General features: G+C 41.0%; 95 protein-coding genes and 2 pseudogenes (2 of these 97 cut by a window edge). 48 read left to right on the top strand and 49 right to left on the bottom strand.

Annotated elements, in window-relative coordinates; genetic code table 11:
- A protein-coding gene (locus tag Q4546_RS04785) for a lytic murein transglycosylase (protein WP_303445799.1) crosses the window boundary here: on the bottom strand, positions 1-776 show its 5' portion. It extends 439 nt beyond the left edge of the window; only the first 776 of its 1,215 coding nucleotides appear in the window; the start codon lies at positions 774-776; its stop codon lies off the left edge, out of view.
- Between the two features lie 197 nt (positions 777-973).
- Between Q4546_RS04785 and Q4546_RS04790 the strand changes: the two genes are divergently transcribed.
- Together Q4546_RS04790 and Q4546_RS04795 are read left to right on the top strand one after the other, a co-directional pair.
- On the top strand, positions 974-1,333 hold the full coding sequence (locus Q4546_RS04790) for a DUF2750 domain-containing protein (RefSeq protein WP_076537554.1): 360 nt from the start codon (positions 974-976) through the stop codon (positions 1,331-1,333).
- Between the two features lie 100 nt (positions 1,334-1,433).
- Entirely contained in the window at positions 1,434-2,072 is a 639-nt protein-coding gene (locus Q4546_RS04795) for a hypothetical protein (RefSeq protein ID WP_102476236.1), read from the top strand.
- A gap of 69 nt (positions 2,073-2,141) precedes the next feature.
- On the opposite strand, the gene Q4546_RS04800 is transcribed toward Q4546_RS04795, so the two are convergent.
- The gene (locus Q4546_RS04800; protein ID WP_102438227.1) at positions 2,142-3,083 is read right to left on the bottom strand and encodes a chemotaxis protein CheV; all 942 of its coding nucleotides are present in this window, start codon (positions 3,081-3,083) and stop codon (positions 2,142-2,144) included.
- A 218-nt stretch (positions 3,084-3,301) separates the two neighbouring features.
- Between Q4546_RS04800 and Q4546_RS04805 the strand changes: the two genes are divergently transcribed.
- From Q4546_RS04805 to Q4546_RS04825, 5 genes are all read left to right on the top strand, one after another.
- Positions 3,302-3,850, top strand: coding sequence for a lipocalin family protein (locus Q4546_RS04805; protein WP_303445801.1), 549 nt, complete (start codon positions 3,302-3,304; stop codon positions 3,848-3,850).
- 85 nt (positions 3,851-3,935) lie between these two features.
- Positions 3,936-4,484 (top strand): LON peptidase substrate-binding domain-containing protein, encoded by a 549-nt coding sequence (locus Q4546_RS04810; RefSeq protein ID WP_102438229.1) that lies wholly within the window; start codon positions 3,936-3,938, stop codon positions 4,482-4,484.
- Positions 4,485-4,732: 248 nt separating this feature from the next.
- Positions 4,733-5,395, top strand: coding sequence for a sigma-70 family RNA polymerase sigma factor (locus tag Q4546_RS04815; protein WP_102476234.1), 663 nt, complete (start codon positions 4,733-4,735; stop codon positions 5,393-5,395).
- Positions 5,388-6,065, top strand: coding sequence for a ChrR family anti-sigma-E factor (locus Q4546_RS04820; protein ID WP_102476233.1), 678 nt, complete (start codon positions 5,388-5,390; stop codon positions 6,063-6,065). Before Q4546_RS04815 ends, Q4546_RS04820 begins: the two co-directional genes overlap by 8 nt.
- A gap of 590 nt (positions 6,066-6,655) precedes the next feature.
- On the top strand, positions 6,656-6,829 hold the full coding sequence (locus Q4546_RS04825; protein ID WP_102438235.1) for a hypothetical protein: 174 nt from the start codon (positions 6,656-6,658) through the stop codon (positions 6,827-6,829).
- A 231-nt stretch (positions 6,830-7,060) separates the two neighbouring features.
- Here Q4546_RS04825 and Q4546_RS04830 read toward each other — a convergent pair whose 3' ends face one another.
- Complete coding sequence (locus tag Q4546_RS04830; protein WP_303445802.1) at positions 7,061-8,056, bottom strand: 1-aminocyclopropane-1-carboxylate deaminase/D-cysteine desulfhydrase; 996 nt, start codon at positions 8,054-8,056, stop codon at positions 7,061-7,063.
- Between the two features lie 243 nt (positions 8,057-8,299).
- Here Q4546_RS04830 and Q4546_RS04835 point away from each other — a divergent pair, with 243 nt between their 5' ends.
- Positions 8,300-8,713: a YccF domain-containing protein gene (locus Q4546_RS04835; RefSeq protein WP_076537536.1), complete on the top strand. Its 414-nt coding sequence runs from the start codon at positions 8,300-8,302 to the stop codon at positions 8,711-8,713.
- A gap of 119 nt (positions 8,714-8,832) precedes the next feature.
- Here the strand turns inward: Q4546_RS04835 and Q4546_RS04840 are convergent, their stop codons facing one another.
- The gene (locus Q4546_RS04840; protein ID WP_303445803.1) at positions 8,833-9,288 is read right to left on the bottom strand and encodes an EVE domain-containing protein; all 456 of its coding nucleotides are present in this window, start codon (positions 9,286-9,288) and stop codon (positions 8,833-8,835) included.
- A gap of 44 nt (positions 9,289-9,332) precedes the next feature.
- Positions 9,333-10,265 carry a LysR family transcriptional regulator gene (locus tag Q4546_RS04845; protein ID WP_102476231.1) on the bottom strand — a complete coding sequence of 311 codons (933 nt, stop codon included), beginning with the start codon at positions 10,263-10,265 and terminating at the stop codon, positions 9,333-9,335.
- A 248-nt stretch (positions 10,266-10,513) separates the two neighbouring features.
- Here Q4546_RS04845 and Q4546_RS04850 point away from each other — a divergent pair, with 248 nt between their 5' ends.
- Complete coding sequence (locus Q4546_RS04850; RefSeq protein ID WP_102476230.1) at positions 10,514-11,674, top strand: homogentisate 1,2-dioxygenase; 1,161 nt, start codon at positions 10,514-10,516, stop codon at positions 11,672-11,674.
- Positions 11,675-11,746: 72 nt separating this feature from the next.
- Complete coding sequence (gene hppD, locus Q4546_RS04855; protein WP_102438245.1) at positions 11,747-12,787, top strand: 4-hydroxyphenylpyruvate dioxygenase; 1,041 nt, start codon at positions 11,747-11,749, stop codon at positions 12,785-12,787.
- Between the two features lie 78 nt (positions 12,788-12,865).
- On the opposite strand, the gene Q4546_RS04860 is transcribed toward hppD, so the two are convergent.
- The 10 genes from Q4546_RS04860 to speE all read right to left on the bottom strand — a co-directional run bounded on the left by Q4546_RS04860 (position 12,866) and on the right by speE (position 21,913).
- Complete coding sequence (locus Q4546_RS04860; RefSeq protein ID WP_303445804.1) at positions 12,866-13,582, bottom strand: RluA family pseudouridine synthase; 717 nt, start codon at positions 13,580-13,582, stop codon at positions 12,866-12,868.
- Between the two features lie 163 nt (positions 13,583-13,745).
- Positions 13,746-14,624 carry a RimK/LysX family protein gene (locus tag Q4546_RS04865; protein WP_102438249.1) on the bottom strand — a complete coding sequence of 293 codons (879 nt, stop codon included), beginning with the start codon at positions 14,622-14,624 and terminating at the stop codon, positions 13,746-13,748.
- Between the two features lie 54 nt (positions 14,625-14,678).
- Positions 14,679-15,029: a DUF3802 family protein gene (locus Q4546_RS04870; protein WP_102438251.1), complete on the bottom strand. Its 351-nt coding sequence runs from the start codon at positions 15,027-15,029 to the stop codon at positions 14,679-14,681.
- Positions 15,030-15,086: 57 nt separating this feature from the next.
- Positions 15,087-15,662, bottom strand: a complete 576-nt coding sequence (locus tag Q4546_RS04875) for a YceI family protein (RefSeq protein WP_076537515.1) — start codon at positions 15,660-15,662, stop codon at positions 15,087-15,089.
- 131 nt (positions 15,663-15,793) lie between these two features.
- On the bottom strand, positions 15,794-16,243 hold the full coding sequence (locus Q4546_RS04880) for a YaiI/YqxD family protein (protein ID WP_102438255.1): 450 nt from the start codon (positions 16,241-16,243) through the stop codon (positions 15,794-15,796).
- Positions 16,244-16,303: 60 nt separating this feature from the next.
- Positions 16,304-16,942, bottom strand: a complete 639-nt coding sequence (gene pdxH / locus Q4546_RS04885) for a pyridoxamine 5'-phosphate oxidase (protein ID WP_102438257.1) — start codon at positions 16,940-16,942, stop codon at positions 16,304-16,306.
- 207 nt (positions 16,943-17,149) lie between these two features.
- Entirely contained in the window at positions 17,150-18,082 is a 933-nt protein-coding gene (gene speB / locus Q4546_RS04890; protein WP_102519666.1) for an agmatinase, read from the bottom strand.
- Positions 18,083-18,112: 30 nt separating this feature from the next.
- Positions 18,113-19,042, bottom strand: a complete 930-nt coding sequence (locus tag Q4546_RS04895; RefSeq protein ID WP_303445805.1) for an adenosylmethionine decarboxylase — start codon at positions 19,040-19,042, stop codon at positions 18,113-18,115.
- A gap of 50 nt (positions 19,043-19,092) precedes the next feature.
- On the bottom strand, positions 19,093-21,006 hold the full coding sequence (gene speA / locus Q4546_RS04900) for a biosynthetic arginine decarboxylase (RefSeq protein WP_303445806.1): 1,914 nt from the start codon (positions 21,004-21,006) through the stop codon (positions 19,093-19,095).
- Between the two features lie 28 nt (positions 21,007-21,034).
- Positions 21,035-21,913, bottom strand: a complete 879-nt coding sequence (speE, locus tag Q4546_RS04905; protein WP_198589280.1) for a polyamine aminopropyltransferase — start codon at positions 21,911-21,913, stop codon at positions 21,035-21,037.
- A gap of 498 nt (positions 21,914-22,411) precedes the next feature.
- On the opposite strand from speE, the gene Q4546_RS04910 reads away from it, so the two are divergent.
- The 4 genes from Q4546_RS04910 to Q4546_RS04925 all read left to right on the top strand — a co-directional run bounded on the left by Q4546_RS04910 (position 22,412) and on the right by Q4546_RS04925 (position 25,886).
- A complete protein-coding gene (locus Q4546_RS04910) occupies positions 22,412-23,245 on the top strand; it encodes a S1 RNA-binding domain-containing protein (protein WP_102438265.1) in 834 nt (277 codons plus the stop codon).
- 78 nt (positions 23,246-23,323) lie between these two features.
- Complete coding sequence (locus tag Q4546_RS04915) at positions 23,324-23,983, top strand: YceH family protein (protein ID WP_303412589.1); 660 nt, start codon at positions 23,324-23,326, stop codon at positions 23,981-23,983.
- Positions 23,984-24,153: 170 nt separating this feature from the next.
- The gene (locus Q4546_RS04920; protein WP_102476226.1) at positions 24,154-24,987 is read left to right on the top strand and encodes an ABC transporter permease subunit; all 834 of its coding nucleotides are present in this window, start codon (positions 24,154-24,156) and stop codon (positions 24,985-24,987) included.
- Positions 24,984-25,886, top strand: a complete 903-nt coding sequence (locus tag Q4546_RS04925; protein ID WP_303445807.1) for an ABC transporter ATP-binding protein — start codon at positions 24,984-24,986, stop codon at positions 25,884-25,886. The genes Q4546_RS04920 and Q4546_RS04925 overlap by 4 nt, the downstream gene beginning before the upstream one ends.
- A gap of 698 nt (positions 25,887-26,584) precedes the next feature.
- On the opposite strand, the gene Q4546_RS04930 is transcribed toward Q4546_RS04925, so the two are convergent.
- The 3 genes from Q4546_RS04930 to Q4546_RS04940 all read right to left on the bottom strand — a co-directional run bounded on the left by Q4546_RS04930 (position 26,585) and on the right by Q4546_RS04940 (position 28,993).
- Positions 26,585-26,791, bottom strand: a complete 207-nt coding sequence (locus tag Q4546_RS04930; protein ID WP_012155714.1) for a cold-shock protein — start codon at positions 26,789-26,791, stop codon at positions 26,585-26,587.
- 279 nt (positions 26,792-27,070) lie between these two features.
- Positions 27,071-27,940 carry a 23S rRNA (guanine(745)-N(1))-methyltransferase gene (rlmA, locus tag Q4546_RS04935; RefSeq protein ID WP_102438271.1) on the bottom strand — a complete coding sequence of 290 codons (870 nt, stop codon included), beginning with the start codon at positions 27,938-27,940 and terminating at the stop codon, positions 27,071-27,073.
- Positions 27,941-28,153: 213 nt separating this feature from the next.
- On the bottom strand, positions 28,154-28,993 hold the full coding sequence (locus tag Q4546_RS04940; protein ID WP_102438273.1) for a hypothetical protein: 840 nt from the start codon (positions 28,991-28,993) through the stop codon (positions 28,154-28,156).
- Positions 28,994-29,276: 283 nt separating this feature from the next.
- On the opposite strand from Q4546_RS04940, the gene sbcB reads away from it, so the two are divergent.
- The 4 genes from sbcB (at position 29,277) to Q4546_RS04960 (ending at position 32,828) form a co-directional block, all read left to right on the top strand.
- Entirely contained in the window at positions 29,277-30,689 is a 1,413-nt protein-coding gene (gene sbcB, locus Q4546_RS04945) for an exodeoxyribonuclease I (RefSeq protein ID WP_102519660.1), read from the top strand.
- A 42-nt stretch (positions 30,690-30,731) separates the two neighbouring features.
- The gene (cdd, locus tag Q4546_RS04950) at positions 30,732-31,622 is read left to right on the top strand and encodes a cytidine deaminase (protein WP_102476222.1); all 891 of its coding nucleotides are present in this window, start codon (positions 30,732-30,734) and stop codon (positions 31,620-31,622) included.
- Between the two features lie 224 nt (positions 31,623-31,846).
- Positions 31,847-32,470, top strand: coding sequence for a LysE family translocator (locus Q4546_RS04955; protein ID WP_303445808.1), 624 nt, complete (start codon positions 31,847-31,849; stop codon positions 32,468-32,470).
- Positions 32,471-32,516: 46 nt separating this feature from the next.
- Complete coding sequence (locus Q4546_RS04960; RefSeq protein ID WP_241904050.1) at positions 32,517-32,828, top strand: putative quinol monooxygenase; 312 nt, start codon at positions 32,517-32,519, stop codon at positions 32,826-32,828.
- An 83-nt stretch (positions 32,829-32,911) separates the two neighbouring features.
- Here the strand turns inward: Q4546_RS04960 and Q4546_RS04965 are convergent, their stop codons facing one another.
- Entirely contained in the window at positions 32,912-34,096 is a 1,185-nt protein-coding gene (locus tag Q4546_RS04965) for a GNAT family N-acetyltransferase (protein ID WP_303445809.1), read from the bottom strand.
- Between the two features lie 89 nt (positions 34,097-34,185).
- Here Q4546_RS04965 and ggt point away from each other — a divergent pair, with 89 nt between their 5' ends.
- The 6 genes from ggt (at position 34,186) to Q4546_RS04995 (ending at position 44,916) form a co-directional block, all read left to right on the top strand.
- Positions 34,186-35,940, top strand: coding sequence for a gamma-glutamyltransferase (gene ggt, locus Q4546_RS04970; RefSeq protein WP_102476218.1), 1,755 nt, complete (start codon positions 34,186-34,188; stop codon positions 35,938-35,940).
- 754 nt (positions 35,941-36,694) lie between these two features.
- Positions 36,695-38,311 carry a methyl-accepting chemotaxis protein gene (locus tag Q4546_RS04975; RefSeq protein ID WP_303445810.1) on the top strand — a complete coding sequence of 539 codons (1,617 nt, stop codon included), beginning with the start codon at positions 36,695-36,697 and terminating at the stop codon, positions 38,309-38,311.
- A gap of 68 nt (positions 38,312-38,379) precedes the next feature.
- On the top strand, positions 38,380-39,579 hold the full coding sequence (locus Q4546_RS04980) for an outer membrane protein (protein ID WP_303445811.1): 1,200 nt from the start codon (positions 38,380-38,382) through the stop codon (positions 39,577-39,579).
- A gap of 14 nt (positions 39,580-39,593) precedes the next feature.
- On the top strand, positions 39,594-39,986 hold the full coding sequence (locus Q4546_RS04985) for a phosphate ABC transporter substrate-binding protein (RefSeq protein WP_102476215.1): 393 nt from the start codon (positions 39,594-39,596) through the stop codon (positions 39,984-39,986).
- Positions 39,987-40,258: 272 nt separating this feature from the next.
- Positions 40,259-42,451 carry a M3 family metallopeptidase gene (locus Q4546_RS04990; RefSeq protein WP_303445812.1) on the top strand — a complete coding sequence of 731 codons (2,193 nt, stop codon included), beginning with the start codon at positions 40,259-40,261 and terminating at the stop codon, positions 42,449-42,451.
- 386 nt (positions 42,452-42,837) lie between these two features.
- A complete protein-coding gene (locus Q4546_RS04995) occupies positions 42,838-44,916 on the top strand; it encodes a bifunctional 2',3'-cyclic-nucleotide 2'-phosphodiesterase/3'-nucleotidase (protein WP_303445813.1) in 2,079 nt (692 codons plus the stop codon).
- Positions 44,917-44,976: 60 nt separating this feature from the next.
- Here Q4546_RS04995 and Q4546_RS05000 read toward each other — a convergent pair whose 3' ends face one another.
- Both Q4546_RS05000 and cobB read right to left on the bottom strand, forming a co-directional pair.
- Positions 44,977-45,405: an AAA family ATPase gene (locus tag Q4546_RS05000; protein ID WP_303445840.1), complete on the bottom strand. Its 429-nt coding sequence runs from the start codon at positions 45,403-45,405 to the stop codon at positions 44,977-44,979.
- A gap of 23 nt (positions 45,406-45,428) precedes the next feature.
- Complete coding sequence (gene cobB / locus Q4546_RS05005; RefSeq protein WP_303445815.1) at positions 45,429-46,175, bottom strand: Sir2 family NAD+-dependent deacetylase; 747 nt, start codon at positions 46,173-46,175, stop codon at positions 45,429-45,431.
- Positions 46,176-46,465: 290 nt separating this feature from the next.
- Here cobB and fur point away from each other — a divergent pair, with 290 nt between their 5' ends.
- On the top strand, positions 46,466-46,897 hold the full coding sequence (fur, locus tag Q4546_RS05010; protein WP_303445817.1) for a ferric iron uptake transcriptional regulator: 432 nt from the start codon (positions 46,466-46,468) through the stop codon (positions 46,895-46,897).
- Positions 46,898-46,982: 85 nt separating this feature from the next.
- Here fur and Q4546_RS05015 read toward each other — a convergent pair whose 3' ends face one another.
- From Q4546_RS05015 to sdhC, 9 genes are all read right to left on the bottom strand, one after another.
- Positions 46,983-47,483: a GNAT family N-acetyltransferase gene (locus Q4546_RS05015; protein ID WP_303412640.1), complete on the bottom strand. Its 501-nt coding sequence runs from the start codon at positions 47,481-47,483 to the stop codon at positions 46,983-46,985.
- Positions 47,484-47,679: 196 nt separating this feature from the next.
- Entirely contained in the window at positions 47,680-48,552 is an 873-nt protein-coding gene (gene sucD / locus Q4546_RS05020; RefSeq protein WP_102438301.1) for a succinate--CoA ligase subunit alpha, read from the bottom strand.
- On the bottom strand, positions 48,552-49,718 hold the full coding sequence (gene sucC / locus Q4546_RS05025; protein WP_076537457.1) for an ADP-forming succinate--CoA ligase subunit beta: 1,167 nt from the start codon (positions 49,716-49,718) through the stop codon (positions 48,552-48,554). Before sucC ends, sucD begins: the two co-directional genes overlap by 1 nt.
- Positions 49,719-49,797: 79 nt before the next feature.
- The gene (odhB, locus tag Q4546_RS05030; protein WP_102438303.1) at positions 49,798-50,988 is read right to left on the bottom strand and encodes a 2-oxoglutarate dehydrogenase complex dihydrolipoyllysine-residue succinyltransferase; all 1,191 of its coding nucleotides are present in this window, start codon (positions 50,986-50,988) and stop codon (positions 49,798-49,800) included.
- Between the two features lie 27 nt (positions 50,989-51,015).
- Complete coding sequence (sucA, locus tag Q4546_RS05035; protein ID WP_102476209.1) at positions 51,016-53,838, bottom strand: 2-oxoglutarate dehydrogenase E1 component; 2,823 nt, start codon at positions 53,836-53,838, stop codon at positions 51,016-51,018.
- A gap of 254 nt (positions 53,839-54,092) precedes the next feature.
- A complete protein-coding gene (locus Q4546_RS05040; protein ID WP_076537448.1) occupies positions 54,093-54,800 on the bottom strand; it encodes a succinate dehydrogenase iron-sulfur subunit in 708 nt (235 codons plus the stop codon).
- A gap of 11 nt (positions 54,801-54,811) precedes the next feature.
- Positions 54,812-56,578, bottom strand: a complete 1,767-nt coding sequence (gene sdhA, locus Q4546_RS05045; protein WP_076537446.1) for a succinate dehydrogenase flavoprotein subunit — start codon at positions 56,576-56,578, stop codon at positions 54,812-54,814.
- On the bottom strand, positions 56,579-56,926 hold the full coding sequence (sdhD, locus tag Q4546_RS05050; protein WP_303445818.1) for a succinate dehydrogenase, hydrophobic membrane anchor protein: 348 nt from the start codon (positions 56,924-56,926) through the stop codon (positions 56,579-56,581).
- Positions 56,920-57,315, bottom strand: coding sequence for a succinate dehydrogenase, cytochrome b556 subunit (gene sdhC / locus Q4546_RS05055; protein ID WP_102438307.1), 396 nt, complete (start codon positions 57,313-57,315; stop codon positions 56,920-56,922). Before sdhC ends, sdhD begins: the two co-directional genes overlap by 7 nt.
- Before the next feature lie 415 nt (positions 57,316-57,730).
- Here sdhC and Q4546_RS05060 point away from each other — a divergent pair, with 415 nt between their 5' ends.
- The 5 genes from Q4546_RS05060 to Q4546_RS05080 all read left to right on the top strand — a co-directional run bounded on the left by Q4546_RS05060 (position 57,731) and on the right by Q4546_RS05080 (position 68,512).
- Positions 57,731-59,017 carry a citrate synthase gene (locus tag Q4546_RS05060; RefSeq protein ID WP_102438309.1) on the top strand — a complete coding sequence of 429 codons (1,287 nt, stop codon included), beginning with the start codon at positions 57,731-57,733 and terminating at the stop codon, positions 59,015-59,017.
- 1,097 nt (positions 59,018-60,114) lie between these two features.
- Positions 60,115-61,221 (top strand): efflux RND transporter periplasmic adaptor subunit, encoded by a 1,107-nt coding sequence (locus Q4546_RS05065; RefSeq protein ID WP_102438311.1) that lies wholly within the window; start codon positions 60,115-60,117, stop codon positions 61,219-61,221.
- Between the two features lie 17 nt (positions 61,222-61,238).
- Positions 61,239-64,508 (top strand): efflux RND transporter permease subunit, encoded by a 3,270-nt coding sequence (locus tag Q4546_RS05070; RefSeq protein ID WP_303445819.1) that lies wholly within the window; start codon positions 61,239-61,241, stop codon positions 64,506-64,508.
- A complete protein-coding gene (locus Q4546_RS05075; protein ID WP_102438315.1) occupies positions 64,505-67,585 on the top strand; it encodes an efflux RND transporter permease subunit in 3,081 nt (1,026 codons plus the stop codon). Before Q4546_RS05070 ends, Q4546_RS05075 begins: the two co-directional genes overlap by 4 nt.
- Positions 67,586-67,648: 63 nt before the next feature.
- Positions 67,649-68,512 carry an MBL fold metallo-hydrolase gene (locus Q4546_RS05080; RefSeq protein ID WP_102476207.1) on the top strand — a complete coding sequence of 288 codons (864 nt, stop codon included), beginning with the start codon at positions 67,649-67,651 and terminating at the stop codon, positions 68,510-68,512.
- 121 nt (positions 68,513-68,633) lie between these two features.
- Here the strand turns inward: Q4546_RS05080 and Q4546_RS05085 are convergent, their stop codons facing one another.
- Genes Q4546_RS05085 through Q4546_RS05100 form a run of 4 tightly spaced genes read right to left on the bottom strand, consistent with a single transcriptional unit; the run spans position 68,634 to position 74,118 of the window.
- Positions 68,634-68,807, bottom strand: a complete 174-nt coding sequence (locus tag Q4546_RS05085) for a Trm112 family protein (RefSeq protein WP_076537432.1) — start codon at positions 68,805-68,807, stop codon at positions 68,634-68,636.
- Positions 68,794-69,801: a tetraacyldisaccharide 4'-kinase gene (lpxK, locus tag Q4546_RS05090; RefSeq protein WP_102519645.1), complete on the bottom strand. Its 1,008-nt coding sequence runs from the start codon at positions 69,799-69,801 to the stop codon at positions 68,794-68,796. The genes Q4546_RS05085 and lpxK overlap by 14 nt, the downstream gene beginning before the upstream one ends.
- Complete coding sequence (msbA, locus tag Q4546_RS05095) at positions 69,802-71,601, bottom strand: lipid A export permease/ATP-binding protein MsbA (protein WP_303445821.1); 1,800 nt, start codon at positions 71,599-71,601, stop codon at positions 69,802-69,804. It abuts the gene before it with no gap.
- 39 nt (positions 71,602-71,640) lie between these two features.
- Entirely contained in the window at positions 71,641-74,118 is a 2,478-nt protein-coding gene (locus Q4546_RS05100) for a DNA internalization-related competence protein ComEC/Rec2 (RefSeq protein WP_303445822.1), read from the bottom strand.
- Positions 74,119-74,146: 28 nt separating this feature from the next.
- Here Q4546_RS05100 and Q4546_RS05105 point away from each other — a divergent pair, with 28 nt between their 5' ends.
- Entirely contained in the window at positions 74,147-74,650 is a 504-nt protein-coding gene (locus tag Q4546_RS05105; RefSeq protein WP_102438323.1) for a DUF2062 domain-containing protein, read from the top strand.
- Between the two features lie 156 nt (positions 74,651-74,806).
- Here the strand turns inward: Q4546_RS05105 and Q4546_RS05110 are convergent, their stop codons facing one another.
- Both Q4546_RS05110 and Q4546_RS05115 read right to left on the bottom strand, forming a co-directional pair.
- On the bottom strand, positions 74,807-75,352 hold the full coding sequence (locus Q4546_RS05110) for a GNAT family N-acetyltransferase (RefSeq protein ID WP_303445823.1): 546 nt from the start codon (positions 75,350-75,352) through the stop codon (positions 74,807-74,809).
- An 84-nt stretch (positions 75,353-75,436) separates the two neighbouring features.
- Positions 75,437-76,342 (bottom strand): LysR family transcriptional regulator, encoded by a 906-nt coding sequence (locus tag Q4546_RS05115; RefSeq protein ID WP_102438327.1) that lies wholly within the window; start codon positions 76,340-76,342, stop codon positions 75,437-75,439.
- A gap of 123 nt (positions 76,343-76,465) precedes the next feature.
- Here Q4546_RS05115 and Q4546_RS05120 point away from each other — a divergent pair, with 123 nt between their 5' ends.
- The 3 genes and pseudogenes from Q4546_RS05120 to gltS all read left to right on the top strand — a co-directional run bounded on the left by Q4546_RS05120 (position 76,466) and on the right by gltS (position 80,596).
- Complete coding sequence (locus Q4546_RS05120) at positions 76,466-77,464, top strand: NADP-dependent oxidoreductase (RefSeq protein WP_076537421.1); 999 nt, start codon at positions 76,466-76,468, stop codon at positions 77,462-77,464.
- A 239-nt stretch (positions 77,465-77,703) separates the two neighbouring features.
- Positions 77,704-78,736 (top strand): annotated as a pseudogene (locus tag Q4546_RS05125) (IS110 family transposase).
- A gap of 603 nt (positions 78,737-79,339) precedes the next feature.
- A complete protein-coding gene (gene gltS, locus Q4546_RS05130; RefSeq protein WP_303445825.1) occupies positions 79,340-80,596 on the top strand; it encodes a sodium/glutamate symporter in 1,257 nt (418 codons plus the stop codon).
- Positions 80,597-80,894: 298 nt separating this feature from the next.
- On the opposite strand, the gene Q4546_RS05135 is transcribed toward gltS, so the two are convergent.
- The 4 genes and pseudogenes from Q4546_RS05135 to Q4546_RS05150 all read right to left on the bottom strand — a co-directional run bounded on the left by Q4546_RS05135 (position 80,895) and on the right by Q4546_RS05150 (position 82,644).
- The gene (locus tag Q4546_RS05135) at positions 80,895-81,035 is read right to left on the bottom strand and encodes a hypothetical protein (protein WP_303445826.1); all 141 of its coding nucleotides are present in this window, start codon (positions 81,033-81,035) and stop codon (positions 80,895-80,897) included.
- 86 nt (positions 81,036-81,121) lie between these two features.
- The gene (locus tag Q4546_RS05140) at positions 81,122-81,394 is read right to left on the bottom strand and encodes a hypothetical protein (protein WP_303445827.1); all 273 of its coding nucleotides are present in this window, start codon (positions 81,392-81,394) and stop codon (positions 81,122-81,124) included.
- A gap of 287 nt (positions 81,395-81,681) precedes the next feature.
- Positions 81,682-81,924: pseudogene (locus Q4546_RS05145) on the bottom strand (transposase); the annotation flags it as partial.
- A gap of 177 nt (positions 81,925-82,101) precedes the next feature.
- Positions 82,102-82,644: a DUF924 family protein gene (locus Q4546_RS05150; RefSeq protein ID WP_303414222.1), complete on the bottom strand. Its 543-nt coding sequence runs from the start codon at positions 82,642-82,644 to the stop codon at positions 82,102-82,104.
- A 168-nt stretch (positions 82,645-82,812) separates the two neighbouring features.
- On the opposite strand from Q4546_RS05150, the gene Q4546_RS05155 reads away from it, so the two are divergent.
- Complete coding sequence (locus Q4546_RS05155; protein WP_241900997.1) at positions 82,813-83,304, top strand: hypothetical protein; 492 nt, start codon at positions 82,813-82,815, stop codon at positions 83,302-83,304.
- Between the two features lie 207 nt (positions 83,305-83,511).
- Here the strand turns inward: Q4546_RS05155 and lolE are convergent, their stop codons facing one another.
- The 3 genes from lolE to Q4546_RS05170 are packed head-to-tail and all read right to left on the bottom strand — an operon-like array spanning position 83,512 to position 86,689.
- On the bottom strand, positions 83,512-84,759 hold the full coding sequence (gene lolE, locus Q4546_RS05160; protein ID WP_303414224.1) for a lipoprotein-releasing ABC transporter permease subunit LolE: 1,248 nt from the start codon (positions 84,757-84,759) through the stop codon (positions 83,512-83,514).
- On the bottom strand, positions 84,759-85,457 hold the full coding sequence (gene lolD / locus Q4546_RS05165) for a lipoprotein-releasing ABC transporter ATP-binding protein LolD (RefSeq protein WP_102436866.1): 699 nt from the start codon (positions 85,455-85,457) through the stop codon (positions 84,759-84,761). Before lolD ends, lolE begins: the two co-directional genes overlap by 1 nt.
- On the bottom strand, positions 85,457-86,689 hold the full coding sequence (locus Q4546_RS05170) for a lipoprotein-releasing ABC transporter permease subunit (RefSeq protein ID WP_102519639.1): 1,233 nt from the start codon (positions 86,687-86,689) through the stop codon (positions 85,457-85,459). The genes lolD and Q4546_RS05170 overlap by 1 nt, the downstream gene beginning before the upstream one ends.
- Before the next feature lie 134 nt (positions 86,690-86,823).
- Between Q4546_RS05170 and Q4546_RS05175 the strand changes: the two genes are divergently transcribed.
- From Q4546_RS05175 to Q4546_RS05185, 3 genes are all read left to right on the top strand, one after another.
- Positions 86,824-87,441: a hypothetical protein gene (locus Q4546_RS05175; RefSeq protein ID WP_102436862.1), complete on the top strand. Its 618-nt coding sequence runs from the start codon at positions 86,824-86,826 to the stop codon at positions 87,439-87,441.
- A gap of 165 nt (positions 87,442-87,606) precedes the next feature.
- Positions 87,607-91,122 carry a transcription-repair coupling factor gene (gene mfd / locus Q4546_RS05180; RefSeq protein WP_102436860.1) on the top strand — a complete coding sequence of 1,172 codons (3,516 nt, stop codon included), beginning with the start codon at positions 87,607-87,609 and terminating at the stop codon, positions 91,120-91,122.
- Positions 91,122-92,261, top strand: coding sequence for a peptidoglycan binding protein CsiV (locus Q4546_RS05185; protein WP_303445828.1), 1,140 nt, complete (start codon positions 91,122-91,124; stop codon positions 92,259-92,261). Before mfd ends, Q4546_RS05185 begins: the two co-directional genes overlap by 1 nt.
- Before the next feature lie 308 nt (positions 92,262-92,569).
- Here Q4546_RS05185 and nagZ read toward each other — a convergent pair whose 3' ends face one another.
- On the bottom strand, positions 92,570-93,592 hold the full coding sequence (gene nagZ, locus Q4546_RS05190; RefSeq protein ID WP_102436857.1) for a beta-N-acetylhexosaminidase: 1,023 nt from the start codon (positions 93,590-93,592) through the stop codon (positions 92,570-92,572).
- A gap of 434 nt (positions 93,593-94,026) precedes the next feature.
- Between nagZ and Q4546_RS05195 the strand changes: the two genes are divergently transcribed.
- The 3 genes from Q4546_RS05195 (at position 94,027) to Q4546_RS05205 (ending at position 97,568) form a co-directional block, all read left to right on the top strand.
- Positions 94,027-95,403: an L-serine ammonia-lyase gene (locus tag Q4546_RS05195; protein WP_102477137.1), complete on the top strand. Its 1,377-nt coding sequence runs from the start codon at positions 94,027-94,029 to the stop codon at positions 95,401-95,403.
- Between the two features lie 644 nt (positions 95,404-96,047).
- The gene (locus Q4546_RS05200; RefSeq protein ID WP_102436851.1) at positions 96,048-96,941 is read left to right on the top strand and encodes a LysR family transcriptional regulator; all 894 of its coding nucleotides are present in this window, start codon (positions 96,048-96,050) and stop codon (positions 96,939-96,941) included.
- 117 nt (positions 96,942-97,058) lie between these two features.
- On the top strand, positions 97,059-97,568 hold the full coding sequence (locus Q4546_RS05205; RefSeq protein ID WP_102436849.1) for a hypothetical protein: 510 nt from the start codon (positions 97,059-97,061) through the stop codon (positions 97,566-97,568).
- Positions 97,569-97,937: 369 nt separating this feature from the next.
- Here Q4546_RS05205 and Q4546_RS05210 read toward each other — a convergent pair whose 3' ends face one another.
- Complete coding sequence (locus Q4546_RS05210; RefSeq protein WP_303445829.1) at positions 97,938-99,542, bottom strand: FG-GAP-like repeat-containing protein; 1,605 nt, start codon at positions 99,540-99,542, stop codon at positions 97,938-97,940.
- Positions 99,543-100,239: 697 nt separating this feature from the next.
- Between Q4546_RS05210 and Q4546_RS05215 the strand changes: the two genes are divergently transcribed.
- From Q4546_RS05215 to Q4546_RS05240, 6 genes are all read left to right on the top strand, one after another.
- Positions 100,240-101,892 carry an L-lactate permease gene (locus Q4546_RS05215; RefSeq protein WP_303445831.1) on the top strand — a complete coding sequence of 551 codons (1,653 nt, stop codon included), beginning with the start codon at positions 100,240-100,242 and terminating at the stop codon, positions 101,890-101,892.
- A gap of 71 nt (positions 101,893-101,963) precedes the next feature.
- Positions 101,964-104,774: an FAD-binding and (Fe-S)-binding domain-containing protein gene (locus Q4546_RS05220; protein WP_102476605.1), complete on the top strand. Its 2,811-nt coding sequence runs from the start codon at positions 101,964-101,966 to the stop codon at positions 104,772-104,774.
- Between the two features lie 184 nt (positions 104,775-104,958).
- Positions 104,959-105,705, top strand: coding sequence for an HAD-IIA family hydrolase (locus Q4546_RS05225; RefSeq protein WP_102436842.1), 747 nt, complete (start codon positions 104,959-104,961; stop codon positions 105,703-105,705).
- Positions 105,706-105,907: 202 nt separating this feature from the next.
- Positions 105,908-107,590: a M28 family metallopeptidase gene (locus Q4546_RS05230; RefSeq protein WP_303445832.1), complete on the top strand. Its 1,683-nt coding sequence runs from the start codon at positions 105,908-105,910 to the stop codon at positions 107,588-107,590.
- A gap of 438 nt (positions 107,591-108,028) precedes the next feature.
- Positions 108,029-109,693, top strand: coding sequence for an asparagine synthase B (gene asnB, locus Q4546_RS05235; RefSeq protein WP_303445833.1), 1,665 nt, complete (start codon positions 108,029-108,031; stop codon positions 109,691-109,693).
- Between the two features lie 153 nt (positions 109,694-109,846).
- A complete protein-coding gene (locus Q4546_RS05240; RefSeq protein WP_303414242.1) occupies positions 109,847-110,338 on the top strand; it encodes a GNAT family N-acetyltransferase in 492 nt (163 codons plus the stop codon).
- 103 nt (positions 110,339-110,441) lie between these two features.
- Here the strand turns inward: Q4546_RS05240 and Q4546_RS05245 are convergent, their stop codons facing one another.
- The 4 genes from Q4546_RS05245 to Q4546_RS05260 form a co-directional block, all read right to left on the bottom strand.
- A complete protein-coding gene (locus Q4546_RS05245; protein WP_102436834.1) occupies positions 110,442-110,636 on the bottom strand; it encodes a DUF1289 domain-containing protein in 195 nt (64 codons plus the stop codon).
- Positions 110,636-110,986, bottom strand: coding sequence for a VOC family protein (locus Q4546_RS05250; protein ID WP_102436832.1), 351 nt, complete (start codon positions 110,984-110,986; stop codon positions 110,636-110,638). Before Q4546_RS05250 ends, Q4546_RS05245 begins: the two co-directional genes overlap by 1 nt.
- A gap of 87 nt (positions 110,987-111,073) precedes the next feature.
- Positions 111,074-111,775: a DUF445 family protein gene (locus Q4546_RS05255; RefSeq protein WP_102436830.1), complete on the bottom strand. Its 702-nt coding sequence runs from the start codon at positions 111,773-111,775 to the stop codon at positions 111,074-111,076.
- Positions 111,776-111,864: 89 nt separating this feature from the next.
- Positions 111,865-112,296, bottom strand: coding sequence for a GNAT family N-acetyltransferase (locus tag Q4546_RS05260; RefSeq protein WP_102436828.1), 432 nt, complete (start codon positions 112,294-112,296; stop codon positions 111,865-111,867).
- 331 nt (positions 112,297-112,627) lie between these two features.
- On the opposite strand from Q4546_RS05260, the gene Q4546_RS05265 reads away from it, so the two are divergent.
- On the top strand, positions 112,628-115,343 hold the 5' portion of the coding sequence (locus Q4546_RS05265; protein ID WP_303445834.1) for a DUF748 domain-containing protein. It continues 434 nt past the right edge of the window; only the first 2,716 of its 3,150 coding nucleotides appear in the window; its start codon is at positions 112,628-112,630; the stop codon falls past the right edge of the window.

A 115,343-nucleotide genomic window follows, 5' to 3' on the forward strand; every position in this document is an offset into this window, starting at 1 on the left:
GGTTTAGGGTGCTTGCGGCCAAGGTATTGGTAATCATAATTTTCAGGCAATAATACTTCTCTGCCCCAGCGTTCATTCGCTTTCCAGCCCAGTTGCTGCAAAAAGTTTGCCGCAGACGTTAGGGCATCGGCAGTGCTATTCCACAAATCGACTTTACCGTCACCATCACCATCAACGGCATATTTAGCGTAATTGGTTGGCATAAATTGAGTATGCCCCATCGCGCCAGCCCAAGAGCCTACCATAGTCGCATCATCAAATTGATACTTTTCTTTAAGCTTTAAAGCTTGCATTAATTCATTGGTAAAATAGCTACTACGACGAGGATCGCAGGCTAATGTCGCTAACGAATTTAACACTGACATTTTGCCCTTATAGCCACCAAAGTTGGTTTCCAGCCCCCAAAAAGCAATGATATATTGGCCTGGTACCCCATACTTAAGGGTAAGCTTATTTAATAATTCTCGATGCTCGGCTAATAAACGCCGCCCCTCTTTAACACGCCAATCAGTCACACGCTTATTGAAGTAATTACCAAAGGTGGTGCTAAACTCTGGCTGCTGATTATCAAGCTCAATCACTCTAGGAATGTACTTTAGATTAGCGACACTGGTATTTATCGTTTGCTCGGATAAGCCTTCACTGCGGGCTGTAACTTTAAGCTTATCCACACACTGGGAAAAATCATCGGACGCTGCAATTGCTTGAAGACTAACAAAGCAGCTAGAAACCACTACAGCCGATTTTAGTAACGCCGGAAATTTGAAACTCACCATAAAAAGAATACTTCGACTAATCAATGAATAGCCACATCCTGACTTATCAAGCAAAAGGAAACAAGATCAAAAACCGCTAAAACTGTGATAATTTGTATTTGTTTATTTCATTTTGCGATAGAAGATTAATAGTGTTTTGTATTGTTTAGCGTTAACGTATAATGCATCAGTTAATTGAAATTTCTAAGAGACTAATCATGATTGAACTAACCCCTGCAGTTGTAAGCTTTATTGAAAATGTGAAAAAGCATCAAGTCCTTTGGGGCTTAGCGGATGAGACTGGTGAAGGTTGGGTTGTCTGTGACTCTTCTGAATTTGAACAAACTGATGTGATGCCTTTATGGTCAACACAAGCTGCGGCGGCAAGCCATTGTACTGAAGAGTGGGCAGACTATGTCGCTGTTGAGATCAGTGTGAATGACTTTTTAGAATTTTGGGTTGGCGATTTAAATGAAGACGGTGTATTAATCGGTCTTGATTGGGTTGCAAACGAAGAATGTTTAGAAGTAGATCCAATTGAATTAGCTAAAGAGCTAGTTGATATTGAAGCCGAATAATTACATTCTTGGCTAAATTAAGCTGCTGCAGTTCGTTACGAACTAAAGCAGCTTTTTTATAAGAAAAATTTACTTGCCAGTTATAACTTAAAGGCCTGTTTTGAATCATTTACCTCCCCTAATTGATATCCCTTTCGATCTTCGCCATCAATGCTGGTTTTGCGCCGAGCCTAGTAACGATGTGTTCAGTTATTATGCTAAAGCATCAACCCCGCACCCTTCATTAACACTGCCAGCATGCAGTGAGTGTGCAAGGTTAGCTAAAAAGAATTTACTGACTTCTATTTGGGATTGCAGAGACGCAGTAAAAGATGACTTAATGCAGATTTATCATAAAGATCTCGCCATTGGCATTAATTGGACCGAAGAAGAGTTGGCTGAGTCAGGTTTTGATTGTCGAATATTATCTGGCTTTAAAGAAAGTGCATGGATGATGTACAACATTGCCAAAGGCCGCATTAATGCAAAAGGTTGGCCCTTGGTGCTCAATGGCATTGATATTGAACAAGGTTATAGCGCGGTATTTGAGTTTGATGGTTTACAGTTTAATAGCCTAAATAAGGCAATTAATCACTATTGTGACACCTTAGCGCTCAACAAATCGCTGTTATGTGAAATACTCAATATTGTCGGCAAAGACAAGTTTTCTTATGCGGTAAGGTTATGTCGAATGAACATTGGCATTACCAAAGAGCATCAAAAGCTGCTTATCGAACAGGTTCAAGAAGAGTTTACTTAAATTTGAGCGACTAAAACAGAAAGCCACAACAGAGCGAGCGCTAACAACCGCATCGCTCTGAAGATACACTTAGTCAAGGATCATCTTTAAGCGCTGCTGCACCGCATCAACCAATAAGTCTGGCTGGAATTTAGAAATAAACTTGTCACAGCCCACTTTTTCAACCATAGCATTATTAAAGCTGCCACTTAACGAGGTATTAAGGGTGATATACAGTGACGCCATGCGCTCATCGGCGCGCACTTCAGCTGTGAGTTTATAGCCGTCCATTTCAGGCATTTCTGCATCGGTAATCATCATCAATAACTCATCGGCAACGCTTTTACCTTCTGCTGCCCAACCTTTAAGCATATTCAATGCTTGCAAACCATCAGAGGCCTCTATGATTTTAATCCCCAGTTGACTGAGGGTGTCGCGTACTTGTTTTCTAGCCGTGGCGGAGTCATCAACAATTAATACTTTTCGGCCCGGCATGTGCGCCACTAATTGTTGATCAAGTACGCCTTCTGATAAGGTAATGTCGTAATCAATGATCTCAGCTAGCACCTTTTCGACATCAATAATAGAGACCAATCTTTGTACATCATTATCTTGCAGTTTAGTGATAGCCGTTAAATAGTTATTAGCCCCAGCAGACTTTGGCGGCGGCATAATATCGCCCCAGGTCATATTGACAATATGCTCTACCTTGCCAACTAAAAAGCCCTGCACACTGCGGTTATACTCAGTAATAATCAAATTACAGTCATCTGAGACTGGCATAGGGCTAAAGCCAATAGCACCGCGCAAATTAATCACTGGAATAGACATACCACGAATGTTGGCAACACCACTAATGTTTGGGTTACTGCCAGGTAATGCGCTTAAAGGCGGAAGCTTAACGACCTCTTTGACTTTGAACACGTTAATAGCAAATAATTGGGTGGCACTAATTTTGAACAACAGTAACTCTAAACGGTTCTCACCGACTAATTTAGTACGTTGATCGACTGAATCCAGCATTTTTTTCATTATTATTTCTCGTTAACTCGACCTTGGTTCTACTAGCCATTAAAAAATTTTTAGCGGATACAACAGCGACATTGACTAAATAAGGTTGGCTGTAAAACATCATTTAGAACAGATATTAACCTAATAAATTTTAATATAGATCTTATCGGCAGCATCGTACGTAACATGAGTAATTAGTGCAAATTCAACTCAAGATAAAACTATAGGGATCACAACAAATGACATCGACAAAGGTTTATAACAACATAAAAAGCATCGCCTTGTGTGCCTTGCTAGTTAGCGAAACAAGCGCTTGCACTATGCTCGATAAAAAAGTGACTGTGGTTGAAAACTTTAAACTCAACAATTACCTCGGTAGCTGGTATGAAATCGCCAGACTTGACCATTCATTTGAAAGAGGCCTTTCAAAAGTCACAGCCAACTATTCTGTTGATGGCGATAAAGTTGTGGTCATCAATCGAGGTTATTCAGACGAAAAAGCACGTTGGAGTGAAGCAGAGGGTAAAGCCTACTTCATTGAAACGGACAATATTGGCCGTTTAAAAGTCTCTTTTTTTGGGCCGTTTTATGGTGCCTATCAAATCCATGATTTGATGGAAGATAAAAACGGAAACTATATAAGTTCGTTAGTGATAGGTCCAAACAATGATTATGCGTGGATTTTATCGCGCACACCTAACATCTCTGCCGAGCATAAACTCAGATTCACAGAAAAAATGACCGCATTAGGCATTGATACTCAGCAATTAATTTGGGTAAAACAATAGTGATCATTACCCTCAATATCACCGTATAAACTATTGAAAACATGAATACTACATTCATCATTAAGTTAGTAATAAAGGTGCTGTTATGAAATTGCCTCTGTTCCCATTATCCATTTGCTTGTTACCTCAAGGCTTCACGCAATTGCGCATTTTTGAACCAAGATATAAACGTTTAGTGACTGAATCACTTAAATCAGGTGAAGGTTTTGGCTTATGCATGCTAACCAGTGACAACCAACTCATGCCTTTAGGAACTTGGGTTCATATTATCGATTTTGAAACGCTAGACGATGGACTATTAGGTATTAGTATCGAAGGTAAACAGCGGTTTAAAATCAATCAGTTCGATACTGAAGCTGATGGTTTAAAAAGAGGTGATGTCAGTTTAATCCCCGATTGGCCGCAAACAGATATAAAGCCCAAACAACATTTTTTAAAGAAAACCTTACAAGAGATTTTACAGCAGTACCCACAACAATTATCTCACTATAAAGATGACGACTTTAATAATTTGTCATGGGTCTGTCAGCGCTGGTTAGAGATAATGCCCATTAGCCCAGAGGAAAAGTACCAGTGCATTAATAGTCATAATCACGAAATGACCCAAGCCTTGATCACCAGCATTATTAAGTAATCTTAACGCATTCAAAATCAGGTGGTTAGCGACTTTAACTCAAAGCAAACCACTCAAATTTTTAACTCTTAGTAATAAATGATAAAAAAGTTGCACATTTTTAAGCCTTTTTTGAACCATCTTTCATCCTTTTGCGTATCAACAAGTAACTTTCGGATTTAGTCAGCTTTTAACCTGCTATATAAAACAGATTAATGCAATATATGTGACTAAAGCTCTCTTAACACTGACGATGCGAGTGAAAATAAATGCAAAATTTTCAATCACAAACGGTTCAAAGTCGTTATGATAAAGGTATGTTATCTAAAAATACAAAAGCAATAGATACTGCCATGAAATCAACCGATAAAAATGATGACGAAGCCCAGATGCTTGCAGGCTTAATGCTACGTGTTGCAAATCATAGAGATAAAGCTGCTTTTGCTAAACTGTTTGCTCATTTTTCGCCCAAAATACGTTCTTTTGGGATCCAACGTTTGAGCCAACAAGGCTTAGCCATGGACTTAGTTCAAGAAACCATGACCCGAGTATGGACTAAAGCCCATCTTTATAATGTTGATAAAGCTGCAGTAAGCACTTGGGTGTTCACAGTCATGCGTAATCAGTGCTTTGACATGTTGCGTAAAGTGCAACATAACCGTGAAGATGCGTTTGGTGACGATATTTGGTCTCTATTCGATTCTGATGGCAGCGATGAAACTGAAAATGACTTCAAATTGTCTGCCACCTTGCTTAAACACGTTGAGTCACTACCGCCGCTGCAAAAACAGGTGGTGCAAGGCATTTACATGCAAGAGCTTACTCAGCAAGAACTGGCAGATAAATTGAAAGTGCCCATTGGCACGGTTAAATCAAGACTCAGATTAGGATTAGAGAAGTTAAAAGGCTTCATGGAGAAACATTATGATTAATTATCACCCCGATGAGCAATTACTGTCTCTCCATGCCAAAGGAGAACTGCCTTTGTCTCTATCATTGGCCGTGTCAGCCCATTGTGAACTGTGTCGTCATTGCGCCGATAAAATTGAGCAACTAACTTTGGTTGCTGCTGAAAACAGCTTAAATGCGCAACCCACTGCATCACTAGATTCAAGCATAAATGAAGCTATGGATGCAGAGCTTGAAGCCATGCTTAACACTATGATGCAAATGGATGATGCCGTTGATGTATCGCCAAAGCAAACCAAGGTCGCAGTCAAGGTCAAAGGTCAGCAATACAATTTACCGGCTGCATTTCGCCAGCAAGTAGAAAACCATTGGCAAGGTATAGGTAAAGTCAGTCGGTTAAGACTCGACACCGGCGAGAAACAAGCAAGAGCGAGTTTACTGCATATTGATAAAAACGGCGAAATCCCACAGCACACCCATAAAGGCCAAGAGTTGACCTTGTTGTTAGCAGGCGAATTCAGCGATGAATACAACACCTACAGCGCAGGTGACTTTATGTTACTTAATAGTGACCATGAGCACAGCCCTAAAACAGTTGAGGGGTGTTTATGTTATACCGTTGTTGATGCGCCTTTATATTTTACTAAAGGGATCAGTAAGCTACTCAACCCAATAGGCGAACTGATTTATTAATCAACGGCTTAACACTGACTCTGATTTTAAAGATAAAAGAGTGCTTTAATGACACAAAGCACTCTTTTTTTGCGGTTTTTATAACAGTTATGCTTATCGTCGACTTAGCTAGATTATTTACCCTAACTGAGGATAAGTCGCCACAAAGTACAGTGTGTTGCTGCTTTTGTTGGATAAATATTCAAATAAAGGGCGATTAAGTTCACCTTTTATCCATTAATTGTCCTGAATTGTAAAAAATGTATTGCTATATAAAAAATATATGACTAATATCCTCTGTGTATTTAAGTTTTCTTGTAATTATTTGTTTACCCTTCTGTTAGTCACTCACTACATGCAGTAAACCCACACTACAAGTCATTTGCTAAGTTGTTCTCTGTCATTTGTTTGTCATATGCCTATGTTCAACTAACTACAGCAAGTAAATTGGCGATTAAAAATAAAATTGATCAAACCAGCCTACTTGTAAGTGTAATAAGCACAGTGAACTTAAGCACATAAATAGAAACTTTCGCAACACAACTGCTTAAGGATAAATATTGTTATTACTTACTCACCAAAAAGGTGAAAATTAAAAAGGAGTGTGGCACATGTCATACAACATAAATGGTCATGAAATTACAGTTAATTTCCCTGTTAATTCAATATCATCAAATAAAAACTCAATAGCTTTTACCGATAGCCAAGGTAAAACTAAAACAACTTTTTCTAAGCGCACTGAAGCGTTAACATTTATGAAATGGTTACTTACGGCTAACAAGTAAGACTTTTAACGCTTGCGTTATTCATTTGCTCAGTTACTCAATAGACATCGCTTCTCGGTATTTCCTCTCACACCTTACCGGACGTTTATTAGAACTGAGCAACATGAAGTTACCCTCACCCAAGAGCACTTTTCAAATCCTTCTCTAAGCAACTCTCCAACGTCATAATTCAAATCAATTTTCAATATTGTCTCTAATGAATGCTTATCTAGCCTAGATATAAACCCGCTATCATCCTTGCTGTTGATATTTCCTTTTGTAGCGCGCTAACATGCTTGGATTACCCAGCAAGCCCCCTTGATGTAAATACATCACAGGAACAGCAGCACCTTTGTTTAAGTCATCGCCGCTTAGGTTTGCAGTATTTAGATAATGCTCCAGCATGATGAAACCAACTGGGTCATACAACAATTCAAATTCAATACCTTGCTTATTGACGTGTTGCCACATGTCATAACACTGACGGTTCAACTTACCAAAATGATACTTTTTACCATTAGAGATGATCCTTGGATGATAGTCAGTATTATCGGTTAATTGATAAAACTGCTTAGTGAGATATTCATCACCGCCAACACAGCTGCAGGTTAATACCGTTACACTGGGCAGCGAGAGGTCTGAGCTGCTGGCTGTTTTACTGAATTCGACAAAAAAACGTTGTAAGTAAAGTGCCGTGGTACCTGTACCTGAAGGAAGAAATAGCTCTAACTTTTTCATATTATGTTGTTTAAGCCATTCAATAATCTCTCGCCCTAGTTGATCAAGCCCTAGCTGAGCATATTCACAACGCCCGCCTTCGGGAACAAACACCGTACTCTTAACGACAAGCTGTTTGTTCGATTCATACGGCGCTTGAATATCTTGTTGTACATAAGTCTCTAGGTTCAGCTCAATACCCGCTGGCTTTTCAATGATGTTGGCGCCGTTGTCTAAGGCCGCTTTATAGTTTCCTTGGGGGTTTTGCTTAAGATAGCCAGCTATATGGTCAACATAATAATCAAGTTGCCAGCCGCGCATTTTGGTTAAGGCAGCTAAAGAGTGCAGCGAATTTGCTTGCGCTGAGCCATAGCCAACCAGTTTTTTTACTAGAGGGAAATCTTGCTCGAGAAAATATTGAAATTTTCGCGCTTTGTTACCACTGAAATCCGGGTGGAGTAAATCATCGCGTTTTACAAATATTGCCTGCTCTGCAAATCGAATGGTTTGTACTGGTGTGGTGGCAAACATGTTTATCTCAACATCAATGAGTAGAGTTATTATTTTAACTAAAAAATGTTGTTTTTAACTAACCTATTTATGCTGAGAGTTTAAGAGACAATATACCTTATAAAATTATCGTTTAAATTCAGCAAGATAAAAAATATAAATAATGTGGCACAGATTTCGCTTCAATAGTGCATAGTTCGACTAACAAACTGTACAAAGCACGATTAAAAATAGTACGTTATTACAACAAGTAAGGGATTTTAGATGTCAGTATTAAGATTAGTTTTTAATATCGCTTGGTTCATCATGGGCGGCTTTATAATGGGCTTAGCTTGGTGGCTAGCTGGGCTCTTATGTTTTATTAGTATTATCGGTATCCCCTTTGGCCGAGCCTGTTTCGTCATTGGTGAAATGGCATTTTGGCCATTCGGCCAAGAAAATGTAAATCGTAAACACCTATCAGGCACAGAAGACTTTGGTACCGGTCCATTAGGGATGATAGGTAATGTAATCTGGTTTTTATTTTTCGGTATTTGGTTGGCCATCGGTCACCTCACCCATGCTCTAGCTTGTTTTATCACTATCATTGGTATTCCGTTTGCTATACAACATGTGAAGCTGGCTTTATTGAGCCTCACGCCGATTGGACAAACCATAGTGGCAAAAGAAAGCTATTAATCTAAACCAATTTTAATTGCTGTTACTATTGAATGTTAAAAAAGGAGCGCTAATTTATTAGCACTCCTTTTTTATGTTTAAGGCATTTATAAAGCATTTATAAAGCATTTATAAAGCATTTATAAGGCAACGATATAGTTGAACTCTTCTTCTGTCACAGGCTGAACACTCAACCTAGCGCCTTTACTTACCAATACCATGTCAGCAAGTTTTGGATCTGCTTTTAACTGCGCCAAGGTAATAATGCGGGTTAACTTTTGATTAAAACGAATATCTACTGCAACCCATCTCGGTTTTTGTTTATCTGATTTAGGATCAAAATAAGGGCTTTGATTATCAAAGGCGCTTAAATCAGTCACCGCATCTGAGGTCACCTCGGCAATACCCACAACAGCGGGAACTTTACAGCTGGAATGGTAAAACAGCACTAAATCTCCTGTTTTTACCTCATCCCGTAAAAAGTTTCGCGCCTGATAATTACGTATCCCTTGCCAGGGTTCTGACTGTGGTAAACATGCTGCTAAATCGTCAATGCTGAACTCATCAGGTTCCGATTTCATTAACCAATACTTCATTTAAATCCTTAACAGTAAAACGATAATACTTATGCAATCCATAACTAACCAATGGCCGAATGACTAATTTTTTGATCATTAGTTGATTGATTAAAAGTTGCAAATTCTTCTGAAATTAACTCAGTAAATAATCGCCCCGCCCGCCCAAGTGGCCTTTCTAGGGTAGATACTAACTGCGGGGTAAATCTAAATCTATGGCCACCAACAAAATCTACTATGGCTAAATTCTTGCCCGTAAGCTCATCATTAATAAGAAACTCCGGCATCCAGCCAAAACCTAGCCCTTTTAGTAAGGCATTTTTCTTCATAATAAAGCCTGATAAGTAAAACACTTTGTCGCCGCCAAACTGTAACTCGTCTCGGTGTAGTTTTTGCGGCGATGAGTCTTCAATGGTTAATTCTACATGTTGCTGCAGATCAGTCAGGGTAACACCGGATAACTCAGCAAGAGGATGCTGCGATGAGCAAACCAATAAACTGGTCACTGGTGGCAGTTGTTGGGCAGAAAAATAAGGCCCTGCAAGGTAATCCTTAACCAGCATTAAATCGGCTTTATCTCGCTCAAAACGATGTTGAACGCCGCCTAAAAATTCCATGTTAAGTTGTATCTTGGTAGGAATATTATGCTCAGACATGCGCTTTAACGCTGTCATGATAGGCTCCATTGGCAGCGCGCCGTCAATCACCAATTCAAGCTTTGGCTCCCAACCTTCGCTAAAACGACTGGCTAAATGTTCAATATTGGCTAAATGTTGCAGTAACCGTTGGCCTTCAGCCAAAATCACTTTGCCTTCTGGGGTTAATTCAGCCCGATATTGAGACCGATTAAATAAAGTCACCCCTAGGTGTTGCTCGAGTTTTTTTACTTGATAACTTACTGCTGATTGCGCTTTGTGTAGCCGCTCAGAGGCTTTAGCAAAACTTCCTTCTTCAACAAGTACTTGTAGCACATTAAATGCTTCTACATCGATTTTCATTTAAGCCTCCATGTCCCTATTCTGCCTTTAAGTGTTCTGCAGTCGTGACACTTATGTAAACTTTTATTAACCATCTAAAAATTAGATTAAGTTAAGTGGTTTATTATTCTTTTTTTTGTCCATCCTAGCAACTAAATTGTTAACTAGATCACAAATAGTTTATTAACGCTGCGCTAGAAAAACATTAACAAAGCAGATTAATGAAGCTCAATAACGACAACCAAACGAATAAGAGTTGAGGAGTTACGATGCCGGTTTATGTTCAACAAGGACAAATACCTTCTAAACGCCATATCGCTTTTAAAAAAGACTCTGGCGAGCTTTACCGTGAAGAACTGTTTTCTACTCACGGCTTTGCCAATATTTACTCCAATAAATATCACCATAATATGCCGACTAAGGCATTAGCGGTGGCTCCCTATGCTCTTGAGCACGGCGACGAGTGGCAAGACTCGTTAATCCAAAACTACAAACTCGATTCGCGCCAAGCTGATTGCAGCGGCAACTTTTTCAGTGCCCGTAACAAGATTTTTTATAACAGTGATGTGGCCATGTACACAGCCAAAGTCACTGAAGATACGGCTGAGTTTTACCGTAATGCCTATGCTGATGAAGTGGTCTTTGTCCACCAAGGTGAAGGAACGCTGTTAAGTGAATATGGTCAACTTCAAGTTAAGCAATGGGATTACTTAATCATTCCGAGAGGCACGACTTACCAGCTCAAGTTTAATGATTACAGTAATGTACGCTTATTCGTTATTGAATCAAACTCAATGGTTGAAGTACCCAAACATTTTAGAAATGACTATGGGCAAATGCTGGAGTCAGCGCCATATTGTGAACGTGATATTCGCACCCCTGAACTTACTGATGCTACCGTTGAAAAAGGTGAGTTTCCTTTAGTCAGCAAGTTTGGCGATAAGTATCAACTCACCACCTTAGAGTGGCATCCATTTGATTTAGTGGGCTGGGATGGCTGCGTTTATCCTTGGGCATTTAATATCACCGAATATGCACCTAAAGTAGGAAAAATTCATTTACCGCCTTCTGACCATATCGTGTTTACGGCTAACAATTTTGTGATATGTAACTTTGTACCGCGTCCCTATGACTTCCACCCAGAATCAATTCCAGCGCCTTATTACCACAACAACATCGATAGCGACGAAGTGCTGTATTACGTTGACGGTGACTTTATGAGCCGCACAGGTATTGAAGCTGGTTACATGACCTTGCATCAAAAAGGCGTGCCACATGGGCCACAACCTGGGCGCACCGAAGCCTCTATCGGCAAAACCGAAACTTACGAATATGCCGTAATGGTTGATACCTTTGCGCCACTTAATTTAACCACCCATGTCAAAAACTGCATGAGTGATGATTACAACCGCTCTTGGATTGAAGATTAATCACCAACAGCATCCCTATTACACATCACCACAGAGTGATGAAAAATAAAGATAATTATTAAGGAAAACACCATGGCTAGCGAAACAAACCCACTTGGACTACTAGGTATTGAATTTACTGAATTTGCCAGTCCTGATACTGATTTTATGCATCAAGTGTTTGTCGACTTTGGTTTTTCAATGCTTAAACAAGCTAAACATAGCGATATCGTTTACTACCAACAAAACGATATCAACTTCTTATTGAACAAATCTAAGCAAGGCTTCTCAGCTGAATTTGCTAAGTCTCATGGCCCCGCTATTTGTTCTATGGGCTGGCGTGTTGAAGATGCACAATTTGCTTACACTGAAGCTGTAGCGCGCGGCGCAAAACCGGCTGATGATACGGCTAAAGATATGCCTTACCCTGCTATTTACGGTATTGGTGATAGCTTAATTTACTTCATCGATGTATTTGGCACTGACAATAATATTTATGCTAATGATTTTGAAGATTTAGCTGAACCTATTATTGTAGAAGAAAAAGGCTTTATGGAAGTCGATCACCTGACCAACAATGTTTATAAAGGCACCATGGAAAAATGGGCCAACTTTTATAAAGATATTTTTGGTTTCACTGAAGTGCGTTATTTTGATATTAGTGGTTCACAAACTGCGCTTGTATCTTACGCCCTGCGTTCACCTGATGGCAGCTTCTGTATTCCGATTAATGAAGGTAAAGGCAATGACAAGAACCAAATTGATGAATATTTAGGTGAATATAATGGCCCAGGGGTTCAGCATTTAGCCTTTAGAAGCCGTGATATTGTTGGCTCTTTAGATGCAATGGAAGGTACCGCAATTAAAACGCTGGATATTATTCCTGAGTATTACGACACTATTTTTGACAAGCTACCACAAGTCACTGAAGATAGAGATCGCATCAAGCATCACCAAATTTTAGTTGATGGTGATGACGATGGTTACCTATTACAAATTTTCACTAAAAACCTGTTTGGGCCAATCTTCATTGAAATTATTCAGCGTAAGAACAACCTAGGCTTTGGTGAAGGTAACTTTAAAGCGCTATTTGAATCAATTGAGCGTGATCAAATGAAACGCGGTGTGCTTTAAAGCCTGTTCAGCAGTTTTAATTTGTAAACAAAGCCAGCTTAACTGCTGGCTTTTTCATATCTGAATTTTACTGGAATGCTAAAACGGTGCTTCACACACCATATCAATCATTTCATGAGTTACTGGGTGCTGAAAACGCAGCCTTTGGGCATGTAATAATAGTCGTGGGCCAAAGACTTCTTCTGCAAGCGCCTCTGAAGTGGCATTTTTATATAAATCACAGCCCAAAATAGGATTCTTAACATAGTGACTGTGCAGCCGTAACTGATGTGTTCTACCGGTAATAGGCACAAATTTCACTTTAGTTATTGGTATCGCTTCTTGTAAATGAACTGACTCTATCTCTAACCGCTCTATCACTTCAAATTGACTCTGTGATGGTTTGCCCTTTTCATGGCAAATCTTCATAAACGGAAAATTATCAACATCTTTAGCAATTGGCGCATCAATATAGCCAATTTCTTTATCATGTTGCTGCAGCCCAAAAACATGGCCGAACAAAATCGCACTGTAGGTTTTACTCACAGTTTTATTTTGAAATTGTTTGGTCAGTAAGCCATTAATGGTTTTATTTAACGCCACCAGCATGATCCCTGAGGTACCAAAATCGAGTCGATGGACTAATGTCGCATTGGGAAAGTCCTGCACTAAACGGTAATGAACAGAGTCTTTATTAAGCGGGTTCTTACCCGATAAACTCAGTAAACCGCTAGGCTTATTTATCAGTAATAAATGCTCATCTTGATACAAAATAGTGATGTGTTCTGAACACGGCGGTGCAATAAATTCAGACATGCTGGCCTTTTTTTTGAGGGGGCAAGGGTTAAGTTTGAAGTTTATGATAGATACAAGCGTTACACTAAATGCTGATGTAAAAATAACAACTTAACGCTAATCGTTTAAATAATATCGACAAAAAAAACCGCTCAACTGAACGGTATTGAATCTGTAAACAGGTTTACATGTCCACATCGACAATATAGTGGCCTTGCAGCCAATTACGTCCAATAAGCAATTTATAGGTCATTTTACTGCGATCACGTAAATTAACATCAACTTTGAACTCTTGGCCAGGTTCACCTAGCGTCAAGGTCACCATATAACGGATTTCACTGCCTTGTGCATTACGGATTAAGGAAGTGCTATGAATTCGAGCTGTGACCTGTGCTTTTTCACCCTTCTCGTTCATGGTGGTAAAAGTGACATCTTTACCGACATTGTTCTCCATGTTGCTTTTGTCTTCACCAATAATATGCAGGTTAGTAGCGTGTAATGAATTCTCAACGGCGCCGGTATCAATGCGGGTATCAAATATTAACCCTGACTCTACAATGCTAATGTCTGCAGTAGGGCCAATTAGTTTTTGCTCTGAAACATCAACCACATATTTACCTTTTAACCAATTGCGACCTATGAGTAATTTATAATCCATGGAGGCACGATTACGAAGATTAACCTTTACCGTACGGGTGCTGTCACCGAATGTTATAGGTAACTTAACCGCGTAGCGGGTTTCAGTGCCTTGGGAGTTACTGACGGTCGAAGTACCAACAATTTTGGCACTAACTTGCTGCTGCTGACCCTTTTCGTTTTCTGTGGTAAACGAAACGGTTTTACCCACATTATCCTTCATTTTCTTTGCACTGCCGCCTAACACCTTTATATTAAGTGCATGCAATGAAGAGTTTACCGCTCCAGTATCCATACGAGCCTCAAATACAATGCCGCCTTGGCTCACTGACATCATTTCAGTTTGCCCCAACACTTGTTTTTCAGCCGCCACTGATGAAAAAGACATACAAATGAATAGCATTGCACCAACAAGAGATTTAAACATGCAGGTTCCTAATAATGAATATAAATAATTAAAATAATGACGTTAAAAATAGGTTTATCTGAGAAGTTGCTCGATTTCTTTATCGAATAAGTTCTTAATAAGCCCTGAGAACTCAGTGATAAAAATACTCTGCTCCGCCGTAGCATTATGCTTAGCGACACTGGCGAGAATTTCTTCAAGATCATAAACAATGGCATCAATTTCTCGAATGATGTCATTTCTTTGTTCAAATGAAAGCTTGGGGTTTTGACCACATACCATGATGATTTGGGCTGATAACTGATCTTCAAATAATTCTAAAACCGTTTGATTGTTAATGCTGCTGGCTTCAGACTTTTCAAATAGGCCTAAATGTTCAGTTAAATATTGAATTAGATGAATATAACCGTCTTTATCTGTGACCATTACTTACCTTAATGAGGTGGCTTTTGCATTCAATTCACACAAAAGCCACTAAACGTATTATTGCGATAACGTTAATACAAACGACACGGGTACCGCTAAGCTTATACTGCCAAGGCCAGCGATTTCTCGTAACTTGTTAACCCCATCAGTTAAACCAAAATCTGCCGCTTGCACAATTACCGGAGACATACTGGTCACCACCATTTTTGTGTCTGATAGTTTCGCGATCAACACATCAAATGATTGTTTCTTGGTTTTACCATGTAACTCAATTGTGCCATCAATTTGGGTCACTAACGTTGAGCCAACACTCAAATCAGCCACGAGTTGTGGATTAACCATCGAACTTAACTGTAGTTGCGGATATTTAGCCACTTCAAATAACATGGCCTGCATGCGTTCATCACGTATTTCAATACCGGTATCAACACTGACCAAATCAATCGTTAAGTTAAAGGCCCCTGCTGAGGTCAAATTACCACTGACTTGTTTAAAATCATGTACTTCAGCAACATCGGCTTGTTTAATTGAAATGAAGCTCACTTTTGAATGCGCTTGTTTCACTTGCCAATCTGCGGCCAACACTGAGGTGCTGAGTAATACTAATGGTAATACTGCGATCCATTTTTTCATCATTAATCCTTTTTGTGAATAAAAACAGTTAAATTATAGATTAAATTTTCTTAACTGGCTGGAACGCTATTATTATCACCATGATTCCGGTAAGGGTGAAACCTTGCTCTATACAACGACTCAAGAAATTTTTACAAGCGACTCAACCATTTATCTAATGCTTGCCCAAAAGCGTGTTTATCGGCTTGTGAAAAACTATTGGGCCCTGCAGTATGCACGCCGCTGCTTCTTAGCTCTTCCATAAAATCTCTCATGGTCAAACGTTGTTTTATGTTATCAACGGTATAGATATCACCGCGGGGATTAAACACCACGGCGCCTTTTTCAATGGCATCTGCCGCTAACGGAATATCACCGGTAATAACTAAATCACCACTATTTAATTGCTTAACAATGTAATTATCAGCTTCATCAAAACCTGAGCTGACTCTGACCACAGAAATATTAGCCGATGCTGGCACGCGGATCAGTTGATTGGCCACTAATATCAATGGCACTTTTTTGCGGTCGGCGGCGCGAAATAGCATTTCTTTAACCGGATTAGGACAGGCGTCGGCATCAACCCAAATTGTTTTACTCATTCATTTTCTCGTCAATTTTTATCAGTACACATCAAACTTGCACGCAATTTAAGCCGTTTATCAAGGCGCAAGTCTATCGATAAGCCAATCGCTATCTTGTTTTTGATAAATAAAACGGTCATGCAAGCGGCGCTCGCCACCTTGCCAAAACTCAATACTGTCAGCTTTTACGCGGTAACCGCCCCAAAACTTTGGCAACGGCACTTCACCTTTGGCAAATTTATTCTTCATCTCATTAAATTTACCTTCAAGGGCTTGTCTTGCGCTAATTTTACTGGACTGTTTTGACACCCATGCAGCTATTTGACTGTCTTTAGGGCGGCTCATAAAGTACTTAGTCACTTCAAGCATGGATAACGGCTCTGCCACGCCAGTGACGGCGACTTGGCGCTCTAATGGATGCCATGGGAACAACAAACTGATTTTGGCATTGTGAGCCAATTGAGTGGCTTTACGGCTTTCTAGATTGGTGAAGAAAACAAAGCCATCATCATCAAACTTTTTTAATAGCACAATTCGTTGGAAAGGTTGCCCATGCTCATCAACAGTGGCTACGCACATAGCGGTTGGATCGGTTAATTGCGCGTCTTTGGCTTGCTCAATCCAAGTTTCAAATAACGTCATTGGATTAGCAGGGAGATCATTGCGCCTTAAACCACCTTGAGTATATTCACGGCGGATATCTGTTAAATCATTCATATCTTTGCTAAACCTCGTTAGATGCAACTGTCTTTGTATATGTTGCCATTATACTCACGAACACTGATATATGATCATGACAATATTGACAAATATTATCAGCATTGAAAAACAATTCATTTCCGATAAAAAAAAACCAACGATGAACGTTGGTTTTATAAAGGAGCATTTAAAGTGTTTAGTCGTTAATTTAAGACTAATTTGCGACTATTTTTTTACTAAACCTTTGCCTGCAGCCCAAACGTGGAGCATTTCCAGCCCTAAGGTTGCCCCTGCTAAAGCGGTAATATCAGCAGAATCATAGGCTGGTGCTACTTCAACTACGTCCATACCAACTATGTTCATGCCACGTAAGCCGCGGATGATCTTCATCGCTTTATCACTGGTTAAGCCACCACAAACTGGCGTACCAGTACCTGGCGCGTAAGCAGGATCTAAACAATCAATATCAAAGGTCACATAAAGCGGCATATCGCCCACTCTCGCTTTAATTTGTTCGACAATTTGTTCAGCAGTTAAATCATTGGCCTGTGCAGCATCAATCACTTTAAATAGATGATCGGCGGCATTAAATTCAGTACGAATACCAATCTGAATTGAATTTTCAGGCGCAATTAAACCTTCATTAGGCGCATGATAAAACATAGTGCCATGGTCGTATTTACTGCCTTGGCTATATGTATCGGTATGTGCATCAAAATGCAGCAAAGCCATTTTGCCGTACTTTTTATGATGAGCACGCAGCAGTGGTAAAGTCACAAAGTGATCGCCACCAAAACTGAGTAGTGCTTTATCTGCATCAAGAATACGGGTGGCAAACGCTTCTAAACGGCTGGTGAAATCTTCTTGATCGCCACAATCAAACACTAAGTCGCCAGCATCAACAATATTGATGGTTTCGCTTAAGCTGAAATCCCATGGCCAACGAGTTTCTTCCCACGCAAGGTTGACTGATGCACGGCGAATGGCTTCAGGGCCCATGCGGCCACCAGAGCGACCCGTGGTGGCCATATCGAAAGGCAAACCAATAACCACCACATCGGCATCGGTTTCAGTGGGTTTAAAATCTAATGGCTGACGTAAGTAGCCAAATGCATTTGAATACAAAGAGTAATCTGCTTTTTCAGCAAAAGTGCTCATAAAAATCTCCGTAATGGCTTAAGCCAATAACTACAAATATTCTGGGATCAACACTTCATGACAAAGCTGCTGATAATGACTGAAATCAATGGTATAGCCTTGCTCAGTAGCTAATGAGCAACTTCCTAAACATAGATGTTCAGGGAACCCCTGAGTATTTCTCGGGGAGTTAAAGCCAATCACATCCCAGCTACCAGGGTTGAGAATGCCCAATAACTTGCCATAAACATCAACAGGATAATCTGCAAGATTGAGATTCGTTTCAAAGCTCACATAGGAGCTTTTTTCTTGCGGGGTGATATGAATGGTGAAATAGGACTCATCTTTGATGCCATTGATGGAATAACCAAAAGGCTCAAATAAAAAGTCATCAATAATAAAATCAGGAAATAGCACCGACAATTCAAGCAAGTCACGAATACCCTGTGCAGACTGATCTACGCCACGTAAATAATTCGCTGCAGCGCCATTAATGTGATACATCAATAGTTCACTAGTGACGTCAGTTGTTGGCGCAATAAATGGCTTTTTAGTACTGAACAAATAATGATGATGCGAGTCTAAGTGACCAATGCGATAGGCATTTCCGGTTACTGTTTGACGAATTTTAGTCAAATCTTCTTTAAATGAACTTGATTGTAAATGCGACAAATACTCGTTTTTACGCTGGTAACTGGCAAAAGCAATTGCTTGCTCCCCAACGTGGTCGATAAATGACATAACCGCATCAGCAAGGGTTGTCGTGCCGCACGTTAGCATCACAAAGCGATCATCCCAAACAAATAAGCTCGACTCGCTAAGCAAGTAGGCGTCGCAATAATCATTACTCACTGAAGATAAAATTTCAGCATTGGCACAAGCAACGATACCAGCCCAAAAAGGCTGGCCCAAATGCCGTAATCTAACATTGGAGTCAGCAATGATGACTTCAATTTTCTTTTCTGAACCTTCAAAAAACATAAATTAAACCTAAAACAGCGGCGCGCATTATCCGCGCCGCAAAAACACTTTTACGAGAAATCTTCTAAATAGGTATAACCTTTTAGACCTAACTGTAACTCTTCCAAAATTGATGCTCTTTCATCTTCAGTAATATGCTGATTCACAAGCTCTTCATAGGTACGCATAAATGCAACTGCATCAAGATTGACATAACGCAGCACATCAGCAACGGTATCGCCAGCCAACACAGACTCAATATTAGGTAAGCCATTGTCTTCTACACGCACAACCGCAGAATTGGTATCACCAAATAAGTTATGCATATCACCTAAAATTTCTTGATAAGCACCGACCATGAAAAAGCCAATCAAATATGGACTTTCAGCTGACCATGCAGGCACAGGTAACGTCGTTTCAATGCCTTGGCCATCAACATATTGATCAACAATACCGTCTGAATCACAGGTAATATCAAGCATGACCGCGCGTCTTTCAGGTGGCTTATCTAAACCGCTTAACGGCAATATTGGGAACACCTGATCAATCCCCCAAGCATCTGGAATTGATTGAAATAATGAAAAGTTAACAAAGAACTTATCTGCTAATTTTTCATTCAACTCATCAATAATAGGGCGATGGAAACGGTTATTATTACTTAATAAGCTTTTAAGTGCATGACAAACACGTAAATTGGTTTGCTCAGCCCAAGCGCGCTGCATTAAGGTCAATTGACCCATTGAGAATAATGAATGCGCTTCAGCAATATCACTTTGCGTATCATGATAAATTTCGATAATGGCGCGGCTATCTGGGCGCTCACTCATATCCGTCCATGACATCCACATGTTGTGCAGTAACTGCGGCGCACTCTCTTCAGGCGGATGGATCTCTTCAGGATAGTATGACTCGGTGCCAATCACATCAGTAATTAACACGGCATGATGCGCGGTTAAATGGCGACCTGATTCTGAAATAATTCGTGGCATAGGTTGGTCGTATTCATTACAAATATCGGTTAACACATTAACGATATTGTTAGCGTACTCAGCTAAGCCGTAATTCATCGAGTTATTACTTTGGCTTCGGGTACCATCATAATCTACGGCTAAACCACCACCGACATCGAAAGTATCAATCAAGGCGCCCATTTCACGTAATTCACAATAAAAACGTGCGGCTTCACTCACACCTTGGCGAATATCGCGAATATTGGCAATTTGCGAACCTAAGTGGAAATGGATAAGTTGCAATGATTCCATCTTATCGACGCGCTTTAACTCATTGAGCACTTTTAGTACTTGAGCTGCAGATAAACCAAATTTGGATTTTTCGCCGCCACTGGCTTGCCACTTGCCTTTACCTTGGAAAGCTAAACGGGTACGTAAACCTAAACGTGGTGTCACTCCAAGTTTTGCTGACTCTTCGAGAATTAGTTTAAGCTCTGAATACTTCTCAATGACGATATAAACTTTATGACCTAGCTTTTCACCAATTAAGGCTAAGCGAACATACTCTTTATCTTTATAGCCGTTACAAACAATAACTGAGCTGGCTTTTTGCGCCATCGCCAGTACCGCCATTAATTCAGGTTTACTACCTGCTTCAAGGCCAAGTTGTGGCACTTCTTTAGACTTTTGACTGGCAAGAATTTCTTCAACTACGGTTTGCTGTTGATTCACTTTGATCGGATAAACTAATAAATAGTCATTCTGATACTCGTATTTTTGTATAGCGGCATTAAACGCATCACATAAGTTTTCAACTCGGCGATGCAAAATTTGCGGAAAACGCACTAATACAGGTAACGACACCCCAGCTTTAACCATATCTTTGGCGAGTTCATTTAAGCCAATGGTACAGTTTTGTTTGGATGGATCTGGAGTAACAGTCACTTCGCCATCATCTGCAATACCAAAATACTGCTGGCTCCAATGAGTCACGTTATAGCTTGCACGTGCATTTTCGATAGACCAATCTTTCATATTTTTTATTCCGTCTATATCAAGCAAATTATGCAGTGGTTACTTGCGCACTTTTGACTGCATTTTCTACAAAAGCTGGCAATGCAAAACTTGCCATATGAAGAGCAGGCGTATAATAACGAGTATTAATGTTTGCCGTCTCGAACCGTTGGGTTAATGTTGCTAAATCTTGCTGTCTGGCACACACATTATCGGTAGCCCACGCAAATGCCATGGTGCCACCAATATAAGTCGGTACTGCTGCAGTGTAAAACCAGCAGTCTTTTACATAAGGGCTCATTCTACGAACCGTATCTTGTATTTCTTCAGGCTGTAAAAAAGCCACACCGTTTTGGGCCACAAAAATCCCCTGCTCAGTTAAGCAGCGTTTACAATTTTCATAAAATGGTGAACTAAACAGTACTTCACCAGGCCCCACCGGATCAGTGCAATCAGAGATAATCACATCAAACTTGTCTTGGCACTGGGCAATAAAATGCATGCCATCATCAATGACCAAGTTTACTCTTGGGTCTTCAAACGCACCTTGAGAATGCTGCGGGAAATAGGTTTTACACATCTCAACCACATTAGCATCGATCTCAACCATAGTAACCTGCTCAATCGCGCTATGTTTAAGCACTTGCCTTAGCATACCGCCATCGCCGCCACCAATAATGAGTACTCGTTTGGCTTTACCATGGGCAATAATAGGTACATGAGTCATCATTTCATGATAAACAAATTCATCTTTTTCAGTGGTTTGAATCGCACCATTTAACGCCATAACACGGCCAAATGTTTTATTTTCAAAAATACTTAAATGCCACTGCTGTGTTTTTTGTTCAAACAAAACCTGCTCAACCTCAAAATACTGACCATAGCCAGCGTGCAATGTTTCGTAATAAATATCTGATTTGTTTATCATGTTATAAAAGTCCAACGTGGTTATTTTTGTAATAACACCACGTAGAAATAAGTGAGCAAAAAGAGTCATACAAAGCGACCAAAACGATGTGGTCATGAACGACTCAGTTAATAGCAAACAATCAAGCCTCAATACCTGCTGTGCGCTAGCCATAAACATAGCAAACAGTCTCACGGTTATGACACAACAGAAACTTGAAAAGTGCAAATAAAAAAGCGGCGCAATTAAACCCTGCTAACCGGTTAAATGCAAGCAAGAAAAATCCATTTTAATATAAAAATATCTTAATATTTAGCCACTGCAAATTGATGATGTTTTTTTTGTTAAATAACAAAAACTTACTAACCAATAGCAATAGCATGTTATCTGACAGTATAGATGATCGTCATCACCTAAAATTAACTTCAATGAGTTTGTTTAGAAACCCAAGTTACAAGCAAGCTGATTGCGTATATAATCAAACTGTTTTTTCATAACCTAAGTTAACCAGAGTCGCGAATGATACAGATCGGAAAGAAATACTCCCTAGAGGTCGTTAAACAAGTTAATTTTGGCGTTTACCTAAATGCTGAAGAACTTGGGCAAGTGCTGTTACCCAATAAATTTGCCCCTAAAGGCTGTCAAGTCGGCGATATGGTAGATGTTTTTCTTTATCTCGATTCTGAAGATATTGTTATTGCGACCACCCAAACACCTTATGCACAAGTGGGTGAATTTGCTTATTTAGAGGCCATTGCTACTGGTCCTTTTGGCGCATTTTTAGATTGGGGCTTAGATAAAGATTTATTACTGCCTTTTGGTGAGCAGCATCGACACATTGAAGAAGGTAAGTCATACCTAGTTTATGTTCATGCCAATAGAGCCGATGAACGCATTATGGCATCAGCAAAAGTCGATAAGTTTTTAGACAAGACACCTGCTGAATATCAAGTGGGTGAAGAAGTTGACTTAATCATTGGTGGCACCACTGATTTAGGTTTCAAAGCCATTATTAATAATGCCCATTGGGGCGTGCTTTATCAAAATGAAGTATTCCAACGCCTAAGCTTTGGTCAATCAATCAAAGGCTATATCAAGCTAGTTCGTGAAGATGGCAAAGTGGATTTAATTTTACAAAAAGACAGCCAACAAAGCTTTGATAAAAATGCTGAAACCATTATTAATAAACTGCACCGCGCAGGTGGTTTTTTACCATTAAATGACAAAACTGATTCAGCGATTATTTACGAGCAACTCGCCATGAGCAAAAAAGCCTTCAAACGCAGCATTGGCGGTTTATTCAAAGCGAAACAAATTAGCATTGAAGCTGACGGCATTAGATTACTTAAATAGCAGCCTAAATAGCCAAATTATTTGATAAAAAGCATGGTTCTGTTATAACAAACCATGCTTTTTTATTTGGAGTAATTTATGGAACTTAGCAATCTGGAAGCCCGCATTATTGGCTGTTTATTAGAAAAAGAAATTACTACCCCTGAGCAATACCCGCTTTCAATCAATTCAATCACCCTTGCCTGTAACCAAAAAAGTAGTCGTGAACCCGTCATGGCATTAAGCGAGACTGAAGTACAAACCATTATTGATGATTTAGCCAAGAAGCGACTTATCAGTGAGCAGTCAGGTTTTGGCAGTCGAGTGGTAAAATACAAGCATCGTTTTTGTAATACCGAGTTCAGTGACTTACAGCTTAGTAGTGATCAACTTGCAGTGATAATTGTGATGCTGCTACGTGGGCCACAAACGCCCGGTGAGCTCAAAACCCGCTGTAATCGACTACATGCTTTTGAAACGCCTCAGCAAGTCGAATCCACATTACAAGCGCTAGCCAGCCGTGAAGAGCCGTTAATCGTCCAATTGCCCCGCGAAGCTGGCCGTCGTGATAATCGTTACGCACAATTATTTTCTGATAAGCAATACCTTGAACAAGGCACAACATCATTCGATGCCAGTGTTGCAAGCACGCCATCAGCAGCAGATAAACAAGCCTTAGCCGCTAGAGTGGAGCAACTTGAAACCCAAGTCAGTGAGTTAACTCAGCGCCTTCAAGAACTCGAGCAATTATTAAACTAACACTGTTAATAAATAAGCATCTACACTCAAGCCACTTTTTATACTGCGTGCTCAGCAAACAACACTGTTGAGCACAGCTTGCCGGTAATTTAACAAAAATTAATCTGATAAATAGTAGCGATAAAGTATGATGACTAAAATATTATTGTATTTGCAAGGATTGATACTAAATGGATTCAACTCAAAGACCTTCAGCAATACGCCAATTATGGCTCATTGCCTCCTATGAGGTCAGTAAACGTTTTACCAATACCAAAGGCATTGCAGCATTAATCGCCTTTTCCTTGATCTGGGCGATTATCCTTTTATACCCAGTTAATAGTGCCTCTAGCTACCTACTCGAACCCGCAACCAAAGACTTGGTCCAAGGTCTATACGGCCCTGGCACCTTAGATCAATTATTTAATTGGTCTGTGGCTGAATTTGCAGTGTTTTGGTGTATTGCTTTATATCTGTTTCCTTTTTTCAGTATTTTCATTACTGCAGATCAATTTAGTTCTGATAAACAAAGAGGATCATTCCGATTTTTAAGCCTCAGAGTCAGTAGAGACAGTATTTTCTTTGGCCGTTTTTTAGGGCAAATGCTTATTCAATCAAGCCTATTACTACTGACCATTATCGCCACTCTTGTGATGGTAATAAGTCGTGATGCCAGTTTACTTGGCGATGCAGTAATTAGCGGCTTTGCGGTATTCTTGAGTATCACTATCGTCCTTTTACCCTATACCGCAGTGATGGCAGTGTTATCTTGGTACGCCAACTCTGCCAGAATGGCCAGCATTTATGCGGTAATCCTTTGGGCACTCAGCGGTATCGTCATAGCCATTATTAATAGTCAGCTACCTGCAGTTTCGTTCATTAGCTGGGTATTGCCGGGTTCACAGTTATCTTTAATGATTAATACTCAGGGTCTTGGCTCGCTTATTTACGCCCCGATCCCAATCATTCAAGCCATAGTTATCCTTGCACTTGGCCGAATTTACATGCAAAGGAGTGCACTATGAAGTTAATTACCTGTACTAATATTTCTAAGCAATATGGCAATAAAGTGGCGCTATCTAATATCAATCTGTCACTTGATGCTGGTGCGCCTATCGCGCTTGTAGGCCCTAATGGCGCCGGCAAAACTACCCTTTTTAGCTTACTTTGTGGTTTTATTCATCCCAGTAATGGTGAAATAAGCATTTTTGGGGAAAAGCCAGGCAGTGCTAAATTACAAAATATTATCTCAGCTTTACCACAAGACGCCGCGTTAGACCCCAACTTTAGTATAGTGTCGCAACTTACTTTTTTTGGTAAATTACAAGGTATGTCAGGTAAGAAAGCTAAGCAAGAAGCACTTAGAGTGCTTGAATTAGTTGACTTAACTAGCTCAGCGCAAATGTTACCTAAAAGCCTCAGTCATGGAATGAGTAAACGAGTTTCGATCGCTCAAGCGCTGATAGGTTCGCCTAAACTGGTATTACTTGATGAACCCACTGCAGGGCTTGATCCTGTTAACGCAAAAAAAATCCGTCAAATAGTAAAAGACTTATCAGTAGAAACGACTTTTGTTATTAGCTCCCATAATTTAGAAGAGCTTGAAAAACTGTGCGATCAAGTTGTCTATTTAGAGAACGGTCAGCTACAACAATCGGTGTCAATGAAAGCTGATGCTGAAACCGCCTTTTTAACCTTGACGATGCAGCAAGCAGACATTAGTGCACTAAGTGATAAGGTGCGTTTACTGCCTAATATCCTCAATGTGAAAATTAACAACGATGAGCAAATAATTATTGAGCACCGTATAGATGTAAGCTTTAGCTTAGAGTTGTCATTACTAACATTATTTACCGAGCAAGGATGGCAATATAAAGCAATGATGAAAGGACGAAGCTTAGAAGAAACACTGTTTTCAAATTAAGCAGCATTAAGTTGATTAAATCTAACAAACCCAGCAATTATTGCTGGGTTTTAATTTTTAAAAGCAATTAACAAAAACGTGACCCCCGTCACACCTAGCACCCTCAATAATTTCAAATCGCTCTTAATCTGCACTTGCTCCCAAAATAAAAATGTCGATTTTTTAACTGTAAAAACAACATTGAACGATGACTTTATCTGCTTAGTAAACCTGATAGAAGCGTATACATTTTGCAATTAGCTAAATCAAATCAACATAAGAAAACATACAGCTGAAACTGGCTGACTAGGACAAATCAGCAAATTGTAGATTTCCATAGGTGGCTATAACGCCCAAAATCCAAGGTTCAAATAACGAAAATAGAGTGAGAAACAGACTGGGAAAACACTAAGAAATCGGCAGTAACGAAATAGCAATCACAGTAAATAAATAGTAAAAGTATTTCAGATGCAGATAAAAGCGAGGCAAAAAATGGAGTGAATTGATGCTTCTAAGCTGATGGAATGCAACTAAAGAGAGAGTCACCAAATCAACATCTAAACTAGCAGAGCATACTGCAACAACAAGGGTTAAAACAACTTATCAACCTAAGTTATTGAAATAAAGGTATTTAAACAAAGGATAGTTAAAAAAAGCAAAAAAAAACTGTAGTCAAAGACTACAGCTTTATTAATTATACTAGCCGAAGCTAGAAATAATTAAACTACAGTAACGTTCTCAGCTTGAGGACCTTTTTGTCCTTGAGTAACAGTGAACTGTACTTTTTGACCTTCGTCAAGAGTTTTGAAACCGTCTGAGTTGATAGCACGGAAGTGAACGAATACGTCTGGACCAGACTCTTGCTCGATAAATCCGAAACCTTTATCAGAGTTGAACCACTTAACAACACCAGTAACTTGAGACATGATATAAATCCTGTATATATAAATTAAAGCCTTAACGGCAGTAGAGCTGAAAATGCCGGTTTTACTTATGTTCACAGGACGAAACTGGTCGTATTGAAACACATAAACTAAGCCCAACCTTCAAGCCCGATAGATTATGAACCTTTTTGCGGGTATGTCAACTAAATCGCTATATAATTTGATATAGATGCTACAACAACAATATTCAGTGCTCGGACTAACAAAATTCACAACTAAATATCAGATTCAAATAGTAAAATACCAGTTCTATATGACAAATCAATTACGGATGTGAATTTCGATACTAAAGTCTAACTCGCAGCTAAGCCCTTGATTTGAAATTTCAGCCTTTTGCTCAGCTGTTAATTTCCATGCATAGGGAGTCATATTCAAAAAGTTTTCAATATCAACGACTTTAGATAACTCAAGCCGATACTGTAATCGCTCCTGATGTAAGCAGCTAAAGCCCTCAATCTGCGCTTTGGCTTCATCATGGGGTTTGGGCTCACTGTAAATAATTTTTTTCATTGCAAAATGGTGCATTGGCCCAGGTGCTACGGTAATTAAAATAGCCCCTTTTTTAAGTACCCGTTGCAACTCTTCTACTTTTGACGGTGCATAAATACGAATAGCCAAATCAAACGCTGACGCTGAAAACGGCATCTCATAAGCGCTAGCAACACAAAAGTCCATTTGTGGATAACGTTTAGAGGCGTAACGTATCGCAGACTTTGAGATATCTAACCCTTGTAAGTGACATGTTTGTTCAACATTGGCTTTTGGGACGGTAACAAGCGAATTATTGCTTGCATTTAAGGCGCTATTTTCATTTAAAGCGCTATGAAGCCTGTTACTGTAATACCCCTCACCACAACCGATATCAAGCACGCATTGTGCATTAGCAGCATACTTAACCGCGAGCTGATTCACTTTCTCACTGAGCTTTTCATAATAGCCTTGGTTCAGAAATTCTCGGCGCGCTAGCATCATGTCTTTATTATCACCGGGGTCTTTGGAGTTTTTCTTCTGCACTGGAAGCAGGTTCACATAGCCCTCTTTAGCGCAATCAAATTGATGACGATTTTGACAATGCCATGATTTTTGGTGCAGTGATAACTCTGTTTGGCAGATTGGACAAATATATTGCATGACATAACTCTATAGAAATGAAAAAGGTGATTAAGTTGAATTCTAGCTTGTGATTTAAGTTATATTTAGAGATTAGTTAAGACTACAACTAATATAAATAGCACCGAAAACTCAAAAATAGTCTCGGTTACTTATAATGCAGTTACTTACAATGCAGTTACTTACAATGCAGTTACTTACAAATAGTGTCGATTGATCCGCTGTAGCAAATAACTACTCATGTTCTTCAGTTAATTTATCAACCATTTGGCTAACATCCGCCGGAGCAAGCAAGCTAAAGCATTCAAGTTTACGCTGAAGATCTTCAACATTTTTTGATAACTCATTGGCTGCAGTAGCAAAATTAGTGCGCTGCTGCGATTGACTATAAGTTCTGAGTAACCAGCGGTGTTTATGACTGAGTAGATTATCTAACTTTATCAGCTGAGCGGCAATCACTGCGTTAACCTTATTATGCTCTGATGACAAATAAGCGGTTATTTCAGCTCGCACTTGTTCGATCTCACTCATATTTATCGCAATGGTTGCCGGCGCGTCTTCATAGTTAAAGCTGCGGGCTAATATCGCCCTTGCATGCATTAATGCTTTAGGTTCTTGATTAAGTCTAAAATCATCTTCAAGTTTGATGGCATCACCAAGCTGCCCTTTTACCTTAATTTGTAGAGCTTCAGCAAATGAAAAGACTAATGTGGTTCCCTGCCTTAACATGGTCGCGGATTTTTTCGGTGCGACACCTGAGCGAGTATACAAACGAAAGCCTTGGCCTACGCCACGTTTTAGCTGGCTAATGAGATTGTGATCATTATCTACAATCGTATTGACTTGCTCTTGAACAGACACCTTAAAAAGTGGCTGACAAGTTAAAATGATAGTCGCACCTTGCAGCACATTCGCATTATTAAACTTCAGCTCTTTTACTATGACCTCAGCAATAGGCTGGCTCAATGCCGGTAATATCGCAAAATCACTTACTTCATCAGGTAGGCTAAGATGTAAAGTCTGATGCTGATCCACTTCATATTTAACGGGCTGACTTAATAAATGGTTATACATGTACTTACCTCTGATTTTTTTAAATTGTAACCAGCAAAATGATTTGCGTCACCAATTAATACTTAAGCCTATAAAATTAAGTGCTTTTTACATAATTCAGCTTTAATGACAAAGCGGTTTTCATACCATCAACAAGGTTGAATAATTTGCTCAAACGTCCCTTAAACCAGCAAAAATGCTCGATGCTAGAGTTAAAATCCAGCCAAACAAGTTACCACAGGTAAACATTCGTAATTAACAGTGCTAAGATGGCAAAACATGAGTTATAGGACAATAGTTAATTATGGCAAGCGCTTTACAACCTACTCTCTTCTGGCACGATTACGAAACCTTCGGGGTAAGCCCAGCAAAAGATCGCCCTTCTCAGTTTGCAGGCATCCGTACTGATTATGATTTAAACATCATTGGTGAGCCTGAAAACTTTTATTGCAAGCAAGCAACTGATTATCTTCCTAAACCAGAAGCAATACTTGTTACAGGGATCACGCCGCAATTAGCCAATTTAAAAGGCATGGTTGAATCAGAGTTTATGGGGCGCATTAATACCATTTTCAGCCAGCCCAATACCTGTGTCGTTGGCTACAACTCACTAAGATTTGATGATGAAGTTAGCCGTTATGGTTTTTACCGTAATTTCATTGACCCTTATGCCCGTGAATGGCAAAACGGCAACACTCGCTGGGATATCATTGATTTAGTCAGAGCCTGTTATGCCTTTAGACCAGAAGGCATCAACTGGCCATTAAAAGAAGATGGCTCGCCAAGCTTTAAATTAGAACAGTTAACCCAAGCTAATGGCTTAAGTCATGAACAAGCTCATGATGCTATGAGTGATGTTTACGCCACCATTGCCATTGCAAAACTCATCAAAGAGAAACAACCTAAGTTATATGATTATTACTTTAACCTTCGTAATAAAAATAAAGTTGCCGAATTAATCCAAGGCGACTTTATGCAGCCTTTGGTACATGTGAGTTCTAAAATCAGTGCAGCTAAAGGATGTGTCACTTTAATCGCGCCTGTTGCGCCGCATCCATCCAATAAAAACGCCATGATTTGTATTAATTTGGCAATGGATATTAGCCCACTGATCGACTTATCGGTAGAAGATATCGTCGAGCGCATGTATACCTCACGTGCCGATTTAGCCCCAGATGAATTACCGATCCCGTTAAAGCAAATCCACGTCAATAAATGTCCATTTATTGGTACGCCTAAGTTACTAACTGAAGAAGTGGCAGCAAGGCACCAATTTGATATGGACTTTGCCCGTCAGCAATACAAACTGTTCAAACAGCACCCTGAGCTACGAGAAAAAATGCAGGCGGTATTCGAGGCGAATAATCACCCTGCAGCGACAGATCCTGATTTAATGCTTTATAGCGGCGGTTTTTTTAGCCGCGCCGATAAAGCCAAAATGGAAATGATCCGCAATACCAAAGCCGAAAACTTAGCCGCGCTTAATCTAGAATTTGACGATCCCCGCATTGAGCAGATGCTATTTCGCTATCGTGGCCGTAATTACCCAGAAACATTAAGCCACGATGAGTCATTAAGATGGCGAGAGTTTTGCCAACAACGTTTATCAGATGCCGATTATGTGATTAATCTCGAAAACTTGTTGGAAGAAACCAGCGACAATGAACATAAGCAGAAATTACTAAAAGCACTGTGTATGTATTTACAAGCCTTATAACGCAAGCTTTTAGTCATTAATCATTTTATAAAGGAATTGGTCATGCAAAATCGCTTTATTGATAGCATCACCCAACTACCCAAGCCACTGGCAAGCGCATTAATACCATTACTTAATGACGATTTTTGTGGCCATATTGATGCAAGCCAATTAGCTCAGCTCGTCACAGCATCGCAAATAGATGAAGAGCAATTACTACTGAGCTTGTTGCCAATTGCTGCCGCCCTCGCCAAGCCAAGTATTAGTGAATTTTATGTCGGCGCAATCGCCAAGGGTGAAAGTGGTGATATCTATATGGGAGCCAATTTTGAATTAGCTTCTGAAGCTCTATTTCATACCGTCCATGCCGAGCAAAGCGCGATAAGCCATGCATGGCTCAATGGCGAGCAAAAAATTATTGATATTGTTGTCAACTTTACCCCTTGCGGTCATTGTCGTCAGTTTATCAATGAATTGGTCGACGGCATTGGTATTAAAATTCACTTGCCAGGTCAGCAATCACAGTTACTTAGTCATTATTTACCCTATGCCTTTGGCCCTGCTGATTTGCAGGTGACAAAACCTTTATTATCAAAAAGTAACATTGAGTTTAGTTTAAGCTCTGATGATCCCATGATAATTGAAGCCATAGATCAAGCAGGCCTAAGCTATGCGCCTTATACCAATAATTATGCTGCAGTGGTACTAGAAACCAAAGACGGCAAAACCTATTGTGGACGTTATGCTGAAAATGCGGCATTCAACCCATCTATGATGCCAATGCAAATGGCGCTATCTAATTTAATTCGCCATAACCGTGAATACAGTGATATCAACCGCGTTGTGCTCATTGAGTCATCAAAGGGCAAGATAAGCTTAGTCAATGCGACTATGGATACCTTGCAAGCGGTGTGCGCCATAGAACTTGAACATATCGTGGTTGACCCAAGTTAACTTATTAAATCTAAGTGACTAAATCTAAGTGACTAAATTTAAACCACTATATTTAAGCCACTCAATTTTAAAAATAGCATTGAATACAATCCATCGGCACCTTTGCTATGGGTTGTATTCAAATAGCAATAAATTAAAACACAGCCACATTTACACTCACATCTTAAAGCCTTACACTCTGCTCTTCCTTACTCGCTTGTTTCTTTAATGACATTAGAACCTTCATGCCAGATTTTACCGTATTAGCTGTATTTATTCCCACTTTCTTTTTTGTATCGATCACTCCCGGTATGTGTATGACACTGGCAATGACCTTAGGTATGAGCATTGGCGTTAAACGCACCCTTTGGATGATGCTAGGTGAGCTTATTGGCGTGGCATTGGTGGCTATTGCGGCGGTGATGGGCGTGGCTAGCGTGATGCTAAACTACCCTGATATATTTGCAGTCTTAAAATGGTTGGGCGGCGCTTATCTTGCTTATATTGGCATTAATATGTGCCGTTCAAAAGGAAAAATGGCCATTATCGAAGGCCAGCAAACAGATACTAGCATCAGTAATTCCGCATTAATGTCACAAGGTTTTATAACCGCTATTGCCAACCCTAAGGGCTGGGCTTTTATGATTTCACTGCTGCCCCCTTTTATTAATGTAGACCAAGCTGTTGGAACGCAACTTTTCTGGTTATTGTCGATTATCATGCTCACAGAATCAGCTTCGATGTTAGCTTACGCCAGTGGCGGAAAGAGCTTGAGACTTTTTCTATCTCGTGGGGATAATATTAAATTAATGAATCGCATAGCGGGCAGTTTAATGGTCGGTGTTGGCTTATGGTTGGCCTTGGAATAATCTTATAAAACAGATAAGTACAAGACCTACGAACATGAGTAATGACATGAGCAATGCTATAAGTAATAGCATGAATAAAGTCACCTTAACAGGCTATATACTAGTCCCTGAGGCTGAATTAAAAGCGGTGATTGAAGCACTTAAGGTGCATAGCCAACTCACAAAACAAGAACCTGGCTGCTTATCATTTTCAGTCACACAAGATGCAAGCAACCCTGTTAAGTTTTACGTCTCTGAAACCTTTAAAAACCAACAAGCTTTTGATCACCACCAGCAAAGAACAAGTCATTCTAACTGGGCCCTTGTGAGTAAAAATGTCAGCCGTCACTATCAATTCAATAGCCTCATCAAGGATTAAATAGCGGCTTGCAAAGCAGTCATTCAATATCCGTTGATAAAAAGCACACCATTTGGCTTAGTTTGTCAAAGCTAGCCAAAACGCTATTTATAAGGCGAACTTTCAGCTAACTGCTGTATGTATTGCTTTATGTGCCGTTGCTCCTGCAGGCAATAATCTTCGATAGCATTGCTAAAGCCTTGATGAGTAAGGTTATGATTAGAATAAGTTTCAATGGGGACAAAACCTCTGGCCACTTTGTGCTCACCTTGCGCCCCAGCATCAAACACCATAAGCCCGTTCGCTATGGCGTACTCAATACCTTGGTAATAACAGGTTTCAAAGTGTAAGCCGTCAATAAATTGTAAGCTGCCCCAGTAGCGGCCATATAAATGCGTATCAGTGGCAAAGTATAATGCAGAAGCGATTAATTGTGCCGGCTGGTGCGTTGTTGCATCTGACGCTTTTGTCACTAACAGCAACTTAATACTTGCGCCCATAGTCTTAGCGATTTGATAAAAAAACTCAGCAGATAAATAACCGCCATGACCTGAGCGTTTTAAATAGGTTTGTTGATAACAAGCAATAAAGCCTTGCCATTGCGCAGCGCTGGCTTTATCGCCATCAATAAACTCAAAATCCAAATTGTGCCTAGCTAAAGCCTTGCGCTCTTTAATGATATTTTTGCGTTTACGTGACACTAATTGCAGCAAAAAATCATCAAAGTGCTGATAGCTATGATTATGCCAATGAAACTGAGTGCCTAGCCTTGAAATATTATCTTGAGCTAAATTCAAATAATCAGCCTTGGGTAAAAACAAACAATGCCAAGAAGAGTAATACCCTTGCCCAAGTGTCTGATTTAGAAATTCACTCACTGCAGCGATGATCTCGGCTTTGTTTAAACTTGATTGACAGCAATCAAACCCAATACGCTCACCACTTACTGGTGTAAATGGCACCGCTAGCACTAACTTTGGGTAATAGCTTAAGTCATTACGCTCATAAGCCTCAGCCCACGCCCAATCAAACACGTACTCTCCCCAAGAGTGAGATTTTTCGTAACAAGGCGCAATAGCAACAATAACACCTGCTTGCTTTACCACAATATGTTTGGGCAACCAGCCCGATTGCTCTGAAACACATTGGCTTTGCTCTAATGCATTAAGGTAATCAAATGAAGTAAAGGGGTTTTGATCTGAAAAAATACGTTGCCACTCAGCTTTAGTAATAACAGACACCGAATCATAAAAGCCAATATTCAAGTCAATAGTGTGTGTGATAGACATATTCCCTTAAAAAGCACAGTTACATATTGTGTATTAGATCATAGTTATGGCACATTGCAACACATGATTAAAATTATAAAGGATTGAAAATGAGTTTCTTTTCAAAACTAAAACCGATCGTCATATCAACAAGTATTGCGCTGACGTTGAGCATATCATCTTTTACTTCCCTACAACTGCATGCTGCAAATGAACAATCGATTTATAGCCGTTCTGATACTTCACAACCAATTTGGGCCAAACATGGCATGGTTGCCAGCCAAGAATCACTTGCAACCCGCATTGGTGTCGATATTCTCAAACAAGGTGGTAATGCTGTTGATGCTGCTGTCGCGGTAGGGTTTGCATTAGCGGTCACCTTACCTAGAGCCGGTAATATTGGCGGTGGCGGCTTTATGTTAGTTCATCTTGAAAAAGAAGATAAAACCATTGCTATCGACTACCGCGAAACCGCGCCAGCAAAAGCCCACAAAGATATATTTTTAAATGAACAAGGTGATGTAGTAAAAAAACTTAGCCGTGAACATGGTTTAGCGGTTGGCGTGCCAGGCACTGTGATGGGGTTTGAACTTGCGCTAAACAAGTATGGCACCATGAGTATGAGCGAAGTCGTTAAACCTGCTATTGAACTTGCGCAAAAAGGCATTTTAATTAATTCAGACTTAGCAGATTCACTTGATGGATTAAAACGCCGTATTTCACAATGGCCAAGTTCTGCCAAAATATTTTATAAAAGTAATGGCGACAGTTTTGCCGTTAACGACACCTTAGTGCAAAAAGATTTAGCTCATTCATTATCATTAATTGCTAAGCATGGCAGTAAAGGCTTTTATCAAGGCGAAACCGCTGAGAAAATTGTGGCTGCGATTCAAGCTGCTGGCGGAATAATGAGCATGAATGATTTGAAAAACTATCAAGTCATTGAAAGAACACCTGTAACAGGCGAATACCGCGGCTATAAAGTGGTATCCATGCCACCCCCTTCTTCTGGTGGTATTCATATCATTGAAATGCTTAATGTACTCGAGCACTATCCTATTGAAGAGTTGGGTCACAATACTGCACAAACACTGCATTTAATGACGGAAACCATGAAGCATGCCTATGCTGACAGAAGTGAGTATTTGGGCGATCCTGATTTTCATAACGTGCCGACAGATAAACTCACTAGTCAAAAGTATGCTGATTCAATCGCTAAACAAATTGCCTATAACAAAGCCACGCCTAGTGCCGAAATTAAGCCTGGTGATTTATCCGTTTACGAAAGTAATCAAACCACTCATTACTCTGTGGTCGATAAATGGGGCAATGCTGTATCAAATACCTATACCCTAAACTTCAGTTATGGTTCTGGGCTGGTTGCTGCAGGTACCGGCATTTTACTTAACAATGAAATGGATGACTTTTCCGCAAAACCCGGTATTCCCAATGCCTATGGCTTAATCGGCGGTGAAGCCAATGCAATTGATGCTCATAAAAGGCCACTAAGCTCAATGAGTCCAACGATTGTGATGAAAGACGGTAAACCATTTTTGGTGACAGGCAGCCCTGGTGGTTCACGAATTATCACCACCACATTGCAAGTAATCATGAATGTCATTGACCATAAACTCAATATTGCAGAAGCCACTGCCGCAGCGCGAATTCACCATCAATGGCTGCCTGATTACATTGGTGTTGAAACCAGTTTAAATAACGATACGGTGACTTTACTGGAAGCCAAAGGCCATCAAGTTAAAACCAGTAGCGCAATGGGCAGCACTCAATCCATAGTGATAACCGACAAGGGGTTGTTTGGCGCATCTGATCCACGACGAGCAGGTTCAGAAACCCTAGGGCACTAAAAATAAACCTCAAACATCTGCATTAACTATTTATGGACAATCAGCTACAACTTAAATAGTTAATGCGCCTTTGTAGCGCTAACATTCATTGTGCTTATTATTTAAACACCGCTATAAACAATAAAATCACTCAAGCTTTGTAGATTAAGCCTGCCGCTATTTTTCATATATCCCAGCAATCCTCCTAACTTTCTACTAATGATGATGTTCAAACTTATGCAATTACAGCTCTATTTATACGCAAGATTGTATTATCAACTTAAAACCCAAACGCAATGTTAATAATAAGTTAACCCAGCAACGAAAACTAATTAAATTCCACTTCTTCGCAGCAGATTTTTATATCAATATTTTAACAACTCAAAAAACATTAAATAAAACTTAAGTATTTGAACATTACTGCCGATATTGTAACAACAAGAACAGACTTAAACATCGTAGCAACTATAATAACCACAAGGTAACAATTTTTATTTATAGTTCAATATCCGTTATAGGTAATTTTAAGCAAATGATGGATGCCACAGCTCTAAGGTGGCAATAAGTCAATATGAAAGGCATTAATTTTAAATACTAAAAACGTTTTACAACTTGAGAAAATGAAGTTATCGCACACAAGCAATAGCGATTTGCAATCAAAGATAACAAAAAGTAAAAGTTTCATTTTTAATATCAGCTATTTTACAACAGCCAATCATTATATAACCGAAACTTTAATGACTCACCTTTAGCTAGATAAGTAGGATTATTCGAAATGAAATTAAATAGCTTAAAAATAAAGCATCGGATCGCGTTATTAACCATTGTCGCAATATTTTCATTTATTATCTCGATATTAATTAACAATCAAAGCGTGCAACAAAATGCGCAACGGTTAAATGATCTTCAGTCTCAACTATATCCTGCGTTAAATTTAGCCACTATTAACCAAGGCCTGTTACTTCAATTGGAACAAAATATACAAACAGCGGTAACAACTGGCGAAGAAGAAAGCTTAGAGACTGCCGCCAATATGGTCAAACAAGTTATCAGCAACTTAGACGCAATTAAAAGCTTACTGCCTGCTGAGTCATTTGACGCTAATAATATGCAAAATGATTTATCACTGTATTTTGATAATGCACAACTTTTGGTCGCTGAGTTTTTAAAAAGTGATGTTGATTTTAATAAAATCACCATACAAGCGGCAGCCAATGCCAAACGCTATGAGCAACTTGTTGAAAAATTTAGTCAGAAACACTTAACTTTTTCTCAGCAGTTTGAATCAAGCATTGATACTACGCTGGCCAGTTCAGATACAGCAGCCAGTTCAATGCTTGCTATCGGTATCATTGCATCGATGTTTCTGATTGTGGTTGGTTTATTAGTTAACCGCTCAATCATTGTTACCCTTGAAAGTGTTACTCAGTCACTGCGTAATATTTCTGAAGGTGAAGGTGATTTACGCTCAAGAGTTGATTACCAAGGTAAAGATGAAATTGCAGATTTAGTCCATTGGTTTAACCAATTTGTTTCAAAATTACAGCTCAGCATTGCTGATACCAAGCAAACTACTGACAGTTTAGGGCTTGCTTCACAAACATTATTAACTAGCTGTAAACACAGCGAACAAACCGTTAGTGCACAAAATCAGTCTGTTGAACAAATTTCCCATGCGATGAGAGAAATGTTCGTTAGCGTGGCCCACATTGCCGAATATGCCGCCAATGCTGCATCGGAAGCTGATAATGCCAATGAAGAAGCTTTACAAGGTCAGCAAGTGGTCAGTAAAGCCATTACTACCATTAACCAGCTCTCTGAAGAAGTCAGAACAACCTCCGTTGTGGTCAATCAACTTGAAGCCTTTACCAGTAATGTGAATGACATCTTGGATACTATCCGCGGGATTGCAGATCAAACTAATTTACTGGCACTAAATGCGGCGATTGAAGCAGCAAGAGCCGGCGAACAAGGCCGAGGCTTTGCCGTTGTCGCAGATGAAGTTAGAACGCTTGCTTCACGCACTCAAGCCTCAACACAAGAAATTCAACAAGTATTGCAAGAGCTTCGCTCTACTTCAACACAAGCGGTTGATGCAATGCAGCGTGGAATAGAAACCGCAGAAGAAGGCGTAAAAACCACTTCACTAGCAGGAGATGCATTAATCAATATCACTAATAAAGTCAGTGCTATATCCATAGTTAATGACCAAATTGCCGCGGCCACTGAAGAGCAACACAACACTTCAGAACTCATTCAACAATATGTCGCAGATATTGAAACCAATGCCGCTAAAGTAAAAATGACCACGGATGAAATGGGCGGGATTAGTCATGATATTGAAGGGGTTAGCCAACAGCTTCAATCCATTACAGGTCAATTTAAAGTCTAATAATTAGAAATATAAAGGTAGAAAATCACACTATTTCTGCCTTAAGAATAATAACCAGGAGTAACACTATGAGTTTTAATTTGAAAGCGCTACCTTTAGCAATTTCAGTCGCAATGCTACCAGCACTTGCAGTGGCCAATGACGCTACCGATGAAAAATTAGCCAAACTTGAACAACAAGTTAAATCATTACAAGCAAATCAAACTGCCAATTTGACCGAACGCTTCAAATTCAACGGATTTATGACGGGCGCTTTCATCACTTCCGATAACAACGCTGGTTATGCCGGAGCAACCACTTCAGCTAACTTCAATGAAGGCAGCAAATTTGGTTTACAAGGTACGTTTGCAATTACAGATCAGACTCAAGCTGTTATGCAGTTGATGATGAGAGGCGAAAATGATTGGGATGTAGAAGCTGAATGGGCTTATATCTCTCATCGCTTTGAAAATAATATCCAAGCTCGTGCAGGTAAATTACGTATACCACTGTATATGTACTCAGATTATCTTGATGTTGGTTATGCCCAGCCATTTGTACGTCCACCATCAGATGTATACGACCCAGTGCCATTTACCTCCTATACAGGTGGAGATGTTAGCTACGATGTTGAATTTGATGATTCAACAATGACCATTCAAGCTTTTGGTGGACAATCTGAAGCTGCTGGCGTTGACATGAAAAATATTTTAGGTGTCAATGTTACTTGGACTGATGAAACTTGGACTCTACGAGGCTTATACGGTGAAGCAATTTTAGACGGTGATGTTAAGCGTCAAATTACACAAGAACTAATACCAAATACCGAGATCGATGTCACTGTTACGCTACTAGAAATAGATCGAGAAAAAGGCACTTTCGCGGGAGTTGGCGCTAGTTACGATAATGGATCTTTCTTAGCCATTACAGAGTTAACAAGCATCGAAGTGGATGGCGCTTATCCTGATTCTGATTCCGGTTATTTAACCTTGGGTTACCGTATCAATGACTTCACACCTTATGTAACAGCTTCTTTCTTCGAAACTAAAGATAACGATAGCAGAACTATTATTGATGAGGCTTCAGCAATTCAAGCCGCAATTTTTAATGGCCAAAGAAAGTCATACAGTGCAGGCCTACGTTGGGATGCACTTGATAATTTAGCCATAAAATTCGACGTCACATACTCTAATGATTTTGGCGAAACATCTGGTGGATTAGAGACTAACATAGCAAAAGAATTTGATGATACTACCGTGTATACCGTTCAATTTGACGCAGTATTTTAATTAGGAGTGATGAAATGAAAAAATTATTATCTATTTTAGCGCTCAGTGTGAGCTGTGTGTTTTCTGTTAATGCTGCCGTAGTAGTGATCGGTAATCCAGCCGCTGCTGATATAAGCAAATCCGATGCTAAAAAAGCCTTTTTAGGCAAAGGTTCTTCATTTGTCGTTTATGAACTTGAAGAAGGCAACCCTATCCGCTCTGAATTTCATAGCGCAGTAACGGGTAAGTCTGATGCTCAGCTTAAAGCTTTTTGGTCAAAGCAGGTATTTACTGGTAAAGGCACACCACCAGCAACCATTGGTGACGCATCAGGCATGAAAGCTGCAATAGCAGCAGATGCTAATGCTATCGGTTATATTGACGAAGCCGATGTTGATGGCAGCGTGAAAGTAATTCTAAAACCATAACATTGCTCGAAATAGTGTGACTTAAACATAGATTATAAGCCTTGTTTACATATCACTAGTTAGTAATAAATAAAGGACTTAACTCTCGTTAGGTCCTTTTTTTATGTTTTGTTACAAAAGTAACCTAAAGGTATACGAAAGTATGATAAAAATTTGTTAATCTAGCAGCAAATCATAAACAAATAACAATGATGATTTGTGACTCTTTAACGGTTTATACATCGGCATAGGGTTATTTAGACAACCATTTCAAAGCAAACAGGGAAATAATTATGAAGGGACTAACCCTCACACCACTTTTTTCTGCCATGGCGTTAACTTTAGCGCTAAGTGCATGTTCAGATAATAACGTTGAAACCGTCCAAACGTCTCAAGCACCCAATGCGGTTGCAACGACAAGCATCACCCAAGATGCTAACAACCCTTTTTTCAAACCCTATGATACCTTTATGGAAATCCCAGATTTCGATAACATCAAAAATGAGCATTTTTTACCGGCTTTTGAAGCAGGCATTGCTGAACGTAAAGCTGAAATTAATAGCATTACCAATAACCCTGATGCTGCGACATTTGCAAACACCATTGAAGCGATGGAGTTTTCAGGCACCTTATTAACGAAAGTATCGAGCGTTTTCTATAATTTGACCGGTGCTCACACTAACCCAGATATACAAACGATTTCAAAACAAGTGTCACCTATGCTGTCATCAGCTAGTGATGATATTTATTTAAATGATAAATTATTTCAGCGCGTTAAAACTGTTTACGACCAAGCTGAAACCTATCAACTTAATACTGCACAAACTAAGCTTCTAGAAGATACTTACAAACGATTTACCCGTGGCGGCGCCAATTTATCGGCTGAAGATAAAAACACCCTACGGGCGTTAAATGAACAGATTGGTAAATTAAACTTAGAGTTTGGTGACAACCTACTGGCTGAAACCAATGCTTTTGAGCTTGTCGTAGATAAACAAACAGATTTAGCAGGCTTGCCTCAAGATATTATCGATACCGCTGCAGCAACAGCAACTAAGCGCGGCCATGAAGGTAAGTGGGTATTTACCACTTCACGCCCTTCTATCACACCATTTTTAACCTATGCAGAAAATCGTGATTTAAGAGAAGCGCTTTTTAAAGGTTATATTGAGCGTGCCAATAACAATAATGGCAATGACAATAAAACCGGCTTAGCTAAAATTGCATCACTTCGTGCTGAAAAAGCCAAATTAATGGGTTATAAAACCCATGCCCATTTTGTATTAGAAGAACGTACAGCTAAAACCCCTGAAAATGTTTACGGCTTACTTGATAAAGTTTGGCCAGCAGCACTAGCACAAGCTAATGCTGAAGTTGCTGATATGCAGGCACTTATCGACTCGCAAGGTGGTGACTTTACTTTACAAGCTTGGGATTGGTGGTATTACTCAGATCAAATCCGCGTTGCAAAATACGACTTTAATGAACAACAAACTCGGCCTTACTTTTCGCTAGAATCAACATTAGAAGGGGTATTTTATACCGCTAATCGCTTATTCGGCATCACAATGAAAGAGCGCACCGACTTACCTAAGTACCACCCAGATGTCAGAACCTGGGAAGTCTATGACAAAGATGGTTCATTAATGGCTATTTTCATGGGTGACTATTACGTACGTGATACTAAGCGAGGCGGCGCATGGATGAATGCCTACCGCTCGCAATACAATATGAATGGCGTTGAATCAAAGCCTATTATTCTCAATGTACTTAACTACCCTCGCCCAACGGGCAATGAGCCTTCACTGCTAACATTTGATGAAGCTAGCACCCTATTCCACGAGTTTGGACATGCGCTACATGGAATGCTATCAAAGGTTGAATATGCTTCTCAATCAGGTACTTCAGTACCGCGAGATTATGTCGAGTTCCCTTCACAAGTGATGGAAAACTGGATGACGCAACCTGAAGTGTTAGCGCAGTTTGCAAAACATTATAAAACCGGTGAAGTGATCCCCACTGAACTTGTTAAGAAAATTCAAGCTGCCAGTAAATTCAACCAAGGTTTTGCTACCGTTGAATATATGGCAGCCACTAAGCTTGATTTAGACTGGCATACACTTACAGACACCAAACTAAGAGATGCCGCCGAATTTGAAGCTGAATCACTTGCCAATATGGGCTTAATTAAAGAAATAGCCCCACGATATCGCAGCAGTTACTTCTCGCATATTTTTGCGGGTGGTTATTCTGCTGGTTATTACAGCTATCTTTGGTCTGATATTTTAGGCGCGGATGCTTTCGAAGCATTTAAAGAAAATGGTATTTTTGACCCAACAACAGCCCAAGCTTTTAGAGACAATATCTTGTCTCAAGGTGGCAGCGCCGACCCAATGCAGCTTTACCGTCAGTTCCGTGGTAAAGATGCCGGTATCGAACCACTGTTAAAAAGCCGTGGTCTTTTAGAAGATAACGCAGCGGATTAGCCCTGTAGGTCATCGGCAGTGAGTAGTCATTCAACTAGCCTTATTGTTAAAGTAAGGCTGTCTGATAAGAGCTAACTACTCTCAAGTAAAGCACCGCTGCAAAGTGGTGCTTTTTTTATGCTGATAAAGGAATGCTTTACTGTCATTAAAGCGCTGCGCTATCAATTTACTGCCAGCTAAATCAAACACTAAACCCATAGCAACCAGAAAAATTCAGCAAACAGCCTTTAAAAACCATTTTAGTTAACTAACAGACCATCAAATCATAACTTTGCAATGTAGTTTCTGTATAATCCACCGCAATTAACTCACAAATCAAACCTGATGAGTTAACAAAATAATAGAGCATAAAAATCAAGCTCAGGGTCATAATAAGAGAGAAAACAATGGTAAACCAAAAGCTATTAGTCACTATTATTGCTGGCGTACTAGGCGTTAGCGCATGTGATTTATTACATGATCAGACTACAGAAGTTAAGTCTGGTGATGTGCACCCCCTCACTGTCAATTTACGAATTCTAGAAACATCGGATCTCCATGCCAACATCATGGATTTTGATTATTACAAAACAAAATATGATCCGACTATAGGCTTAGCTCGCACTGCCAGTTTAATTAAACAGCAAGGTCAAAGTGCTGATAATTTTGTCTTAGTAGATAATGGGGATTTGCTCCAAGGCAGCCCTATGGGTGACTATGTTGCCAACAGTTTCAAACAGAAAACAACCCTCCTTGATACTCACCCAGCTTATAAAGCCATGAACACCTTAGGTTACTCTGTTGGTAACATTGGAAATCACGAATTTAACTACGGTTTAGATTTCTTATATCAGTCTCTCGCGGGTGCCAACTTCCCTTATATTAACGCCAACGTATTATGTGAAGCCGACTGTTGGGATAACAAAGTCAAAGGCGATAACCTATTTACCCCTTATATCATCGAAGAAAAAAACGTCGTCGACACCAATGGCGATAAACACATCATTAAAATCGGCTATATCGGTTTTGTACCTCCACAAATCCTATTATGGGACAAACAAAACCTTACGGGTAAAGTCACCGTAATGGGGATTATAGAAGCAGCTGAAAAATTTGTGCCTATGATGAAAGCTCAAGGTGCTGACATTATCGTCGCAATACCCCACTCTGGGGTAGGAAGCCCTGAAAACCCTATCGATATAACTGATGAAAACGCCACTTGGGCATTATCAAAGGTAGCGGGTATTGATGCCATTACCTTTGGCCACAGTCACTCAATATTCCCTTCAAGCACCTTTGCTGCACTTAAAGATGCCGACATAAATAAAGGCACCATAAATGGCGTTGCGGCGGTTATGCCAGGACGTTGGGGTGATAATTTAGGCGTCATCGATTTTAAATTAGCATTACAAAACGGTAACTGGACTGTCGTAGATAGTATGGCCAAAGCCTTACCTATCTTTGATAAAAGTGCGGCTAAACCAGAGCTAGTCACGGCAGATAAAGCCATCCGTGATGCTATTGCCACAGAGCATCAAGCGACATTAGATTATGTCGATCAGCCCATAGGTAAAGCATCAGCTGATATGTTTAGCTTTTTGACCTTAGTGCAAGATGACCCCAGCGTTCAAATTGTGTCAGATGCGCAAATAGCGAAAGTTAAAGCAAACTTAACCGCGGCATTACAACACATTCCGGTATTGTCGGCTGCTGCGCCATTTAAAGCAGGCGGCCGCCATAGCACCACAGCTGATGCAGAGTCTTATGTGCAAGTCCCAAGCGGTGAGCTAACCTATAAAAATGCGGCAGATTTATATCTTTACCCCAACACGTTAGTTGCAGTTAAGGTCACTGGCGCTCAGATAAAAGACTGGTTAGAGTGTAGTGCTAATCAATTTAATCAAATTGATGTTAATTCTACTGAGCCTCAATACCTGATTAACTGGAATACCCACCGCACCTATAACTTTGATGTCATAGATGGTGTCAGCTACAACATTGATGTGACTCAACCTAATAAATTTGATGGCGATTGCGCACTAGTCAATGCAGATGCTAACCGAATCGTGGCGCTATCTTACACAGAGGGCAATACTGTTATTAGCGGTGCTGAATTTAATGCAAAAGAGTTTATAATCGCAACCAACAATTATCGTGCATTTGGCGGGAAATTTGCTGGTACTGGTTCTGATTTCGTTGTGATGGAACTGCCAGACTCCAACCGTGAAGCCCTAGCGCAATATATTACTGAAGCAACGAAAAACCATGGCGAGGTGGATCCAAGTGCAGATAATAACTGGGACTTTATGACCATCAAGTCGGCAAAAACATTGGATATTCGCTTTGAAACTCAAAACAGTAAACTTGCAGACAAATTTATCACCGACTATCAACAGCGCCCTATGACAAAGCGCACTGATATCACAGATGAATTTGGTTTTGCGATTTACAATATTGACCTGCAATCCCCTGTTAAAACTAAATAATCAACCTTTAACATCAAAAAAGGCGCTGCGGCGCCTTTTTATCTAACCTTTAAAACAAGTCTAATCATCAAGTTCAAACATCAATCCCATTTTAGTAATTAGTGCCAATGGCACTTTATGTTGATTACGTTTAGCGCATAATTTTTGATGTTCAACACTTTTAGGCTCACCAGTCACCACTACTCTTACTTGATAACCCAAGGCCTTCGCTGCGGCTTCATAAGCCATATATTCCCAACGGCATACATTGGTGTTATCACAAATAACGTAAGGCTCGTTATGAGCCATCGCATTAATAAATGCGGTTAAATTAGCCTGGTGATACTGGGTGAGTTTTTTTGGATTAAAGAGGTATTCGCCATTACGAACAAAATAACTGTCAGTAGAGAAGTAACCATATTGCCGTATGTGTATGGCGTTATCTACACCTAACTGTTCAATGAATTCATTAACCCAAGTTGATTTACCACTACCCGGTAAACCGCGCATGATTATCGCAACTTTATCCCTACTCAAGCACTCATTTCCTTTGTCGCGACTTCACTGCCAAGGGTTTTACCGGCTAAAATTAACTCTACTAACGCAGGCACAACATCACCAGCTTTACCGGTAAAATGATATTGAAATTGGCTATGGCGATCTGCCGCTAACAGATTAACTTCTACTGTTTGTGCACCATGATGATTAGCGCTGTCGACAAAGCCCGCTGCGGGATAAACCGTCCCAGAAGTCCCAATAGCGATAAATAAATCACAGTTATCCAGCGCATCATGAATTCTATCCATACCAAATGGCATTTCACCAAACCAGACAATATGCGGCCTTAATCGTTTGGCAGGAATACAGCAGGTACAGCAATTGTCTTCACCAAAAGGTTCTCTAAGGACAAACGTTTGCAATGACTGTGGGCAGCGTCCTTTGGATAATTCTCCATGCATATGTAATAAACGTTTTGAACCTGCCCGCTCGTGTAAATCATCTACATTTTGAGTGATAACCAGTAGCTTGCCAGGAAACTCAGCTTCTAGTTTCGCTAATGCAGCATGAGCGGCATTAGGATGAACTTCACCGCTATGCAAGTTTTCCCAGCGACAATTATAGAAACGTTCAACTAAATTGATATCGCGGGCATAACCTTCAGGCGTAGCGACATCTTCAATATGATGACGTTCCCACAAACCATCTTGATCTCGGAAGGTTTTTATCCCCGATTCAGCTGAAATACCTGCGCCAGTTAAGACCACTATCTGCTGATACATGTGAATTCCTTGTTTTGATTATAATTATCATTGCAGGGCATAAAGCTTAATAACCCTCTTTAACACTATAGTGATATAAAAGCCGTTAATGCTCAATAATCCCTTAGTATAAGTAAGTTTATTAGGTTTTTTTTAACCTAATGCGCATTAATGTATGTTTCATTGGCCAAAATCAGTGCTTATATGACGATTAACTCATTTGAAAGGTTTCAGTTTCTTAATGCAACACATATAATGATCTTAATTATCCACGGACGAACCGATAAGGTTCTGTAATCAAGAGATTAGCGATGACAGATGGAAATCAAGCACTCAAGAAAGCAGGTTTAAAAATTACACTGCCTCGAGTTAAAATTCTAGAACTAATGCAAGCCCCTGAAAACCAACATATCAGTGCCGAAGATTTATACAAAAAATTACTCGATATCGGTGAGGAAATTGGATTAGCTACTGTTTATCGCGTATTAAACCAATTTGATGATGCTGGTATTCTAAATCGTCACCATTTTGAAAGTGGTAAAGCGGTTTTTGAAATGTCGACTCAAAAGCATCATGATCATCTTGTTTGCCTAACCTGCGATAAAGTGATTGAATTTTCTGATGATGTGATTGAACGTCGTCAGGACGAAATTGCAATGCGTCATAATATTAAGCTAACTCACCACAGCTTATATTTATACGGTCACTGCACCAATGACAGCTGTGATCACGCTGACGAATAATTATCGCCAAGCCTGATAAATAGTCATTAAAAAACCAGCATACTTGCTGGTTTTTTTGTTTTTACACTCGCCATAAGTTATGCCTTTATAAAGCCATTTGATACACATGTACTTTCGAGCCGAGATATTCGCTTTCTTCATGTATGCTCATACCGAGCTTTTTCGCTATCGCTTCTGAACCTGTATTGCCATGTAAAATAAGGGCTATGACTAAATCAATATCGAACTGTGGCTTTAGTGTATCAACTACCGCTTGCGCTGCCTCATTGCCTATGCCCTTGCCCCAATATTCTGGTAAATAGCGATAACCTATTTCTACTTTATCGTATTCAGGAAGATATTTAGGCCCACAAAAGCCAATGACTTTATTATCTTCCTTATGATGCACCGCCCAACGACCAAAACCATGCTTTTGATAATCAGCTTGAATAATTGAGGTAAAAATCTCTTTTGCTTCAGCTATGCTAGTAAGTGGCTCTTGGGGGATATAAGTTAATATTTCTGGAATACTGTTCATTAAAAATAATGCTTCTGCATCCTCTTCAACAAAAGGTCGCATGATAAGCCTTGGGGTTTCAGTAATAATACCAATCGGTTTTATGACGTTACTCATGGTTATCCTTAATCATTTAAATATTCATATAGCCAGTTAAACACAGAATAACACGTTGTAAAATATGAAATTATGTTTTTATAGACATGATTGCAGGATAAAACCTAGCAACAAAAAGCATAAAACAAAAAAGGCGCCAAATGGCGCCTTTTGATTAACTCACTAGAATTTACCAGCCAGTTTTAGTACGCAGTGCTTTACCGATGTCAGCTAAAGAGCGAACTGTGCTTACGCCAGCAGCTTCTAATGCAGCAAACTTATCTTCAGCAGTACCTTTACCACCAGCGATAATTGCGCCAGCATGACCCATACGCTTACCTTCTGGTGCAGTAACACCAGCAATGTAAGATACAACAGGCTTAGTTACATTTGCTTTGATGAATTCAGCAGCTTCTTCTTCAGCAGTACCACCAATTTCACCAATCATTACGATTGCTTCAGTTTGTGGATCGTTTTGGAACATTTCCAATACGTCGATGAAGTTAGTACCTGGAATTGGGTCACCACCAATACCTACACAAGTAGATTGGCCAAAACCTTCGTCAGTAGTTTGTTTAACAGCTTCGTACGTTAATGTACCAGAGCGTGAAACAATACCGACTTTACCAGGCTTGTGGATGTGACCAGGCATGATACCAATCTTACACTCACCAGGAGTAATAACACCTGGACAGTTAGGACCAATCATACGCACGCCAGTTTCTTCAAGTTTAACTTTAACTTGAAGCATGTCTAAAGTTGGAATACCTTCAGTAATGCATACGATTAGCTCAATGCCACCGTCGATTGCTTCAAGGATTGCATCTTTACAAAAAGGTGCTGGTACATAGATAACAGTCGCAGTTGCACCCGTTTCAGCTACAGCATCTTTAACAGTATTAAATACAGGAAGACCTAGGTGAACTTGACCACCTTTTCCTGGAGATACACCGCCAACCATTTTTGTACCGTAAGCAATTGCTTGCTCAGAGTGGAAAGTACCTTGGCCACCAGTGAAACCTTGACAGATAACTTTAGTATCTTTGTTAATTAATACGGACATTATTTGCCCTCCGCAGCAGCAACAACTTTCTCAGCAGCATCAGTTAATGACGCAGCTGCGATAATATCAAGACCAGAACCTGCAAGCACTTCACGGCCTAATTCAGCGTTAGTACCTTCAAGACGGACAACAACAGGAACTTCTACACCGACTTCTTTTACAGCGCCGATAATACCTTCTGCAATCATGTCACAACGTACGATGCCACCAAAGATGTTAACTAAAACAGCTTTAACGTTTGAGTCAGAAAGAATGATTTTAAATGCTTCTGCTACACGTTCTTTAGTTGCTCCGCCGCCAACGTCTAAGAAGTTAGCTGGCTTGCCGCCATGTAGGTTTACGATGTCCATAGTACCCATTGCTAGGCCTGCACCGTTAACCATACAACCCACGTTTCCGTCTAATGCAACGTAGTTAAGTTCAAACTTAGCTGCGTGTGCTTCACGAGCATCATCTTGTGATGGATCGTGCATGTCACGGATTTTAGGTTGACGGAATAAAGCATTTCCATCGATACCAATCTTGCCATCAAGACAATGGATATTACCTTCGTCAGTGATCACAAGCGGGTTGATTTCTAATAAAGCGAAATCATGGTCTTCGAACATTTTTGCAAGACCCATAAACACTTTAGTGAACTGCTTCATTTGAGTTGGGTTTAAACCTAACTTAAAGCCAAGATCACGTGCTTGGTATGGTTGAGGACCTGTTAAAGGATCGATAATTGCTTTGTGAATTAACTCTGGGGTTTCTTCAGCCACAGTTTCAATTTCAACGCCACCTTCAGTTGATGCCATAAACACAACGCGACGAGTCGCACGGTCAACAACAGCACCTAGGTAAAGTTCATTTGCAATATCAGTACAGCTTTCTACTAAAATTTTAGCAACAGGCTGGCCTTTTTCATCAGTTTGGTAAGTCACTAAGTTCTTACCTAACCATTTTTCAGCAAATGCTCTGATTTCTTCTTTATCGCCAGTGACTTTAACGCCACCTGCTTTACCACGGCCGCCAGCGTGTACTTGACACTTAACAACCCACATATCGCCGCCAATGTGACCAGCAGCTTCTACCGCTTCTTGGGCTGTATCGCAAGCGAAGCCTTCTGAAACTGGTAAACCATATTCGGCAAATAAGGATTTTGCCTGATACTCATGCAAATTCATGATGATCTATCCATATACTTCTTTATAAAATCCTACTGGCTCTAACGAGCCAGCTACGAGGGTATTGTCTAGTTGACTCTTAGAGGTCAAGCAATAGACGAGTTGGATCTTCAAGGAAGTCTTTAATAGCGACCAAGAAACCAACCGACTCACGGCCATCAACAATTCGATGATCGTAAGATAATGCTAGGTACATCATAGGTTGAATAACAACCTCACCATTCACAGCCATTGGGCGATCTTTAATAGCATGCATGCCTAAAATCGCGCTTTGTGGAAGGTTTAAAATTGGCGTCGACATTAGCGAGCCAAATACGCCGCCATTAGTCACGGTGAAGTTACCACCGGTCATATCAGCAACAGATAACTTGCCATCACGGCCTTTGATTGCTAATTCACGCACATTTTTTTCAATTTCAGCAAGGCTCATGGTATCGGTATCACGTAATACTGGGGTAACCAGACCACGTGGCGTTGATACCGCAATGCTGACATCAAAGTAGTTGTGATAAACCAGTTCATCACCGTCGATAGACGCGTTAACTTCAGGGAAACGTTTTAATGCTTCAGTCACAGCTTTTACGTAGAAAGACATGAAACCTAAACGAATACCATGACGTTTTTCAAATACTTCTTGGTATTGCTTACGAATATCCATGATTGGCTGCATGTTAACTTCGTTAAACGTTGTTAGCATTGCCGTAGAGTTTTTAGCCTCTAATAAACGATTAGCAATAGTCTTACGTAAACGCGTCATAGGAACACGTTTTTGAGTACGACCTTCAAGTGGTGCAATTGGCGCAGGCGCTGCAGCAGGTTTAGCCGCAGGTGCTGACTTCACAAATGCTTCAACATCTTCTTTAGTCACACGTCCACCAACACCAGTGCCTTTTACTTTGCTTGCATCAAGGTTATGCTCAGCAATGAGACGGCGTACAGATGGGCTTAATGCATCATTTGACTCATCTGTAGATTCAGCTACTGGTGATGCAGCTTCTGCTTCTGCTTTAGTCACTTCTTGGCCTGAAACTGCACCAGCAACGAAGTTTGCAATCACTTGCTCACCAAGAACAGTGTCACCTTCTTGGAATAATAATTCGCTAATAGAACCATCTTCTGGCGCAACAACTTCTAGTACAACTTTATCAGTTTCGATATCAACTAGATTTTGGTCACGAGAAACCTGTTCGCCAGGTTGCACATGCCATGTCGCGATTGTTGCATCTGCAACTGATTCTGGCAGAACGGGTACCTTAATTTCGATACTCATGGAAAGCTTTCCTTTTATAATTTTCTATTACGACAGTTTTAATGCGCTATTAACTAATGCTTCTTGTTGGCGTGCATGCAGAGCAGGATAACCACAAGCTGGTGCAGCAGATGCCTCACGGCCAGCGTAGGTTAGTTCAGCTCCGGCAGGGATAGCTGCCCAGAAATGATGTTGGCTACAATACCAAGCACCTTGGTTCTGAGGTTCTTCCTGACACCAAACAAAATCTTTAACGTGCTGATAGTCAGCAAGTGCGGCTTGCATTTCTTCTTGCGGGAACGGATAAAGCTGCTCCACACGGACAATAGCAACGTTAGTAATTTCTTGTTTACGACGCTTGTCGAGTAATTCGAAATACACCTTACCACTACAGAAGACAACGCGATCAACCTTGCTCGCGTCTAATGCATCAAGCTCACCAATCACACTTTGGAAACTTCCTTCAGCGAGCTCTTCAAGTGTAGAAACCGCTAATGGATGACGTAGTAATGATTTAGGCGACATCACCACCAGTGGACGACGCATAGGACGTACAACTTGACGGCGTAGCATGTGATAAACCTGTGCAGGTGTAGAAGGAACACACACTTGCATATTGTGGTTTGCACAAAGCTGTAAGAAACGCTCAAGACGAGCAGATGAATGCTCTGGGCCTTGGCCTTCATAACCATGGGGAAGTAGCATCGTTAGACCACATAATCGGCCCCACTTTTGCTCACCTGAAGATAAGAACTGATCGATAACCACTTGAGCACAATTAACAAAGTCACCAAACTGCGCTTCCCAGATGGTTAATCCGCCCGGCTCTGCTGTGGCATAACCGTACTCAAATGCCAGTACCGAGGCTTCTGATAATACTGAGTCAGTAATATCAATCTCGCCCTGTTCATCAGCGACATTACGAAGCGGCAAATAAGTCGTACCATCATTTTGATTATGTAAAACTGCATGACGATGGAAGAAAGTACCACGACCAGAATCCTGACCGGTAATACGAACGCGTTTTTTATCTTCCAAAATGGTGGCGTAAGCTAAGGTTTCAGCAAAGCCCCAATCAACCGGTTTTTCACCGTTTGCCATCGATACACGGTCTTTATAAATCTTAGCGACCCGTGATTGCAATTTGTGGCTTTCAGGAATATCTACCATCTTTTGCGCAAGACCAATCAGCTTGTCAAAGTTCATTGCACCTTGATAGCTTTCATCCCACTCACGATTAAGATACGGCGACCAGTCAACAGTGTGTAACGTCATTGGACGCCACTCTTTCACTACACAATCACCTGCATCTAATGCATCACGGTAGTTATTGACAAGGCCAGTAACGTCATCAGCAGAGATACTATCTTCTTGAATTAATCGATCAGCATAAATCTTACGCGGCGTAGGATGCTTCTTAATTTTTGCGTACATTAGCGGCTGCGTTGCACTTGGCTCATCAGCTTCGTTATGACCATGGCGGCGATAACACACTAAATCAATCACCACATCACGCTTAAATTCGTTACGGTAATCCACCGCTAACTGCGAAATAAAGGCAACAGCTTCAGGATCATCTGCATTGACATGGAAAATAGGCGCTTGGACCATTTTGGCAATATCAGTACAGTATTCCGTTGAACGCACATCGGCAGTATTAGAGGTAGTGAAACCCACTTGGTTATTAATAACGATACGAATACTACCGCCAACTTTAAAACCACGGGTCTGAGACATGTTAAATGTCTCTTGCACAATACCTTGTCCAGTAATTGCCGAGTCACCATGAATGGTAATTGGCATAACTTGTAAACCATCGCTACAACCACGTCTGTCTTGACGCGCTCGTACTGAACCAATAACCACAGGGTTAACGATTTCTAAATGTGATGGGTTAAAGGCCAGTGCTAAATGAACGTTTCCGCCTGGCGTTTCGAAATCAGATGAAAAGCCTTGGTGATACTTAACGTCACCAGAACCTTGGATTTCATCATGCTTACCGGCAAATTCATCAAATAATTCAGCAGGACGCTTACCCAGTACGTTAACAAGGACGTTTAAGCGACCACGGTGAGCCATACCGACGACAATTTCTTTGGTACCTGCTTCACCTGCGCGATATAAAATCTCACGCATCATTGGCACTAACGCATCACCACCTTCAAGCGAGAAACGTTTTGCGCCTGGAAATTTTGCGCCAAGGTATTTTTCCATACCTTCAGCAGCATTTAGGCCTTCTAGAATGCGTTTCTTAGTGGTGTTATCGTAATTTGCTTTACCCAAAGACGGTTCAAGACGTTGCTGAATCCAACGCTTTTCATCGGTATCGGTAATATGCATGTATTCAGCACCAATAGAACCACAATAGGTACTTTTTAATGCATGAACTATGTCGGCTAATTTAAGGGTGTCACTACCGTATGCAAATGAACCGGTATTGAACTCACGTTGCATATCTTCGGCATCTAAACCATGAAATGCTGGGTCTAATTCAGATACTGGCTCACGGTGCCATAAACCTAACGGATCAAGGTTAGCATTTTGGTGACCACGAAAACGGTGAGCGTTAATTAACTGGAGGACTTTTACTTGTTTAGCATCTAACTCTGGGTCAGTAACACGGCTAGCGCCTTTGGCACGACCTTCTAATGCTAAACTGCGGAAATAATCACGTACTTTAGAGTGTGCAGTTTCAGGTAGATCTTGAGAAGTACCATTTACCGCAGGGAGATTATCAAAAACGACTTGCCAATCAGCGGTAACTGAACTTGGATCTTCTTGATAGGCTTCATACATCTCTTCTACGTAGGTCGAATTTGAGCCACTTAAATGTGACGATTCGAGCCAAGCTTTCATGATGCCTTGGTGCATTACTTTTCCTTCCAAACTTGATACACGTGCTTCGCCAATTTCATAATTGCGATACCTGGTTGCACCACAATCGAATCGTATTAACTCTTTCGTTTAACGCTGTTTATCAACTACGGATAATAGCGATATAACTATATAATTTAAACAGTTAATTACAAAGGTCTTCTAACACACACAAAAGAGTCATCCCCATAGTTGAAGATGACTCCCCAATAGAGCTATATAACAATAAATCCCAGCTCTATGTTGCGCATTTACACTGCTCGCTTCAGTAACATTGACTTAATGTGGCCAATGGCTTTAGTTGGGTTTAGTCCTTTAGGACACACATCAACACAATTCATAATACCGTGACAACGGAACACACTGTAAGCATCGTCTAAACCATCTAAACGCTCTTCAGTTGCCGTATCGCGGCTATCAATTAAGAAGCGATATGCATGCAGTAAACCACTTGGTCCGATAAATTTATCAGGGTTCCACCAGAAAGATGGACAAGCAGTAGAACAACAAGCACACATGATACATTCATATAATCCGTCTAAATGAGCACGCTCTTCAGGTGATTGTAAATGTTCACGAGCCGGTGTTTTCTCATCATTGATAAGAAACGGTTTAATTTTTTCGTACTGAGTGTAGAACTGAGTCAGGTCGACAATTAAATCGCGCACAACTGGCATGCCAGGAAGTGGGCGAATTTCAATTTTCTTACCTTTAAAAGTAGAAACAGGCGTAATACACGCAAGGCCGTTTTTACCATTCATGTTCATACCATCACTGCCACATACACCCTCACGACATGAGCGTCTAAATGATAATGCAGGATCTAACTCTTTCAGCTTCATCAGTGCATCTAGTACCATCATATCGGTACCTTCTTCCACATCTAAACTGTAATCCTGCATATATGGTTTAGTGTCTACATCAGGATTGTAGCGATAAACTGCAAATTCCAATTTCATCGGGGCTTCTCCTAGTAGGTACGCTTGATAGGCGGGAATGCCGCACGAAGCTTAGGCTCCATGTTGACTTCACGCTTAGTCATTTCTTCTGTGACGGGGTCAAAGACGCTATGACATAACCAATTATCATCATCACGGTCTAAGAAATCCTCACGAGAATGCGCACCACGACTTTCTGTACGGAAGTTCGCAGCATAAGCTGTCGCAATTGCTGTCGCCATCAAGTTATCAAGCTCTAAACATTCAATACGTTGAGTATTAAATTCTGAAGAGTTATCAGATAACTTAGCATTCGCTAAACGATCGCGAATTGCTTTAAGCTCTTTAAGGCCTTCAGCCATTGCATCACCACTTCTAAATACAGAGAAGTTAAGTTGCATACATAACTGTAAGTCTTTACGAATAACAGCAGGATCTTCACCGTCTTTATTGCTTTCCCAGCGATTAAGACGCTCAAGTGATGCTGAAATTTGCTCTTCAGATGGCGCTTTTGGATCCGCAGTCGCATCGAGTGCTTTACCTAAATGCTGACCAGCAGCACGTCCAAATACCACTAAATCCAGTAATGAGTTACCACCAAGGCGGTTTGCACCGTGTACTGATACACAAGCAATTTCACCTACAGCGAATAAACCCACGATATCTTGTTCAGTGCCATCAGCATTTTGACGAACAACTTGACCACTCACTTTAGCGGGTAGACCACCCATCATGTAATGACATGTTGGCAATACAGGAATTGGGCCATCTGCTGGATCAATATGCGCAAAAGTACGAGAAAGTTCACAAACACCAGGAAGACGAGCTTCTAATGTTTCTTTACCTAAGTGATCAAGCTTAAGTAAACAATGCGGCCCTAATGGACCATCTAATCCACGGCCTTCACGAATTTCTGTCATCATCGAGCGAGCAACAACATCACGTGATGCTAAATCTTTTGCATTTGGTGCATAACGTTCCATGAAACGCTCGCCATCTTTATTTAAAAGATAACCACCTTCACCACGACAACCTTCAGTTACAAGCACACCTGCGCCAGCAATACCCGTTGGGTGGAACTGCCACATTTCCATGTCTTGCATTTGAACGCCAGCGCGCATTGCCATACCAACACCGTCACCAGTATTAATATGTGCATTGGTGGTTGAAGCATAAATACGCCCTGCACCACCGGTTGCTAAAATGGTTGCCTTCGCTTTGAAGTAAACAATCTCGCCAGTTTCAATTTCAATAGCCGTACAACCAACTATTGCACCGTCATCGTTTTTCACTAAATCGAGTGCATACCACTCAGAAAATACTTCAGTTTTGTGTTTAACATTTTGCTGATAAAGACAATGAAGTAATGCATGACCTGTACGGTCAGCTGCAGCTGCAGTACGTGCCGCTTGCTCGCCACCAAAGTTTTTTGATTGGCCACCAAACGGACGCTGGTAAATAGTACCGTTTTCAAAACGTGAGAATGGCAAACCCATTTGCTCAAGTTCAATAACCGCCTCTGGACCTGTCTTACACATGAACTCGATTGCTTCTTGGTCACCGATAAAATCAGAACCTTTCACGGTATCGTACATGTGCTGTTCCCAGTGATCTTCATGAGCATTACCCAACGCAACGGTAATACCACCTTGCGCAGATACTGTATGAGAACGGGTTGGGAAAACTTTAGATAAAAGCGCACAGCTCTTACCTTCTTTAGAAATTTGTAATGCCGCTCGCATGCCAGCGCCACCAGCGCCAATCACTACTGCGTCAAATTCGCGAACTGGAATACTCACTTATACACCCCACACAATTAATATGCCTGCAGCTAGATAACAAAAAGCTGCTACGACAAAAACGAACTGAAGTAATCCACGCATTGATACGTTTTTAACGTAATCAGTTAACACTTGCCAAATACCAATCCATGAATGGATAAGTACAGCAACAAGCGCTAATAAAGTGAATACTTTCATTGGTAAGGTACTGAATAACCCCTGCCAAATTTCGTATGTCAATGGAGCGCTACACGCAATAAAACCCACCATAAAAATGGTATAACAGGCTAAAATTACGGCACTAGCACGAATTAAAATAAAATCATGAACACCACTGCGTCCAAGGCTTGCTGCATTTGTTACCATACCCAAATCCCCACGATGATAGAAAACGCCGCTGATAACACAAAGGCGATTTTTGCTGACGCTAAGCCAGAGGCAAGCTCTTCCCAACGACCGGTATCCATAATCAGATGACGTACGCCAACGATTAAGTGATAACCCAACGCGGTTAGAATTCCCCAAATAACAAACTTAACTAGCAGGTTATCAAAAAGAGATTGTAAGCCAGCGAAACTCTCAGGCGATGCTAAAGATTCATTTAGCATCCAAATAAGAATACCGACAGCAAACAGCATGATAACACCGGAAATACGGTGAAGAATTGACGCAATCGCTGTTGCAGGAAAGCGAATGGTCTGTAGGTCTATATGGACAGGTCTTTGCTTTTTCACGTTCTGCTCACTCAGCTCCATTGAGCATTATTTTTATTATTCATCTTGCTTTGCTTCTATTTGTTACACCAAACTACAAATGTAAACAAAATGTTGAAACTTAACAGACTACTATCAAACACTTAACCATTTGAGAATTCACTAATTTAGACAACGTAAAAATGTTTTCAAAAATGTGATGTTTGTCGCCCTTCAGGACGCAGGCAAGTATACTCAAGGCAATTGTCAAATACAAACATCACACTATGTAAAATTTGTTTTTTGATGTTTTTTTTGCAAAAAAACCATTGCTAACAAGGCGTCTAGCAAGCTTTATACCATGGTCTAATAAATTTAAACGCTTATTTAAATTGAAATGTGACACTAATTCACTGTAAAGTAATGTCCGCTTAACATGCCGCACTCACAGAAAAGAATGAAGTAAGGAGAACGGGGTATGGCTGACAATATAGCCAAATTAGAGTTACCGGGGACAGATTCGATCGAATTACCTATCAAGCAGGGAACTGCTGGGTTTGATGTAATCGATATCAGTAAACTTGGAAAGACAGGTCATTTCACCTTCGATCCAGGTTTTTTAGCGACCGCATCTTGCGAGTCTGCAATTACATACATTGATGGCGAAAAAGGTGTACTTACACACCGTGGCTATCCAATTTATGAACTAGCTACTGAATCTAACTATTTAGACGTTTGTTACTTACTGCTTTATGGTGAATTACCAAGCAAAACTCAATACGAAGAGTTTGTGGCTATGGTTAAGAATCACACCATGGTGAACGAGCAATTAGCTTCGTTTTTCAGAGGTTTCCGTCGTGATGCACATCCAATGGCTATGCTATGTGGTGTTACGGGTGCATTATCTGCGTTTTACCAAGATTCTCTTGATGTCAATGATGAAAAACATCGTGAAATTGCGGCTTTCCGCCTTGTTTCTAAGATGCCAACCATTGCAGCAATGTGCTACAAGTATTCAATCGGTCAACCTTTTGTTTACCCACGCAACGACCTAAGTTATGCAGGTAATTTCCTTAGCATGATGTTCGCTGTTCCGTGTGAACAATACCAAGTCAATCCAGTTGTTGAAAAAGCAATGGACAGAATCTTTGTATTACACGCTGATCATGAACAAAACGCTTCTACCTCTACGGTTCGTTTAGCGGGTTCATCTGGTGCTAACCCATTTGCATGTATCGCAGCGGGTATTGCTTCACTATGGGGTCCTGCTCATGGTGGTGCTAACGAAGCTTGTCTAAATATGCTTGAAGAAATTGGCAGTGTTGATCGCATCCCTGAGTTTATTGCTCGTGCGAAAGACAAAGCTGATCCATTCCGCTTAATGGGCTTTGGTCATCGCGTTTACAAAAACTTCGACCCTCGCGCTAAAGTGATGCGTGAAACATGTCATGAAGTGTTAGCTGAGCTAAATGTGAACGATCCTTTGCTAGATGTAGCGATGGAACTTGAACGCATTGCTTTAGAAGACGATTATTTCGTATCTAAAAAGCTTTATCCAAATGTTGATTTCTACTCAGGGATCATCATGAAAGCAATCGGTATCCCTACTAGTATGTTTACAGTGTTATTTGCACTTTCTCGTACTGTTGGTTGGATTGCACATTGGAAAGAAATGCTTGACCAACCAGGTCACAAAATCAGTCGTCCACGTCAGTTATACACTGGCTCAGACGAGCGTGACTTTGTCAGCATAGATAAACGATAACTTAATCGTTTGTGAAAAAAGCGCCTATTTAGGCGCTTTTTTAATGCCTAGAGAAGCTGTTTTGTTAGCGTTGACAGCCTCGCTCAATGAACACAAAAATCCCTTGCTGCGAACTTTGGTTACCATAGCAGCCAAGTATGAATAAAACTGCCAAACACATTTATCCCCGTTTAAAGCTCATTCACCATAGATTGGTCATAAGCCACATTATCTAGGTCCGCTTCATTATTTACTAAATCCTAATAGCCGCCACAGGTTAATTTTAGTCGAAATTAAAGGGTCGCCGGCACTTTAGCGCTTGGTTTTGTATTACAAATTAGAATTAAATAAGCTTTAAAATATGTCCAAAGTACGCCATAAATCGGCCTAATTAACCCAATTACATTTGTGTTTATAGAAGGAGTTGCATCAGATTTGTGCTAGGCAATACAACTGCCTATTAGAAATATTTCCGATTTTAATTCATTTGAAGTTAAAGATTAAGCTAGAAAAATACTGTAAATCATCCAAAAACATTCATAAAATAGTCATTTTCATTCACGTTAGGCCCTAATAAACAATAAATTGAGTAAAAATATCAATTAAATCTGATATAAAAAGCTGCTTTTTAAATTATATCGCTATAAAGAAAATCTTTTTGTTCTAAAAAATGGCCATTAGAGATATTAAAACTTACAATTTGGTTTCCTTTTTACCCAGAATTTGGTCTTCTTTATACGCTTTTACACCTTGAAATATTTTCACGTTCATTTTATTTGTATTATTAATAATTTTCTTGTTAAAGCCAAATTAATTCAATGGCCATTTACCCACAATCCTAATCAACAAAAATCAGAACCCTTAGTTCAAATCTTAGTAAGCAATTTCACCATTTGTTGAGCATTCCCACTACCCCTTGTTAACATTTAAGTTCCTAAAATACCGCTACCCAATTAAAGCACTGAAAAATAACAATAATTTATTTTGGCACATTACGTGCTTTGTAAACATAAATTCAACATTTATTACATGTTATAACGTGACGTTTGCATGCTTTGGTTTCAGACTCTGTGGCATGTCACGTCACTTATAACACTTAGTTAATTGGCAGGTATCCCATGGAAAGGTTCAACAACATTAAAAAATTCACCTCATCCGTTTTTTGTATTACGGCATTTTCAATCATGCTTAGTGGCTGTAATGGTGAACAAGAAACAGCTGCAGAAGAAGAAAAATACGCGGTACCTGTTGAGGTATCACAAGTGACTCAAGGAAATGTGTCTTCATTTTATAGCACCACCGCGACGCTAGAAGCGCCCGAGGAAGCCCATGTTGTCACCCGAATTGCAGGCTTAATTACTTCAATAAACGTTGAAGAAGGCGATAGAGTTACAAAGGGCCAAGCACTGGCGACCATTGATGCCAAACGCCAACAATTTGATTATCAGCGTGCGCTTGCTGAAGTTCAGATTATTGAGCAAGAATTAAACCGCTTAAAACAGATGAAAAACAAAGAATTTGTAAGTCAAGATGTGATGGCAAAGCTGGAGTTTAACTTACAAGCCGCAATGGCTCAGCGAGATCTCGCAGAACTATACGTGATTGAAAGCCGCATTGTTTCACCTATCGATGGCATTGTCGCCACCAGGCATGTGAAAAAAGGCAATATGGCCAAAGAGTTTGAAGAGTTGTTTTATATTGTCAATCAAGATGAACTACACGGAATTGTACATTTACCAGAGCAACAACTTAATAGCTTACGTTTAGGACAAGAAGCGCGCATTAGTAATCAATACGCTAATAACAAGGGCTCAACAGAACAAGATATTATCGCTAATGTATTACGAATTAGCCCAATTGTTGATGCCCAAAGCGGTACATTCAAAGTAACTATCGCCATCAACAATAAAGACGCAACATTAAAAGCCGGCATGTTCACGCGTGTTGAGCTTAAATATGATACCCACAATGATGTTGTTACTGTGCCTTTTAACGCCATTATTAACCAAGATGACACCCAAGCACTGTATGTCATTAAAGATAACACCGCTAACCGTCGTGAAGTGATTCTCGGTTATCGCGAAAATGATAAAGTTGAAATTCTATCTGGTGTGCAATCTGGTGAACAAATCGTCATTCGTGGTCAGCAAAACCTTAAAGACCTGTCGTTAGTTGAAATCATCAGTCCGCTTTCTTACGCCAAAAACAGCCTAGCCAGCAAATAGACAAGGATGCGCCTACTATGTCGATAATTAATACTTCGGTAAAACGTCCTGTGTCAGTGTGGATGTTTATGCTGGCAATCATGCTATTTGGTATGGTCGGATTTACCCGCCTTGCGGTAAAACTGTTACCCGATCTTAGTTACCCAAGCGTCACAGTAAGAACCGCCTATGATGGCGCTGCACCTGTTGAAGTTGAACAGTTAATCTCAAAGCCCATTGAAGAAGCCGTCGGTGTAGTTAAAGGGCTGCGTAAAATTAGCTCTATTTCACGCTCAGGTTTATCAGATGTGGTGCTTGAGTTTGAATGGGGCACCAACATGGATATGGCCAGTTTAGAAGTGCGTGAAAAAATTGATACCATCGAACTGCCACTGGATATCAATAAACCATTATTGCTGCGTTTTAATCCAAACTTAGATCCAATTATGCGTGTGGCGCTGTCAGTACCTGATGCCAGTGAAACACAGCTCAAAAGTATGCGTACTTTTGCAGAAGAAGAACTAAAAAGACGCCTAGAAGCACTATCTGGTGTCGCCGCAGTGAGATTATCTGGCGGCTTAGAGCAAGAAGTTCATATCCTGCTAAATCAACAAAAGCTGCAGCAACTAAACCTTAATGCAGACGATATTAAGCGCCGTATTAATGAAGAAAACATCAATTTATCTGCGGGTAAAGTGATCCAAGGTGACAAAGAGTATTTAGTTCGCACCCTAAACCAATTTAATAACCTAGATGAGTTAAGAAATGTCATTGTCTATCGTGATGGTCAAACCTTAATTCGACTTGCTGAAGTTGCCGATATTGTTGACGGTTATAAAGAGCGCAGTGATATCACTCGTATTGGACAGGTAGAGTCTATTGAACTGGCAATATATAAAGAAGGTGATGCCAATACCGTATCGGTCGCCAAAAGGCTCAGTGCTGAGCTTGATGAGATTAACAGTGAAGCTGCAGATAATCAGTTAAAGGTTATTTATGACCAATCTGAGTTTATCCAAAGTGCAGTCAGTGAAGTAACCGCCGCCGCGCTGTTTGGCAGCTTGCTTGCTATGTTAGTTATCTACTTATTTTTACGTGACATTATTGCTACCTTAATTATTTCTATTTCCATTCCATTTTCAGTTATTGCTACTTTTAACATGATGTACTTTGCCGATATCAGTCTCAATATTATGTCTTTAGGCGGTATTGCACTGGCCATAGGCTTATTGGTTGATAATGCCATTGTGGTGCTGGAAAATATTGACCGCTATAAAGCGCAAGGGCTTAAAAAAGTTGCTGCTGCGCTTAAAGGCAGTAAAGAAGTGGCAGGGGCAATCTTTGCCTCAACCTTAACCACCTTAGCGGTATTTGTCCCCTTAGTTTTTGTTGATGGTATCGCAGGGGCATTATTTTCAGATCAAGCATTAACGGTAACTTTTGCTTTATTAGCGTCTTTATTTGTTGCACTAACGGCAATACCAATGCTGGCATCAAGACAGGGTTTTAAACAATTACCCATCGAAAATGAGCCGGAAGTAAAAGCCCTGCCAACCACTAAAAAAGCTAAAGCTGTGCATTATCTTAAATTCGTGTTTGGTTTCCCATTTAAGCTATTACTCAGCTATCTACCTAATGCACTATTAAACCTCATTATCATTTCAGCTCGATTCATTTCTTGGGCATTGTCATTAGTGATGCGTCCATTAAGTGCTGCACTTAACTTTGGCTACCGTTTTGTTGAAAGCATTTATCACCGGGTATTAGCTCATGCGATGACGCATAAAGCTTTGACTGTCATTATCGCAATCATGCTAACTGTTGGTGCTGGCAGCTTATTCCCAAGACTGGGTGTAGAGCTAATTCCACCAATGAATCAAGGTGAATTCTATGTTGAGATCTTACTGCCACCTGGAACCGCGGTACAAAAAACTGATGCTGTATTAGAGCAACTAGCTTACTCCATTAGTGGTCGAGAAGAAGTAAAACACACCTTTAGCCAAGCAGGCAGTGGCGGCTTAATGACATCTGATACCGCCCGAGGCGGCGAAAACTGGGGGCGGTTACAGGTAGTACTGGCAGATCCTCAAGAGTTTAATGCTGTAGCCAATGACTTAAGGGCCACAGCAAGGCGTATTCCAGCCCTTGATGCCACTATTGATCACCCTGAGCTATTTAGTTTTAAAACCCCATTAGAGATCGAGTTATCAGGTTATGACTTACAGCAACTAAAGCACAGTGGCGAACAGTTGGTATCTGCTTTATCAGAGTCAGCCCGCTTTAGTGATATCAATACCTCACTTCGTGATGGTCAACCTGAGATCAGTATTAGATTTGATCATGCCCGGCTTGCGTCATTAAATTTAGAAGCGCCCACCGTTGCTAATCGTATTGCTCAACGTGTTGGCGGTACCATTGCCAGCCAATATACGGTTCGTGATCGTAAAGTAGATATTTTGGTGCGCAGTGAATTGGACGAGCGAAATAATATCTCAGATATTAACTCATTAATTATTAATCCAAACAGTAAGCACCCAATCCCATTAAGCGCAGTTGCTGATGTGTCTCTGCAAGTGGGCCCCTCTGCCATTAATCGTGTCAGCCAACAACGGGTTGCGATAGTGTCAGCTAACTTAAGTTATGGTGATTTAAGTGAAGCTGTAAAAGAAGCGCAGCAAATTTTAAATCAGCAACAGCTCCCCTCTTCTATCCAAGCGCGCTTTGGCGGCCAAAATGAAGAAATGGAACATTCATTTAAGTCTTTAAAAATCGCCTTGGTATTAGCGGTATTTTTAGTCTACTTGGTGATGGCGAGTCAGTTTGAATCCTTATTACATCCATTACTTATTCTGTTTGCTGTGCCTATGGCCGTTGGCGGCAGTATTATTGGCTTGTTTATTACTGGTACCCATATCAGCGTAGTCGTGTTTATCGGCTTAATTATGCTGGCAGGTATTGTGGTCAATAATGCCATTGTATTGGTTGATAGAATTAACCAACTGCGTAAAGAAGGCCATGATAAAGAAGTCGCTATAAGCACTGCAGCTAAATCTCGATTACGCCCAATAATGATGACCACCATGACCACCACCTTAGGCTTGTTGCCAATGGCAATAGGTGTCGGTGATGGTAGTGAAATCCGTGCGCCGATGGCAATAACGGTGATCTTTGGTCTTGGCTTATCTACCATGCTGACCTTATTGGTTATTCCTGCCCTATACGGTTTATTTGATAAAAAAAACTATCAACAAACCGCAATTAATCAAACCAAAAGCACTGAGTCTTTAGATTTGGAGACTCAATCATGAACCTAACAAAACTAGCCATTAAAAGGCCTGTCACCACCAGTATGTTCTTTTTGGCCATCTTACTATTTGGTTTAGCCTCTAGTCGATTATTGCCATTAGAAATGTTTCCCGGCATTGATATTCCGCAAATTCAGGTTAACGTGCCCTATAAAGGCTCTACCCCTGCAGAAGTGGAACGAGAGATAACCCGCGTATTAGAAGAGTCGCTAGCCACCATGAGTGGTATTGAAGAGGTCCGCTCAAACTCTTCTCAAGATGGTGCTAACATTCAGCTAAATATGAAATGGGGCGAAGATGTCGCCACAAAAAGCTTAGAAGCACGGGAAAAAATTGATTCGGTAAGACACCTGCTGCCTAAAGATGTGGAACGGGTTTTCATTCAGCAATTTTCTACCGCTGATATGCCCGTGTTAACGATTCGAATCTCCAGTGAACGTGAGTTATCAAATGCTTTTGATCTGTTAGACAAACAACTTCGCAAGCCGCTTGAGCGTATTGAAGGGGTCTCAAAAGTCACCTTGTATGGGGTTGATCAAAAGCAAATTGAAATAAGACTAGATGCCGACAAACTTGCTGCATCTGGCATTAATCCAGCTCAGTTGCAGCAACGTTTACAACAAGAAAACTTTGTCATTAGTGCTGGCACACTTAGAAATAATAATCAGGTGTTTCAGGTATCGCCCAAGGGAGAGTTTTTATCACTTGAAGATATCAAGGCAGTAAAGCTTAATAGCACCACTTCTGTTGGTGATATTGCCTCAGTCAAATTTACCCTCCCTGAAGCCTTTGAAGGGCGTCATTTAGACCAAAAATACGCTGTTGGTTTAGATGTGTTTAAAGAATCAGGCTCAAATTTAGTCGATGTATCTGAACGAGTGTTAGCCGTTATTGAAAAAACGAAACAAGATCAGCAATTTCAAGGCATCAAGTTATTCGTCATGGAAGATCAAGCTTATGGAGTTAAGTCATCACTGCAGGATTTATTGTTATCTGGCTTACTGGGTGCGCTGCTTTCTTTTGGGGTATTGTATTTATTTTTACGTAATTTAAAGATGACGTTAGTGGTCGTGTCATCGGTGCCAATTTCCCTTTGTATGACATTAGCTGGGATGTATTTTCTTGGTTACAGCTTAAATATTCTGTCGATGATGGGATTATTACTGGCTGTAGGCATGTTAATTGATAACGCCGTGGTGGTGACCGAAAGCGTGTTACAACAAAAGCAAAAAATTGCGTTATCAGATGATGGCGCTGCAACTGAAATAACAACAGCGGCCAATGAAAAAGCGGTACTTACTGGGGTAGAGAAAGTCGCCCTAGCCGTCTTGGCGGGCACATTAACCACAGCTATCGTGTTTTTACCTAACATTGTCGGGGTTAAGGTCGAGCTAACGATTTTCCTTGAGCATGTGGCCATTGCGATTTGCATTTCGTTAGCGGCATCATTACTGGTTGCTAAAACCTTAATCCCATTAATGCTTACTAAGTTTGATTTTCATATTGAGACCGAAGCTAAAGTCTCTAAGTTACAGCAGCTTTATCAACGCAGCCTAACCTGGGTACTGGCTCACTCAAAGCTATCAGGGGTTATTGCAGTGGTCATTTTAGTCTCTACCGCATTACCCTTAAGTTTAGTAAAACAAGATCAATCAGAAGGCGAAGGCAAAGATCGCCTCTACATTAATTATCAATTAGAAGGTCGCCACAATTTAAAAGTCACTGAAGCGATGATCAATCAAATGGAAGATTATCTTTATGCCAATAAAGAGGCCTTTATGATTGATTCTGTTTACAGTTATTACTCAGCAGACAATATTCAAACCACGCTACTACTGCAAAAAGATATTGAAACGCCAATGTCTGAATTGAAAGAAACCATACGTGAAGGTTTCCCTAAATATGCCGCAGCCAAGCCACAATTTGGTTGGGGCAATGAAAACTCAGGCTTAAGAGTCACCTTAACCGGTCGCTCGACCTCAGAGTTAATTCGCTTAAGTGAACAAGTCGTACCTCTGCTTAGCGCCATTGAAGGGCTTGAAGATGTGCGCTCTGAAGTCAGTTCTGCTCAGCAAGAAGTGGTGATTACAATCGATCGTGAAATGGCGGCAAGATTAGATTTAAAACTTAACGAAATCGCCTCTCACATTTCCATGGCGCTACGCGGTGCACCGCTTCGTTCTTATAGGCATGATCCTAATGGCGAATTACGCATTGAGCTCGCCTATGATAAAAGCTGGCAGCGATCATTAGAGCAGCTAAAACAATTACCGATCATTCGTAAAGGTGAGCGCCTATATAGCTTAGATAATCTCGCCAATATTAAGATACAGCCCCGCTTTGATACCATACGCCACTTTAATCGCCAAACTGCGCTGTCGATTGGCGCAAACGTGAATGACATTACCACTGAAGAAGCCCAAGAGCAGATTGAAAAGGTAATGGCCAATGTCAACTTCCCTTATGGATATGACTACTCGCTACGTGGCGGGTTTGAGCGTCAAGATGAAGAGCAATCCGTCATGGCAGTAAATATGATTTTGGCATTAATCATGATTTATATTGTGATGGCTGCCTTATTTGAATCACTGTTATTACCAACCGCCATTATCAGTTCAATCTTGTTCTCTATCACTGGGGTATTTTGGGCACTGTGGATTTCAGCAACACCTATGTCGGTAATGGCAATGATAGGGATCCTTATCTTAATGGGTATCGTAGTAAACAATGGCATTGTTTTGGTTGACCAAATAAATCAAAAAACGCCTAAATTAACCGATTTATCTGAATCTATCTTAGCCATCTGTATTACCCGTTTACGCCCTGTATTGATGACGGTTGCTACCACAGTGTTAGGCTTAGTGCCTTTAGCAATGGGCGACACTCAAATTGGCGGCGGAGGACCACCTTATTCGCCAATGGCAATCGCCATTATTGGCGGACTGTCGTTCTCAACTGTTACCAGTTTGTACTTGGTGCCGCTTTGTTATCAGGCGCTTTATCGCATACGTTATCAGTCATCGATAAAATTAGCTTCTGCTGACAAACGAGCCAAAAAGCTGCTACCTTGGACAGTGTAATCAGGATGCAAGCAAGCGCAACATTAAGCGATTAATGAGGCGCTTTACATTAAAGGACGACAAATGAAGCATAAAATTAAAACAAGTTTACTGGCATTATCACTAATAACATCTAGCGCTGTGGCTGATGATGACCGCTTCAAAGATGTAAAAATTAGCTCAACACAACTCAGTGACACTGCTTATATGTTTGTGGGATCTGGCGGTAATATTGGCGTGTCAGCCGGCAGTGATGGCATATTGATAATCGATGATCAATTTGCGCCGCTGGCGAACAAAATTAGCCAATCATTAAATAAAATCCAGCCCGGCAGCCCCAAGTATGTCATCAATACCCACTATCATGGGGATCATACTGGGGGTAATGCCCACTTTGGTGAGCAAGCGATTATTTTTGCCCATGACAATGTACTAACTCGGCTCAGCGCCGATAAAGATACGCCAAAATCTGCGCTACCTGTTGTCACCTACGCGACTGATATATCAATTCATTTTAACAAGGATACTTTGGTGTTGAAGCACCTCGGGCCTGGCCATACTGACGGGGATAGTGTTGTGATGTGGAAAAATGCCAACATTGTGCACATGGGGGATTTGTTTTTTAAAGACCGTTTTCCATATATTGATTTAAAGGGCGGCGGATCTGTACTTGGCTATCGTGACAATGTCGCTAAATTACTCGCATCAATGGATAATGACACCCAAGTGATCCCAGGTCATGGTGCACTTGCTAATAAAGATGATCTCATGAAATTTAAGCATATGCTGGATCATTCCATTAATTGGATGAACAAGAATATCCAAGAAGGCCACTCGTTAGCCAATATTCAAGCGAAAGGAATGCATAAGAAATGGAAAAATTGGAGCTGGAATTTCATATCCGAAGAAAAATGGATTGATACTCTTTATCAAGGACTGAAAAAATAGCGTAAAACTTTCCTATATTGGCTGCTAACACTGTATTTATCAGCGCAATATAGTGATGCAAACTAGGATATAAACAGCCATAAAAAAGCGCCATTAAGGCGCTTTTTCGATAACAATCAAATTACGACTCGATTGGCTCAGCTCTATTTTCCAGCAACACTGGAATACCTTCAGTAATTGGGTAAGCTAATTTATCTGCTTTACAAATCAATTGGTCGGCTTCTTTATCGAATTCTAATTTACCCTTACAAACAGGGCAAGCCACAATCTCAAGTAATTTTTTATCGAACGCCATGGAGGTTTCCTTGTTTATCTTTTATGACTTGGTTAAGTCTATTCAAAAAAGCGGTATCAAATTCAGTATTAAGCTTCGCATTTACAGGCAAATACCACCAGTTATCTTGTGCAAAATCGCGACATTTAACCGCATCTTTCTCGGTCATGATCAATGGATGCTGCTTTGAGAGCTGTTTCAGTTCATTTTCATCAAATGCTTGATGATCTTCAAAAGCTTTAGTCTCAGCAAGGCTAAACCCTTGCAATGATAAGCTGTCAAAAAAACGTTGAGGGTTACCAATACCTGCCATTGCAATAGCAGCTTGTGGTTGCCAGTGCTGAGTTGAATTGGGTTTTACAGGCTTAAGGGCTGCTGGCGTTAAACTCATCGCGACTTCATTGCCTTGCACTACACCGCCATTATTTAATACCCAATCAATGCTATTTAAACGCCATAAACCTTCACGTAACGGGCCTGCAGGTATTAAACATTGATTACCATAACGGCGCTGACCATCAACAATATTGATCTCAATATCACGTGCAAGCGCGTAATGCTGTAAGCCATCATCACTAATAATCACATCTACATTGGTTTCACTCAGTAACTGTTTTGCAGCGTCAATGCGTTTCGCCCCGACCACCATAGGAACTTGTGTTCGAGCCACAATCATTGCTGGTTCATCACCCACATCTGCGGCGTTATCGGTTGCTTTGACGGTTTTTACCCCATCAATATTGACACCATAACCACGACTGATCACCCCAGGGGTGAAGCCTTGCTGACGTAATAAGTTAATCAAGTAAATAACCGTTGGGGTTTTACCACTGCCACCAGCGGTAATATTGCCAACAATCACCACAGGGACATCCAATACTTGCGCTTGTTTAAAACCAAGTTTAAATGCCCAGCGCCTGACACTGGATATCAACCCAAATAGTGCACTCAGTGGTAATAATAACCACTTAGCGCGGTGTCCTTGGTACCAAATTTTATTGACTAACGCCTGCATTTAACTACCAAATTGCATTTGATATAAGTTAGCGTACACGCCCTCTTTTGCCACTAAGTCGCTGTGAGTACCACGCTCAACTACTTGGCCTTGATCGATAACTAAAATCTCATCAGCACTTTCAATGGTTGATAAACGGTGGGCAATCACAATCGAGGTACGATTATGGCGCAAGTTATCAAGACCTTGCTGAATCGCTTTTTCTGATTCAGTATCAAGGGCTGATGTTGCTTCATCTAATATCAATACTGGCGCGTCTCGCAACATCGCCCGAGCGATAGCAATACGTTGACGTTGGCCACCCGACAGCAATACGCCATTCTCACCCACCTGAGTATCTAACCCCTCAGGTAAATTTTCGATAAATTCCATCGCATGAGCTAGGGTTGCAGCTTGTAAAATTTGTTCGCGAGTGGCTTCACCTGGATAAGCATAAGCAATGTTATTAGCTATAGTGTCGTTAAATAAAGTAACTTGCTGTGATACTAACGCCACCTGATTACGTAATGACTTTAATTTGTAATCATAAATATCAACGTCGTCTAAGGTAATTTGCCCTTCTGACACGCCGGTATAGAAACGGGTGATTAAGCTGGCAATGGTTGATTTACCCGAACCACTGCGTCCAACAAGGGCAATGGTTTTACCCTGCTTCACTTCAAAATCAACATGAGTTAAGGCTGGTTTTTCTTGCTCAGGATAACTAAAGGTAACGTTATTGAATTTTAAATTACCTTTAACGCGCTGAGTTTCAAATTCACCCGTATCGGCTTCAGGTGCTGTATCTAGCAGTTCAAAAACTGTGGTACATGCGGCAATACCACGTTGAAATTCAGCATTCACACGGGTTAAGTTTTTAATCGGCTGAAGCATTGCCATCATCGCGCCCAAAATGGCCGCAAATGTGCCTGCGGTTAAATCGGCTTTTAAGCTTGGGAATGTGGCGGCGTACAATACAAACGCTAACGCAAATGAACCGATGATCATAATAACCGGTTGACTAACGGCTTGAGCTACAGCAAGTTTCATATTTTGCTTGCGGTTACCCTCATTAACTGTTTGAAAGCGCTCGACTTCAGTCTTTTGTCCACCAAACGCCAACACATTCTTATGACCTTTAATCATTTGCTCAGTGGTTGCGGTGACATTGCCCATGGCTGCTTGGATGCGTTTAGAGACTTTTCTGAAACGCTTACTCACAACGCTAATCACTATCCCCATTAATGGGCCAATGACTAGGATGCACATGGAAAGTTTCCAAGAATAGATGAACATGATAGCTAACATACCAATGACGGTAATAGAGTCACGTACAATAGAGATTAACGCACTGCCTGATGCACGGGCAATTTGTTCGGTATCAAAGGTCACTCGAGAAATGAGGTTACCACTATTTTCGCGATCGATATAGCTTACAGGCAAACGCAAATAATGCTCAAACACTTGCTGACGCATATCCATGATTAATCTCGAGCTCATGTAAGACACACAATAAGTCGACACGAAATTGGCTAAGCCACGTAGGGTAAACATTCCAATAACCACTAGCGGTGCCATGATCATAATATTGTTATTGGAATTAAAGCCGCCGTGACTCGGCACTTCTACGCCCGCGACCACTGACGGAGTTTGACTAAAGCCTTCGTCAATAAATGGTTTGATGAAGTAAATGAATGCAGCGTCAACCAAGCCGTAGGTCAATAATGCCAATACAGCTAACAGAAACATCCCTTTCATTGGGACAAGATAAGTTAGAAGGCGCTTAAAGACGCTCGACATTTCGTTATTAGTTGTTGTCATTGATTACATTAATACTCGAATTGCTAACAAAGGCGTATTCTACTCTGGTTTAACTTGGACACCAAATCTAAACAAGTTGTTATACCAAAATGGCTCAATAACTGTACGATACGGTCGAATTTTATAACTTTGACGTTTAAAATCTATACTAAGCTGGCCTGTTTCGCCACTGACAAGCGTGGTAACACCATGGGTTTTATAGCGCTCAACAACGTCATGTTTAGGAAAACCATACTGATTAGCAAAACCCGCAGTAAAAATTGCCTCGCTGGGATTAACGGCCGCAATAAACTCTGCAGACGATGAAGTACGACTGCCATGATGTGGCACAAGTAGGATATCAGCATCCAGTAAAGAGCCGCTTTGTATCAGCCGCTGTTCAGTTTGTTTCTCAATATCACCGGCCAGTAAAACACGGTTATTGCCATCATCAATATGCACAACACAAGACTGGTTATTATCACTTTTTGCTGCCATGTTACTGGTTAAAGTAATGGCTAAATTAAACCAATTAAACCTCCTATCATCGCATTGCTTTTGAGTTTTATCGGCTAGTTGCGCATCAAACTGCACTGTATTGGTTATATCAGTTTGCTGGTACTTATCGATATTACTGATAATAGTTAGCTTACTGAAATGCTTAAGTAGTTCATTTACCCCACCAGCATGATCATTATCGTCATGGCTGATAATTAAATAATCTAGCTCAGTCACACCTTTAGCCATTAATGTGGGTATCACCACTCTTTGGGCGTAACTAAAATTGTCACCATAAGCCGCGCCAGTGTCATAAAGTATGCCTTTATGACCTTGTTGTAATAGCACCGCCATGCCCTGACCCACATCTAATACATGCATTTGCCACAACAGCTTAGTCGATAGGGGTTGAGTATTATCTTTGATAAAGCCATATACCTGAAACATAAAAGGCAGCGCCATTAATCCAAAGCATACTCGCCAATGGATGTCGCTAGCCCACTTAAATAGAAACAGTCCTAAGGCAAGTAATAGTAAACTGACTGTCAGCGCATCTGAAAGGTGAAATTGAGCCAAGGGTAACTGCCCACTTAGGCTTAACAGGTAGTAAAAAGGGGCAAGGCTATGATCAGTAAGCCACAATAATGTGCTAACTATTGCATCACTTATAAACTCAGGTGCAGGTAACAGCATAAAGACACTATTTAGCAATAAAGCCAACATACACAGCGGAATAACAATGACACTAAACCATGGCACCATCAAAAAGTTAATCCAAATACTGTGGATTGAAATACTACCAAATAACAGCGCTTGTATTAGCCCGAGACCGATAAATAAGCGCCACTGAATCGCCCAAAAATTAATTAGAAAACCCATCAAATTTGACTTAAGCTGACTCAAACGCCGCAATCCTCGAGCCCCTAAGCTATCATCATGCTGAATTTGAACATCCGTTAACTCGACAGCTGTGTTCAATTGCTGGGGATTTAACTCCGTTGTGGATTTAACCCCAAGATAGTCGATGGTAAATAAAATTATTGCCAATGCGCTAAAGCTAAGCCAAAAACCAGCACTTAAACTGGCAAAAGGGTCAAATACCAACACCGCAAATAACGCCCATATCAAGCGCTGCCAAGTCGAGGCGTGTTGTCTAAATACGGTTAGCAACACAATCATTAACAGCATCATCAATGCCCGCTGAGTGGATATAGCCATCCCAGCTAAATAACCATAACCAGCAGCAACCATTGCTGCCATTAATACCGCCAAGATGAGATTACGCCGAGAGGATGTTGCCATGAAATTTAACAATAACAGCCTAAATAAACTCCAGCTAAGACCAAACACTACAGATAAATGTAACCCTGAAATCGCAACTAAATGACCTGTGCCCGTTGATCTTAACGCCTGCCATTGCTCGGTAGAAATGTCAGTTTTATCGCCAAACAACAACGCATTAATGATGGGATAATGGCTTAAATGTTGTAATTTCGGTTTGAAATCACTAATTACTCTTTGCCTTAAAGACAATTTATAATCGATAAGCTGTGACTGTTTAACACTGCCTTTTGCGACAATGTGTTGGCTTAATAAATATTTTTGTTGATTAAAACCACCTTGGTTAATCGGGCTGGTAATGGGCTTCATTCTGGCGTCAAACGCCCATACCTGCCCAACTTTTACCTCAGGCGCTTGTTGCCAATTAAGTCTATAGTATCGCTTGTAAAGCGAATGTTGCGCTGATAGTAAAACAACATTAAAGCTTATCCAGTCGCTGTTTTTGCTAACTAGTGATACTATCTGTGCCTTAAATTGTTTTCTGACTGGATGTTCAGCTTCTTGATGTGAAAATAATGAATAAAAACAAATGGAAACCCAAAAGACACCTAAAAGGCAGCCACTGATGAATGGCCACCTCTTTAACGTGAGTACCCCAATAACAAACATTAAAACCGCTAGCGATATTGGAAGTAAACTTGGCAATAAATTGCTAAATAGGACGCTAGCGCAAAATCCATAAACAAATCGATTTATCATCGGTTAATTAAAGACAGTAATCGCATATATGCCAAAAAAATTATTACAAAAATTTATGCCGAAGCCTGAGACTTTACGTAACAATAAATATTTACGTATTTTTGGTGGTTTGCTGGATAAACCAAATTTATGGACCCTCAACCGAAAATCGGCTCCGGGGTCCTTTGCGGTGGGCTTATTTGTCGCTTGGTTACCATTTCCTTTTCAAATGGTTATTGCTGCAGGCATGGCGATATTTTTTAACGTCAATATCCCATTGGCAGTGGCATTAGTTTGGATAACAAACCCGTTTACCATGCCATTTATGTTTTATGCTGCCTATATTTTAGGAGCAAAAATTCTTGGCCATAACACTGCTCATTTCAATTTTGAAGCCAGCTGGCAATGGGTTGAAAGCTCTATCAGTACCGTAGGGCCGCCATTTTTACTGGGTTGCATTATACTCGGTGCAATATTTGCCTTTATCGGTTTCTTTGTGATTAAGAGCTTATGGAAGTACTCGATTTTATTTAAATGGAAAAAAAGAAACTAATCACACAACTGTTCGCCCTAGTGAGTAAAATCGAATTACCAATAAAAAAGTCAGCTTTGTGCTGACTTTTTGCTTTTAAAGCTCAGGTTTAGATTTGAGTTATCGACCACACTCTACCGATAGCGACAACAATAACGATTGTGATAAATACCGTTATTAAGACTGCTGAAAATACTCCTGTTGCAACAGTGCAAAGCCGCACTCATCGCTCCACTTCCCTTTAAAAAATATATTCTTTAAGTAATGGGCCTCTTTTCGAAATCCCAGCCTTTCTAGTAACGCTATTGATGCTAGGTTCTCGGCATCAGTTATCGCCGTTATGCGATGTTTGTTTAAGCTGACAAACAAATAATCAATCACTGCTGCCAGTGCTTCAGTAGCAAAACCTTGCTGCTGATACTCTCTCGCTATGGTAAAACCAAGCTCCATCTGCATATCGTCGACAAAATGCACTGCTACATCGCCTACTAGCTGTTGGCTTTTATCGACAATAGTTAGCTGAAACCAGTTACCAGCAACACCAAACAAACCATAATCCATACTGGTAAACAGCGCCTTGGCATCTTCGAGCTGATAATCATCCCAGCTTTGATATTGCGCAATCACAGGATCGGCTCGATAAGCTACAAATGCTGCTAAATCATCGGCTTGAAAAGCGCGGAGCGTCAGCCTTGTGGTTACTATTGTTGGTGTTGCAATCATTACTAATGATACTCTTGATGTAGACACTGTCATAACAGCCAATATTTAAACATGCTAGCTGCTTTGAATATTACATAAACTAAGTTATTTAGCGTGTTTAATCCTAGCCACTAAAAAATCTACCGCCGCTTTGACCTTAGGGACATGATAGCGCTGCTTTTGATAAATAAGATATACCCCGAAATCATCACTTTGACTGGCTGATAATGGCGGCTCAAACTGTAATTCAGTCAGCTGATTAGATTCAAAAAATGGTGCTAGCACCCAGCGCGGCATCATCACTATGCCTTGATGTTGCAGCGCTTTATCGATTAACCACTCACCAGCATTACTGATCGCCTCAACAGGGGCTGATACATCATGCCACTGGCCATTAATTTTACTTAGCCACGGCACGCGGCCTTTTGGCGAGCGATAATATAAGCCTTTATGTTGTTTAAGCTCATTTGGGTGTAAAGGTACGCCATAGTCCGCTAGATACTGCTGGGTCGCTGCTGGTACAAACTGGTTGTCCATTAACCTTATCGCCACTACGCGATCATTAGGGGCATAACCACCACGAATGGCAATATCCACATCATCACGTCCAACAGACGACAGTTCATCGCTGAGCTCAATATCTAAAATCACTTTGGGATATAACCTTGAGAACTCATCCATCAATGGCAGCAGCTGTTCACGGCCAAAGCCAACCATGGCACTAATGCGTAATTTCCCCATAGGTTCAGTTTGATAACTTCTCACCGCCTCATTGCTTTGTTCAAGCTGATTTAGCAAGCTTGATACTTGCTGATAATATTCTCGGCCAATCTCAGTCAAACTGACGGCGCGGGTTGAACGCTTTAATAACGTCGCCCCAAGGGAGTTTTCAAGATCTGCAACCCGTCTTGATAATGATGATGCCGGTACAGAAAAAGCCTTAGCCGCTTGGGTAAAGCTGCCTAACTCCACCACTTTCACAAAATATTTAAGCGCCCGTAATTGATCCATCAAAGCCTCATTATTGTTTTTAAAGCAATAAAGTATCGCTTTTTAGCTACTATATCTTATCAAAAAGAAAAGCAATAATGCATTCAATAGCAAAATTGATAAAAATAAAGACAAGGAACAACAATGAGCACATTTACCGCCATCAACTTAGTAAAGCGTCCACAAGGTGGCCCAATCACCGCTGATATTTTTGAAGTGGTACAAAAGCCAATGCCAACCGTGAACCCAGGCGAGATTTTAGTAAAACAAAATCATATGTCATTAGACCCTGCCATGTTTGGTTGGATGCAACCTGATACTGACAGCTATATTCCGCCAGTGAACTTAGGTGAAGTAATGCGCAGTAGCGGTGTCGGTGAAGTCGTTGAAAGCCATCACCCCGATTTTAAAGTTGGCGATCGCGTGATGGGCATGATGGGCTGGCAAGAATATTTTCACAGTAATGGTCAAGGCTTAAACAAAGTTGATGCGCCATTACCAGACGAAGCAATACTGTCTGTATTTGCGCTACCGGGATTAACCGCCACTCAAGGCCTATTTAATGTCGGTAAGCCCAAAGCTGGCGAAACCATTATTGTTACCGGCGCTGCGGGGTCTGTTGGCTCAATTGTTGGTCAACTTGCTAAAGCAGATGGCCTAACGGTTATTGGGGTAGTTGGTAGTGATGAAAAAGCAGATTGGATTGTCAATGAACTTGGTTTTGATTCAGCCATTAACTACAAAACCGATGATCTTGAAGCCAAACTTGCACAATGTGCCCCAAATGGCATCGACTTATTCTTTGAAAATACCGCAGGTCCAATTCAAAGTCTAATTATCGATAAAATGAATCCCCATGGCCGCGTGATGGTCTGCGGATTAATTGCTGACTACAGCAGCCAAACACCTGCTCCTGGCCCTAGCTGGATGAACATTTTAAAAAGACGCCTCACGATTCAAGGCTTCACAATGCCAGATCACTTTGGTGAAGTGCCAAGCTTATTGGCTAAGCTCACCCCTTATGTACTGCAAGGTAAAATCAAACACCGCGCCCATGTGCTTAATGGCTTAGAATCATCAATTGACGGATTGAACTTATTCTTCTCTGGTGCCAACAAAGGCAAATTGATGGTTAAGCTGTAATAGACTTCAACGCCATCACTGACAAGCGATAGGGTTAAAGCAACAAAAAGGTATTAATGCAGTGGCATTAATACCTTTTTATTTTGTCATCTTCTCCTAATTCCACCGAGAATTACTGCACCTACCTCAGCGTAAAATACAATAGCCAATTAAAATGGGTGATGAGATGGACGCTCCCTATTCCGGCGTCAATGCGCCAAACTGATGTTGACCATTCAGTTACATAAGGAGCGTCCACTATGAAAGTTACCACTATTGCTATCGATTTGGCAAAAAATGTCTTCCACGTTCTCGGCATGGATGTACACGCTAAACAGCTTTTTAATAAACGACTTAACCGTATTCAACTTGTCGAGTTCATGCAGCTTCAACCGCCTTGTGATGTGATATTTGAAGCTTGTTATTCTGCACATTACTGGGGAAGAAAATTCAACAGTATGGGGCATCACGTCAAACTCATACCCCCACAGCATGTGACTCCTTTTGTGCGTGGCAATAAAAACGACAAAAATGATGTCATGGCTATTTTTGAAGCCAGTTTGAGACCCCATATTCGCTTTGTCCCTGTAAAAACAGAAGAGCAACAGGAAGTATTAATGCTTCATCGAGTCAGAGAGCGCTTAGTTCGACAAAGAACCGCCTGTACAAATCAAATTCGTGGCGTATTAGTTGATTTTGGCATCTGCTTCCCTCAAGGCTATAGCACGTTTGAGCTGGCAATGTGGGACATTATGAATGATGACCATCAACGCCCGTTAATTAAGCTGATGGCGAATGATTTCTGGGACGAGTATCAAGTATTGACCAAACGTCTGAAACAAATTAACTCACTGATAGAACAACTTGCCATGCAAGATCCTAATGGCAGTATTTTACTCAGCATTCCAGGTGTAGGACCTATTATCGCTTCCGCTTTTGCGGCTTCAATCGGCTCAGGTCAAGCCTTTAATAGCCCAAAAGAACTGGCTGTCTGGTTGGGGTTAACCCCAAAACAATTTGCTTCAGGTACTAAAAGCGTCCATTCAGGAATAACCAAGCGAGGTGACGGCTGTCTGCGTAAGCAACTGATACACGGCGCAAGAACCGTCGTTAGCCACGCAAGCAAAAAACAAGATAACTTAAGCATGTGGATAAACCAGCTTAGGACTCGAAAAACCATGTGTTGTACTGTGGTGGCTACAGCCCATCGCTTAGCAAGGTTGATGTGGATATTACCGCAAAAACAAAACCCCGTATCAGCCTCAGTATGGTGCCTATCATGTTGCATGTTAAAACCGTTGTCGCTATCTTGCACAGCTCGGTCTGGCCAAGGGTATTTAACCCGAGTGGGTGATATGAGTGGCGAGATAGCACATTAATAACTCACCAGGGTTGTTGTAAACGATGAAGTAATGGCTCAGTCCAACCAATGTAAGCCAGAAAAGGCCAAGGATGAACTTAATCCGAATGGGTGTTTCACAATTAAACGGCGCAGTGGTACGGAATTCATTAGGGGCACAGCTACACTGTTAAGCCCGTATATATGGCAGTACAACCACTTTAAGCGGTACATGAGTGACATCAATAACAACAGCAAGTGTGAATAGTTTAGAAGAAAACCAAGGTCAAAAGCCTTCGGTAGGCAGACTATTGTCTTGACTCACCGGGAGCGTCCATATATGGCCATGTTATTGTTAACACAATCACAAAATAAGCCCGCAATGCATTATCAACCATACAAGTGTAAAGCTCAGTGTATGCAGAGGAATATGCATAACTCGTCACTGTTACTCCTTTGCCCTTTTAGCCAGACAATCTAGAATACAGTAACCCGATTGGGCTAACTCAGTAAAATTGAGTACAATCGACCTTTTTTTGACAAGGATAAACTCTCCAATGGAACCAAATGTAATTCATGAAGCAGCTAAGCAACTGGTCCCAGTGCAAGCCTTTCTGGCTTTTACTTTGGCTATCACTGCTTTATTTATGGGGAAATTCATCATTTCCAAAAGTGCTTTATTGCAAAAGTATAGTATTCCAGAGCCAGTCGTTGGCGGCTTTTTCTGCGCCAGTATCGTCGGTATTTTGTATTACGCCTTTAATATCCAAGTTCAATTTGAACTAGACGTGGCCGATATACTATTGCTCTACTTTTTTGCGGGGATTGGCCTAAAAGCCGACTTTGCCACCCTTATCAAGGGGGGGAAACCTTTATTAGTACTATTGCTGCTTGCCGGTTTATACATTTTTTTGCAAAACCTGTTAGGCATCAGTGTTGCCACGCTATTTGGCTTTGACCCCAAGGCGGGTTTAATGTCTGGCTCAATTTCACTCACTGGGGGAGTTGGCACCGCAATGGCGTGGGGCCCAACCTTTGTTAACGATTTGGGTATTGCCAATGCCTTAGAGCTAGGACTTGCGTCCAATACCTTAGGCTTAATTGCAGCGTGTTCGGTTGGCGGTCCCATTGCTGCTTATTTAATGAAACGCCATAAACTAACCGGTAACCATGATAGCGAACTGGATATAGGTACCACTCACAAAGACGGTGACAAAGGGCTACAAGTTGATTACTTTGGTGTTTTAAGGGCTTGGTTATTCTTAAATTTATCCCTTATCGGGGGGCATTTCATCAATGCAGCCTTAACCGATCTAGGTTTAAAATTACCCATGTTTGTGGCCTGCTTGTTAGCCGGTATCCTTATTGGGAACAGCTTAAAGATTTACGTATTACGAAAGAACAGTACTAAATTATTAAATAATGTACGTGATGGTGAAAAAGGCCTGACATTAATTCAAGATATTTGTTTAGGCATGTTCTTAACCATGGCCTTAATGGGCTTAAAGGTATGGGAGCTAGAAGGCAGCTTCTTCTACATCCTCGTGATCATTGGTCTACAAGTACTGATGTCGGTGCTTTACACGATTTTTGTGGTGTTTCGAGCCATGGGTAAAGATTACGAAGCTGCGGTGATTTGTGCCGGATTTGGGGGGGTGACATTAGGCTCCACGGCAACAGCCATCGTGAACATGACGGCTGTAACCCAACAACACGGCGCCGCCCATCGGGCCTTTATTATTTTACCGCTGGTCTGTGGTTTCTTTATCGATATCGTAAATGCCTTGTGGATTAACTTTTTTGCCTACTACTAATCATCAGCTAACACACATTTCTCTGATTTAACTTCACGGCCTTGTTCACTGCAAGGCCGTTTCTTTATTTCTAAACGCCAGCCAAGCCAGTCAACAACACGCAAGTGAGTTGCTAAAATCTTGATTGCTAATGAATGCAAGGCTAATAAATACAAAGCTACTTATTATTTGAAAATGATAAAACTAATGCTTTTTTTGAGTTGCCAACACCGACATTCAGTTACAGATGCGGTGCTCCCTGCAAAAGGACTCAATATTTCATCATTAAACGCCAAAACTTAAATTAAAAAGCCACCCATTATTTAGAAGCTCCTGCATCCCAAGAGTTTGCTATCAGCTCTACGATAGCTGTAATAGGATCAGAAGACATTTTTTGACCAAGGTAATCTTCGATAAAACGCTCATCGAATGATGTTCCTAATGACTCTATTACTTCCATTTCCGTATCAATACAACTAGTCCTAATTTGTAGTTATTATTGTTTGTGGAGATTAAAGCCCCGACTAGCGAGGCTTTGGATTCAAATTAATCCCTATTTGTTATATCAGATTTATCCTTTGCCCCCAGAGTACCTAACCAGATAAATAAGAAAGCAAACGCTGATTTTTTAAATAGATAAGCATAGTATCCCCACCCTTCACCGCGATTGACTATGTACTCACCAGAATCAGCAATACCAGAAACCAGTATTAAATAAACATCATGGAGAAATGGAAGCGATACTAAGAGCATTACGATTCTAAATGCCAGTAGGTATTTTTTATCCAAATAGACTACTAATGGTGCTCTATTACTCATTTTTTATCTCTCTTTAATTTCATTTTTGATCACTGTCTGAGTCGCATCAGACGCAGCATCAATTCAGAATTAAAAAGCCACCCATTATTTAGAAGTTATAACATCACGCCTTTCGTTTTAAGTTGCTAACACCTACATTCATTAACTGATGGGATTATTCCAGCCAAAGGACTGAATATTTCATCTTTAGTCGCCAAAATTAACTCATAAACTAAATTCAATCCAGCAGAAAAGCTTGATATCAATCAAGTGGAAAATGCTGTTATTTGAGATTAAGAAATGATTTATTAAGCGCACAACCAGCGCTGACAGTTAGCTGCACCTTGTCGTCGTTTACGGTCTAAATGCTCACAATAATCTGTTAATGCAGGTAACGCCCCTACTGCACCTTTGAATAAAGCGCCAAACTCAGTGGTGATTTTAAGCCTATTCTCTGCGGGAATGTTCAGCCTATTGAGGATATTCTGACTACTCGCGCTAATGACGCCGCGTTTATCTTCTCGAATAATTAGCCCTGTATCTTAAACCAGCACACTTGTTCAACTAATTAGGGGCAAATATGATTCCCAAAAACTTAAAATTTAGATTAGGTAGTACAAATAATGAAAAGAAAATCCTCTAAAGAATTATTAAAAAAATTTTATGGTTTGTGCTGCGTGACTAAAGTCTTTTAAACAAACCTTCGCACTCGTCGATACGCCATAAAACTAAAAAGACGAACCAGGCTGTGCTAAAAAAGCTAATTCTTCTATGGTTGATGTTCGACCAAGCAACTCATTTCGATGGGGGTAACGGCCAAAACGTTCAATAATTTTTAAGTGTTTTAATTCAAATTGATAATTAGATTCAAGCCCATTACTTTTAAATAGCGCTAACCCTTGTTGATGCACTTTTAACGACTCACTGTGCATATAGGGCATATACAAAAAAGTTCGCTCGATTGCGGTTAATTGTTGATCAAGCCCCTGTAAAATGGCCTCTTGGGCTAAGGCTAATGCCATGGGATCAGCGCTAAATGCTCGAGCATCATCACGGTAAATATTGCGGGAGAACTGATCCAATATGATAATTTCAGCTAAGCGCCCTTGCAGATGCTGACGCCATAACCATAATTCCCCCGCTATGGCTTGAGTATGTAACTTACCAAAGCCTGTGCGAATTAATTCATCAAAGCTAACATCTTTTTTAAACCATTGGGCAGGCTCAATTTCAGTAAACCAAAAGTTAATAACCTGCTTTACCTCATCCATTCAAACTCCTCGTGGTAAAAATAAATTTTTGGGGCGTATTCTAGGGTTTATTCTATGCTAGATTAAAATCAGGTTTAGCTTAGTCATAATAAAGCCGACCTTACGCTAATAACTGGCTGATACCAAAATACAATGACTGCTATTTTGTTTGATAATTATGGAAAATATATGCCACAAAGCAATACGGATGTAGCTAAAAAAACCGCTAAAACTGACATTAACAATGAAGTTCAACCTAAAGTGACAGCGGCTTCGCCTAAGTCTATTAGGCAAGATCCTCTCATTGCAAAAATGCTTAAGCGTTCGCCGTCAGATATTGCTGATAGTTTTACTGATGCGCAGCTCAATGCGATTAAGCAAGCCTTGGGTCCATCGACTTGGGGTGGTCACTTTCTTGATAGCCGTGGCACCTTTAAGTTTCCTTTTATTAAATGGCGTTTTTATTACGTCTTATTATTAGGTAAAAACAAACGCGCCTATACTCGCCGCGAAAAACGAATATCGCTAGTGATGATGATTACCACTGTCACCGGTTTTATACTTTTCAGCATGTTATTTGGTTTGTTAGCTCTGTATTTATTAAAGTCTGCCTTAGGTATCGACTTGTTTCCTGATACCTCGTTAGGGATTTGGCATTACTTTAAAAGCTTGTTTAACTGATGTGTTTAGACTGAGTTTGGAACGCTGTTTTAATTGATGTTATCAATAGCGATTGTCATAGCCTATTCTCATAGCCAATTGTCAGTGCTTGTTGTAAGCGCCTAGTTACGCAATTGAAATTAAATTTTAACCAATAAAAAACGCGCTAGAGCGCGTTTTTATCTCTGCTTTTCAAGGCAGTGATTCAAGACCTAACACCTAGTCAATTCATCGCCCTGCTAATGCCGTTGCTGGCGCTATTTTGGTTGCTTTATAGGCCGGATAAATAGTCGCCAGTAAACTCATCACAAAGCCCATACCAACAACCACTAACACATCTTGTTGCTGTAGCTGTGACGGCAAGAAGTCGATAAAGTAAATATCAGATTCTAGTAATTTAATCCCAAAAAATTGCTCAACAGCATTGGCAAACGCACTCAGATTAAGTGCCAATGTCACGCCTATAGCAGCGCCAATAGTGCAACCTAAAGCACCATTGAGTGCACCTTGCATAATAAATATCGCCATCACTTGGGCACGCTTTAATCCCATTGTCATCAAAATAGCGATTTCGGCGCTTTTATCTCGCACTGCCATCACCAAAGTAGAAACAATATTAAAACAAGCCACGGCAATCACCAGTGCAAGTACCAAATACATCACCATTCTAACCAGCTGAATATCTTGATATAAATGCCCTTGTGAACGAGTCCAGTTATTTAAATGCAAATACTGATTTTGTGCATAACCCAAATCGCGAGTAATGCGCGGCGCACTGAAAACTTTATTAACCGTAATGCGCAGGCCTGTCACTGAGCCCACAGGCAGTTTCAGTACTTCAGCAAGATACGGCAAAGACACATAGGCTTGAGTTGATTCTATTTCTCCACCCAAGTCATACACACCAGCAACCACAAAGCGATGACTTTTCGCCGCAGTTAACTTATTGGTTTGCCCCATATCTGGGGTGTACATTGATAAGGTGTCACCGACCTTTAAACCAAGTTTGTCTAATAAGCTGCGACCAACGACAATGTTGTTGGAGTGAGTACTTAAAGAGGCCCACGCCTGTGCTGGCATAAATTCATCAATGGTTGAAACCTCTTTTTCAAGTTCTGGCTCAATACCATTAAGCTCTAGCCCTTGAAAGCCGCCCGGCTTTTGTACCAAGCCCTGCATTTTAATAAACGGCGCGGTAGCAACAATTTCTGGCATGCTTTTAGCCGTTTCTGCAATGCCTTGCCAGTCATGTAATGGCTCGTTAACGCTCAGCAGTTCACCATGTGCAACAACGCCTAATAACCTCTGCTCTAATTCACGTTCAAAGCCATTCATGGCTGATAACACTAAAATTAACACTGCCACACCCAGCGCAATACCTGCGGTGGAGGCAAATGAAATAAAGCCAATAAAGCCGTTAGATTGTCTTGCGCGATAAAAACGCCAACCGATAACCAGTGGCAGTAATGACTTCATTATTTCTCTTCCGCTACTTGCTGTAAAACGCCGTCTTTCATGGTTAATTGACGATCCATTTTCGCTGCTAATTTATAATCATGGGTTACCACTACAAAGGCTGTGCCCAGTTGCTGAGCAAGCTCACGAATCAGTTCGTACACACTATCGCCGCTGCTGGCATCTAAGTTACCGGTTGGCTCATCGGCCAATACTAACTTGGGTTTATTAATCAGCGCCCGTGCAATGGCGACACGTTGGCGCTCGCCGCCTGAAAGCTGCGCAGGAATATGCTCTAAACGATGCCCTAGTCCAACTCTCTCTAATAAGGCTGTAGCTTCAGCTAACGATTGCTTTTTATCTCGACCTTGAATAAACGCTGGCATGGCGACATTTTCAAGCGCAGAAAACTCAGGTAATAGGTGATGGAATTGATAAATAAAGCCTAAGTCTTTATTTCTGACTTCAGCTTGTCTAGCTGCGCTTAGCTGATAAAGGTCTTCACCATCTAGCTTCACGGTGCCAGATGTTGGGATATCTAAGGTGCCCATAATATGCAGTAAGGTACTTTTACCTGAGCCAGAGGTGCCGACAATGGCCAATTGCTCACCTTGATAAACCGTTAAATCAACGCTCGAAAGCACCTTGGTGGTGGTTTCACCGTCATGAAATTGCTTAGTGACCTTGTTAACTTCTAATACTACTGGTTGTTTATTCATTATTCATATCTCAAGGCTGTTGCAGGTTGCACTCGCGCAGCCGTTAATGCGGGATAAATGGTGGCAAGTAATGTCATGATAAGAGTGCCAACAACAATGACCATAATTTGTTGACTTGCTATGATCACCGGTAAATTTTGCCCTACTCCAAGTACTGATATACCCAAGACATTAAGCATACTATTTAAATTTAAAGTAATTGTGACCCCAGCTAAGGTGCCTAATGCCAAACCAATAATGGCATTCAGTGAGCCCTGAACAATAAAGATGTTCATCACCGATTGCGTCGTTAAGCCTTGGGTTTTTAGCACTGCTACATCGGTGGTTTTATCTATTACCATCATCACTAATGCCGACACAATATTAAACGCCGCCACGGCAACGATTAAACTGAGCATCAATGACATCATGTTTTTTTCCATTTTTACCGCAGCAAATAAATGGCCAAAATCATCGCGCCAATCGCGGGTTTCAATAGCTATGCCTTGCTGAGCTAATTTATCTGTCAATGTAACGCCCATTTCAGGGGCGATGAAGGGATCGGTTAAGTAAACCCGTAATTCATTAATTTCACTGGGGCTTACACGCATTAACCGTCTTGCATCTTGATAATGCACATAGGCTAATACTCCATCCACTTGCGAGCCCATTTCAAATAAACCTGCCACGGTAAATTTACGCTGGCTTGGCACGGGGCCTAATGGTGAGTACACCACCCCATCGCCACTTAAAATGCGGATTTTGTCACCAACATTGATGGATAATTTTCTGGCAAGGTCGCTGCCTAGCACCACGTTGTAACTACCTGGAGTGAGCTGCTCAAAAGCGCTGGAATAGGTATTGGCAACGATGGCTGAAAGGTTTTGCTCATACTCAGGGAACACACCATACACTTGTACAGCGCTGATATTTTTACTTGATTGCACCATAGCTTGAGTGGTCACCGTGGGTGCGAGCCCTTGTACTTGCGGCAATGTTGTTAACGACTTAGCTTGGGTTTGCCAATCACTAAAGCCTGCATCATTAATGAGGGTTAGTTGTGGCACTGCGCCTAAAATTCGCTGTTTAAGCTGACCTTCTAGACCGTTCATCACTGAGCTGACAATGATCAGCGCGGCTACCCCTAAAAAAATGCCCGATACCGCAAAAAAAGTAATGAAAGATGCAAAAGCATTGGCTTTACGCGTCCGCCAATAGCGGTAGCCCATGAATAATGAAAACCGAAAGTTCATAAAGAAAAGTGCATCCTTGGTGTTTATTGGAATAAAAAACAGCAGTTTAATTTAACACAAAGGCTAAAACTTGCTAAATCATTAAGATGGGCATGATAATAGGGGTATTAGTCTGATAAATAAAGAGACAAACCTTGTTAACTGAATCCAATGCATATTTTACCGTGCCCCATGACTTTGCTGTTTATCTTGAAAACTGGTCAGGTTCTCAAGGCATTCCGTCTGAACAAGACTTACGCTCGATGCAATCGGTTGGGCTTAAATTACTATCAGAAGTCAAAGAGTTAGAAGCAAGCTGTTTACTGCAATTAAGAAGTATTGATAACGATGCTAAAGCTGTGGTCGACTTTCTTAAACTGCAATCACGTAAAGTAGATTTAGTGCTGCATCATGTGCTAGAAAAAGAAGTCCAAAGCGGTGAAAAATTCCAAGGCAGCCATTTTGGTGGTAGCGGCATCAGTTTAATTACCCCTAAGCCACTGACCATTGGTGAGTATTTTAAAACCTCGATTTATATCAGTAGCGAGTTAGTGGCCATTTTGTGTCTTTGTCAGGTGAGCCAATGCAAGCTCATTAACTTTGATGATGACGCAGAGCAAAATAATAAAAGAAATCAGCCACAATATGCCGTCAGCTTAGATTTTAGTCAGATTTTAGATGCCGATGTAGAGCAACTGGTTAAAGCCAGCTTAACAGTGCAGCAAAAAATGCTTCAGCAGCGCAAACAAATTCGCCAACAAGCAGCCAAATAACACATATTGCCTGCATATTGTTTTAAGCTTGCTTATAATAGCTATCATAATCTGGTGCTAATCAACTATCGCCAATACAAATTTAGCCAAGCCTGATTGGTTTTGATGATCACAATCTGCGGGCTAAATTTATCACTTTTATAAAAGAAGTTAGTTAGATATTCAATGAAGAATTTTAGCGTTCTAACACCGCCAAGTGTAAAAAAAGGCCAACAGTTTCAAACCTTAACAACACTGGGGGGGGTCTCACAAGCTATTACGCTTTCTAGCCTAATTTCCCAGCATTCGGGTACTAGTCTGGTTGTTACCAATGACACCCCAAGCGCATTACAGCTTGAGGTTGAACTGGGTTACCTTCTGGCAGAATCTGACATCAATGTGTGTTTATTCCCAGATAGAGAAACCCTGCCTTACGACAGCTTCTCGCCCCATCAAGACTTGATTTCACAGCGCTTAGAAACCTTGGCAAAAATGAGCCAGTCACATCACAATGTGATAATCGTACCGGTGAACACCTTGATGGTGAAGTTACCGCCAAAATCGTTTTTAACCTCCAATGTCATGCTACTTAAAAAAGGTGACATTTACGGCTTACAGCAGGTTAGGCAGCACCTAACCGACACCGGCTACTACTTGGTTGATCAAGTTTATGAGCATGGTGAGTTTGCGATCCGTGGCTCGATTTTAGATATTTTCCCTACGGGATCTTCCCAGCCTTTGCGCATTGAATTATTTGACGATGAAGTAGAAACCATCCGCTATTTTGATGTGGACTCTCAGCGCTCAAAAGAAGAAATTGATTCAATACGCATGTTGCCCGCAAAAGAGTTCCCTACCGATACAGCGGGTATTGAAGGCTTTAGACAACGTTACCGTCGCCGCTTTGAAGTGATTTCAAAAGAAGCGGAATCGGTTTATCAGCAAGTGAGCCGTAATTTAATGCCCGCGGGTATTGAAAACTATTTACCGCTATTTTTTGAAGAGTGCGCCACTTTATTTGACTATATTCCTCAGGATACTCAACTGATCACCCTTGGGGATATTGAACAAGCCAGTGAGCATCATTTAACTGAAATTAAAACTCGCTATGAAGATCGCCGCGTTGACCCGTTAAGACCGTTACTGGCGCCCCAAGAGCTATACATACTCACCGATGAGTTATTTGCAGCCTTTAAAAAATACACCCGCTCGCAAATTAGCACGCCTAACAAAAATGCCGAGGGCGAGCTTGAGCTTATTGTAAAAGCCAAGCAGGCAAATGTAGCCAGGCTGCCTGATGTTAATGCCAACCATAAGCTCAAACAGCCGTTAATTAACCTGCAAGCGTACACCAAGGCCCAAGGTCAGACTAAAGGACAATTATTATTCAGCGCTGAATCTGAAGGGCGACGTGAAGCCTTAATTGAATTGCTTGGCAAAATTGACATCAAACCTAAGTTATTTAGCCATTTAAATGCCTTTATAACCGCTAAAGACAACATAGGTTTAATCGTCTCGCCGTTATCACAAGGTTGCATGTTACTTGATACCCCTAAAGGTGATATCAGCGTAATTTGTGAAACAGAGTTATTTGGCCAACGAATTTCTCAGCGTCGTCGCCGTGAAAAGCAAAAACAAGTTAGCTCAGATGTACTGGTAAAAAACTTAGCAGAGCTTAAAGTCGGCGAGCCTATTGTGCATTTAGAGCATGGTGTTGCGCTTTATCAGGGGCTTGTCACCTTAGATACGGGCGGCTTAGTGGCCGAGTACCTGCAACTTGAATATACCGCAGGCGATAAGCTGTATGTCCCAGTGTCATCGCTGCACCTTATTAGCCGTTACAGCATTGGCGCCGATGAAAAGCCGACATTAAATAAACTGGGTAATGAAACCTGGTCAAAAGCCAAGAAAAAAGCCATTGAAAAAATCCGCGATGTGGCGGCTGAATTACTGGATGTTTACGCTAGACGCCAAGCTCGCCCGGGTGATGCGCTAAAAATTGATGCAGAAGAATATGCCCAATTTTCACAAGGTTTCCCCTTTGAAGAAACCGTCGATCAAGAAACTGCAATTGAAGCCGTACTAAGCGATATGCAAACCCCAATGGCCATGGACCGCCTTGTGTGTGGTGACGTTGGTTTTGGTAAAACCGAAGTTGCGATGCGCGCAGCATTTGTGGCGGTCAATGCCGGTAAACAGGTGGTGGTGTTAGTGCCAACTACCCTACTTGCACAGCAACACTATGAAAACTTTAAAGATCGTTTTGCCGATTGGCCAATGGTAATTGAAGTGATGTCGCGGTTTCGCTCAGCTAAAGAGCAAACTCAAGTGCTGCAGTCATTATCAGATGGCAAAGTCGACATTGTCATTGGTACCCATAAGTTACTGCAGGCTGAAGCAAACTTTGAAAACTTAGGCTTATTGGTTATTGATGAAGAACACCGCTTTGGGGTGCGCCAAAAAGAAAAGATAAAAGCCCTGCGGGCTAATGTCGATATCTTAACCCTTACTGCCACGCCGATTCCACGTACCCTAAATATGGCCATGTCTGGTATGCGTGATTTATCCATTATTGCCACCCCACCGGCTAAGCGCTTAGCAGTAAAAACCTTTGTACGTGAGTACGATATAGCCACGGTAAGAGAAGCTATTTTGCGTGAAATTTTGCGTGGTGGGCAAGTTTATTTCTTACACAATAATGTCGAAACCATTGAAAAATGCGCTGAAAACATTCGCCAATTACTGCCTGAAGCTCGAGTGGTTACCGCCCACGGCCAAATGCGCGAACGTGAACTTGAAAAAGTCATGTCAGAATTTTATCACCAACGTTTTAATGTGCTGGTGTGTACCACCATTATTGAAACCGGAATTGATGTTCCCAGTGCTAACACCATTATTATCGACAGAGCGGATAAGTTTGGTTTAGCACAATTGCATCAATTACGTGGTCGTGTGGGCCGTTCACATCACCAAGCATATGCTTATTTGATGACGCCGCACCCTAAATTAATGAGCGCAGATGCCCGTAAGCGATTAACCGCCATTGATGCCTTAGAAGACTTAGGTGCAGGCTTTATGCTCGCCACTCAAGATTTAGAAATTCGCGGCGCCGGTGAATTACTCGGTGATGAACAAAGCGGCCATATTTCTAAAATTGGTTTTAGCTTGTACATGGAAATGCTTGAATCAGCAGTAAAAGCATTAAAAGAAGGTAAAGAGCCTTCACTAGATTATATGCTTAAATCCCAGTGTGAAGTTGAATTACGCATTCCAGCGCTACTGCCTGATGATTATGTTTCTGATGTTAATATGCGCTTATCGCTTTATAAACGCATTGCTAACTGCGAAACTGAACGCATGCTTGATGAGTTAAAAGTTGAGTTTATTGACCGTTTTGGCATGTTGCCAGAACCGACTAAAAACTTAATGGAATTAACCTTATATAAGCATCAGGCAACAGCTTTAGGTGCAACAAAGATTGAAATGCATGCCAAAGGTGGCAGCATTGAATTTAGTGACGACCATAAAATTGACCCAATGTTTATCATTGGCTTATTACAAAGTCAGCCACAAATTTATCGAATGGAAGGCCCAAATAAGTTAAAGTTCACCTTGCCTGCTGAAACCAGCAAGCAACGACTAGACTTAATTAAGACCTTGCTCGAGCAACTTGATAAACATCGTACTGGAGAAACTAAATAGTGCTGCGTAACATTGCTTTTTCTATTGCCGCTATATCGGCACTATCGACACCAATGCAAGCCCAAGCTAAAACATGGTTTGAGGTTGAAGTATATGTGTTTGAAAGACAAACCAACAGTGTCGAAAAGTGGCAAGACGATAATGCAGCGGCGCCAAACCGAAAGAATATCGATTTGATCACCCCAATGATCAGTAACGATATTACCGGGGTTGCACTAGGTTTAAACGGCTGCACCTCAACTGACTGGAGTAGCAGCGAAATCGACTGCCAAGATCCGTTAGTGAGCGCCAACAAAACCGCCTTTCCAAGCCAAGTGCCATTTTCTATTGCTGCTGCGAGTGAGCAGCAAGCCTATTTAGGTGATGGTCCTGTATTACTGGCTGAGTCTCAAAGTGAATTTGGTGAAATCATCCAAGCGGTGCGCCGCGAGTCAAACATGCGCAGTTTACTTCACCTGACTTGGCAACAAGATATGCAATCTCGTAATCGTGCCAAACCGATACGTATTTTTGCAGGTAAAGATTACTCTGAAGACTTTGAATATTCTGGCAATGCTATTTCTGAGCAAGTAGAGGATGAATTTTCAGGCTTTGATTTTAATTCAAGTTTTGCCAGTTTAGCGCCAGAGCCTCAAACCACTCCAGTGTGGGAATTAGACGGTAATATTAATATTTACCTAAGTCATTATTTGTTTATTGAAACCAACTTAGCACTGCGCCAGCCGATCCAAAAGCAAACAGCGTCCAGTGAATACTTTCAATACACTGAGCAAGCTGATATAGACAAGGTAATGAGTCCATTTTTACAATCGATTCCTATGGTGCAAAACCGCCGCGTGAGAAGTGGTGAAATCCATTATTTTGATCATCCAAGGCTCGGCATTGTGATGCAAATCCGTAAAATGGAACAACCGACGGAAACTCGTCCTGTGGCGTTATTGCTTGATGACACTGAGATAAATACCGCGGTTACTGATACCAATCTTGATGCTATTGTTGATGCTATTGTTGATACTGAGGCAGAAAGCGGCCCTGAATCCATGGTTGATGCTATTGTTGATACTGAGGCAGAAAGCGGCCCTGAATCCATGGTTGAAAACGCAGTCGCAACTGAAGAGCGGACGCTGAAAAGCTTTTAACTCAAACCACTATAAACCTCTAGAAAAAAAACAGCTAATCATAGGATTAGCTGTTATCACAAGTCTCTAGTAAAACTTAAAAAAGCCCTAGAAATAAAGTTTTTAAAATAATATGACAGTGAGCTTGGGTCGCATGCCAAACTCACTGTATCAATATGTAACATAGGCGCTGCGGTTTTACTATTGTCTCACGTGTGACTGGCCGTTAATTAACCAGCCATAATTTATCGTGCAACTGCAAACAAACTCTGCCGTTTAACAGCAAGCCAAACTTAACCGCTCAAAAATCATCTAAGGCTCAATTTCTATTATTTTTTTGCCGCTAATATTTGCTTTGCCAATTGCTGCGCATGTTGCCAGCGCTCAGACTGTTCAAGGGCATTAATCACCTGCTTAGCATTCGCTCTTAATGCGAGTGCAGATTTAAATTCAGACAATTGCTCAGGCCAAGTAAACTCGGTTAATAAGGTTTTAACCCCTTCAGGATCATTACAAACCAAAATCATATTACAACCTGCTGATAATGCTGCTTGGGCTCTGCCAATATAATCGCCAGCAAAACTTGCGCCTTTCATGCCTAAATCATCTGAGAAAATCACCCCGTCAAATTTAAGCTCTTTACGCAGCACCTGTTGCAGCCAATAGTTTGAAAAACCTGCCGGATTTGGATCTACTTGCGAATAAACCACATGGGCAGGCATAACGCCATTTAGCTGCTGCTGGCCTATTAACTGCTTAAAAGGCTGCATATCATGATTAAAAATAGTCTCTTTAGTGCGCGTATCTACAGCCATCGCCACATGGGTATCTGCTTTTACACTGCCGTGACCGGGAAAGTGTTTACCCACTGTCGCCATACCCGCTTGAGTCATGCCTTGAATAAAGCTGTGAGCTAAACTGGTCACTTGCTCAGGTTCGGCGCTAAAGCTGCGAGTGCCAATAACATCACTGATACCATTAACATCTAATACTGGCGCAAAGCTTAAGTCGATATCACAAGCTAAAAGCTCAATCGCCATTAAAAAGCCTAACTCTTGGCTCCAACGTTTCGCAAGCGCCATATCGCCCTTGGCGGCAGGCAAAATATCCCCCATGGCTGGTAGCAGAGTAAACTCTTCACGAAAGCGTTGTACCCTGCCACCTTCATGATCAACCGCAATCAATAAATCACGGCGAATATGTCGAACAGATTTAATCAAAGCCTGTAATTGTGCTTTATTAGAAAAATTGCGTGTAAATAATATAATGCCGCCCACTTTATCGTGGCTTAATAGCTCGGCTTCTTCTTCGCTGACCGTAACGCCAGCCAAATCCATCATTAGATAACTCACGCTTACTCCTAAAATATCCTGTTAAATGTTAATTACCACTGTCATTGTTGATAAATTTAAAAACAACACCTTGATAACTGACGCTGCAATAAACTCACCTAATCTGAACCACTATGCATAAGAAAATCTAATGAAGTATCTCGTAAAAAGTATGGGATACTGCAGTTAAATGGCGCCATTGCTCTAGATAAAAATACCAGCTACTTAGGCTATATTGCTTGGTATAATCGCAGTTAATTGCAAACTTAGTCTGCCAAATTAACGCCATTATGCCGCTAAATTTTAATTTCCCTAAGGAAATTCCCAATAAAATGACCCGTTACAGGGAGATAACTAACATTGCCGCACAATTTTTACTCACTGCGAGCGCTAGAATAAAACGCCAAAAAATTTAAACGACTAAAATAATAAAAACTGATTAAAGGTTAATAACAATGATTAGTGTATTTGATATGTTCAAAATCGGTATTGGGCCTTCAAGCTCCCATACTGTTGGCCCGATGAAAGCGGGTAAATTATTTATGCAGCACTTAAGCGATCAAGGCTTGCTGGCACAAACTGACGAACTACAATCGCAACTGTTTGGCTCTTTAGGCCAAACAGGTAAAGGCCATGGAACTGGTAAAGCGGTCATTTTGGGCTTAATGGGTGAAGATCCTGATACCGTAGATACCGATGCGATTGATGCCATACTGGAAAAAGTTTCAGCCGAACAAACCCTTAAAATTGCCGATGGCCGCCTAGTCAAGTTCACTCGAGACAACGGTATTACCTATCATCGCCGTAAAAGCCTGCCTGCCCATGCCAACGCCATGACCCTATATGCGTTTAGCAAAGGTGAATGCATTTATGAGCGCACATATTACTCAGTCGGCGGCGGATTTATTCTAGATGAAGATGAAATTACCCAGCGTGATGCCTCGCCTGCGACCCCGATAAAATCCGCCCCTTATGATTTTAATTCTGCCGCGCAGTTACTGGATTTGTGTTGTGAAAATGGTTTAAGTATTTCTTCACTCATGATGTCAAATGAGCTAAGTATTGCCAGCGAAGAGGACGTTAAACAAGGCTTGTGGAATATCTGGCAAACCATGAAAACCTGTATTGAACGTGGTTACCAAAAAGAAGGCATGTTACCCGGAGGTTTAAAGCTGCGCCGCCGCGCGCCAGCTTTATATCGCCGCTTGCAAGCAGAAGGCCGTAATAACAATGACCCATTAACCGCCATGGACTGGGTTGATTTATTCGCATTATCTGTCAATGAGCAAAACGCCGCTGGCGATCGGGTCGTCACTGCACCAACCAATGGCGCTGCTGGCATTATTCCGGCAGTATTATGCTACTACCACACCTTCGTTCAAGAAGTTGATGAGGAAGTCTGTTGCCGCTTCTTATTAACCGCGGCCGCTATTGGTATTTTGTATAAGAAGAACGCCTCTATCTCGGGAGCTGAAGTAGGCTGTCAGGGTGAAGTGGGCGTGGCTTGCTCAATGGCAGCAGGTGCACTCACTGAAATAATGGGCGGCACTGTCGAACATGTGGAGAATGCAGCTGAAATTGGTATGGAACATAACTTAGGTTTAACTTGCGACCCTGTTGGCGGCTTAGTACAAGTGCCTTGTATTGAACGTAATGCCATGGGCGCAGTAAAAGCCATCAACGCTTCACGTATGGCATTGCGCGGCGATGGCAACCATAAAGTCACCCTAGACAAAGTCATCAAAACTATGATGGATACCGGTAAAGATATGCGCAGCAAATACAAAGAAACCGCCAAAGGTGGTTTAGCAGTAAATATTGTTGAGTGTTAAGCGCTTAATCTTAATCACTAAAGGTTAACTCAATCTCATATCTTGGTCTTTAATCTGTTCATAGATTAAAGACGTGATTTAAAAGAGGCTGCCAAGCCTCTTTTTTGTGGCTATTACAAGAACCAAGTGAAAACGGTGGATTTCAAACCATTGTTGCCGTCAAGAAAGTCACAGCCGAACATGAACGTTAACAAGGGGTGTTAGTTCACATCATCATAAATAATCCAAAAACAAAAAGTCCGTTAGTGGTTAGCCAACGGACTTTATGTTTGTGAAACGTGATGATATTTAATATAAATGCCATTCATATTTCACTATCTGGCAAGCTATTGATTTTACACAGCTTATGCGAGCAGCAAATGTAATGAATCAATATCTTCAATCAATTTGTAAGCCATTAGTGGGGAGGCTAACAACTCAAATTGATTACGCTTCTTTAGCGTCTGCTGGCATTTCTTTAGCTTCAGCTTCAGCTACTTCAGGAAGTGCAGCAAGAAAAAGTGCACTAGCAAATAAATTTTTGAATGCTGTCATGTCATATTCCTTCAATTTAAACGGTTAACTGGTTTCTATGGAATAGACTATATTCTTAGGCTATAAATAAGTAAAATGACAAAAAATTACTTACTGGATTCCATATTGGCATGAACATATCAATTAAAAACTTACAATGTTTTTTAACTGTGATTGAGGTTGGTCACTTTACCCTCGCCGCTGAGCAACTTTATATGACGCAGCCGACCTTGAGTAAAACCATTAAAAAAATGGAACAAACCCTTGATCAGACATTGTTGATCCGTAACAACCAAAAAGTGGAAGTCACTGAAGCGGGTTTATTACTGGCTAAGAGCGCTCAGCAAATTGTTGGTCAGTGGAATCGAATGTATGAAGATATGAATGCATTAACCGGTTTAAGAATTGGTCGTCTGCGCTTAGGTTTAAGCCCTATGACTGGCGGGATGTTTATTAATATGCTGGCATCTTTTACTCGCACTTATCCCGGCATTGATGTCAATGTGTTGGAGGTTGGCGGCGTTGCGGTCGAAAAAGCCCTACTCAATGACAGTTTAGATATTGGCGTAACCGCTTTGCCATGCAGTAACACTGACGAATTTAATATCTTACAGCTGCAAAGTTACCCACTCAATGTATGCGTGCATGTTGAGCATGAACTGGCAAATCACAGCTGTATTCATTGGCAAGATCTCACCGGACTGCCTTTTGTGCAATACAACGACCAATTCTCTATCGGTAAAGTGATCAGTCAAAGTTGCCAAGATGCCGGTTTCAAGCTCAATGTGGTGTCTCAAACTGGGCAGTGGGAATTTATGGCGGCAATGGCCAAGGCCAAAATGGCTTTTGCCATCTTACCGGCACCGATTTGTAAGCGAGTTACCTCAAAAAAATTAATTTTTATTCCCTTAGCTGAACAGGTCGCTTGGGAGTTAGCCTTTATTTGGCGTAAAAATTTACCCTTAACCGCTGCGGCCGCGGCTTTTATTGCTCAAGCAAAACCATCTTATAAAGAAGATAGTTAACTTGCTCTGTAAATCATCGCACTAATAAGGGTCATGACGCTAAGTAAGGTTAACTTTGCAGCTTAAATTCGCCAGCTATACTTATTAGGTTATTTGAATTTAAGCTGAGTACACCCTATGGGCTCTGAATATGAAAAAGGTAAGATCGAAAAAAGCATTTTTGTTCGCTTTGCAGCAGCTGCAGGGCTAAATTTTCAATCGGTTGAAAAACAGTCCCCTGAAGAAGGAAAGCCTGATTTAAAATGCATGACCGATGGCAAGGTTATTTACTTTGAATTAACTGAGGCTTGCTCTGAAGATGTGGCCAAAGCCATCTCGCACCCTAAAAGCATTAATTGCAATGACTTAAGCGCAGAAAAAAGCACAGACAAAAGCACTGCCACATCAAGCAGTACAACTAATTACCCTAGCGACACTGACATTAAAGATTACACCTCTGAAACCTATAAAAAGAAGATCAATAAACGCTACTCGGTATCAGAGCCCATTGATTTACTGATTTATAATGTCGGCAGAACCTTACTTACCGATGATGTATTAGTTAACAATGTCAAAGCCTTAGCCAAAGATAATAAAGGCCCTTTTCGAAAGGTGTGGTATTTTGGCGAACATGTCACTGAGCTATAGTACTTAATTTTAGTACTTAATTTTAGTACTTAATTTTAGTACTTAATTTTAGTACTGAGTATTAGTACTGAGTATTAGTACTGAGTATTAGTACTGAGTATTAGTACTGCGTTTTGTTTTTGTGCAGTAACATGCTCAGGATTGATGACCGTAGTCACTCATATACTATGATGACTCGTCCGGTCGATTTAGCCCTAATCAATAAGGGCAGGATGACTAATTAATAAGGGCAAGATGAACACAAACAGTGTTAATCATGCCCGTAATAAATCATTGCTTTAATTAAGTCATTATTAATTAGACTTTAGCTACTTAAGCCTTATTTATACCTTAGTTTTCCAAACGCTTTCAATAAACAGTTAAAACGCTTCATAGGCATTGGCGGCGATAGGCTTGACTGCCTTCATCGCTGATACTCAATACTGCACTACCATCTTTGATAATACAGCGACCATCCTCTACTTTGGCCGTTATATTGGTGCCATTATATTCAAAGGCTTTAACGCTACATTGCTCAAAATTTAATGCATCGGTTACGGTTTGACTACCATGATCCCAGTTAGAAAACAGTGTATTACCTTCACTCCAAAAAGTATTTTCAGCTTCAATGCTAAAATCACATGCTTGAAACCTTAAGGCATATATTGCCCCTGTCACACCTGCGCCGCCGCCCATGTTGACAGTAATAGTGCCCTGCTCTCTATTAGTATCAACCAATGACATTGAGCGGCTAAAACGTTCCTCTGAAGCTAAAGATAAATCAAAGCCGCCCTCGGTTTCATTAATGCGGCTATAAGATTTAACGCTTTTATCGGGGTTTAAATACAATACATAGCCCACCCCTGCGCCATATTGATTCGCGCCAGTGATTAAATCGGCCACGCCATCACCATTTAAATCACCAGCTGCCACTAAGGCATGGCCAAAGTGTCCACCAGCAGTGCCATTAGGGTTTGAATCTAAGGGAATGGTTTCATCAAAGCCTGCTAGACCTGGAGCAATTTTCAGTTTATCTACAACTTCATAAGTGTCGCTATCAAGCGACAAAACCCAAATAGCACCCATACCACTGTCTGACTCAAATGCACCGACTGCGAGCTCTTGAGTACCATTATTATCAAGATCCCCAAGCAACGCTGACTCTCGACCGCCAAAACTATCATTGGCAGTTAACCCATCACCAAAGCCACCCTTATTGCTACCTATGGTGACGATATCATCATCAATAACCTCTGCATTTTCATCAAAAAATAACAGTTGAATGCTGCCACCATCAACACTACTGGGTTGGGCGGCCACTAAATCGATTTTACCGTCTTCATTTATATCCCCAATAGCGCTCAGACCTTGAGCCACAATACCGCCATTTTTAACCATGGATTTGACTGTGCCATCGCGATTAAGGTGCAGAATGTACACAGCCGGTATACTGGCTGCGGGCGCCGATACGGCAATATCGGGAATAGTATCGCCGTTGTAATCACCAATGCCAGCAACGCCATAACCAAAAAAATCGCCCTCATCTAGGCTAGCTGAAAACCGGCCTTGCACCATGGAGATTTTTTGATTTGCCTTGACGGTACCGTCTTGATTCATAAATAAAATATACACAGCACCGGCATCCGTTGCGCCGTCATCATCCGAGCGAGCACCGACGACCAAATCATCAATACCATCACCATTAATATCACCGGCATTGTCATGATCGCGGCCAAAACGATCGCCACTGTCCAAATCTGCTAAAAAACCAGACTCACCTTCGGCAATACGAACAACCTCACTTGGGCCAAATGCTACAAAGTCGCCTAAACTGGGTTCAGTGGGAGTGGTCTGCGGCGGTGTGCTGGTTGGTGGATTGACTATCTCGTCTGTGGGTAAGCCAGTACTATCATCTGAACCGCCGCAAGCTTGCAGCGCCAGTGTTATTGTTACGAGAAGTGTGAATAAGTTTGGTCGCGATTTATTGTAATCCATCAGTATTCCCTATTGCTGAAGTTGTTATTGTTAATTTGGATATATCGAGGCTGTTTAGGTCGCTATCAAAATGTGACCTTGCGCACTTTTAATAATGATTTTTTAATCAACACATTGTTTTTAAATCATCATATATGAAAAGCTAGCCAAACTACGTCAAGACAAGTTAAAGAAATGTAAAGCGGGTAGTCGCGATAAAATAAAGGTGTCAGCGGATTTGACCACAAGGCGGATTCTGAAGAGATAAAATAGCTAACGTTAAATAATCACCTTGAATTATACCTCTTTGGGGCTAACTCAAAAATTGAGTTCTTAGATATTGATGACGTCAGTTAGGCAGTAAAAAGAGCCTTGGGGGGGCTTATCAAAAGCCATAAAATACTTGAGCAGCAAACAATCACAACAGACAATTTAACTTCTTTAACACAAAATTACAGAATAATTGCATTGTAACCACGCTAAAAATGAGATCTTCATCACTATAAGCAATACCCGCTACAATTACAGCTCACACTTTGAGCTAGAGTATTAAACAATGTTCATCTAGATGATCTCGATCAAAAAGCAACATCCCTAAATGCAGTCTATTGTAGCCACTTTAGCAAAAGCGAATAATGGGTTTACGCTTTCGTTAACAAAGTCACTTAAACTAGTAAAAATCTAAAATATTATAATATGCACTCCAATAGAGGTACGCATGACCATATTACAACTGCTCGCAAGTCTGACACCAATCATCAGTGTCATGGTGTTTTTAGTTTTATTACGTATGCCCGCATCGAAAGCGATGCCGATATCTATGGTAGCTACCGGCTTAGCTGCTTTATTTATTTGGCAAATGGATACCACTTTAATCGCCGCCTCAGTGGTAGAGGGACTGTTATCCGCACTCACTCCTCTCACCATCATTTTTGGTGCTGTATTTTTACTTAACACCCTTAAATATTCTGGTGCAATGGATACTATCCGCGCTGGTTTTACCAATATTAGTGCTGATGCTCGTGTTCAGGTCATTATTATCTGTTGGTTGTTTGGCTCATTCATTGAAGGCTCAGCTGGTTTTGGTACCCCTGCAGCGATTGGTGCGCCACTATTAGTGTTACTGGGTGTTCCGCCGATTGCATCTGCCGTTGTGGCATTGATCGCTGACTCAACCTCTGTGTCATTTGGTGCTATTGGTTTGCCTGTGCTATTTGGTATCGAGCAAGGATTAACTGAAGGCGGCGTGAACATGGCTGCTGTTCAAATCGGCCAACATGGCGGTAATTTTGCTGACTACGCTCAGTATATTGCAATGCACATGATCACCATTGACTTAATCACTGGTAGTTTATTGCCTTTGGTCATGGTGTGCGTACTAACCGGGTTCTTTGGTAGAAACAAGTCTTTCCTTGAAGGTCTTCAAGTTTGGAAGTTCGCTATTTTTGCCGGCCTAGCATTCACTGTACCCGCTTGGTTAATTAACTATTTTGCAGGTCCTGAATTCCCATCAGTGATTGGTGCATTAGTCGGCATGGCTGTGGTTATTCCAGTAGCTAAAAAAGGTTGGTTACTGCCATCAAAACCTTGGCATGATTTTGCTGAATCTGACTTTGATAATGCCGCGGTAACAGAGCAGTCTGCTACCCCTGCTAAATTCAGCCAAATGGCAGCATGGTCTCCTTACCTCATCATGGCTGCGTTATTGGTCTTGTCACGTGTTGTTGAACCATTCAAAGCCTTCTTAAACAGCTTCAATATCAGCTGGACTGGCTTACTCGGTACTGAATTAAAAGCAGGTTTTGCGACCTTCTATGCCCCTGGTATTTTCTTTATCGTGGTATGTTTAATTGGTTTTGTATTATTCAAAATGAATAGCAAATCTATTAAGCAATCATTCACCACATCTTGTTCTTCAATGCTGCCTACGATTATTTCTTTAGGTGCTTCAGTACCTATGGTGAAAATTTTCCTTAACTCAGGTGAAAACAGCGCAAACTTAGCATCAATGCCTGTAGCACTAGCTGACTTACTGGCTAACACTATGGGCGCGGTATGGGCATGGACAGCACCGGTTGTAGGTATCTTCGGTTCGTTCTTATCTGGCTCTGCCACTTTCTCTAATATGATGTTCTCTGGACTACAATATTCTGTTGCAGACAACATTGGAATGAACCATGCGCTAGTTTTAGCACTCCAAGGTATTGGCGCTAACGCAGGTAACATGATGTGTGTCATGAATGTTGTTGCTGCTGCTACTGTTGTTGGCATGGCAGGTCGCGAATCAGAAATCATTCGTAAGACCATGCCTATCGCACTAGTTTATGCCTTTGTTGCTGGTACTATCGCAGTCGCTTGGGGCGGTTTCTAAGATTGAATTAATAGCAAGCAATCATCAGGTTGCTTGCTCTCATTGTAGATAACAAAATATGAGTACAAAATATGACTATTAATTATCAAACAGTCATGGATGAGTTATTGGTTAAGTTAGGCAAAGATGCCGTTAGTAACGACCCTGTACGTCGTTTCGCTTGGTCAACAGATGCAAGTTATTTCAGAATTGTCCCTGAAATTGTTGTTCATGCAGATGACGTCGAGCAAGTTAAAGCCACGCTAGAAATTGCCAATAAACATCAAGTCCCTGTGACTTATCGCGCTGCTGGTACCAGTTTATCAGGCCAAGCCATTGGTGAAGGTATTTTGCTTATCTTAGGTCATGATGGCTTCAGAAAAATTGAAATCACTGAAGACAGCCAAAAAATCACTTTAGGCTCAGCAGTTATCGGCTCTGATGCTAACGCAGCCTTAAAGCCATTAAACAAGAAAATCGGTCCAGATCCAGCAACCTTAACCTCTGCCAAAATTGGCGGTATTGTCGCTAACAATGCCTCGGGTATGTGCTGTGGTACTGCGCAAAACTCTTATCAGACCATTGCATCAGCTAAGTTAATCTTTGCCGATGGTACTGAACTTGATACTGGCTGTGATCAGTCTAAAGCCGCATTTAAAGCAACACATGGTGAGTTACTGCAGTCGTTAATGGACTTAGCAGAAATGACGCAAAATAACCCTACCCTTGCGGCGCGAATTAAGAAAAAGTTCTCTATCAAAAATACCACGGGTTACAGTATCAATGCGTTAATTGACTATAGCGACCCATTTGACATCATTAACCACTTGATTGTGGGCTCAGAAGGCACACTGGCTTTCGTTAATGAAGTGACCTACCACACTGTGGAAGAAGCGAAATTTAAAGCTTCTGCCATGGCAGTATTTTTCAGTATGGAAGATGCCGCTAGCGCCGTACCACCATTAAACATTGATGCGGTAGCAGCAGTAGAATTACTTGACTGGGCATCGATTAAAGCCGTAACAGGTAAACCTGGCATGCCAGAGTGGTTGTCACATTTGCCTGAAGGTTCGGCGATTTTACTTATCGAATGTCGCGCTAATGACTCAGAAACCTTAGCGCAATACACTGAAACAGTAACCGCTAAAATAGCTCATATTAAAACTGAGCGCCCAATTACCTTCAGTGCCGACCCTGCGGTATTTAGTAAATACTGGGCAATGCGCTCGGGGTTATTCCCAATTATTGGCGGCGCGCGCCCAAAAGGTACTTCAGTTATCATTGAAGATGTGGCATTTGAATTACCACACCTTGCACAAGCTGCGGCTGATTTAACCGCACTATTCCATAAGCACGGCTACCCTGAAGGGGTTATTTACGGCCATGCATTGGCAGGTAACTTCCACTTTATTATCACCCCAACTTTTGCCAGCGACGCTGATATCAAGCGCTTCCATGCCTTTATGGAAGATGTGGCTGAAATGGTGATTAATAAGTACGATGGCTCAATGAAAGCTGAGCATGGTACCGGCCGTGCTGTCGCGCCATTTGTAGAAATGGAATGGGGTGCTGATGCTTATACGTTAATGAAACAAATTAAGCATATTTTCGACCCAACCACGTTATTGAACCCAGGTGTGTTATTAAACGATGACGCCGAAGTTCATGTTAAAAATATTAAACCTTGCCCAGTTGTGGATGACTTTGTCGATCGTTGTATTGAGTGTGGTTTTTGTGAAAAAACCTGCCCAACTTCAGCGCTAAACTTTTCCCCTCGTCAACGTATCGCAACCTTGCGTGAAATTGAGCGTTTAGAGCAATCGGGTGAAAAAGAAGCCGCCGAAGCAATGCGCGTCAGCTCAAAGTATGACGTGATTGATACTTGTGCAGCTTGTCAGCTTTGTACTATTGCTTGTCCAGTTGACAACAGCATGGGTAATTTGGTGCGTAAATTGCGTACTCCGCACATTACTACGACAGAGCAAAAAGTACTCGACTTTCAAGCTAATCACTTTGGTTTAGTTAACCAAGCGATCAGTACAGGCTTTGACGCCTTAGGTGTTATTCATAAAATCACTGGTGATGGTGTCACCAACTCAATTATGAATGTCGGCCGTATGATCACTAAAGAAGTGCCATATTGGAATCCTGACTTTCCTAAGGGCGGCAAAGTCGCTAAACCATCGGCTCATATTCCTGGTCAGCAGACGGTATTGTACTTCCCTGCATGTGGCGGTCGTACTTTTGGCCCGACACCAAAAGACCCTAACAAGGTAACGCTGCCAGAAGTAGTTGTGACTTTGCTAGAACGTGCAGGCTACAACGTGATCACCCCAGACAATACTCGTGAGCTGTGTTGTGGCCAATTGTGGGAGTCAAAAGGTGATTTCAAAAATGCGGATGCTAAGCGTGATGAACTGATTGATACCCTGAGTGAGCTAAGCGAAAACGGTAAAGTCCCTGTGCTTGTTGACGCATTGTCTTGTACTTATCGCACTCTAACCGGTAATCCTAAAGTAGCGATTACAGATTTAGTTGAGTTCATGCACGACAATATTTTGCCGAACATTAAACCAAGTATCACCAAGAAATCTAGCGTGACCCTGCACCAAGGTTGTAGTGCCCGCAAGATGAAACTTGAGCCAAAACTTCAAGCCATTGCTGATGCCTGTTCTGAAACAGTGGTATTGCCAGATGGTATTGCTTGTTGTGGTTATGCCGGTGAAAAAGGTCTTTATAAACCAGAAATTAATGCCAGCGCCCTGCGTAATATTAAAAAGCTGATCCCAGCTGAAACCAAAGAAGGTTACTACGCTAACAGAACCTGTGAAGTGGGCTTGACCCAGCACAGTGGCATTTCGTATCGCCATTTAGCATACCTACTGGAAGAATGTACTCGCTAGGCATTTAAGCTAAGCAAGTATAAAAAGCACTGAAGTTGATATTATCAATTCAGTGCTTTTTTTTGTGCCAATTAAAACGACCTCCTCGATTGATTTAGATGATTTATCGCGCAAATTATGTTTGTATGAATGGGCAAAAAACCTTTTATGGATAGCATTAAAGATTAAGACTCGAGGCGAGTGTATGAAAAATATTATCTGCGACATTGATGGCGTTTTACTGCACGACAACAAGCTCATACCAGGAAGTGACAAGTTTATTCATCGGGTACTTGAACAAGGCAACCCACTGGTTATTCTCACCAATTACCCTGTGCAAACCGGAAAAGACTTACAAAATCGCCTTGGCGCTGCAGGCATTAACGTTCCTGAAACCTGTTTTTATACCTCAGCCATGGCCACCGCTGACTTTTTAAAGCATCAACAAGGCAGTAAAGCCTATGTGATTGGTGAAGGCGCCCTCACCCATGAACTTTACAATGCAGGCTTTACCATCACAGATATTAATCCTGATTTTGTAATTGTCGGTGAAACCCGTTCATTTAACTGGGACATGATCCATAAAGCATCAAAATTTATAGCTGCAGGAGCGCGTTTTATTGCCACCAATCCTGATACTCACGGGCCAGCTTATAGTCCTGCATGCGGCGCATTATGCTCACCCATTGAGCGTATCACTGGCAAAATGCCTTTTTATGTGGGCAAACCCAGTTCGTGGATTATTCGCTCAGCACTTAATCACATAAAAGGTCATTCAGATAACACCATCATTATTGGCGATAACATGCGCACGGATATTTTAGCTGGATTTCAAGCGGGACTAGAAACCATCTTGGTTACCAGTGGCGTTAGTCAATTTACCGACATTGATAAAGAGCCATTTAGACCTAACCATGTGTTCAAATGCGCAGGCGATATTGATGTGGTTTAAGCCATTATTTCCTGTTGATTAACATTAGGTAACATAATTTCAAGCCTATGCTCTTGTGTGATGCATAGGCTTGATTCATTATGCGGCTACAATAATCTTTATTGCCTTTATGCCGCTGTAGTTTTGTCTGAAATATCGTCTACAAATATAGCCTGTAAACCTGCAATAACACATAAAAACGATAACAATAGGAATAAGACCTATGAAGAAAATACTCCCCTTATGCGCACTTACCCTTTTAAGCGCCTGCAGCCAACAAAGTACTGATACCAATCAAAGTTTACAAAGTCAGCAATTAGCAGCAGAAACCAGCACCATCACTTTTGATGAAGCGCGTTTTAGACAAGATATTAAAACCTTATCCTCAGATGAATTTGAAGGCCGAGCGCCAACAACTCACGGCGAAAAATTAACCTTAGATTACCTAACAGCAGCTTTTGAAGAAATGGGCTTACAAGGGGCTTATCAAGGCAGTTATCTACAACCAGTGCCCATGGTCAGTTACACCGCCAGTGAGCAACAAGCGGTCAGTTTAGCCGGCATTGAGCTTAAATATCGCAAAGACATCGTCCTAAGCACCCGCCATGATAAAGGCGGAGTCAATATTAGCAATGCCCCATTAGTGTTTGTTGGCTACGGTATTAACGCTCCAGAATACCAATGGAATGATTATGACGGTCTTGATATGACGGGTAAAATTGCCGTTATATTAGTTAATGATCCAGGCTTTGCTAACCCAGAATCGAAAAAGTTTAACGGTAAAGCAATGACCTACTACGGTCGCTGGACATACAAGTACGAAGAAGCCAGCCGCCAAGGCGCCTTAGGCGCTATCATCATTCACGATACTGCACCTGCGGCATATCCATGGTCAGTTGTTGAAAATAGCTGGACAGGTCCACAGCAAGACTTGGTATTCAGTAAAGCGGTACAAGATGAGCGCATTGCGGTTGAAGGTTGGATAACCATGGACAGCGCTACTGCCTTATTCAAAAAATCAGGCTTTGAGCTTGATACTTTAATGGCCAGAGCCGCTAACAGCGCCATAAACATCGATCTTAAGCAAAGCGCAGATATCGCCTTTAGCAGCAAGGCAGAGTATGCCGACAGTTACAATGTTGTGGCCACCTTACCAGGTAGCGATGCCGCAGATGAACATGTGTTATTTACAGCTCACTGGGATCACCTTGGGGTTGACCCAACTAAAGACGGCGACAATATTTACAATGGCGCACTTGATAATGCCACTGGCACCGCGGGTATTATGGAAATTGCCCGCCAGTTTGCCAAACAGGCAAAAGCAGGAAACCCCTTACAACGTTCAGTTACCTTTATTGCCACCACAGGTGAAGAGCAAGGCTTATTAGGTTCACGCTATTATGCCGCGAACCCTATCTATCCTATTGATAAATCGGTGGCGGTATTTAATTTAGACAGCACCAATGTTTATGGTAAAACCCAAGATTACACCATAGTGGGTAAAGGCCAATCTGAACTTGAACGCTATTTAACAGAGATAGTGACATCGCAAAATAGAACGGTCACCCGTGAACGCAATCCTGCATCAGGTGGTTTTTTCCGCTCAGATCATTTCAGCTTTGCAAAACTCGGTGTCCCAGCTGTATTTGCCGGTGGTGGTAGTGTGCCGTTAGATGAGCAAACTGCCCAATACAAACAGCAAATGCAAAAGTTAATGAAAGGCTGCTACCACAACGTCTGTGATCATTACCGTGAAGAGTGGGACTTATCAGGCGCGCTGCAAGATATTAGCGTGTACTACCAAGCGGCAGAAACATTAGCCAACAGCCAAGATTGGCCTGGTTACTATGAAGCTTCTGAGTTTAATCGCCTTCGACCAGCGAAAACTGAGTCAATAACCAACTAGGGCCAAATAAATTTTCGTGAACTTGGCGCTTAATTTGAGCATGCCAATAAAAAGATAAAATCAGCAATGCCGTTTTGTGTTAATCATAAAGCGGCATTTTTGTACAAATAACACCCAAAATAACAATGTTTTTATTGGTTTTATATTTATTAATTTTGATTCCATAATCATAAAATCTGAGTCTATATCCACACCGTTAAATATAGATACCTCAACAAAAACTCACTATATTTAAACGATCCTCAAAATAGATAGCTTCAAAGTTAGATTTTGCTGCACCAAAAGGCTAATTTAACAAGAATAATTCAACAAAAGAGTTTGTACACTGATAAAAATGCTGTCAAAGTAGATTTCAGATACAGATCCTTAAGTTTGTAATCATCAATTTTAAGTGACCTTTTAAATTAGATTTAACCTGATATTTGCTGGAGCCACATTATGTGTTCAATTTTTTCGATTTTAGATATCCAATCAGACGCTAAAGAATTGCGTCAAGTGGCTTTAGAAATGTCTAAGCTATTGCGTCACCGTGGACCAGACTGGTCTGGTGTCTATGCCGATGATAAAGTCATTCTTGCCCATGAAAGACTTGCCATTGTCGATGTCGATCATGGCGCTCAGCCATTAATCAGTGAAGACGAAACCATTGTGCTGGCGGTTAACGGTGAAATTTATAACCACAAACAACTGAAAGCTGAGTTAGGCGACAAATACCGCTACAAAACCAACTCTGATTGTGAAGTTATCTTGGCCTTATACCAAGAATACGGTGTCGGTTTTTTAGATAAATTAAACGGTATTTTTGCGTTTGTGCTTTACGATAAAACTCAAGATGCCTTCTTAATTGGCCGTGATCACATGGGGATTATTCCATTGTATTCAGGCCGCGATAGCTTAGGTAACTACTATATTGCATCAGAAATGAAAGCTCTAATGCCAGTATGTAAAACCGTTGAAGAATTTAAACCCGGCCATTACCATTTCTCAAAAGATGGCGATTTAACCCAGTATTATCACCGTGACTGGCGTGATTATGACGCAGTAAAAGATAACCCAGCCAGCAAAGAAGAATTACGTGATGCGCTAGAAGCCGCTGTAAAACGTCAATTAATGTCTGATGTCCCTTATGGGGTATTGTTATCTGGCGGCCTAGATTCATCGGTAATTTCAGCGATTACTCAAACTTATGCTAAGCATCGTATCGAAAACGACGGTGAAACCGATGCTTGGTGGCCGCAACTGCATTCATTTGCAGTGGGACTTGAAGGCGCACCAGATTTAATCGCTGCCAAAAAAGTTGCTGATTCAATTGGCACTATTCACCATGAAATTCATTTCACCTTCCAGGAAGGTTTAGATGCGATTAAAGAAGTGATTTACCACTTAGAAACTTATGATGTCACCACCATTCGTGCGGCGACACCTATGTATTTAATGGCCCGTAAAATTAAAGCTATGGGTATTAAAATGGTACTGTCAGGCGAAGGGGCTGATGAATTATTTGGTGGTTACTTGTATTTTCATAAAGCGCCAAATGCACAGGCATTCCATGAAGAATTAGTCAGAAAGCTGGATAAATTACATTTATTTGATTGCTTGCGTGCTAACAAAGCCATGGCAGCTTGGGGACTAGAAGCCCGTGTACCATTCTTAGATAAAGAGTTTATGGATGTGGCAATGCGCATTAACCCCGAAGCCAAGATGTCTAAAGATGGCCGCATTGAAAAGAACATTTTACGTGAAGCCTTTGAACACGCTCTTCCCCATGAAGTGGTATGGCGTCAAAAAGAGCAATTTAGTGATGGTGTTGGTTATTCATGGATTGACGGCCTAAAAGATATTGCCGCAGAACAAGTTGATGACTTGCAGCTCGCAAATGCTAAATTTAGATTCCCATACAACACCCCAGAATCTAAAGAAGCTTATTACTACCGCTGTTTCTTTGAAGAGTTCTTCCCCCTAGAAACCGCAGCCGAAACAGTGCCAGGAGGCAAAACGGTAGCCTGCTCAACCCCTGAAGCCTTACTTTGGGATGCAAGCTTACAAGGCATTAACGACCCATCAGGCCGTGCCGTTAAAAATGTGCATGACAGTGCTTATTAAGCATAATCTAGTGTCATAAGTCATTTAACAGCCATCTAAATTATAGGTGGCTGTTTTAGTTACTGTTCACCAATTTTCATTAATGATTCAATTCAAACTTTATTTGTTTCCAGTTAAACTGCAGCTACAACTTCCACCATATAAAAAGCCACTATGACTGCCGTTTCCATTTTTCATCTTGAAATGCTTTGCCTTGAACAATTCAATCCCAAATTAGATGCTAAAGATCTCACCGTCATCAAAGCTGAAAAACAACAATTTGAATTTAATAAATTTTTATATCAGTTTGTGGGGAGTGCTTGGCAATGGACCGACAAGTTGTCTTGGACTGATGAGCAATGGCAAGCTTACAGCGAGGCTGACAACTTGCATCTGTATGTGGCTTATTTTCAAGGCTCACCAGCGGGCTACTTTGAGCTGCAACAACAAGCACAGGGTAACGTTGAAATCATGTATTTTGGTTTAGGCAATCGTTTTATCGGCCAAGGAATGGGCGGTTATTTACTAAGCCAAGCCATTGAGAATGCATGGGCACTTTCAGGCACCCAACGCGTCTGGGTTCATACCTGCTCTTTAGATCATCCTAGTGCCTTACTCAATTATCAAGCTCGCGGCTTCAAACTGTTCAAAACTGAGATCGAATAATAACTCTAAACCCATGATGATTTAAAAGCCCCATTATCCAAAAAGCGCTGCTAAACATGTCGTTTAGCAGCGCTTTTTAATCAGCATAAATTTAATCGCTCGATTAATAGGGCTTTCTTTGCTCTGCCCTAATTTTTAAACTATCAACTAAAGCCAATTTTTCAGCATCATTCATAGTATGCCAAGCAAGAATTTCATCATAGCTTCGGTGGCAACCAAGACAAATATCAGCTTCATCTAAGCAGCAATTTGCCATACAAGGATTACGTGGGCCATTCGGGCCACTGGAGGCGATCATTATTCTGACCAAACGGCATATTCATTGCCGTTAACATCGTCAAAATGAAATCGTTTTCCGCCAGGAAAGTTAAATATCGCTTTAACAATACTGCCACCAGCAGCAATAATGTTCCGCTGGCTAGTTTCTAAACATTGGCTGTATAACACGATAAGTGGGCTACCACGGCTCACCTTGAAGTTTTCATCAGCAACATAAAAGCCGCCTTCAATACCTACATCTAAAAAGCAGCTGTATTCAGGGCCGTAATCTTTAAATTGCCAACCAAATGCTTCGGTAAAGAATGCCTTTGTCTTGATCAAGTCTTTAACCGGTAATTCGATATAGTTAATCTTATGATGCTGGGACATTGGCACTCCTTCAATTTAATCTCACTCGCTTAAAAGTAGTGGAGATTAGGACTATTGTCGATTATTAATCGAGCAAAGCAAGAAAACTTACGCTTGTACTAACGCCGCTACAGCACCAATGATACCGCCAAATACGCCGCCCCAAACAACCAGCCAGCCTAAATGTTTACGGATCATTTCTTGAATAATATCTTTAACCATTTCTGGGGTTAATTCATTTAAACGTTGCTCAACAATATTTGCGACTTTCGCTTGTAAGTCCGCCATCACGTTGGGCTGTTCTAACTCGTTTATAAGGATTTGATTAAACGCTTCACTTTGAGCAAGGTCAGTCAGCGATAGCTTCATTTTTTCGATAAAAGGCTCTTTTAACGGTATTAAAGCTTCTGTACCGCCAAACATTGCTAGCATTCCACCAAATGAGGATTGCTCTACTGTAGTGATTAACGCATCAAATGATGGCTCTAAATCCACCTTTTCAATAACGGGTGTTAAGTCTATTGCTGAAGCATTATTTTCCGTCAGTAATCTATCAATATTTTCTTGAGTAAAAAACTGCTCCATCATCAGATGCTTAATGCCACCTTTAAACTCTTCAAAGCGAGATGGGATCACACCTGAGCCATATAAGCCTGGTACTTTTTCAAATAACATATGCACTGCCAGCCAGTTTGTCACTGCGCCTGACAAGGCAAATAAACCAATAGTAAAAACCACTGGTAAAGCTAAAAAATGCCCCGCAACAACTAATGCAGCGGCGATGACATTGACTATTAAACTCTTGTTCAATCTAAAATCCTCGGACATAAAAAAACCTTTGGCATTTTATCAATTTCCAAAGGTTATACTAGGGGCTGACTCAATAATAAAATTTATAACTAAGGTTCACTGTGGTAAAGGTACATTCCCTCAACTTCAGTCATATTCGTCAAGCTTGAGCTTAGCTCATTTTTATTGACCTGAGTTCGTTTTACAAAAAGGACCTCTGTGCCTAGTGCTAACGTTTTAGCTTTATCGAGCAGAGCAGTCGCGATCCCCTTGCCTCGAAACTCTTCAGCAACGAACACATCATCAAAATACCAAACCGATTTTAATAATAAAGAAGAATAGGATGGGTATAACTGAACAAAGCCTAATGCTTGTTCATCTTCTAACGCCACGAATATCATCGAATCATTTTCAGCTAAACGGGAGGTAACAAAGTGGCGACATTTTTGCGGTTCAGCATTAAAGCCTAAACTTTGCCTATAATCATCAAATAATGTGACTAGAACATTGAGATCAAGTTCAGAAGCGAGTCTAATTTGCATCCTTGCATCCTTTTTTTAAGAGAATCAAACCATACAGTTGCTACATCTGAGTAAGAAATTACCCTTGGCTATTACACCACGAGATAAAGCATTGATTAATCTATATAGCTAACCAAGACAGGTAATTTGATACCACAGCAGCCCAAAAATCTAAATGAAGAAATTATTCATTAATACATAAGCTTAATTTGCAACCTCGCAATTGTCTATTTAAAAAGCAAATGAAGATAAATTGTAAAAAAGTTTTAAAACCGACGAGTAACTGAACCTTAATTTGGTTAAAATGTCTAAATTCAACTATAGCCATTATTCAGCAATAGGCTCGATGTTTATGAAGTCATCTTTAAAAGCGTTAACATTAGCATTCAAACAGCGCCCTCGTTACCAAAAAATCGTCATTTACACTGCGATGTTGTATCTGATTTTTGTCATGATATTAGGATTATTAATCCCTTTTATCGCAACAAAACAACTGCCTAAAAGCCTATCAGCTTTACTCGGTAGAGATGTCAGCATTGAAGCCATCAAGATTAACCCTTTCAGCTTTGAATTGAGTGTCGATAACATCAATATCGCAGAAGATGACACAGCTAACACCTTCATGCACATTAACCATATTGCCACCGATATTATGGTGTGGAAGTCTCTTTTTAACTTAGATGTATCACTAGACTACCTGACTATTGATGGTACTGATGTCGCCTTAGCAAGATTTGCGTCAAGCGCTAACGGTTCTAATAGTGCTTACCAATATAATTTTTCAGATATTGTCACCACCTTAGCCAACAATTCGATTGATGAAGAAGTTAAACCAGAGCCCAATGACAGTGACCCTATCTCCTTCAACATCAACAATTTCACTTTTGCCAATGCAAATATTAAGATTACCGATGCCATTACCGATTCAGCTTTAAGCTATAACGAGATATCAATATTACTAAAGCAATTTAGCACCACGGCGCTATTAGATAGCAGCACTAACGCCAATCAATTTTCATTGAAGCTTGATGATAATCAAACCGGTAAAATTACCCTCAATGGCCAAGTGCAACTTAGCCCACTGATAGTTAATGGCCAATTGGATGTCAATTCACTGTCAGTAACGCCTTATTGGCGTTTGGTCGATAGCTTATTTGAGGCTAGCCTGACATCAGCTGATATCAAGCTCAATAGCACCTTTTTAATCACGCAAAAAAGCCCTGACACCCCAATAGAAGTTTCACTAACAAACACTGATTTTGCCCTAAAAAATTTAACCGCCAAAGATGCTAACAGAAACGTAGCCAGTATTGGTTTACTTGCTCTTAATGGGATAACCGTATCAACGGCCAAGCGCAGCATTGATATCAATGAGCTGCAAACAAACAATGCTGACTTCTGGCTTACTGCAGCGCCAGAGAATATCAATTTCGTGAATTTATTCTCACCAAAACTTGAACAGCTTGAGCACATTTTAGGCACCTCAGAGCCTGCAGCTAATTCAACGATTAATGCACCTAAAAACGCTAACACTGACGTCATTGAGCCAAACTCAAATACTGAAAGTGAACCACAATGGCTAGTCACGTTAAATAAACTGAACCTAAGTGACTATAAAATTGAAGTCACTGAAAGTGTTGCCACTGAGCTTGAAAATTATTGGCTGTTTAGTGGCTTATCACTGTCAACAGAGCAATTTAAATCTGATCTATCATTACCCCTAAGCTACCAGATGGGCGTTGATATCAATAATCAAAGCCGCATTGATTCTAGCGGCCAATTTGATGCTAAAAATATCAATTTAGAAGCCGAACTTGATTATCAAAATGCCAGCTTAGCTAAGTTACAGCCCTATATATCGCCATTTATGAACATCACCCTTGAATCCGGTTTTTTCAGTACCAAAGGTCATATCAGTGCCGATACTAAGGATAAATTAATCTATCAAGGCCAAGCTTCAATCATTGATTTAAAGATAAAAGATAATTTGCTTAAACAGCCTCTGCTAAACTGGCAAGCGATGACTGTTAGTGAGCTTAAGTTTGATCAACACGCTAAATCCCTGTCCATTGATGAAATCTTGTTTGATACCCTATTTAGCCGTTTGATCATTGCTGAAGATAGAAGCACTAACATTGCCGATTTAGTCGTTAGCCAAGTTCAGCCCGCTGATAGTACGATCGTCACCGAAGCAGCAACTGCAGAGGCCGCATTATCTTCAAACAATGAGGCAAAAGCGCAAATCAACGCCCAAGTCGCCACCTCAGATACCACTGAAGCAGCATTTAACTTATCGATTAATAGAGTTGCTTTTAAAGATAGCTCCGCCTTCTTTGCCGATAATTCATTAACACCAAACTTTGCCTCAGGAATTGAGCAACTTAATGGTGAGATCACCCAATTATCTTCCAATCCAGACACTAGAGCTTCAGTTGATTTAGCCGGTAAAATCGATAAATATGCCCCTGTGACGTTAAAAGGCGATGTAAACCCGCTATTAGCTAACCCATACCTTGATTTAAACTTAGCCTTTAATAAGGTGGAGCTCACTTCAGTTAACCCCTATTCTGGTACCTACGCGGGCTATTACATCGACAAGGGCCAATTGTCGCTAGCGCTTAATTATCAGCTAGAAAATAATCAATTAGTGGGTAGTAATCATTTGGTTATTGATCAATTACAACTGGGTAAACCCACGGATAGCTCCCTCGCCACTTCTTTGCCTATCACCTTAGCCATTGCCCTATTACAAGACCGACATGGTGTGATAGACCTCGGGGTTGATGTTGATGGTGATTTAGACTCGCCAAGTTTCAGCATTGGCGGCATTGTGATGACCGCTATCACTAACGTCATTACCAAAGCCATCACAGCGCCGTTTTCACTGTTGGCAGGTTTAGTTGGCGGTGATGATGACGAGATGGATAAAATTGCATTTGATTATGGTCAATTTGATATTACTGATAAGCAGCAAAGCACATTAACATCACTGGCAAAGGCCCTTAACGATAGACCGCTACTGAAGCTTAATGTTAGAGGTGACGTTGATTTAGTTAACGACCAACAAG

The organism is Shewanella sp. 4_MG-2023, assembly GCF_030548015.1.
Classification (GTDB): domain Bacteria; phylum Pseudomonadota; class Gammaproteobacteria; order Enterobacterales; family Shewanellaceae; genus Shewanella.

Bases quoted from the DNA above. Each gene is read 5' to 3' on its own strand.
- Q4546_RS04965 (WP_303445809.1), bottom strand. From the start codon at position 34,096: ATGTCTATCACACACACTATTGACTTGAATATTGGCTTTTATGATTCG.
- Q4546_RS05215 (WP_303445831.1), top strand. From the start codon at position 100,240: ATGACCATATTACAACTGCTCGCAAGTCTGACACCAATCATCAGTGTC.
- Q4546_RS04835 (WP_076537536.1), top strand. From the start codon at position 8,300: ATGTCAGTATTAAGATTAGTTTTTAATATCGCTTGGTTCATCATGGGC.
- msbA (WP_303445821.1), bottom strand. From the start codon at position 71,601: ATGACAACAACTAATAACGAAATGTCGAGCGTCTTTAAGCGCCTTCTA.
- Q4546_RS05065 (WP_102438311.1), top strand. From the start codon at position 60,115: ATGGAAAGGTTCAACAACATTAAAAAATTCACCTCATCCGTTTTTTGT.
- sucA (WP_102476209.1), bottom strand. From the start codon at position 53,838: ATGCACCAAGGCATCATGAAAGCTTGGCTCGAATCGTCACATTTAAGT.
- hppD (WP_102438245.1), top strand. From the start codon at position 11,747: ATGGCTAGCGAAACAAACCCACTTGGACTACTAGGTATTGAATTTACT.
- Q4546_RS04845 (WP_102476231.1), bottom strand. From the start codon at position 10,265: ATGAAAATCGATGTAGAAGCATTTAATGTGCTACAAGTACTTGTTGAA.
- cdd (WP_102476222.1), top strand. From the start codon at position 30,732: ATGCAAAATCGCTTTATTGATAGCATCACCCAACTACCCAAGCCACTG.
- Q4546_RS04960 (WP_241904050.1), top strand. From the start codon at position 32,517: ATGAGCAATGCTATAAGTAATAGCATGAATAAAGTCACCTTAACAGGC.
- lolE (WP_303414224.1), bottom strand. From the start codon at position 84,759: ATGAAGTCATTACTGCCACTGGTTATCGGTTGGCGTTTTTATCGCGCA.
- Q4546_RS04925 (WP_303445807.1), top strand. From the start codon at position 24,984: ATGAAGTTAATTACCTGTACTAATATTTCTAAGCAATATGGCAATAAA.
- Q4546_RS05075 (WP_102438315.1), top strand. From the start codon at position 64,505: ATGAACCTAACAAAACTAGCCATTAAAAGGCCTGTCACCACCAGTATG.
- Q4546_RS05070 (WP_303445819.1), top strand. From the start codon at position 61,239: ATGTCGATAATTAATACTTCGGTAAAACGTCCTGTGTCAGTGTGGATG.
- Q4546_RS04805 (WP_303445801.1), top strand. From the start codon at position 3,302: ATGACATCGACAAAGGTTTATAACAACATAAAAAGCATCGCCTTGTGT.
- Q4546_RS05240 (WP_303414242.1), top strand. From the start codon at position 109,847: ATGACTGCCGTTTCCATTTTTCATCTTGAAATGCTTTGCCTTGAACAA.
- Q4546_RS05220 (WP_102476605.1), top strand. From the start codon at position 101,964: ATGACTATTAATTATCAAACAGTCATGGATGAGTTATTGGTTAAGTTA.
- Q4546_RS05000 (WP_303445840.1), bottom strand. From the start codon at position 45,405: ATGCGCGGTTTACCGGGTAGTGGTAAATCAACTTGGGTTAATGAATTC.
- speB (WP_102519666.1), bottom strand. From the start codon at position 18,082: ATGAGCACTTTTGCTGAAAAAGCAGATTACTCTTTGTATTCAAATGCA.
- Q4546_RS04865 (WP_102438249.1), bottom strand. From the start codon at position 14,624: ATGTTTAAATCTCTTGTTGGTGCAATGCTATTCATTTGTATGTCTTTT.
- Q4546_RS04920 (WP_102476226.1), top strand. From the start codon at position 24,154: ATGGATTCAACTCAAAGACCTTCAGCAATACGCCAATTATGGCTCATT.
- Q4546_RS05260 (WP_102436828.1), bottom strand. From the start codon at position 112,296: ATGCAAATTAGACTCGCTTCTGAACTTGATCTCAATGTTCTAGTCACA.
- Q4546_RS04820 (WP_102476233.1), top strand. From the start codon at position 5,388: ATGATTAATTATCACCCCGATGAGCAATTACTGTCTCTCCATGCCAAA.
- rlmA (WP_102438271.1), bottom strand. From the start codon at position 27,940: ATGCAATATATTTGTCCAATCTGCCAAACAGAGTTATCACTGCACCAA.
- Q4546_RS04800 (WP_102438227.1), bottom strand. From the start codon at position 3,083: ATGAAAAAAATGCTGGATTCAGTCGATCAACGTACTAAATTAGTCGGT.
- speE (WP_198589280.1), bottom strand. From the start codon at position 21,913: ATGATAAACAAATCAGATATTTATTACGAAACATTGCACGCTGGCTAT.
- mfd (WP_102436860.1), top strand. From the start codon at position 87,607: ATGAAGAATTTTAGCGTTCTAACACCGCCAAGTGTAAAAAAAGGCCAA.
- lolD (WP_102436866.1), bottom strand. From the start codon at position 85,457: ATGAATAAACAACCAGTAGTATTAGAAGTTAACAAGGTCACTAAGCAA.
- Q4546_RS04975 (WP_303445810.1), top strand. From the start codon at position 36,695: ATGAAATTAAATAGCTTAAAAATAAAGCATCGGATCGCGTTATTAACC.
- Q4546_RS04830 (WP_303445802.1), bottom strand. From the start codon at position 8,056: ATGTTTGCCACCACACCAGTACAAACCATTCGATTTGCAGAGCAGGCA.
- Q4546_RS04980 (WP_303445811.1), top strand. From the start codon at position 38,380: ATGAGTTTTAATTTGAAAGCGCTACCTTTAGCAATTTCAGTCGCAATG.
- Q4546_RS05170 (WP_102519639.1), bottom strand. From the start codon at position 86,689: ATGAACTTTCGGTTTTCATTATTCATGGGCTACCGCTATTGGCGGACG.
- Q4546_RS05110 (WP_303445823.1), bottom strand. From the start codon at position 75,352: ATGATTGCAACACCAACAATAGTAACCACAAGGCTGACGCTCCGCGCT.
- Q4546_RS04815 (WP_102476234.1), top strand. From the start codon at position 4,733: ATGCAAAATTTTCAATCACAAACGGTTCAAAGTCGTTATGATAAAGGT.
- odhB (WP_102438303.1), bottom strand. From the start codon at position 50,988: ATGAGTATCGAAATTAAGGTACCCGTTCTGCCAGAATCAGTTGCAGAT.
- Q4546_RS04940 (WP_102438273.1), bottom strand. From the start codon at position 28,993: ATGTATAACCATTTATTAAGTCAGCCCGTTAAATATGAAGTGGATCAG.
- Q4546_RS04895 (WP_303445805.1), bottom strand. From the start codon at position 19,042: ATGTTTTTTGAAGGTTCAGAAAAGAAAATTGAAGTCATCATTGCTGAC.
- lpxK (WP_102519645.1), bottom strand. From the start codon at position 69,801: ATGCAGGCGTTAGTCAATAAAATTTGGTACCAAGGACACCGCGCTAAG.
- Q4546_RS05230 (WP_303445832.1), top strand. From the start codon at position 105,908: ATGAAGAAAATACTCCCCTTATGCGCACTTACCCTTTTAAGCGCCTGC.
- sdhC (WP_102438307.1), bottom strand. From the start codon at position 57,315: ATGGAGCTGAGTGAGCAGAACGTGAAAAAGCAAAGACCTGTCCATATA.
- Q4546_RS05225 (WP_102436842.1), top strand. From the start codon at position 104,959: ATGAAAAATATTATCTGCGACATTGATGGCGTTTTACTGCACGACAAC.
- Q4546_RS05250 (WP_102436832.1), bottom strand. From the start codon at position 110,986: ATGTCCCAGCATCATAAGATTAACTATATCGAATTACCGGTTAAAGAC.
- pdxH (WP_102438257.1), bottom strand. From the start codon at position 16,942: ATGAATGATTTAACAGATATCCGCCGTGAATATACTCAAGGTGGTTTA.
- Q4546_RS05120 (WP_076537421.1), top strand. From the start codon at position 76,466: ATGAGCACATTTACCGCCATCAACTTAGTAAAGCGTCCACAAGGTGGC.
- Q4546_RS04840 (WP_303445803.1), bottom strand. From the start codon at position 9,288: ATGAAGTATTGGTTAATGAAATCGGAACCTGATGAGTTCAGCATTGAC.
- fur (WP_303445817.1), top strand. From the start codon at position 46,466: ATGACAGATGGAAATCAAGCACTCAAGAAAGCAGGTTTAAAAATTACA.
- Q4546_RS05115 (WP_102438327.1), bottom strand. From the start codon at position 76,342: ATGGATCAATTACGGGCGCTTAAATATTTTGTGAAAGTGGTGGAGTTA.
- sbcB (WP_102519660.1), top strand. From the start codon at position 29,277: ATGGCAAGCGCTTTACAACCTACTCTCTTCTGGCACGATTACGAAACC.
- Q4546_RS04850 (WP_102476230.1), top strand. From the start codon at position 10,514: ATGCCGGTTTATGTTCAACAAGGACAAATACCTTCTAAACGCCATATC.
- Q4546_RS04985 (WP_102476215.1), top strand. From the start codon at position 39,594: ATGAAAAAATTATTATCTATTTTAGCGCTCAGTGTGAGCTGTGTGTTT.
- Q4546_RS05060 (WP_102438309.1), top strand. From the start codon at position 57,731: ATGGCTGACAATATAGCCAAATTAGAGTTACCGGGGACAGATTCGATC.
- Q4546_RS04860 (WP_303445804.1), bottom strand. From the start codon at position 13,582: ATGTCTGAATTTATTGCACCGCCGTGTTCAGAACACATCACTATTTTG.
- Q4546_RS05195 (WP_102477137.1), top strand. From the start codon at position 94,027: ATGATTAGTGTATTTGATATGTTCAAAATCGGTATTGGGCCTTCAAGC.
- gltS (WP_303445825.1), top strand. From the start codon at position 79,340: ATGGAACCAAATGTAATTCATGAAGCAGCTAAGCAACTGGTCCCAGTG.
- Q4546_RS05210 (WP_303445829.1), bottom strand. From the start codon at position 99,542: ATGGATTACAATAAATCGCGACCAAACTTATTCACACTTCTCGTAACA.
- Q4546_RS04995 (WP_303445813.1), top strand. From the start codon at position 42,838: ATGGTAAACCAAAAGCTATTAGTCACTATTATTGCTGGCGTACTAGGC.
- Q4546_RS05155 (WP_241900997.1), top strand. From the start codon at position 82,813: ATGCCACAAAGCAATACGGATGTAGCTAAAAAAACCGCTAAAACTGAC.
- Q4546_RS05150 (WP_303414222.1), bottom strand. From the start codon at position 82,644: ATGGATGAGGTAAAGCAGGTTATTAACTTTTGGTTTACTGAAATTGAG.
- Q4546_RS04875 (WP_076537515.1), bottom strand. From the start codon at position 15,662: ATGAAAAAATGGATCGCAGTATTACCATTAGTATTACTCAGCACCTCA.
- sucD (WP_102438301.1), bottom strand. From the start codon at position 48,552: ATGTCCGTATTAATTAACAAAGATACTAAAGTTATCTGTCAAGGTTTC.
- Q4546_RS04870 (WP_102438251.1), bottom strand. From the start codon at position 15,029: ATGGTCACAGATAAAGACGGTTATATTCATCTAATTCAATATTTAACT.
- Q4546_RS05100 (WP_303445822.1), bottom strand. From the start codon at position 74,118: ATGATAAATCGATTTGTTTATGGATTTTGCGCTAGCGTCCTATTTAGC.
- sucC (WP_076537457.1), bottom strand. From the start codon at position 49,718: ATGAATTTGCATGAGTATCAGGCAAAATCCTTATTTGCCGAATATGGT.
- Q4546_RS04990 (WP_303445812.1), top strand. From the start codon at position 40,259: ATGAAGGGACTAACCCTCACACCACTTTTTTCTGCCATGGCGTTAACT.
- Q4546_RS04790 (WP_076537554.1), top strand. From the start codon at position 974: ATGATTGAACTAACCCCTGCAGTTGTAAGCTTTATTGAAAATGTGAAA.
- sdhD (WP_303445818.1), bottom strand. From the start codon at position 56,926: ATGGTAACAAATGCAGCAAGCCTTGGACGCAGTGGTGTTCATGATTTT.
- Q4546_RS05080 (WP_102476207.1), top strand. From the start codon at position 67,649: ATGAAGCATAAAATTAAAACAAGTTTACTGGCATTATCACTAATAACA.
- Q4546_RS05085 (WP_076537432.1), bottom strand. From the start codon at position 68,807: ATGGCGTTCGATAAAAAATTACTTGAGATTGTGGCTTGCCCTGTTTGT.
- Q4546_RS05105 (WP_102438323.1), top strand. From the start codon at position 74,147: ATGCCAAAAAAATTATTACAAAAATTTATGCCGAAGCCTGAGACTTTA.
- Q4546_RS04880 (WP_102438255.1), bottom strand. From the start codon at position 16,243: ATGAGTAAAACAATTTGGGTTGATGCCGACGCCTGTCCTAATCCGGTT.
- Q4546_RS04955 (WP_303445808.1), top strand. From the start codon at position 31,847: ATGCCAGATTTTACCGTATTAGCTGTATTTATTCCCACTTTCTTTTTT.
- Q4546_RS04915 (WP_303412589.1), top strand. From the start codon at position 23,324: ATGGAACTTAGCAATCTGGAAGCCCGCATTATTGGCTGTTTATTAGAA.
- Q4546_RS05140 (WP_303445827.1), bottom strand. From the start codon at position 81,394: ATGAGTAATAGAGCACCATTAGTAGTCTATTTGGATAAAAAATACCTA.
- cobB (WP_303445815.1), bottom strand. From the start codon at position 46,175: ATGTATCAGCAGATAGTGGTCTTAACTGGCGCAGGTATTTCAGCTGAA.
- Q4546_RS04825 (WP_102438235.1), top strand. From the start codon at position 6,656: ATGTCATACAACATAAATGGTCATGAAATTACAGTTAATTTCCCTGTT.
- Q4546_RS05040 (WP_076537448.1), bottom strand. From the start codon at position 54,800: ATGAAATTGGAATTTGCAGTTTATCGCTACAATCCTGATGTAGACACT.
- Q4546_RS05200 (WP_102436851.1), top strand. From the start codon at position 96,048: ATGAACATATCAATTAAAAACTTACAATGTTTTTTAACTGTGATTGAG.
- asnB (WP_303445833.1), top strand. From the start codon at position 108,029: ATGTGTTCAATTTTTTCGATTTTAGATATCCAATCAGACGCTAAAGAA.
- Q4546_RS04910 (WP_102438265.1), top strand. From the start codon at position 22,412: ATGATACAGATCGGAAAGAAATACTCCCTAGAGGTCGTTAAACAAGTT.
- speA (WP_303445806.1), bottom strand. From the start codon at position 21,006: ATGAAAGATTGGTCTATCGAAAATGCACGTGCAAGCTATAACGTGACT.
- Q4546_RS05205 (WP_102436849.1), top strand. From the start codon at position 97,059: ATGGGCTCTGAATATGAAAAAGGTAAGATCGAAAAAAGCATTTTTGTT.
- Q4546_RS04810 (WP_102438229.1), top strand. From the start codon at position 3,936: ATGAAATTGCCTCTGTTCCCATTATCCATTTGCTTGTTACCTCAAGGC.
- Q4546_RS05245 (WP_102436834.1), bottom strand. From the start codon at position 110,636: ATGATCGCCTCCAGTGGCCCGAATGGCCCACGTAATCCTTGTATGGCA.
- ggt (WP_102476218.1), top strand. From the start codon at position 34,186: ATGAGTTTCTTTTCAAAACTAAAACCGATCGTCATATCAACAAGTATT.
- Q4546_RS05135 (WP_303445826.1), bottom strand. From the start codon at position 81,035: ATGGAAGTAATAGAGTCATTAGGAACATCATTCGATGAGCGTTTTATC.
- Q4546_RS04930 (WP_012155714.1), bottom strand. From the start codon at position 26,791: ATGTCTCAAGTTACTGGTGTTGTTAAGTGGTTCAACTCTGATAAAGGT.